Here is a 93293-nt window from a genome sequence, read left to right on the forward strand (position 1 = left end):
ACCCCATCGGCCCGATGACCTCGGGCATCCTGCGCGGCATCGAGGACGGCTGGTTCACCGGCGAGATCGCCGAGGCCGCCTTCCGGTACCAGCAGGCGCTGGAGAAGGGCGAGAAGAAGGTCGTCGGCGTCAACTGCCACACCGGCTCGGTCACCGGCGACCTGGAGATCCTGCGGGTCAGCCACGAGGTCGAGCGCGAGCAGGTGCGGGTGCTGGCCGAGCGCAAGGCGCAGCGCGACGACGCGCGCGTCCGCGCGACCCTGGACGGGCTGATCGCCGCCGCCCGGGACGGCTCCAACATGATCGAGCCCATGCTGGAGGCGGTGCGGGCCGAGGCCACGCTGGGCGAGATCTGCAACGCGCTCCGCGACGAGTGGGGCGTCTACACCGAACCCGCCGGCTTCTGAGCCCCGGCCGGACGGCGCCCGACCGGTCACCGCGGTCGGGCCCGTCCGGTCAGGCGCCGTCCGGCCCGTCCGGGCCGGGCGGCGCCGCCGTCAGACCGTGCAGGAGCAGGGTGGTGAAGGAGCGGGCCCAGGCGGGGGTGACGCGCTCGGTGCTGACCAGGCAGCGGTGGACGACCGCGCCCGCGATCACGTCGAAGACCAGGTCCACCGCGCGGTCCGCCTCGGCCGCGCCCCGGGAGCCGGGCGGGTCGGGGGGCAGCTCGCCCCGGGCCTGGGCGCGGCGGCGGCCCTCGACGACCAGGTGCTTCTGACGGTCCACGATGGCCGTGCGGATGCGGGCGCGCAGCGCCTCGTCGCGGGTGGCCTCGGCGACCACGGCCATCAGGGCCGTCTTCGCCTCCGGCCGCTCCAGCAGCGCGGCGAAGGACAGCACGACGCCCTCCACATCGGCCCGCAGGCTGCCGTGGTCGGGCAGTTCCAGTTCGTCGAAGAGGACGGCCACCGCGTCCACGACCAGCTCGTTCTTGTTCGCCCAGCGGCGGTAGAGCGTGGTCTTCGCCACCCCCGCGCGCAGGGCCACGTTCTCCATCGTCAGCCTGCCCCACCCCAGTTCGACCAGCGCGGCGCGCGTCGCGTCGAGGATCGCGCGGTCGGCCGCGGCGCTGCGCGGCCTGCCCGTGCGTCGTGGAGATCCGGCCATGGGGCTGACTCTAACCACGCCCGTGAGTTACGCTACGAACCGTAGCGAAAAAGCGGTGGCCGTACGAGGGCCGGCGCGACCGCCACGAGCGACAACCACGGGTGCCGGGTGGGGATCCGGCGCCGACTCGCGACATGCTGCACGGAACGGTTCCGGAACGGGGGAGACTGGTCTCATGCAGCCACGCAACATGTCCATGAGCGGAGTGGTCGACCTCGCCGCGCTGAAGGCGGCCGGGGAGGCCAGGCAGAAGGCGGAGGAGGCCCGGGCCCGGGCGGCCAGGCAGCAGGACGGGGCCGCGCCGGCCCCGTCCTCCCTGGTGATCGACGTCGGTGAGGCGGACTTCGAGCAGGAGGTGCTCCAGCGCTCCACGCAGGTCCCGGTCGTCATCGACTTCTGGGCCGAGTGGTGCGAGCCCTGCAAGCAGCTCAGCCCGGTGCTGGAGCGCCTGACGCAGGAGTACGCCGGGCGCATCGTGCTCGCCAAGATCGACGTCGACCGCAACCAGATGCTCTTCCAGCAGTTCGGCGTGCAGGGCATCCCCGCCGTGTTCGCGGTGGTGGCCGGCCAGGCGCTGCCGCTGTTCCAGGGAGCCGCGCCCGAGCAGCAGGTCCGCCAGGTGTTCGACCAGTTGATCCAGGTCGCCGAGCAGCGCTTCGGCATCACCGGCGTGTCCGTGGAGGGCGGTGAGGGGGCCGAGCAGACCGCGCCCCGCACACCGGAGGACCCGGCGCTGGCCGCCGCCCACGCGGCGCTGGACGCGGGGGACCTGGGCGGCGCCATCCAGGCGTACCAGAACGTGCTGGCCGACAACCCGGCCAACACCGAGGCCAAGCTGGGGCTGGCGCAGGCCCAGTTGCTCCAGCGCGTGCAGGGGCTGGACGCGGCGCAGGTGCGCAAGGAGGCCGCCGACAACCCCACCGACGTCCAGGCGCAGTTGCGCGCGGCCGATCTGGACCTGGTGGGCGGGCACGTCGAGGACGCCTTCGGGCGGCTGGTGGACACGGTCAGGCTCACGGCCGGAGAGGACCGGGACACCGCGCGCGTGCATCTCCTGGAGCTGTTCGAGGTGGTCGGCAACGAGGACCCGAGGGTGGTCGCGGCACGGGGTGCCCTCGCCCGGGTGCTGTTCTGACCTGCTGGTTCCCCCTGTCCGCGACGTATTGACACAGCGACCAACAGCGACCGCGACTTTGCCAAAACTTGGCAATCGCGGTCGCTGTTACTCGCAGTAAGGGACCGGAGGGCTTTGCTCCCGCTGGATCCCGATTCATCCGGTCGCCGCCCGCCGGAACCGGCGACCCTGCGTGCCCGTCCTGTCGCGCTGTGCGCATACGGGGTTATCTGTCCGTTACCCGCAAGTAACGAACCCCTTGTGCCTTGGCCGCTCATGCACCACGATCGGCCACGCTCGGTCCATTGTCCGCCGTCCGGCCCACCACATCCGGACACCGGCGGGCGGTGGATCCCCACCGGGCCGGCCGGCGGCACCGACGCCGGCCGCGGGCAGGGGGGTACCTGCCGTTCCGGCAGGGCCTGTCCGGCAGGTTGCGCGAGAGCGTGGCCACGTGGTTGTCGCTCGGGGGTGATCGCCGGCGCTTGGAGTCTTCGCGGATCTGAGGGACGGCGCTCTCCTTCCCGAGGACGTAGCACTTCTCCCATCCCGTCCGGGTCCCGGCCCGGGCCGGAGATGTACGTCCGAGAAGGAGGAAAGTCATGGAGTCTGTGGCTCGTGGCGGGACCAGATGGAAGCGGTTCGCCGTTGTCATGGTCCCGAGCGTTGCCGCTACGGCAGCGGTCGGCGTCGCCGTGGCACAGGGTGTGCTCGCCGCGTCGTTCAGCATCTCCGGCCAGCAGGCGAAGGTCTCTGTTGACCGGCTGGACGGCGAAGGATTCGTGCAGTACGGCTCGATCGACACCCAGCACGGCGGCAAGAAGATCCCCGTCGCCGTCTCGGCGTTCAGGAGCGCCGAGTTGAGGGGGCTGTGCCAGTCCGTCGTCGTGCCCGTGCCGCTCTTCGGCGACGTCTCGCTGAAGCTCAACGCCGGCAACGGCGGCAAGGTGGTCGAGGCCAGGAACCTCTACATCGACCTCGACCAGCTCGACGCCGATGCCACGTTCACCAACATCAACATCGGTGTCTCCGCGAACGACACCTCCAAGGGCCCCGGCCTCAAGGACGGCGACGCCGTGCTGCCGGGTTCCTTCGCCCAGGAGGCCGACAAGGCCGTGCTCACCGACGTCAAGCAGACGTCCTGGGCCACCAGCGCCGGCACCTTCAAGCTCTCCGGCCTTTCGATGAAGGTCGCCAGGGGCAAGAGCGAGTGCTTCTGACGCACTGGACGGCGGGAGGCGGGGGATCGCGCGGCTGCGGATCTCCCGCTCTTCCCCCGCAGTGTCATTGATCTGTAGGACAGTTCGGCCCTGAGGGAGCTGTTTTCGATGAGTGCCGAGTCGCCGGGAGCGCGTGAACGCATCAGCCACTGGCGGCAGTCGTTCCGCATGTGGCGTTGGCAGCGCCCCTTCTGGGCGGGACTGCTGACGCTGCTGGGTGGCGTGCCGATCATCTACATCCCGTACGCCGATCCCAGCCTGGATCAGTTGTCCTTCCGGCTGGCCACGACCACGGGTTCCGGATCGCTGATCATCGGCGTGCTGCTGTTCGTGCTGGGCCTGACCATGTGGTTCCAGCCGCACTCCCGGGTGTTCGCCGGGGTCGCCGCCATCCTGCTGGCCCTGGTCTCCCTGGTGGTCTCCAACTTCGGGGGCCTCGTGGTCGGCTTCCTGCTGGCCCTGGTCGGTGGCGCGATGGGCGTCTCGTGGGTGCCGGTCAAGGACCAGCCGTCCGCTTCCGAGGGGGCGGCGGACTCCCCGCCCGGCCCGGCCCCGGCCGTTCCCGGCCCGGCCCCCGCCGGGGGCGAGAGCGGGCAGGACCGGGGGGCACCGTGACACCTGACGAGGCGCGCCAGGAGGGCGGAGCCGAGGGCAGGACGTCCCGGCGCACGAGAACCGGGCCGCGACACGCGGCCCCGAAGAAGCCGCTGCTGACCCGGTTGCACGTTCCCGCGGGGAAGGCGATAGCCCTGGCGGCCATGCCGTCCGCCGTGCTGATGGGGATGGGCCTCACCCCGCAGCTCGCCGGTGCCAAACCGCTGCCCAAGAACCCCTTCAAGGACGGGCCGTGCGTGTCCGTGCCCGACAAGGAGGCCGGGGAGGACGGCGCGGAGAAGAAGGCGAGCGGGTCCCCGAAGCCGGAGGCCTCTCCCGCGCCGGAGACCTCCGCCGCGCCGGCACCCGGAGCCACGGCGCCGGAGGGTTCCCGGCCGGACACCGGTCCCGCCTCCGGCGCCCCGTCCGGCACCGGCTCGGAGCCCGCGCCCGGCGGGGCCGGGCAGGAGCGGACCGGCTCCGGCGCGACCGCGCCGGAGCCCGGGCCGAGCCCGTCCGGGGCCGCGGGAACCGAGGAGAAGGAGGAGAGCGAGGAGACCGAGGAGGAGAGGAACCCCCTGGACCCGCTGGGCCTGGGCGACGCCCTTGAGGACGTCCTCGCCCCGGGCGGGGAGGGGAAGCAGCCCGGGACGTCCCCGTCCGCTTCCCCGTCCGCCTCTCCCTCCCCGTCGGCCTCGCCCTCCGCGTCGCCGAGCCCGTCACCGACCGCCGGCAAGGCCGGAAAGAGGGCCGGGGACGCCGCCGAGGACACCGCCGAGCGGTCCGGGGACGCGCCGCGGGAGACCACCGGCGGGGACCGCGAGGACCCGGAGGAGGACGCGGAGGACGCCGGGGCCGAGGAGGAGAAGGACGGGGAGGCCACCGCCACCCCCGGACCCGACGCCGACGGCAAGCTGCCCTTCCCCTGCCCCACCTACGACGCCGAGGCGCTGGCGAACGCCGAGGAGGAGCAGACCGAGGCCGTGCTGCCCAACGCCCCGTGGCGGCTGGAGAGCAGCCTGCTGGCGCTGCACGGCCTCGACTACCACGGCATCGTCAAGGTCCGCACCCACGACGGCACGGTCAAGAACGTCCTGAAGTTCACCGCCTCCGAGGTCGACATCAAGGACCTCCACCAGCTCGTGGAGGGGCCGGCGGGCACGACCGCGCACGTCCGGGCCCGCGCGGGCAGCACCTCGACCATCCGCGACGGCACGGTGACCATGTACACCGAGGAACTCAAGGGCAAGCTCTTCGGGCTCCTGGAGGTCACCTTCAGCCCCACCTCGCCGCCGCCGCTGGACCTGCCCGAGGTGTTCTTCACCGAGGTGACGGTGCGTCAGGCCGGTCAGTTCGGCGGCACGCTGCACATCCCGGGCATGCACCTGTACAACGAGGGCTGACCGGGCGGAGACGAGGCGGCGGCCCGCGCACCCCCGGAGGGTGACGCGGGCCGCCGCCGTTCGTCCGTCCGTACGCCGCCGTACGCCGGGGCGTCAGCGCTGGTCGTTGCCCAGGTGGTGCACCAGCACCATGTTGGTGGTGCCGGGGACGCCGGGGGGCGAGCCGGCGGTCATGATCATGGTGTCACCGGGGCTGTACCGCTGGAGCTTGAGCAGTTCGGCGTCGACCAGGTCCACCATCTCGTCGGTGTGGTCCACGTGCGGCACCACGAAGGACTCCACGCCCCAGCTCAGCGTGAGCTGGTTGGCGGTGGCCGGTTCGGTGGTGAAGGCCAGGATGGGCTGGGCGGCGCGGTAGCGGGACAGCCGCCGGGCGGTGTCGCCGGACTTGGTGAAGGCGATCAGCGCCTTGCCGTTGAGGAAGTCGGCCATCTCGCACGCCGCGCGGGCCACCGAACCGCCCTGGGTGCGCGGCTTCTTGCCCGGCACCAGCGGCTGGAGGCCGCGCGAGAGCAGCTCCTCCTCCGCGGCCTGGACGATCTTCGACATCGTCTTGACCGTCTCGATCGGGTACTGGCCGACCGAGGACTCCGCCGAGAGCATCACCGCGTCCGCGCCGTCCAGGATCGCGTTGGCGACGTCGGACGCCTCGGCGCGGGTCGGCCGGGAGTTGGTGATCATCGACTCCATCATCTGGGTCGCGACGATCACCGGCTTGGCGTTGCGGCGGCACATCTCGATGAGCCGCTTCTGCACCATCGGCACCTTCTCCAGCGGGTACTCCACCGCCAGGTCGCCGCGGGCCACCATCACGCCGTCGAACGCGAGGACGACGTCCTCCATGTTCTCCACGGCCTGCGGCTTCTCCACCTTGGCGATCACCGGCACCCGGTGGCCGACCTCGTCCATCACCCGGTGGACGTCGCGGATGTCGGCGGCGTCCCGGACGAAGGACAGCGCCACCATGTCGCACCCCAGCCGCAGCGCGAACTTCAGGTCCTCGACGTCCTTCTCCGACAGCGCCGGGACGTTGACCGCCACGCCGGGCAGGTTGATGCCCTTGTGGTCGGAGACCACGCCGCCCTCGATGACGATGCAGCGCACCCGCGGGCCGTCCACCTCCAGCACCTGGAGGGAGACGTTGCCGTCGTTGATCAGAATCGTCTCGCCCTTGGAGACGTCGCCCGGCAGCCCCTTGTAGGTGGTGCCGCAGATGGTCTTGTCGCCGGGCACGTCCTCGGTGGTGATGGTGAACTCGTCGCCGCGGACCAGCTCCACCGGCCCGTCCGCGAAGGTCTCCAGGCGGATCTTGGGGCCCTGGAGGTCGGCGAGGACGCCGATCGCGCGTCCGGTCTCCTGCGAGGCCTTGCGGAGCCGGTGGTACCGCTCCTCGTGCTCCTCGTGGCTTCCGTGGCTCATGTTGAAGCGGGCCACGTTCATGCCGGCTTCGATCAGCGTCTTGAGCTGTTCGTAGGAGTCCACGGCGGGACCCAGGGTGCAGACGATTTTGGAACGGCGCATGGGGGCGATCCTATCTTTTGTTCAATGGCGAAACCTTCCAGGGGGTGAGCTGGCTCACGTTTCTCTCGCGGCTTCGCCGGTGACCAGCGCATACGTCTGGGTGGCGATCTCCAGCTCCTCGTCCGTCGGCACCACGGCCACCGCCACCCGCGCGGACGCCGGGGAGATGAGCCGGGGGCCGTCGCCGCGCGCGGCGTTCAGCTCCGGGTCCACGGCCAGGCCCAGTCCCTCCAGCCCCGCGACGGCGGCCTCGCGCACCGGGGCCGCGTTCTCCCCGACCCCGGCGGTGAAGGCCACCACGTCCACCCGGCCGAGCACGGCGACGTAGGCGCCGATGTACTTCTTCAGCCGGTGGACGTAGACGTCGAAGGCGAGCCGCGCCCGCTCCGCGTCCGGACCGCCGGCGCCCATCCGGCGGAGCACCTCCCGCATGTCGTTGTCCCCGCACAGTCCGAGCAGGCCGCTGCGCTTGTTCAGCAGGACGTCGATCTCGTCGACCGACATCCCGGCCACCCGCGCCAGGTGGAAGATCACCGCGGGGTCCACATCGCCCGAGCGGGTGCCCATCACCAGGCCCTCCAGCGGGGTGAGCCCCATGGAGGTGTCCACGCACCGTCCGCGCTCGACCGCCGAGGCCGAGGCGCCGTTGCCCAGGTGCAGCACGATGACGTTCACCTCGGACGGCCGGCGGCCCAGCAGCTCGGCGGCCTTGCGCGAGACGTACGCGTGCGAGGTGCCGTGGAAGCCGTAGCGGCGCACCCGGTGCTCGTCGGCGACGGCGGTGTCGATGGCGTACCGGGCGGCGTGCTCCGGCATCGTGGTGTGGAAGGCGGTGTCGAAGACCGCGACCTGCGGCAGGTGCGGGGCCAGCGCCCGGGCCGTGCGGATGCCGGCGAGGTTGGCCGGGTTGTGCAGCGGCGCGACGGGCACCAGGCGCTCGATCTCGGCCAGCACCGCGTCGTCGATCACGGTCGGCCGGGTGAACCGCCGTCCGCCGTGCACCACGCGGTGCCCGATCGCCGCCAGCTCGGGCGCGTCCAGGCCCAGGCCGTCGCGGTCCAGCTCCTCGGCGACGGCCTTGAGCGCCGTCTCGTGGTCCGCGACCGGCTCCTCCCGCTCGCGCCGCGGCCCGCCCGCCGGCGCGTGCCGCAGGTACGAGGTCCGCTCGCCGATCCGCTCGACGAGACCGGCGGCCTGCCGGGACCCGTCGGCCATGTCGAGGAGCTGGTACTTCACCGACGAGGAACCTGAGTTCAACACCAGGACACGGGTGCCCCTCACGCGCTCACCGCTTTCTCGCTCTCCCCGCCCGGACCCTCCGGGCCGGACGGCGGCGCGCTCCGCGTCCGCCGGTTCTCCTGCGCCTGGATCGCGGTGATCGCCACGGTGGTGACGATGTCCTGCACCAGGGCGCCGCGCGAGAGGTCGTTGACCGGCTTGCGCAGGCCCTGCAGGACCGGCCCGACCGCCACGGCACCGGCCGAGCGCTGGACGGCCTTGTAGGTGTTGTTGCCCGTGTTGAGGTCCGGGAAGACCAGCACGGTGGCCCGTCCCGCGACCTCGGAGCCCGGCAGCTTGGTCGCCGCGACCGACGGCTCCACCGCGGCGTCGTACTGTATCGGCCCCTCCACCAGCAGGTCCGGACGGCGCTCGCGCACCAGCTCGGTCGCCCGCCGCACCTTGTCCACGTCCGCGCCGGTGCCGGAGGTGCCGGTGGAGTACGACAGCATCGCGATCCGCGGCTCCACCCCGAACCGGGCGGCGGTCGCGGCCGACTGGACGGCGATGTCGGCGAGCTGCTCGGCGTCGGGATCGGGGTTGACCGCGCAGTCGCCGTAGACCAGCACCTTCTCGGCCAGGCACATGAAGAACACCGAGGAGACGATCGCGGCGTCCGGACTGGTCCTGATGATCTCGAAGGCGGGCCGCAGGGTCGCCGCGGTGGAGTGCGCGGCGCCCGAGACCATGCCGTCGGCCAGCCCCTCCTGCACCATCAGGGTGCCGAAGTAGGAGACGTCGGCCACGAGGTCGTAGGCCAGCTCGAAGGTGACGCCCTTGTGGGCGCGCAGCTTCGCGTACAGCTCGGCGAAGCGCTCGCGCAGCGGCGAGGTCTCCGGATCGACGACCCGGGCGCAGGCCGCCGGCCCCTCGGGGAGCTCGTCGGGCCCCAGCAGCCCCAGGTCCAGGCCCAGTTCGGCGGTGCGCTTGCGGATCGCGGTCTCCTCGCCCAGCAGCGTCAGATCGCACACGCCCCGGCGCAGCAGCACCTCCGCCGCGCGCAGCACCCGCTCCTCGGTGCCCTCGGGGAGGACGACGTGGCGGCGGTCGGAGCGCGCGCGTTCGATCAGTTCGTGCTCGAACATCATCGGGGTGACCCGGTCGCTGCGGACCACCGAGAGCCGCTCGGCGAGCCGGGCGGTGTCCACCCGGGTCTCGAACAGCCCCAGCGCGATCTCGGCCTTGCGCGGGGTGGCGGTGGTGAGCCTGCCCTCCAGGGACATCAGCCGGGCCGCCGTCGGGAACGAGTTGCCGGAGACCGCCAGCACCGGCGTGCCCGGGGAGAGCCGGGCGGCCAGCGCCATGGTCTCCTCGCCGGGCCGCCGGTCGGTGGTCAGCAGCACCCCGGCGATGGCGGGGGCGCCGGCGGAGTGGGCGGCGAGCGCGCCGACGACGAGATCGGCGCGGTCGCCGGGGGTGATGACCAGGCAGCCCTCGGTCAGGGCGGGCAGGAAGGTCGGCAGCGTCGCCCCGCCGAAGACGAAGCCGCGCACGTCGCGGGCGAGGCCGTCCGGATCGCCCTGCAGGACCTCCGCCCCCAGCGCCCCGGCGACCTGCGAGACGGTCGGCGCGGTCAGGGCGGGTTCCTCGGGCAGGACGTGGACCGGGACCGGAAGCTGTCCGCCCAGGGTGCGGGCGACGCCTTCGGCGTGGTCGCCGGGCACCCGGTTGGCGATCATCGCGATGATGTCGCAGCCCAGCGAGGCGTACGCGTGGTGGGCGTTGCGGACCTCGGCGGTCAGTGCGTCGGGCTCCTGGTCCCGCCCGGCCACCACGGGCAGCACCGCCGTGCCGAACTCGTTGGCCAGCCGGGCGTTGAGCGCCAGCTCGGCGGGCAGGCCGGTGTCGGCGAAGTCGGTGCCCAGGACGAGGACGGCCTCGTAGTCGCGGGCGACGGCGCGGAAGCGGTCCACCAGGCGGGAGACCAGCTCGTCGGTGCCCTTCTCGGCCAGGACGGCGGCGGCCTCGTCGTAGCCGAGCCCGAACACCGTCCCCGCGGGCTGGGACAGCCGGTAGCGGCTGCGCAGCAGGTCGTAGATGGGGTCGGGACCGTCGTGGGCGAGCGGCCGGAAGACGCCGACCCGGCCGATCCGGCGGGACAGGAGTTCCATGACCCCCAGCTCCACGACCTGCCGGCCGTCCCCGCGGCCGATGCCGGTCACGTATACGCCGCGCGTCACGTGTGCTCTCCCTCGCTGCTGCTCGCACCCTGGTCCGTCCGGACCGCGCCCTGCACGGGTACCCGCGCGGGCACGGCGGAAAAGTGCCGGAAAAGCGCGCTCATCTGTGGTTACCTGCGCTTATCTGTGCACTTGACCCCTTGATCTACCCTTGACCATACCGCCGTGCCCGGTGGTGTCGCGTATCGAACGAGATATGAGACGGGCGGCGGGAACGCGTTCAGGGCGTGAAACAATCGCGGCGGCGCATCCGAACCAGCAGCGAGCAGGAGAAGCGATCCCCATGCGCATCGGAGTCCTCACCGCAGGCGGCGACTGCCCCGGTCTGAACGCCGTGATCCGTTCGGTCGTGCACCGCGCCGTGGTCGACCGGCACGACGAAGTCATCGGCTTCGAAGACGGCTTCAAGGGCCTGCTCGACGGCCGCTACCGGGAGCTGGACATCAACTCCGTCTCCGGCATCCTGGCTCGCGGCGGCACCATCCTGGGCTCGGCCCGGCTGGAGCGGGGCCGGCTGCGCGAGGCGTGCGAGAACTCCGAGGAACTGCTGGAGCGGCTCGGGCTCGACGCGCTCATCCCGATCGGCGGCGAGGGCACGCTGACCGCCGCCCGGATGCTCGCCGACGCCGGACTGCCGGTGGTCGGCGTTCCCAAGACGATCGACAACGACATCTCCGCCACCGACCGCACCTTCGGCTTCGACACGGCCGTCACCGTGGCCACCGAGGCCATCGACCGGCTGAAGACCACCGCCGAGTCCCACCAGCGCGTGATGGTCGTCGAGGTCATGGGACGGCACGCGGGCTGGATCGCGCTGGAGGCCGGGATGGCGGGCGGCGCGCACGGCATCTGCATCCCCGAGCGGCCGTTCCAGGTGGACGACCTGTGCAAGATGATCGAGGAGCGCTTCGCGCGCGGCAAGAAGTTCGCGGTCATCTGCGTCGCCGAGGGCGCCCGCCCGGCCGAGGGCTCGATGCCGTACGAGAAGGGCGAGATCGACCAGTACGGGCACGAGCGCTTCGCGGGCATCGGCAACCGGCTCGCCATCGAGCTGGAGCACCGCCTGGGCAAGGAGGCCCGGCCGGTCATCCTCGGCCACGTCCAGCGCGGCGGCACCCCCACCGCGTACGACCGCGTGCTGGCCACCCGCTTCGGCTGGCACGCCGTGGAGGCCGCCCACCGCGGTGACTTCGGCATGATGACGGCCCTGCGCGGCACCGAGATCGTGATGGCGCCGCTGGCGGACGCGGTGGCGGAGCTGAAGACGGTGCCGCAGGACCGGATGGACGAGACCGAGGCGGTCTTCTGACCCGCCGCCCCTTCCCCGGCGGCTCCCCGGCGGCGTCCCGCCGGGACGCCGCCGGCACGGGCCGGCCCGCCCCCGCGGCACCCCGACGTCACCCCTTGACCGCTCCGCCGAGGGTGAAGCCGCCGCCCAGCCGGCGCGCGATCAGCAGGTAGAGCAGGACCGCGGGGGCGGAGTACAGCAGGGAGAAGGCGGCGAGCTGCCCGTAGACGACCGAGCCGGTGTTGCCGAAGAAGGTGAAGATGCTCACCGAGGCGGGCATCCGCTCCGGGCTGAGCAGCAGCATGAAGGGGACGAAGAAGTTCCCCCACATGGCGACGAACGAGAAGACCGTCACCACCACGATCCCCGGGCCCATCAGGGGCAGCACGATCCGCGCCAGGGCCTGCAGCGAGGAGGCGCCGTCGGTCCAGGCGGCCTCCTCCAGCGACACCGGCACGCCGTCCATGAAGTTCTTCATCAGCCAGATGGAGACGGGCAGTTGGGCGGCGGCCAGGAACAGCGCGGTGCCGTACACGGTGTCGATCAGCTCGACCTGGACGAACAGCCCGTAGACCGGGACCATCACGGCCGTCACCGGCAGGCTGGTGGCGAACAGGATCGTCAGCAGGTACGGGCGGGCCAGCCGCGAGCGGAAGCGGGAGAGCGGATAGGCGGCCAGCGCCGCGCAGCAGACCGTGACGGCCGTGGCACCGCCGCACAGCACCAGGCTGTTGAGCAGCGGGACGAAGGTGATCTCCTCGGTGAGCACCGCGTCGAAGTTCTCCGTGGTGGGGTCCTCGGGCAGCCGCACCCGCAGCCCGGCGCCGGCGTCCACCGAGGACAGCAGCAGCCACACCAGCGGCAGCGCGAAGGCCGCGGCGGCGGTCAGCAGCGCGAGGTCGGCCGCCAGCCGGCGGCGCACCGCGGCCGGTACGCCCCGCACGCCCCTCATCCCCGCACCTCCTCGCGCATCAGGCGCAGGTAGACGGCCGAGAACAGCGCGCCGACGACGAGCAGCAGCAGGGCCACCGCGGTGCCGTAGCCGATGAGGCTGTTCTTGAACGCCTGCTCGTACATGAACAGCGGCAGGGTCTGGCTGCGGTCGCCGGGGCCGCCGCGGGTCATGGCCCAGATCAGCCCGAAGACCGACAGGGTCTGGAGGGTGTTGAGCATCAGGTTGGTGCCGATGGCGCGGCGGAGCATCGGCAGCGTGACGTACCACAGCCGCTGCCGGGCGGTGGCGCCGTCCACCGCGGCGGCCTCGGTGACCTCCTGCGGGATCTCGGTGAGCGCGGCGGAGTAGACCATCATCGAGAAGGCGGTGCCGCGCCAGACGTTGGCGAGGGAGACCGCCAGGATCGGCAGGGTGAACAGCCAGTTCTGGGCGGGCAGGTGCAACCAGTCCAGGATCGCGTTCAAGGTGCCCTCGCGCCGGAAGAAGGCGTAGAGCAGGAAGCCGGCGACGACCTCGGGCAGCACCCAGGCGCAGATCACCACGGCCCCGGTGAGCGTCCGCACCGGGCGCGAGGCCCGCCGCATCAGCGCCGCCAGCACCAGGCCCAGGGTGTTCTGGCCGACGATCGAGGACAGCACCGTGAAGACCAGGGTGAGCCACACGGCGTTGTGGAAGTCCTCGTCGGCCAGCGCCCGGCGGAAGTTCTCCAGGCCCGTGAAGGACGCCGACTCCTGCCCGGTCAACTGGAGGTCGGTGAAGGCGATGGCCACGCAGTAGGCGATCGGCCCGGCCAGGAACAGCAGCATCAGCAGCGTCGCCGGGCCGAGCGGTAGCCACCGCGCCCAGCGCGCCGCCCGTCCCGCGCCCCGCGCGCCGCCCGGGCGCGGTGCGGCGCGCGGGGAGGGGCCGGGAGCCCGGTGCGGTGCGGCCGTGCCCGACGCCATGCGCGCCCTCACCCCGCCCGGGAGACGACGGCGCCGTCGGTGATCGACTCCAGTTGCCCGTCGTACTCCCGCGCGGCCTCCCCGGGGGAGGAGTCGCCCGTGGTCACCGCCTCCATGGCCTCCTGGATCGCCGTGGAGACCTGCGGGTAGACCGGCAGCGCCGGGCGGTAGTGGGTGTGCTCCACCAGGCCGGTGAAGAAGTCGATGCCGGGCATCGACTCCAGGTACCGGGGGTCCTCCGCCACGTCCTCGCGCACCGCGATCCCGGCGTTGGCGATGTTGAAGCGGACCGCGTTCTCCTTGGTGCCCAGCACCTCGATGAACTCCCACGCGAGGTCGGGGTTGGCGGCCTTGGCGGGGATGGCCCAGGTCCAGCCGCCCGACATGCTCACCTTCCCCGGCGCCTGCCCGTGCTGGGTGGGCATCGCGGCCTGCCCGAGGACGGTGTCCCACTCGGGCCAGGGGCTGCCGCCGGAGGGGATCCAGTTGTTGCCCAGCCAGGAGCCGTCCAGGGCGATGGCCAGCCTGCCCTCGGGCAGCCACTCGGTGGCCACCTTGGTGGGGGCGTTGGGGTCGAGGGCGTCGGAGACGTCGGGGCCGAGCTTCTCGGCGTAGACGGTGCGGACGAACTCCAGGGCGTCCCGGAAGCCCTTGCTCCCGGTGACCCACTTCCGCGCGTCCGGATCGTAGAGGGGGTCCTCGCCGGTGCCGTAGAGCAGCATCTCGAAGCCCTGCATGGTGGCGGCCTCGCCCACGCCCTTGCCGGTGTAGACGTTCAGCGGTATGACGCCGGGGACCTTCTTCCTGACCGTGCGGGCGGCGTCGAGGACGTCGTCCCAGTCCTTCGGCTGCCAGTCGGCCGGCAGCCCGGCCCTGGCGAAGACCTCCTTGTTGAACCACAGCCCGCGGGTGTCCGTGCCGTCCGGCACGCCGTAGGTCTTCCCGTCCGCCGCCCTGGCCGCGGCCTTGGCGGTGTCGCTGTAGCGGTCCCAGTCCTTCCACTTCGCCAGATAGGGGTCCAGCGGGCGCAGCAGCCCGGCGGTGATGTCGGCGTTGATCAGGAAGGTGTCCTCGTACACCAGGTCGGGGGCGGTCCTGGGGGACCGCATCATCTGCTGGACCTTGGTGTAGTAGTCGGCGTCCGGGGCGTTGACCGGGATCAGTTCGACCTTCTTGCCGGGGTGTCTCCTCTCGAACTCCCGCTTCACCCGGGCCAGGTGGTCGTCCATGATGCGCACCTTGCTGTCGGTGGCCTGCTTGAAGGAGACCTTCACGGTGTCCGGATCGCTGCCGGAGCCACCGCCGCACGCGCCGAGGGCGGTGGTGCAGACGGCGGCGGCGAGGGTGAGGATCAGCGGGGCGGTGGGGCGCACGGCGACCTCCTGTGAGTCCGAGCCGGAGCGGCGAAGACTGCCTGCCGAACGTACGGTCAGCCGTATGTCAGGTCAATAGGGTCTGCGGCGACGGGAGATGACGAACCGTCAGGTACGGGCCCGGCGGGCGGCCGGCGTCAGCCCTGCCAGCGGTAGTGCAGCTCCGGCCGTCCCACCTGCCCGTACTGCGGGGTGCGTACGGCCTGCCCGGTGGCGACCAGGTACTCCAGGTAGCGGCGGGCGGTGATCCGGTTGACGCCCACGCGCCCGGCCGCCGCGCTCGCCGTCAGGCCCTCCCCGGCGGCCGACCGCAGCACCGCCGTGACCGACTCCAGCGTCGGCGCGCTCAGCCCCTTGGGCAGCGCGGCCCGCGCCGGCGGGCGCAGCGCGGCCAGGGCCCGGTCCACCTCCGCCTGGCTGCCGGCCTCCGCGCCCGCGGAGGTGGTGGTCATCCGGAACCGGGCGTACCGCTGGAGCCGGTCGCGCAGCGTGGGGAAGGTGAAGGGCTTCAGCACGTGCTGGACGACCCCCAGCGACACCCCCTCCCGTACGACGGCCAGGTCGCGGGCCGAGGTCACCGCGAAGACGTCGGTGGTGTGGCCCGCCGCGCGCAGCGCCCGCACCAGGGCCAGGCCGTGGCCGTCGGGCAGGTAGAGGTCGAGCAGGATCAGGTCCACGGCCAGCCGCTCCAGCGCCCGTCCGGCCTCCGCCCGGGAGTGCGCCACGCCCGCGACCGCGAAGCCGGGCACCCGCGTGACGTACAGGGCGTGGGCGTCCGCCGCCACGGGGTCGTCCTCGACCACCAGCACCCGGATGGGCTCCCCGCCCGCGGCGGCACCGTGGAGCCGGCCCGTCCCGCTCACGCCGTCACCTCCGCGGCGCGCAGCGGCAGCCGTACGGTGAACTCCGCGCCGCCGGACGCGGCCCGGGCCAGTTCCACGGTGCCGCCGTGGCGGCGCACGGTCTGCCGCACCAGCGCCAGGCCCAGGCCCCTGCCCGCGGGGCCCGCGGCCTTGGTGGACCAGCCGCGCCGGAACACCTCCCCGGCCGTCTCCGGATCGACGCCCGGCCCGCTGTCGGCGACGCGCAGCAGCAGCTCCCGCTCGCAGGCCCGGACGGTCACCGTGACCCGGGCGGCCCGGCCCGCACCGCCGGCGTCCGCGGCGGGGCCGTCGGCAGCGGCGTCGGCGGTGGCATCGGCAGCGGCGTCGAGGGCGTTGTCGATCAGGTTGCCCAGCACCGTCACCAGGTCCCGGGCCGTCAGGTCGGGGGGCAGCAGGCCGTCGTCCACGCTGCTATCCCCGGTGAGCACCAGTTCCACGCCGCGTTCGTTCGCCTGCGCCGCCTTGCCCAGCAGCAGCGCCGACAGCACCGGCTCGGAGACCGCCGTGACCACCTGGTCGGTCAGCGCCTGGGCCAGCTCCAGCTCGGCCGTGGCGAACTCCACCGCCTCCCGCTCCCGCCCCAGCTCGATCAGCGACACCACGGTGTGCAGCCGGTTGGCCGCCTCGTGCGCCTGCGAGCGCAGCGCCTCGGCGAAGCCGCGCACCGAGTCCAGCTCGCCCGCGAGCGCCTGGAGCTCGGTGTGGTCGCGCAGGGTGACCACCGTGCCGCGCCGGTCGCCGACCGACACCGGCGAGGTGTTCACCACCACCACGCGGTCGTCGGTGAGGTGCACCTCGTCCACCCGGGGCTCGGAGGCCAGCAGCGCGCCCGTCAGCGGCGCGGGCAGCTCCAGCTCGGCGACGCCCAGCCCCACCACCTCCCGGCCGGTCAGGCCCAGCAGCTCGCGGGCGCCGTCGTTGATCAGCGCGACGCGCCGCTGCCCGTCGAGCATGACCAGCCCCTCGCGCACGGCGTGCAGCGTGGCCTGGTGGTAGGCGTGCATCCGGCTCAGCTCGGTGGCGTTCATGCCGTGCGTGTGGCGGCGCAGCCGGGCGTTGACCACATAGGTGCCCAGCCCGCCGAGCACCACCGCGCCCCCGGCCACCGCCAGCAGGACGGCCATCTGCCGCCGCACCTCGGCGCTGATCCGCTCGACCGCGATCCCGGCGCTGACCAGCCCCACGATCCGCCCGCCGTCGTGGACGGGCGTGACCACGCGCACGGACGGGCCGAGCGTTCCGGTGTACGTCTCGTGGAAGGTCTCCCCCCGCTGGGCGGGGCCGATGTGCCCCACGAAGGGGCGGCCGATCCGGTCCGGCTCGGGGTGCGTCCAGCGGATGCCGCGCGGGTCCATGATCGTCACGAAGGTGACGCCGGTGTCGCGGCGGACCCGCTCGGCGTACGGCTGGAGCAGCGCGCTCGGATCGGGGGAGGCGATCGCCTCGCGCACCGAGGACGAGACGGCGATCGTCCGGGCCACCGCGGTGGCCCGCTGCCGGGCCGAGGTCTCGGCCTGCTCGCGGTCGTTCAGGTAGGTGAACATCGCGTATCCGGCCACCACGACCGCCACCAGCACGACCTGCATAGCGAAGAGCTGGCCCGCCAGACTGCGGGGACGGGGGAGGCGCATGGCCCTCAGTCTGCCCGCTCACCTGCCGCTCAGGACCCTCCCGGGGGGCGGAGGGGGCCGGGCAGGCGCGGACGGGCGCACCGGGCCGGGCGCGCCCCGCCGGTTTTCCGTGCACGTAATGCACGCAACGGTGACCGGCCTCACACCGGGATGCATAGTCACCGGGACGCCACGCGAGCTGTAGCCGTCACCCCGAGGAGCACGACGTGTCGACCGAGACTGCGCAGGCCAAGAGGCGGGACCGCACGCACTACCTGTACGTCGCCGTGATCGCCGCGGTGCTGGCGGGCATCGCGCTCGGCTTCGCCGCCCCCGGCGTCGCCAGGGAGCTCAAGCCGCTCGGCACGGGGTTCGTGGACCTCATCAAGATGATGATCTCGCCGGTGATCTTCTGCACCATCGTGCTGGGCATCGGTTCCGTGCGGAAGGCCGCCAAGGTCGGCGCGGTGGGCGGGCTCGCGCTGGGCTACTTCCTGGTGATGTCCACGGTCGCCCTCGCCATCGGCCTGGTCGTCGGCAACCTGCTGGACCCCGGCTCCGGGCTGCAGCTCACCGAGGAGGCCAGGAACGCCGGCGCGGCGCAGGCCGAGGGGGCGAGCGAGAGCACGGCCGACTTCCTGCTGGGCATCATCCCGACCACCCTGGTCTCGGCCCTCACCGAGGGCGAGGTGCTCCAGACCCTGCTGGTGGCCCTGCTCGTCGGCTTCGCCCTCCAGGCGATGGGACCGGCCGGGGAACCGGTGCTGCGCGGCATCGGGCACCTCCAGCGGCTCGTCTTCCGCGTCCTGGCCATGATCATGTGGGCGGCCCCCGTCGGCGCCTTCGGCGCCATCGCGGCGGTCGTCGGCGAGACGGGCGTGGACGCGCTGACGTCCCTGGCCGTCATCATGATCGGCTTCTACACCACCTGCCTGCTGTTCGTCTTCGTGGTGCTGGGCGCACTGCTGAGGCTGGTGGCGGGCCTGAACATCCTCACGCTGCTGAGGTACCTGGGCCGCGAGTTCCTGCTGATCCTGTCCACCTCCTCCTCCGAGTCGGCGCTGCCGCGGCTGATCGCGAAGATGGAGCACCTGGGCGTCGGCAAGCCGGTCGTGGGCATCACCGTCCCCACCGGCTACTCCTTCAACCTCGACGGCACCGCGATCTACCTGACGATGGCCTCCCTGTTCGTGGCCGAGGCGATGGGCGACCCGCTCTCGGTGGGCCAGCAGGTCTCGCTCCTCGCCTTCATGATCATCGCCTCGAAGGGCGCGGCGGGCGTCACCGGCGCCGGACTGGCCACGCTCGCCGGCGGCCTGCAGTCCCACCGTCCGGAACTGGTCGACGGCGTGGGCCTGATCGTCGGCATTGACCGCTTCATGAGCGAGGCCCGCGCCCTGACGAACTTCGCGGGCAACGCGGTCGCCACCGTGCTGATCGGCACCTGGACCAAGGAGATCGACAAGGACCGGGTGGCCGCGGTGCTGGCCGGTCGCATCCCGTTCGACGAGCGAACGCTCGTCGACGACGGCCACGGCGCCCCCTCGCGGGCCGCCGGCGCCTCCGGAACCACGCCGGGATCCGACCCCACCGGCCCGGCCGCCAAGAAGCCCGCGGGCGTCTGACCCTCCCCACCTCGCCCCGGGCTCACCCCGCACGGCCCTGTCCGCCCCCCAGGACAGGGCCGTGCGGCCTGTCCTGGGGTCGGGCCCCGCCTGCCTCAGGCCGGAACGAACCAGACGGTCGCCAGCGGCGGCAGCGTCGGGGCGATGCTGGCCGGGCGGCCGTGGGCCGGGACGGAGTCGGTCTTCAGCGGCTCCGGGTTGCCCACCCCGCTGCCGCCGTACCGCGCCGCGTCGGTGTTGAGGACCTCGCGCCAGGCCGGGACCTCCCCGGGGACGCCCAGCCGGTAGTCGTGGCGGACGACGGGGGAGAAGTTGGAGACGGCGACCAGGGGGCTGCCGTCGGCGGCGCACCGCAGGAACGCGAAGACGTTGTCGTCGGCCGCGCCCCCCTCGATCCAGGCGAAGCCCGCCGGGTCGGTGTCCCGCTCCCACAGCGCCGGCGTACCGGCGTAGACGCGGTTGAGGTCGCGCACCAGGTCGCGCACGCCCTGGTGGTCGCCCGCGGCGGGGTACGCCGGGTCCAGCAGCCACCAGTCCGGGCCGTGCGCCTCCGACCACTCCGCGCCCTGGGCGAACTCCTGCCCCATGAACAGCAGTTGCTTGCCCGGGTGGGACCACATGAAGCCCAGGTACGCGCGGTGGTTGGCCCGCTGCTGCCACCAGTCGCCCGGCATCTTCGACACCAGCGACCGCTTGCCGTGGACCACCTCGTCGTGGGAGATGGGCAGGACGTAGTTCTCCGAGTAGGCGTACACCATGGAGAACGTCATCTCGTTGTGGTGGTACCTGCGGTGGATCGGCTCCTTGGCCATGTACTCCAGGGAGTCGTGCATCCAGCCCATGTTCCACTTGAAGCCGAAGCCCAGCCCGCCGAAGCCGCCCGGGCCCGTGTGGTGGGTGGCGCGGGTGACGCCGTCCCAGGCGGTGGACTCCTCGGCGACGGTGATCACACCGGGGCAGCGGCGGTAGACGGTGGCGTTCATCTCCTGGAGGAAGGCCACCGCATCCAGGTTCTCCCGGCCGCCGTGGACGTTGGGGGTCCACTGGCCGGGCTCGCGCGAGTAGTCGAGGTAGAGCATCGAGGCGACGGCGTCCACCCGCAGGCCGTCGATGTGGAACTCCTCGCACCAGTAGACCGCGTTGGCGACCAGGAAGTTGCGGACCTCGGTGCGGCCGAAGTTGAACTCCAGCGTCCCCCAGTCCGGGTGCTCGGCGCGGGCCGGGTCGGAGTGCTCGTACAGCGGCGTGCCGTCGAAGCGGGCCAGCGCCCATTCGTCCTTGGGGAAGTGCGCGGGCACCCAGTCCATCAGCACGCCGATGCCCTCCTGGTGGAGGCGGTCGACCAGGTGCCGGAAGTCGTCGGGCGTGCCCATCCGCGCGGTGGGCGCGTAGAAGCCGGTGACCTGGTAGCCCCAGGAGCCGCCGAAGGGGTGCTCGGCGACCGGCATCAGCTCCACGTGCGTGAAGCCGAGGTCCTTGACGTACGCCGGGAGCTGCTCGGCCAGTTCGCGGTAGGTCAGGCCGGGACGCCAGGACGGCAGGTGCACCTCGTAGACCGACAGGGGCTCCCGGTGCGGGACGCGTTCGGCGCGGCGCGCCATCCACGCGTCGTCGTGCCAGACGTGGAGCGACTCCTCCACGATCGAGGCGGTCGCGGGCGGCACCTCGGTGCGGCGGGCCATCGGGTCGGCGCGCAGGGTGTGGGAGCCGTCGGGGCGGGTGATGTCGAACTTGTACAGCGCGCCGGGGCCGACGCCGGGCAGGAACAGCTCCCACACGCCGCTGCCGCCCAGCGAACGCATGGGGAAGGCCGTTCCGTCCCAGTAGTTGAAGTCCCCGGCGACCCGCACGCCCAGCGCGTTCGGCGCCCAGACGGCGAAGCGGGTGCCGGACACCCCGGCGTGGACCATGGGGCGGGCGCCGAGCGCCTTCCACAGCTCCTCGTGGCGCCCCTCGCCGATCAGGTGCAGGTCCAGCTCGCCGAGGGCGGGCAGGAAGCGGTACGGGTCCTCGGTCTCGATCTCGTCCACCCCGGGCTCCTCGCCGTAGCGCACCAGCAGCCGGTACGGGGGGATCGAGGCGCCCACCGACAGGGGCAGCACGCCGGAGAACAGCCCGTCGCCGTCGTCGTGCAGCTCGGCCCGCAGCCCCTCGACGAGGACGGTGACCGCGCGGGCGTACGGGCGCAGGGTCCGGAACAGCACCCCGCCGGGCACCCGGTGCGCGCCGAGCACGGCGTGCGGGTCGTGGTGGGAGCCGTGGAGCAGGCGCTGCCGCTCGCCGGGGTCCAGCGGACCGGCGGCCCGCACGCCGTGCTCCGCCAGCCCGCCGGACGGCGCGTCCCCGCTCCCGCGCGGGGCGGGAGGGCGGGCGTCGGGCCAGTTGGCGGCGTGTTCTTTGAGGGGCTCGGTCTGCCGGAGGGCCACCGGCTCGGCCGGGGCTTCCGCCGGACCTTTCCCGGCCGCCTGCTCCGCGGTCTTCTCCGCAGCCTTCCCCGCCGCCTTCTCCGCAGTCTTCTTCACGGCCTTCTTCACGGTCCTCTTCGCGGTCTTCCCGGCCGTCTTCCGCGCGGCGGCCCCCTCGGCCGGCGCCTTCTTGGCGGCGGTCTTCTTCGCCGCCGCCTTCTTCACGGCCGCCTTCTCCGCTGTCTTCTTCACGGTCTTCTTCGCGGCCTTCTTCGCGGGCTTCTCCGCTGTCTTCTTCGCGGTCTTCTTCGCGGCACCGGCGGATTCCCCCGTCCCCGCCGCGTCCGCCGGACCGGCGGCCCCGGAGGGCGCGGCGGAGGGGGCCTCCCCGTCCCGGGCGCTGGCGCGGCCGGGCCGCGGGGAGGCGTCGGAGATCGGACGGCTGTCAGGACGGGGGGTCACGGAAGAGGCCTCCTGGTGCGCAGAGTCGTTCAGGCGTCCGCGAGCCGGTGGATGGCGGACATCGGGATGGCGAGCCAGGCGGGGCGGTGCCTGGCCTCGTACAGGACTTCGTAGACGGCCTTGTCGGTCTCGTACGCGCGCAGCAGCACGTCCTCGTCGCGCGGGTCGGAGCCGGAGGCGTCGGCGTATCCGGAGCAGTAGGCGTCGCGGTTCCTCTCGGCCCACCGGCGGGCCCAGCCGGCCTCGTCGGGGGAGACCCGGGCGTGCTGGCACGCCGCATAGTCGAACGAGCGCAGTATGCCCGCGATGTCCCGCACGACCGGCTGCGGACGGCGGCGCTCGGCGATCGGACGGGCGGGCTCGCCCTCGAAGTCGATGATCGACCAGCGGTCGGTCTCGCCCGCGCACAGCGCCTGGCCCAGGTGGAGGTCGCCGTGGATGCGCTGGGCGGGCCAGGACCGTCCGGTGCGGCCGAGTTCGGCGACGGCGTCGAAGACGGCGTGCAGCCGCCCGCTGTAGGGGCGCAGGGCCGGTACGGAGGCGGCCGCGGCCTCCAGCCGCTCGTTCATGCCGGAGGCGATGAACTCAAGCTGCCGGCGGCGCAGCGCGATCACCGGCAGCGCCTGCGCCAGCGTGGTGTGCACCTCGGCGATCGCCTGGCCGAGCGCCCGCGCGGCGCCGGAGAAGTCGCCGTGGGCCGCCAGCGAGCGCAGCGCGAGCTGCCAGCCGTCGCTGGTGCCGGGCAGGAAGGGCTGGAGCACCCCCAGCGTCATCGGGTCGTCCCCCTCGCCGCCGGGCCGCGCCTCGAACCAGGCGGCGGGTGCGGGCACCCGGTCCGAACCCGCCCGCGCCAGGGCGAGCGGCAGCTCCAGATCGGGGTTGACGCCGGGGCTGACGCGGCGGAACAGCTTGAGGATGTACCGGTCGCCGTAGACCACCGAGGAGTTCGACTGCTCCACGCTCAGCGGCCGGGGCGGCAGCCCGGTGGGGATGACGGTGCCGCGCTCGCGCTGGAAGAGCAGCGGCCCGAGCCGTCCCGGGGAACGCAGCCGCTCCAGCAGTACGGCGGCCAGCCGCGGGTCGTGCAGCGCCTCGTACACCGTACGACCGCGCAGCGGACCGTCCTCGGGGTGACCGATCAGGGAGCCGGCGAGCGGGGGCGGCAGGGCGGGGCGCACACCCAGCAGGAGCTGGTAGCAGTCGGCGGGCGCCGGGTGGGCCTGGTCCGGCCCGCCGGGCTGCTGGGCGCGGACGAGCAGGTGCAGCAGGCCCGGCGCGGCGCCGCTCGTGCACGGCAGCAGCTCGGTGGCGGCGACCAGGGCGAACCCGCTGACGGGCCGTCCCTTCCCGGCGAACCAGCGTTGCCGCGGGAGCCATTCGGTGAGCAGTGGCGTGAGCGAACGCAGCAGCGCCGCGCCCCCGGACTCGCGCGTGGCGACGGCGGCGCGGGGCGAGGAGCTGTCCGACATGGCGTCCTTTCCCCGGGCACACGAAAGGTACGGCAGAGTGTCCCGGATTGCGGCTGTGGCTGTCCGGCGGTGCGGGACGTGTCGGGGAGTACCCACCGAGCGGGCTAGTGAACTCGGCCGGTGCCCGCCGTTGGTGGTGATAGCAATGGTGCCCGCGGTGGCCCGGGACTAACCCGCCTTTCCGGGTTTCCCGGACCACCGTCCTTCTCTCAGGCCTGCTTCCGCAGCCGGAACCAGTAGAAGCCGTGCCCGGCCAGCGTCAGCAGGTACGGCAGCTCGCCGATGGGCGGGAAGCGCACCCCGCCGATCAGCTCCACCGGGTGGCGCCCGCTGAAGGCGCTCAGGTCCAGCTCGGTGGGCTGGGGGAAGCGCGAGAAGTTGTTCACGCACAGCACCAGGTCGTCCCCGTACTCGCGCAGGAAGGCGAGCACCGCGGGGTTGGACGACGGCAGCTCGGTGTACGAGCCCAGCCCGAAGGCCGGGTTCTGCTTGCGGATCTCGATCATCCGCCGGGTCCAGTGCAGCAGCGAGGACGGGCTGCTCATCGCCGCCTCGACGTTGGTGACCTGGTAGCCGTAGACCGGGTCCATGATCGTGGGCAGGAAGAGCCGGCCGGGGTCGCAGGAGGAGAACCCCGCGTTGCGGTCGGGGGTCCACTGCATGGGCGTGCGCACCGCGTCCCGGTCGCCGAGCCAGATGTTGTCGCCCATGCCGATCTCGTCGCCGTAGTACAGGATCGGCGAGCCCGGCAGGGACAGCAGCAGGGCGGTGAACAGCTCGATCTGGTTGCGGTCGTTCTCCAGCAGCGGGGCGAGCCGGCGCCGGATGCCGATGTTGGCGCGCATCCGCGGGTCCTTGGCGTACTCCGCGTACATGTAGTCGCGCTCTTCGTCGGTGACCATCTCCAGGGTCAGCTCGTCGTGGTTGCGCAGGAAGATGCCCCACTGGCAGCCGGACGGGATGGCCGGGGTCTTGGCCAGGACCTCGGAGACCGGGTAGCGGGACTCGCGGCGCACCGCCATGAAGATCCGCGGCATCACCGGGAAGTGGAACGCCATGTGGCACTCGTCGCCGCCCTTGGAGTAGTCCCCGAAGTAGTCGACGACGTCCTCCGGCCACTGGTTGGCCTCGGCCAGCAGCACGGTGTCGGGGTAGTGGGCGTCGATCTCGGCGCGCACCCGCTTGAGGAACTCGTGGGTCTGCGGCAGGTTCTCGCAGTTGGTGCCCTCCTGCGCGTACAGGTACGGGACCGCGTCCAGCCGGAAGCCGTCGATGCCCAGGTCGAGCCAGAACCGCAGGGCCGAGATCATCTCCTCCTGCACCCGCGGGTTCTCGTAGTTCAGGTCCGGCTGGTGGGAGAAGAAACGGTGCCAGTAGTACTGCTTGCGCACCGGGTCGAACGTCCAGTTGGACACCTCGGTGTCCACGAAGATGATGCGGGCGTCCGCGTACTTCTTGTCGTCGTCCGCCCACACGTAGTAGTCGCCGTACGGGCCGTCGGGGTCGCGGCGGGACTCCTGGAACCACGGGTGCTGGTCGCTGGTGTGGTTCATGACCATGTCGATGATGACCCGCATGCCGCGCTGGTGGGCGGCGTCCACGAACTCCACGAAGTCGGCGAGGTCGCCGAACTCCGGCAGGACCGAGGTGTAGTCGGCGACGTCGTAACCGCCGTCCCGCAGGGGGGACTTGAAGAACGGCGGCAGCCAGAGGCAGTCCACGCCCAGCCACTGGAGGTAGTCGAGACGGGCGGTGAGGCCCTTCAGATCGCCGATGCCGTCGCCGTTGCTGTCCTGAAAGGACCGGACCAGCACCTCATAGAAGACGGCTCGCTTGAACCACTCGGGATCGCGGTCCTTGGCGGGCGTGTCCTCGAACGTGTCGATGACGGGTTCATTGACGGTCATGGTTGGGTGACCCTCCGGTCTGTTGGGACGGTCGCAGGGTGAGGATGTGCGCCGGTGCCGCGGCACGGCCCGGCTCCAGGCGCACATAGTTGTCCCTGCCCCAGTGATAGGTCTCGCCGGTGAGCTCGTCGCGCACCGGGAAAAGATCGGCGCCACTCTCCTGCGCGGGCGTGAGGCCGAGTTCCGCCAGGTTCAACGAGACCGTGGCCTCGTGGGTGTGGTGCGGGTCCAGGTTGACCACGGTGAGGACCGTGTCGGCGTAAGGGTGTGTACTGCGCTTCGAGTAGATGATGATGTGCGGGTTGTCGGAGTGGTGGAAGCGCAGATTGCGCAGTTCCTGCAGTGCCGGATGGCGGCGGCGCAGCCGGTTCAGCTCGGTGATCAGCGGTGTGACGGTGGTGCCCGCCCGTTCGGCGGCCGCCCAGTTGCGCGGCCGCAACTGGTACTTCTCCGAGTCGAGGTACTCCTCGCTGCCCGGCCGCACCGGCGTGGCCTCGCACAGCTCGAAGCCGGCGTAGACGCCCCAGGTGGGCGACAGGGTCGCGGCGAGCACGGCCCGGATCTCGAAGGCGTGGCGACCGCCGTGCTGGAGGTACTCGTTGAGGATGTCGGGGGTGTTGACGAAGAAGTTCGGCCGCATGTAGGAGGCGGCGTCCCCGGAGAGTTCGGTCAGGTACTCGGTCAGCTCGTCCTTGCTGTTGCGCCAGGTGAAGTAGGTGTACGACTGCTGGAACCCGATCTTCGCCAGGGTGTGCATCATCGCGGGGCGGGTGAACGCCTCGGCCAGGAAGATGACGTCGGGATCGGTCCGGTTGATCTCCCCGATCACCTTCTCCCAGAAGACGACCGGCTTGGTGTGCGGATTGTCCACGCGGAAGATCCGCACCCCGTGGTCCATCCACAGCCGCAGCACGCGCAGGGTCTCCGCGACGATGCCGGAGAAGTCCGCGTCGAAGGCGATGGGGTAGATGTCCTGGTACTTCTTCGGCGGGTTCTCGGCGTAGGCGATCGAGCCGTCGGGGCGGTGGTGGAACCACTCCGGGTGGTCCTTGACCCAGGGGTGGTCCGGGGAGCACTGCAGGGCGAAGTCGAGGGCGACCTCCATCCGCAGTTCGCGGGCGCGGGCCACGAAGTGGTCGAAGTCCTCGAAGGTGCCCAGGTCGGGGTGGATCGCGTCGTGGCCGCCGGCGGAGGAGCCGATGGCCCACGGGCTGCCCACGTCGTGCGGGCCCGCGGTGAGGGAGTTGTTGGGGCCCTTGCGGAACGATTCGCCGATGGGGTGGATCGGCGGCAGGTAGACCACGTCGAAGCCCATCGCGGCCACCGCGGGCAGCCGTTCGGCCGCCGTGCGCAGGGTGCCGGAGACGGGCGGCTCGCCCTCGCGCACGACCGCGCCCTCCGAGCGCGGGAAGAACTCGTACCACGAGCCGAACAGTGCCCGCCTGCGCTCCACCAGCAGCGGCAGCGGGCGCGTGACGGTGACCGGCTCGCGCAGCGGGTGGCGGTCCAGTACGGCCGTCACCTCCGGCGCCAGGGCCGCCGCCAGCCGCGCGGCGACCGGGCGGGAGGTGTCGCGCAGGGCGTCCACCGCGTCCAGGACCGCCGCGCGCCCCTCGCTCTTGGGCACCCCGACGGCGGCCCGCTCGTGCAGGGCCGCGCCCTCGGCGAGGGTCAGCTCGGTGTCGATCCCGGCCGGGATCTTGATCCCCGCGTTGTGCCGCCAGGTGGTGACCGGGTCGCCCCACGCCTCGACGCTGTACGTCCAGCGCCCCTCGGAGTCGGGGGTCACCTCGGCGCCCCAGCGGTCGGTGCCGGGTGCCAGTTCCCGCATCGGGGTCCACGGTCCGGACCGTCCGCTGGGATCGCGCAGCACCACGTTCGCGCCGACCGCGTCGTGTCCTTCCCGGAAGACGGTGGCCGAGACCAGGAAGGTCTCCCCGGCCACGGCCTTCGCCGGGCGGCGCCCGCAGTCGACGAGCGGGTGGACGTCCAGTACGGGAATGCGACCGATCATGGGATCACCTGGTGCCGTTACGGGTGGTTTTGTTCTTTCTATCTGTTCCACAGACCACTTGCGGGCTGCGGGCATGGCCGCTCCTGTCCGCTTTCACTCGGGTGGCGTGACGGTTGTCGTGTCTGAGTGCCCCGAAAGGGCCGTAGGAAAAGAACCTGCCCACGGGAATGGGAGGGGCAATCCGGCGCAATGTGAACTACCGGTACGTAGCCGCGCACAGGAGGGACGGATGGGCCATGGGAGCGGTACCGTCGGTGGTTTGCGTCCGCGGTGCGGCACGGGGTGCCAGAAATGCGGGGGCGTCGCGGCACCGGGTACGGGCATATGCGCGTATGGGTCCGTTCGAGGCGCGATTCCGGGTTACGGGGCGAAAAAGGCGGTGATCCCGCTACCGTCGAGATGTGAAGGCCATTCGTCGATTCTCTGTGCGTCCCGTCCTTCCGGAGCCCCTACGACCGCTCAGCGACCTGGCGCACAACCTGCGCTGGTCCTGGCACCCCGAGACCAGAGAGCTGTTCCGGGCCGTCGATCCCGACGGCTGGCAGGCGACCGGCGGCGATCCGGTGCGGCTGCTGGGGGCCGTGTCCGCCCGGCGGCTGGGTGAGCTGGCCGACGACCGCGGCTTCCTGCGGCGGCTCGCCGTCGCCGCCGGCGACCTGCAGGACTACCTGACCGAGCCGCGCTGGTACCAGCGGGCGGAGGGCGAACTGCCCGCCGCCGTCGCCTACTTCTCCCCCGAGTTCGGCATCACCGCCGCCCTGCCGCAGTACTCCGGCGGCCTCGGCATCCTCGCGGGCGACCACCTCAAGGCCGCCAGCGACCTCGGCGTCCCGCTGATCGGCGTGGGACTGCTGTACCGGCACGGCTACTTCCGCCAGAGCCTGTCGCGGGACGGCTGGCAGCAGGAGCACTACCCCGTCCTGGACCCCAACGAGATGCCGCTGGAGCTGCTGCGCGAGGCGGGCGGCGCCCCGGTCCGCGTGGACCTGCGGCTGCCGGGCGGGAGGAACCTGCGCGCCCACGTCTGGCGGGCGCTGGTCGGCCGCGTGCCGCTGCTGCTGCTCGACTCCGACGTGGAGGAGAACGCCCCCCGCGAACGCGACGTCACCGACCGGCTCTACGGCGGCGGCAGCGAGCACCGGCTGCTCCAGGAGATGCTGCTGGGCATCGGCGGGGTCCGGGCGGTGCGCGCGTACTGCCGCGTCACCGGCCACCCCGAACCGGAGGTGTTCCACACCAACGAGGGGCACGCGGGCTTCCTCGGCCTGGAGCGCATCCGGGAACTGGGCGAGCACGGCGCCTCCTTCGACGCCGCCCTGGAAGCCGTGCGCGCCGGGACGGTGTTCACCACCCACACCCCCGTGCCCGCCGGGATCGACCGCTTCGACCGCGAACTGGTGGCCCGTCACTTCGGTGACGACGGCGAGCTGCCCGGCGTGGACGTCGAACAGGTGCTGCGGCTGGGCACGGAGACCTATCCGGGCGGCGAGCCGGGCCTGTTCAACATGGCCGTCATGGGCCTGCGCCTGGCCCAGCGCGCCAACGGGGTCTCCACGCTGCACGGCGCGGTCAGCCGGGAGATGTTCTCCGGGCTGTGGCCGGGCTTCGATGCCGCCGAGGTGCCCATCACCTCCGTCACCAACGGCGTCCACGCGCCCACCTGGACCGCCGACGAGGTGCGGGCGCTGCGGGCCGACGCGAGCGACGCCGAACTGTGGGAACTGCGCCGCACCCTGCGCGAGCAACTGGTGCACGAGGTGCGGCAGCGGCTGTACGCGTCCTGGCGGCAGCGCGGCGCCTCCCAGGCCGAACTGGGCTGGATCGAGGGCGTCCTGGACCCCGACGTGCTCACCATCGGCTTCGCGCGGCGCGTCCCCTCCTACAAGCGGCTGACGCTGATGCTGCGCGACCGCGACCGGCTCGTGGAACTGCTGCTGCACCCCAGCAGGCCGGTGCAGTTCGTGGTCGCGGGCAAGGCGCACCCGGCCGACGACGGCGGCAAGCGGCTGATCCAGGAACTGGTGCGGTTCGCCGACGACCCGCGGGTGCGGCACCGGATCGTCTTCCTGCCCGACTACGGCATGGGCATGGCGCAGCGGCTCTACACCGGCTGCGACGTCTGGCTCAACAACCCGCTGCGCCCGCTGGAGGCGTGCGGCACCTCCGGGATGAAGGCGGCGCTCAACGGCTGCCTCAACCTCTCGGTGCCGGACGGCTGGTGGGACGAGTGGTACGAGCCGGACTTCGGCTGGGCCATCCCGACGGCCGACGGCGGAGCGGCCGGCACCCCGGCCGGCGGGGCCCCGCTCGGCGAGGGCCCGGAGGACCGGGAGCGGCGCGACGCCATAGAGGCCGCGGCGCTGTACGAACTGCTGGAGGAGCACGTCGCGCCCTGCTTCTACGACCGCGGGGTGACCGGCTCCGGGCTGCCGGAGCGGTGGATCGAGATGGTCCGCCAGACGCTCGGCCGCCTGGGCCCCAAGGTGCTGGCCGACCGGATGGTGCGCGAGTACGTGGAGCGGCTGTACACCCCCGCCGCCCGCGCCCACCGGGCGCTGGACGCCTCCGCCGCGGGCCGGCTGGCCGAGTGGAAGGCGCGGGTGCGGGCCGGCTGGCCGCGCGTGGCGATCGACCACGTGGAGTCGGTCTGCGAGTCCGTGGAGCTGGGCGGTTCGCTGGCGCTGCGGGTGCGGGTGGCCCTGGGCGACCTGGACCCGGGGGACGTGGAGGTGCAGGTGGTCGCCGGACGGGTGGACGAGTCGGACTCCATCGCGGGCGCGGACGCCGTCCACGTACCGCTCAAGGTGTCCGGCGGGCAGGCGGAGGACGGGAGCTGGCTGTACGAGGGGCCGCTCGCGCTGGACCGCACCGGGCCGTTCGGCTACACCGTCCGCGTCCTGCCCGCGCATCCGCTGCTGGCCGGTCCGGCCGAGATGGGCCTGGTGGCCCTGCCCCCGGACGACCTCGACGCCAGGGAGGCCGCGGGGGTGTTGATGCGCTGACGCGCCGGAGGAGCGTCAAGTCCGGCGCGTTGCAAGGGGAGTTACGGACAGGGGAGCCGCGTCACCGACGCGGCTCCCCGCCGTCCCGCCGACCGCCGCCCGCCGGTGTGGGGCCCGGGGGCGGCGGTGCGCCGGGGTGTCAGAACGTCAGCTTCCAGCCGTTGAGGGAGCCGGAGTCGTAGTCGTAGACGTCGGTCACCCGCAGCGTCCAGGTGCCGGCGGCCGTCTCGGACGAGGCGTCCACGGTGTAGGTCTGCTGGATGTCGTCGCCCGGGTCCGTCGAGCTGTTCTGGAGCCGGTAGGCCGTCCCGTCCGGTGCGACGAGGTCGATGCGCAGGTCGCCGCGGTAGGGGTGGGTGATGTCCACGGTCACCCTCAGGGCGCCGGGCGCGGTGCCGGCCGCGGTGACGGTGATCGGGGACTCCACGGTGCCCGGGTCCGGGATCGGGTAGTCGTCGGCGTTCTCGAAGGCGGTGCCGCCCGGTTCGCTGCCACCGGGCCGGGAGCCGACGTTGACCGCCGCCCAGGCGTGGGCGACCGCGGCGTACTGGGCGCTGCCGGTGCCGAACAGGTCGGCCGCGGCGGAGAGCGTGGCGGTGCGGGCGCCCGCGTAGTTGGTGGTGGACGTCATCTTCTCGGTGAGCGCCTTGAACCAGATCTTCTCGGCGGCGGCGATCCCGATGCCGGTCACCGGCCTGCCGTCGTAGGTCGGCGAGTCGTAGGCGACGCCGTTGACGGTCTTGGCGCCGCTGCCCTCGCTGAGCAGGTAGAAGAAGTGGTTGGCCGGGCCCGAGGAGTAGTGGACGTCCACGCCGCCGATGCCGGAGTACCAGTAGTCCTTGGAACTGCCGTCCCGGCTGGGCCTGTCCATGTAGCGCAGCGGGGTGCCGTTGCCGCGGATGTCGATCTTCTCGCCGACGAGGTAGTCGCCGGCGTCCGCGCCGTTTTGGGCGTTGAACTCCACGGCCGCGGCGAAGATGTCGGAGGTCGCCTCGTTCAGACCGCCGGACTCGCCGCTGTACCGCAGCCCCGCGGTGACGGAGGTGAGGCCGTGCGTCATCTCGTGGGCGGCGACGTCGATCGACGTCAGCGGCTTGGAGTTGCCCGACCCGTCGCCGTAGGTCATGCAGAAGCAGGAGTCGGTCCAGAAGGCGTTGACGTAGGAGTTGCCGTAGTGGACCCGGCTGTAGGCGGCCCTGCCGTCCCCCCGGATGCCGGTGCGGCCGTGCACGTTCTTGTAGTAGTCCCAGGTCAGGGCCGCGCCGTAGTGGGCGTCCACCCCCGCGGTCTGCCGGTTGGCCGGGGAGCCCGTGCCCCAGACGTCGTCGGCGTCGGTGAACAGCGTGCCGGTGCCGGAGGTGCCGCCGTTCAGGTCGTGCGTCCGGTGGCCGCCGCGGGCGGCGTCGGTCATCGTGTACTGGCTGCCGGAGGCGCTGGTGCCGATGGTGACCCGGCCGCTGTACATGCTCTCCCCGGTGCCGGTGTGCACCCCCTCCCACTCGGCGAGCTTCTCGCCGGTCGCCGCGTCGGTGACGACGTGCAGCTCGCTGGGCGTGCCGTCCTCGCGCGTGCCGCCGACCACCCGCTCCCAGGCGAGCACCGGCCTGCCGTCGGCCGCCCAGACGACCTTGCGGGGCGCCGTGCTGCCCTCGGCGGCGGCCTTCCGGGGCCGGTGCGCGGCCGGGGCGTCGGTGGAGGGCACGGAGATCCGCGCCGCGGTGGCCTTGGTGACCTCGGTGATCCCACCGCTCGGGGACTCCTCGACGACCAGGTCGCCGCCGAGCACGGGGAGTCCGTCGTAGGTGCGCTCGTAGCGGGTGTGGAGGGTGCCGTCGGCGTTCTTGACGACGTCGCGGACCACGAGCCGCTCCCTGGCGCCGAGTCCCAGCGCCCTGGCGGTGGCGGCGCTGTCGGCGTCGGCGGCCCGGAGCAGGCCGGCCCGCTGGGCGGGGGAGAGGGCGGCGGGCAGGGCGCCGGGGTCGGGCTCGGCCTGGGCGGCGGCGGTGGAGGTCTGCGCCGGGAGGCCGACGGCCAGGAGGGCGGAGAGGGCGATGAGGGCGCCGGTGGCGGTGGCACGTCTGCGGGGGGTGGATCTGCGTATCACGCTGGACTCCTTCCGGAGAGCGGTGCAGAGAGGGGGGAAGCGCGCCTGGAGTGGGGGGTGGCTCCCGTGGGGGGAGAGGGCCGTGCTCGGCGTGGAGAGAGTGGCACCGAAAGGGGGTGCCTGTCAGGGGCAGGTCAAGAAAATGGCCGGAACATGTCCGTTGTCAGAAAATTGCTGTTCGTTCAGCGGACGGGGTGGGAAACGGCGAGGACACCGGGGCGGCACGGAACGGTGACCGGACGGCCGGCGGCGGGCCGGTGCCGCAGCCGGTCCGGCGGCCGGTCCGGCGGCCGTCAGACCAGGCTGTCCCGCCAGGCCCGGTGGAGATCGGCGAAGCGGCCGGCGCCCGCGACGAGATCGGCCGGCGTGCCGTCCTCGACGATGCGGCCGGCGTCCATCACCAGCACCCGGTCGGCGATCTCCACCGTCGACAGCCGGTGCGCGATCACCATCGCCGTACGGCCGCGCAGGACCGTGTCCATGGCCCGCTGGACGGCGCGTTCACCGGGGACGTCCAGCGAGGAGGTCGCCTCGTCGAGGATGAGCACGGCCGGGTCGGCGAGCAGGGCGCGGGCGAAGGAGACCAACTGGCGCTGCCCGGCGGAGATGCGGCCGCCGCGCTTGCGGACGTCGGTGTCGTAGCCCTCGGGCAGGGCGGCGATGAAGTCGTGGGCGCCGATGGCCTTCGCCGCCCGCTCGATCTCCTCCCGGGAGGCGTCCGGGCGGCCGATCGCGATGTTGTCGGCGACCGTGCCGGAGAACAGGAACGCCTCCTGGGTCACCATGACGACCTCGCGGCGCAGCGCGGGCGCGGCCAGGTCCCGCAGGTCGGTGCCGTCCAGGAGCACCCGGCCCGCGGTGGGGTCGTAGAAGCGGGCGAGCAGCTTGGCGAGCGTGGACTTGCCCGCGCCCGTCGCGCCGACCACCGCGACCGTCTGCCCGGCCGGGATCTCCAGGTCGAAGCGGGGCAGCACCTCGCCGCCCGTGCGGTAGGAGAAGCTCACGCCCTCGAAGACCACCGGGCGGCCGGGCAAGCGGCCGGACCGCTCCGGCAGCGGCCGGGGCCGGGCGGGCTCGGGCACGGACGGGACCTGGGCGAGGAGCCCGGCGACCTTCTCCAGGGAGGCCGCCGCGGACTGGTAGGAGTTGAGGAACATCCCCAGCCGGTCGATCGGGTCGTACAGCCGCCGCAGGTACAGCGCCGCCGCGGCGAGCACGCCCAGCTCCAGGGCGCCGGACGCCACCCGGTGGGCGCCCCAGAGCACGATGGCGGCGACCGCGGTGTTGGCCACCAGCCGGGAGGAGACCACGTAGCGGGCCATCTCCAGGATGGCGTCGCCGTTGAGCCGTAGGTGCCGGCCGTTGAGCCGGCCGAACTCCGCCTCGCCCGCCCGCTCACGGCGGAACGACTGCACCGGGCGGATGCCGTTCATCGTCTCCACGAACTTCACGATGACCGCCGCCATGGCCGTGGACTTCCTGCTGTAGACGCGCATCGAGCGGCGCCGGAAGTTCTGCACGATCGCCGCGAGCGGGACGAAGGAGAGCACGGCCGCGCCGCCCAGGCCCACGTCGAGCCAGAGCAGCATCGCGGAGATGTAGACCACCGACAGGGCCACGCCCAGCAGCTCCTGCAGGCCCTCGTCCAGCAGCTCGCGCAGCGCCTCCACGTCGGTGGTGGCGCGGGAGATCAGCCGGCCGGAGGTGTAGCGGTCGTGGAAGTCCACGCTCAGCGCCTGGGCGTGCCGGTAGATCCGGCCGCGCAGCTCCAGCAGGACGCTCTGGTTGATCCGGGCCGCGGCCCGGACGAAGGCGTACTGGAGGGCGCCCGAGGACAGCGCGCACAGCGCGTACCCCGCCGCGACGGCCACCAGCGGCCCCCGGTCGCCGTCGCGCAGGGCGGGCACGGCGCGGTCTATGGCGTACGCGACCAGCAGCGGCCCGGCCTGCACGGCGGCCTGCTGGAGGAGGAGCAGCACGGCGGCCACGCACACCCGCGTCCGGTGCGGGCGCAGCAGCGAGCCGAGCAGCCGGCGCGAGGCGCCCGGCGGCGCGGGCAGCACGTCGCGGTCGAAGGGGTCGGGCGGCGCGGCCGTGCTCTCCTTCGTCCCGCGCTCCCCGCCCCGCGCGTCCTCCTCCCCGAAGGGCGGTTCGGTCACGGTGGTGGTCATCGCTCCTCCTCCCGCTGCTCGCCGGACATCAGACGGCGGTACTCGGCGCTGGAGCGCAGCAGCTCGTGGTGGGTGCCCACGGCGGCGATCCGGCCGCCGGACAGCAGCGCGACCCGGTCGGCCAGCAGCACCGTGGAGGGCCGGTGCGCGACCACCAGGGCGGTGGTGGTGGCCAGCACCTCGCGCAGGGCGGCCTCCACCAGGGCCTCGGTGTGGACGTCGAGGGCGGAGAGCGGGTCGTCCAGCACCAGGAAGCGGGGCCGTCCGACGACGGCGCGGGCCAGCGCCAGCCGCTGGCGCTGGCCGCCGGACAGGCTCAGGCCCTGCTCGCCGACCTGGGTGTCGACGCCCTGCGGCAGCGCGTCGACGAAGTCCTCGGCCTGGGCGATCCGCAGGGCCCGCGCCAGGTCCTCCTCCCCGGCGGACTCCGCGCCCATCAGCACGTTCTCCCGCACCGAGGCGGAGAACAGGGTGGGCTCCTCGAAGGCGACGGCGACCAGCGAGCGCAGCTCGTGGCGGGACAGCGCCGCGATGTCCCGGCCGTCGAGGGTGATCCGGCCGGAGGTCACCTCGTGGAGCCGGGGGATCAGCGCGGTGAGCGTGGTCTTGCCGGAGCCGGTGGCGCCGACCAGCGCCATGGTCTCGCCGGAGCGGATGTGCAGGTCGACGCCGTCCAGTACGGGCGGGGCGTCCGGCGGCGCGTCCGGGTAGCGGAAGACCACCCGGGTGAGGCGCAGGCCGTCGTCCGTCTCCGCGGCTCCCGCGCCGGCCGGGGAGCCGTCCGCGGCCAGGGTGTCCGGCGGGACCGGCTCGTCCATCACCTCGAAGTAGCGGTCGGTCGCCGTCGCCGCCTCGTTGCTCATGGCCAGCAGGAAGCCGATCGACTCCACCGGCCAGCGCAGCGCCAGGGCCGTGGTGAGGAAGGCGACCAGGGTGCCCGCCGACAGCTCCCCGCCGGCGACCTGGACCGTGCCCCAGACCAGGGCGGCGCCGATGGCCAGCTCCGGCAGCGTCATGATCACCGCCCAGATGCCCGCCAGCAGCCGCGCCTTGTGCAGCTCGGTGTCCAGCAGCCGCCGGGAGAGCGCCCGGAAGGCGCGGGCCTGGCTGCGGTGGCGGCCGAAGCCCTTGATGATCCGGATGCCGAGCACGGACTCCTCGACGACCGTGGTCAGGTCGCCGATCTGGTCCTGCGCCCGGCGCGCGGCCAGCGCGTACCGCGCCTCGAAGACGGAGCAGAGCACCACCAGCGGCACCACGGGCACCAGCAGCACCAGCCCGAGCGTCCACTCCTGGAGGAGCAGGACGGCGAAGCCGACGACGATGGTGGTGGAGTTGACCAGCAGGAAGGTGAGCGGGAAGGCCAGGAACATGCGCAGCAGTTGCAGGTCCGCCGTGGCCCGCGACAGCAGTTGCCCGCTCGCCCAGCGGTCGTGGAAGGCGACCGGCAGCCGCTGCAGGTGCCGGAACAGGTCCGCGCGCATCGCCGCCTCGACCCCGGCCAGCGGGCGGGCCACCAGCCACCGCCGCAGGCCGAACAGCGCCGCCTCCAGCACGCCGACGGCCAGCAGCAGCGCGCCGCCCAGCCACACCCCGTCCGTGTCGCGGCGGGCGATCGGCCCGTCCACGACCCACTTCAGGATCAGCGGGATGACCAGGCCCAGGCAGGAGGCGACGACCGCGACGACCGCCGCCGCGCACAGCCGGGCCCGTACGGGCCGCACGTAGGGCCACAGCCGCAGCAGGGAGCGCACCGCGGACCGGCCGGTGTCCCCGGCGGGACCGGCGGACGCCCCGGACGCCGGGGTGCCGGGGGCGTCGGGGGGATCGGGAGCGGGGCGCGGAGGGTCGGCGGCGGTGGCAGACATCAGGAGCGAGACTACGGTTCACCACTGACGGGCCACACTCGGTTTTCCGCCGTAGGACTGATGGAGTACCCCGCCCGGACCGCGGACCGGATCCGGCACCCGGCCCGCGTGCCGCACCGGCGGCGCGAGCCGTGTCTGTCAGTGCGGCCCCCTACGCTGCGCACCATGAGTCAGGCAGAGGTACGAGAGCTGCAGACCGCGCTGCACACCGCGTCCGACATCGCCTTCGCGCTGGACGGCGACCCCTCGCCGGACCAGGCCGCCGAGCTGGTGGACGCGCTGCGCCGGGCGCTGGAGGCGGCCCGGGCGCTCGGCGAGGACCGCGGCGGCACGGGCTGCCGGGAGCATCCGCGCGGGGCGGTCGATCCGCTGTACGGGGACAAGGAGGATCCGCTGCCGCCGGGGTGGGGGCGGTGCCTGCTGTGCAACGACCGGCGGCGCCGGGCCGGTGCGCAGCGGTACGCCGTCCGCTGACGCGCAGGAGGGCGGGAGGAGGGCGCGGGAGGGGTGCGGCGGGGAGCGCCGCTCAGCGCTCCTCGGCCCGCATCTCGAACCAGGTCGTCTTGCCGTGCGGCAGCAGGTCCACCCCCCAGCGGTCGGCGAGCTGGTCCACCAGGAACAGCCCGCGGCCGCTGACGTCGAGGTCGTGGACGGGCAGCAGGCACGGCAGCCCGCGGGAGGGGTCGCGGACCTCGACGCGGATCCTGCCGCGCCGCCGCTGCATCCGCAGCCCCAGGGTCTGGGCGCCGGTGTGGCGCACGGCGTTGCCGACCAGTTCGGAGACGAGGAGCACGGTGTCCTCGGTGAGCGCGGTGGACAGCCCCCAGCGGGCCAGCAGGACGGACCGGGCGAGTTCGCGTGCGGTGCGCGCGGACTCGGGACGGTTGGGCAGCCGCACCTCCTCGACGGCCGGGTCGCCGGTCTCGCCGGGCGCCACGGGGGCCGGTCCGTCCTCCGGTGCCGACGCAGCGCGCGCCGTGTTGACTCCCGCCATGGGCCCATCATGGCCGCGGAACGCCCGCCGCGGGGCCGTACGGCGGGAATCAGCCCCGGCCGGGGGTGCGTACCGGACGGGCGTGGCGAACGCGCCCCGGCCGAGTGCGCCTGAGCCGGGGCGCGCGCCGTTCCGCGCCTTTGTGCGCCGGTCGGCCGGCCGGGCCTCAGCGGAACTTCGCCTTGCCCGGACCCTCCTCGACGAAGCTGCGCATGCCGATCTCCCGGTCCTCGGTCGCGAACAGCCCGGCGAACCAGCTGCGCTCGATCGCGAGCCCGGTGTCGATGTCCGTCTCCAGCCCGCCGTCCACGCACTCCTTGGCCGCGCGCAGCGCGATGGCCGGACCGGCGGCCAGCTTCGCCGCCCAGGCGTGCGCCTGCTCGTACACCTCGGCCGCGGGCACCACCCGGTCCACCAGGCCGATCGCCAGGGCCTCGTCCGCCTTCACCTGGCGTCCGGTGAAGATCAGGTCCTTGGCCTTCGACGGCCCGACCAGCCGGGCCAGCCGCTGGGTGCCGCCCGCGCCCGGGATCAGGCCGAGCAGGATCTCGGGCTGGCCGAGCCTGGCGTTGTCGGCGGCGATCCGGAAGTCGGCGCACAGCGCCAGTTCGCACCCGCCGCCCAGCGCGTAGCCGGTCACGGCGGCCACCACCGGCTTGGGGATGCGGGCCACGGCGGTGAAGGCCTCCTGGAGCTCCCGGGCCCGGACGACCATGGCCGCGTGGTCCATCCCGCGCATCTCCTTGATGTCCGCGCCCGCCGCGAACACCTTCTCCCCGCCGTAGAGCACCACGGCCCGTACGTCGTCGCGCCGCGCCGCCTCCCCGGCCAGCTCGCGCAGCCGGTCCTGGGTGGCGATGTCCAGCGCGTTCATGGGCGGACGGTCGAGTCGGATGGTGCCGACGCCCTCGGCGACCTCAAGAGTCACAGTCATGGGGGCAGGTTAGCCCCCGTTAACCCGGTGCGGTCCAGGGGGCTTCCGGTACGGTGTGCCGAACCGGCGTTCGAGGCGGTCTCCGGAGCGGGGGCCGGCGCCCCTCGTCCGGCCGGACGAAAGACGACGATCACGCAGGTGAGGCGGGCGGCCCGACCGGGAACACTCCTGAGACCCGGGCACGGGCCGGGCGGCCGGAGCGCCGCACCGCCCGCGTGCCCGTCCGAGCCGCGAGCCGCCGGAGGCAGAACGTGTCGGACGTGTCGAGCGCACCCGAACAGCAGGCCCGCCGGGAGGCGGCGCCCGGCGGCCCGGAGACCGGCGGGCGCCGGTCCGCCGCGGCCGGCGGTCCCGCGACCGCGACCGTCTGGCCCGGCCGCCCCCAGCCGCTGGGCGCGCGCCACCACATCGGCCCGGGCGGGGTGGAGGGCACCAACTTCGCGCTGTGGTCGGCCGGCGCCGAGGCCGTCGAGGTCTGCCTGTTCGACGACGACGGCCACGAGACCCGCTGCCCGCTGACCGAGCACACCCACGAGATCTGGCACGGCTTCGTCCCCGGCGTCCGCCCCGGACAGCGGTACGGCTACCGGGTGCACGGCCGCTGGGACCCCTGGACGGGCGCCCGCTGGAACCCGGCCAAGCTGCTGCTCGACCCGTACGCCCGTGCGGTGGACGGCGAGTACGCGCTGCCGCCCGAGGTCTACGGCCACGTCCGCGACTGGCCGCAGCCGCACCTGGCCGACACCGTGCGCGACGACCGCGACTCGGCGCCGTACGTGCCCAAGGGCGTCGTCGTCGACTCGGCCCTCGGCGCGGGCGCCGACGCCGGTGACGAGTGGGTGGACGACCGCCGCCCCAAGGTCCCCTGGTCCGACTCGGTCATCTACGAGCTGCACGTGCGCGGCTTCACCATGCGCCACCCGGACATCCCGCCGGAGCTGCGCGGCACCTACGCGGGGCTGGCGCACCCGGCCGCGATCGAGCACCTGGTCCGGCTGGGGGTGACGGCGGTCGAGCTGCTGCCGGTGCACCAGTTCGCGCACGAGGACCACCTGCTGCGCCGGGGCCTGCGCAACTACTGGGGCTACAACTCCATCGGCTACTTCGCCCCGCACGCCGCGTACTCCGCCTCCGGCACGCGCGGCCAGCAGGTGGGCGAGTTCCGGCGGATGGTCCGCGCGCTCCACGCGGCCGGGATCGAGGTCATCTTGGACGTGGTCTACAACCACACCGCCGAGGGCAGCGAGCTGGGGCCCACGCTCTCCCTGCGCGGCATCGACAACCGCGGCTACTACCGGCTGGCCGACGACCCGCGCCGCTACGCCGACTACACCGGCTGCGGCAACACCCTCCACGTGGTCCAGCCCCAGGTGCTGCGGCTGATCACCGACTCGCTGCGCTACTGGGTGCAGGAGATGGGCGTGGACGGCTTCCGCTTCGACCTGGCCGCCGCGCTGGCCCGCTCCATGCACGACGTGGACATGCTCTCGCCGTTCCTGGCCGTCATCGCCCAGGACCCGGTGCTGCGCCGGGTGAAGCTGATCGCCGAGCCCTGGGACGTCGGCGCGGGCGGCTACCAGGTCGGCGCCTTCCCGCCGCTGTGGACGGAGTGGAACGACCGCTACCGGGACACCGTCCGCGACTTCTGGCGGGGCGCCCTGCCGGACGTGCGCGACCTGGGCTACCGACTGTCGGGCTCCAGCGACCTGTACGCCTGGGGCGGGCGGCGGCCGTACGCGTCGGTCAACTTCATCACCGCGCACGACGGCTTCACCCTGCGCGACCTGGTGAGCTACGAGCGCAAGCACAACGAGGCCAACGGCGAGGACAACCGCGACGGCACGAACGACAACCGGTCCTGGAACTGCGGCGCGGAGGGCGAGACCGACGACGGGGAGATCCTCGCCCTGCGGCGGCGGCAACTGCGCAACCTGCTCACCACGCTGCTGCTGTCCACCGGGGTGCCGATGCTGGTGGCGGGCGACGAGATGGGGCGCACCCAGGGCGGCAACAACAACGCCTACTGCCAGGACAACGAGACCGGCTGGGTGGACTGGTCGCTGCTGGAGGAGCCCGGCTGGCGGGCGCTGTCCGACCTGGCCTCGCGGCTGATCGCGCTGCGCCGGGCCCATCCGGTGCTGCGGCGGCGCGCCTTCTTCTCGGGGCGGGCGTACGGCCCCGAGGGGCTGCGCGACCTGGCCTGGTTCACCGGGAGCGGCGAGGAGATGACCGAGCCCGACTGGTACGCCCTCAGCACCACCTTGGGCATGTACCTGTCCGGCCGGGACATCCCGCAGCGCGACGCCCGGGGGGAGCCGGTGCTCGACGACAGCTTCCTGGTCGTCCTCCACGCGGGCCACCAACCCGGGGAGTTCCGGCTGCCCGGGCCGCCGTGGGGGCGGGCGTACGAGCTGGTCGTGGACACCGCGCGGGAGGAACAGCGGACCGGGCCGGGCACGGTCCACCCGGCGGGCGAGGCGGTGGAACTCCCGCCCCGCTCGGTGCTGGTGTGGCGTGTGATGCCCTGAACAGCCTCCGTGACCGGGGTGACCGGGGTGACGCTGGTGCTCTGAGTGGCTGCCGTTCCCCGAGTGGTCCATGTGGCGGGCGGTTAGGGTGTGCGCGACACGACCGCACAACGGGAGGAACGGTTGTCGATGGCCGACATCGAGGCTGCGCGCAAGGTGTTCGACCGGTTCGACCTGAACGGGGACGGACTGATCACCGCGGCGGAGTTCCATCAGGTGATGAGCGAGCTGGGGGACCACCACGTCACCGTGGGCCTGGCCCAGACCCTCATAGACCAGCACGACGGCGACGGCGACGGCCTGCTGTCCTTCGAGGAGTTCTGGCAGGCGCGCCAGAAGGCGACCTCGCTCGCGTAAGGCCCGTAGGGCCCCTGCGGCGGGGCGGTCACCATTGGCGCGACCAATGGTGACCGCCCCGTCTTCTTGTCGGATACATGCCATCCGCTCTACCGTGAGCCGGCCGCTGCCGACCGGCACGGCTCTCCACGGTCTGCCGCGCGCCGGACCTCCCGGGCGGGGGCGAGGCGCCGGCCCTAGCCAGGAGGACTGCGATGCGCGCCAGGCGCATGACCCCCCACCGCACTGCCGGATCCACCGACCGTCCCTCCCCCACGACCCGTCCGTCCCCCATCGCCCGGTCGTCCCGCACCATCAGGTCGGCCGCGGTACTGCTCTGCCTCGGGCTGGCGGCCGCACCCGCCTCCCTCTCCCACGCCGCGGCGGGCGACGCACGCCCGTCCACGCGCGTAGCGTCCGCGGCCGGTCCCGGCGGCCCCGCCCAGTCCTGGACGGCGGACCTGAGCCGCGTGGACGCCGACGACGCGGGCGTCCGCCACACCGACGGGGCCCTGCGCCTCGTCGGCGGCGGCCCGGCCGCCGTCTCGGCCGGGACGGAGGGCCACCACGGCACCCAGGTCCTCGCCCCGAGGGAACTCGACCGGCCGGCCGACCGCGTCCGGGCGCGGCCCGCCGCCGACGTGCCCGACGGCGCCCGGATCGCCGTCGACGTCCGGGGCCGGACGGGGAACGGACCGTGGACCGAGTGGCGCGAGGCCGGTGCCGGCGAGGCCGCCGCCGTCCTGCCGCGCCCCGTCACCACCGTCCAGGTCCGGCTGATGCTGTGGGACACCACCGGGCGGCTGCGGGTGCGCGGCCTGGAGCTGAGCGCCGACACCGCCCCGGAGTCGGAGTCCCGGCAGCAGGACACCGGGGCGGCCGCCGCCCCGTACAGCGCCCGCGTCTTCGCCACCCGCGAGGGCCTGGTCGGCCACACCACCGCCAACGGACACGTCATCCAGCCCAACGACCACTTCGTGGCCCTGCCCTCGCGGCGGGGGCTGTCACCCCGGGGCAGCTCGGAGTACTCGGTGCGGGTCTGCGGCCCGGCCCGTTGCGAGACGGCCCCGGTGTGGGACGTCGGGCCGTGGAACATCCGCGACGACTACTGGAACCCCTCCTCGATCCGGGAGAGCTTCAAGGACCTGCCCCGGGGCAAGCCCGAGGCCCAGGCGGCGTACCAGGACGGCTACAACGGCGGACTGGACGGCTTCGGCCGCCGCGTGCTCAACCCGGCCGGCATCGACCTCGCCGACGGCACCTTCTACAACGTCGGGCTGAACAACAACGGCTGGGTGACCGTCACCTACCTGTGGACCGGTGACCAGACCGGCACGGTCTTCCCCACCTGGGGCACGGACGTCCGCGTCCGCGAGCGGCCGACCACCGACTCCCCGGTGGTGGACACCCTGCCCGGGCCGACGCAGGTACGGGTGCGGTGCCAGGTCCGCGGCCAGCGGATCACCTACGACGGCCACACCAACGACGCGTGGGCCCACCTGCCGGACCACGGCGGCTACATCTCCAACATCTTCATCGACGTCCCCGAGTCCTGGCTGCCCGGCGTGCCCACCTGCTGAGGCCGCCCCCTTCCGCCCCTCACCACCCCACCCCAGGAGGAGCCGACGCATGTCCCCGATATCTCCCGCCTTCCCGCGGCTGCCGCTCGGACGGCTGCTGGCCGTCCTGCTCGGCGCGTTCGTCGTGCTGGCCGGCCTCACCGCCGCCCCCGCACGGGCCGAGCAGGACGCCGGGCAGGACGCCGCGAGAGCGGCGCTGGCCGCGCCCAACTTCAAGGCCCCCTATCCCTGCGGCCAGAGATGGACCTACAGCCACCACTCCGCCGAGGTGCGCCGCGCGCTGGACTTCGTCCGCGCCGACGGCGGCACCACCGCGGGCACCCCGGTCCTGGCCTCGGCGGCGGGCACCGCCACCCGGCACTACCAGGCCAGCGGCGCCGGGAACTACATCGTCATCGACCACGGCGGCGGCTGGAAGACCTACTACTTCCACCTCGCCGCGTTCTCCGTGGCCAACGGCGCCTGGGTCGCCCAGGGCCAGCAGATCGGCACCACCGGCAGCACCGGGAACTCCTCCGGCGCCCACATCCACTACGAGCAGCTCTACAACGGCGCGGGCCAGAACATCGTCATCAACGGCTCGGGACTGGCCTACCCCGGCAGCTACCACCAGTACTACCTGACCAGCGACAACGGCTGCGGCGGCACCAACAGCTTCATGACCTGGGGCTCGGGCGTCCGCGTCCGCGCGGACGCCTACCTCTCCTCGCCGGTCGTCACCACCCTGGCCGGTCCCACGCGGGTCACGGTGGTCTGCCAGAAGCAGGGCGACACCGTGACCGCCGAGGGCTACACCAACAACTGGTGGAGCAAGCTCCGCGACCAGAACGGCTTCATCTCCAACATCTACATCGACCACCCCTCGGCCCAGTTGCCGGGCGTGCCGATCTGCTGAGACGGCCCGGGGCCGTCCGACCGGGCCGCCCGGGACAGCGCGCGACACCGCTGCCCCGGGCGGCCCGCCGCGTTCCGCGCCCGCCGCCGTCCGCCGTTCCGGCCCGCGGTTTCCGCCCGTGGGCGCGGGGCACCCGCCCGGCATGGCTCACACGGACGTACGAGAGATCCTCGGCACGCCGGAGGACGTCGGCTTCCCGGCCGGCAAGGACGAGCCGGACCGCTGAGGCCATGGCCGCGCACGGCCGGACCGCAGGAGCGGAAACCGAGGAGCAGAAGCCGAGGAGGAGAAGGAAGAGGACGAGAGGGAAGACCGGAAGGAGGACCTCCCATGGTGCGCAAGAAGACCGAGGGCGACGAGGACCGGAAGCGCGCGGCGGCGCGGGAGGCCGAGCGGGCCGGGCAGGAGCCCAGCGCGCGGGGCGAGACCACCGGCGCCTCCAAGCAGCGGACCCACCTCACCGGCCGGTCGTCGCTGACGCACGAGGAGAGGCTGGGCACCCGGGACCGGGGCAAGCAGGGGGCGCGGTCCACGCCGGACACCGGAGCCGGGCCGGCCGCGGAGCCGGACCGCACGTTCCGCGGGCGCGGCGCACCGCCGTACGGCGAGGAGCACGAGCGGGTCTTCCGCGCCCTCGCCACCGAGGAGGAGAAGCGCCCCGACGGCGCCGTCCACCTCCAGGACGTCTCCCGCGCCGCGGGACTGCCGCAGGAGCGGACCAGGGTGCTGCTGCACGACCTGGTCACCGTCCACAAGCTGGCCACCGAGGTCCAGGACACCGGAAGCCCCGACCTCGGTCCCCGCTACGAGACCAAACCCCGCCGCTGACCCCGTTCCCCCGGCGTCTCCCGGCGTTCCCCCGGCGCCCGGACGGCCCGGGGCGGGAACGGGTCCGGACCGCGGGCCGGTGCCGTCCGGCCCGGGGCCGGAACCCGCCCTCGAACAGGCGTTTAGCGTGCGGGTGGTTACGATCACGGCAGGAAGCGCCGTCCCGGTATGAAGGATCGTCCATGGCAGGCACCGACGTGCTCAGCGAGTCGCCCCGTCCCTTACGGGCACCCGGCCCCTTCCGCGGCGGACGGCCCGCGGACGGCCGCCGGAGCGCCGTACGGCTCCGCCCCGCCCTCCGCGCGGGGGCCGGCGCCGAGCCCGGGAAGCACCGCGCGGGGCGGCGGACCGGCGCCGAAGGGGCTTCGGCAGCTCCCGTCCCGGCACCGTACGCTGTGGCCGGCAGCCACGGGAGGACTCCATGAGCGACTCCGGTCCCCGCAGACCCGTCTCGCCCCACGAGCCCCTGCGCGACCAGGTGGCGGACGCCCTCCGCGCCGCGCTGATCGCGGGTGAGCTGCGCCCCGGGGTCGTCTACTCCGCCCCCTCCCTCGCCGCCGAGTACGGCGTCTCCGCCACCCCCGTCCGCGAGGCCATGCTGGACCTGGCGCGCGAGGGCCTGGTCGAGACGGTACGGAACAAGGGGTTCCGCGTCCTGGAGACGACCGAGCGCGACCTGGACGACTTCACCGAGCTCCGCATCCTGATAGAGGCCCCGACCGTCGGCCGGGTGACCCGGACGGTCGCCCCCGAACAGCTCCGGGCGCTGCGGCCGGCCGCCGAGGAGACCGTGGCCGCCGCCCGCGCCGGGAACCTGGCCCGCTACCTGGAGGCGGACCACCGCTTCCACCTGGACCTGCTCTCCCTGGCGGGCAACCCCCGCCTCGTCGAGACGGTGGGCGACCTGCGCAGACGCTCCCGGCTCCACGGGCTCAGCGGCCTGGGCGGCACGCGCGTGCTGGTGGAGTCCGCGCACGAGCACCTCGACCTGCTGGACCTGATGCTGGCCGGCGAGGCGGAGCGGGCCGAGGAGCACATGCGCCGCCACCTGGACCGCGTCCGGTCCCTGTGGGCGGTGCGGCAGGAGGAGCCGGCCGTCGGCAGGCCACCGGCCCCGCGCCGCGGCCCCCACTGACCCGTACCGCCGCGGCCGGATCGCCGCGGCCGGGCCGCCACCCGATCCGGTGCACCCGGCCACTTGTGCGGGTGAGATCGCGTGACGGCCCGGGGGCGGCCGGTGCGTACGGACGCGGGCGCGCGCCGGCCTCAGCACTCGATGACGTTCACCGCCAGCCCGCCGCGGGCGGTCTCCTTGTACTTGACCTTCATGTCCGCGCCCGTCTCCTTCATCGTCTTGATGGCCTTGTCCAGGGAGACGTGGTGGCGGCCGTCGCCGCGCAGGGACATCCGGGCGGCGGTGACCGCCTTGACCGCCGCCATGCCGTTGCGCTCGATGCAGGGGATCTGGACCAGGCCGCCCACCGGGTCGCAGGTCAGCCCCAGGTTGTGCTCGATGCCGATCTCGGCGGCGTTCTCGACCTGCTCGGGGGTGCCGCCCAGGATCTCGGCGAGGCCGCCGGCGGCCATGGAGCAGGCGGAGCCGACCTCGCCCTGGCAGCCGACCTCGGCGCCGGAGATGGAGGCGTTCTCCTTGAACAGCAGGCCGATGGCGCCCGCGGCCAGCAGGAAGCGCACCACCGTGTCGTCGTCGGTGCCGGGGACGAACTCCATCGCGTAGTGCAGGACGGCCGGGATGATGCCCGCCGCGCCGTTGGTGGGGGCGGTCACGACGCGGCCGCCCGCGGCGTTCTCCTCGTTGACCGCCATCGCGTAGAGCGTCACCCACTCCATGGCGTGCGCCGCCGGGTCGCCCTCGGCGCGGAGCTGGCGGGCCGAGGTGGCCGCGCGGCGGCGGACCTTCAGCCCGCCGGGCAGGATGCCCTCCCTGGACAGACCGCGGGCCACGCACTCGCGCATCACCCGCCAGATCTCCAGCAGGCCCGCGCGGATCTCCTCCTCGGTGCGCCACGCCTTCTCGTTCTCCAGCATCAGCGCCGAGACCGACAGGCCCGTCTCGCGGGTGGTCCGCAGCAGTTCGTCGCCGGTGCGGAAGGGGTACTTCAGCACGGTGTCGTCGGGCTTGATGCGGTCCGAGCCGACCGCGTCCTCGTCCACCACGAAGCCGCCGCCGACCGAGTAGTACGTCTTCTCCAGCAGCGGGGCGCCGCCGTCGTCGTACGCGGCCAGGGTCATGCCGTTGGCGTGGTACGGCAGCGAGCGGCGGCGGTGCAGCACCAGGTCCGAGGAGAGGTCGAAGGCGATCTCGTGGCCGCCGCCGGCCTCCTGCGGCTCGGCCTCCAGCAGGCACAGCCGGCCCGACCGGCGGACGCGTTCGACCTCCTCGTCCGCCCTCTCGACGTCGACCGTGCGGGGCGAGTGGCCCGCGAGGCCCAGCACCACCGCCTTGGGCGTGCCGTGGCCGTGGCCGGTGGCGCCCAGGGAGCCGTACAGCTCGGCCCGCAGCGAGACGGTCCTGGTCAGCACGCCCTCCTTCCGCAGTCGGCGCGCGAACATCCTGGCCGCCCGCATCGGGCCCACCGTGTGGGAGCTGGACGGACCGATGCCGATGGAGAAGAGGTCGAAGACGGAGATGGCCACGGCGGCGGACTCCCTTGTCTGCTCGTGGATGTGCTCGTGGGGTGGACGAGAGGGTGTCCCGCGGGTGTGCGGGTGCGGTTCGCCGGGTGTGGCGGGCCGGGTGCGCCGCCGGTCGGGCGGCGCACCCGGCGGGTGCCGCGGATGCCGGGGGTCTACAGGCCCGGGTACAGCGGGTGCTTGCCGGCCAGGGCCGTCACCCGGGCGGACAGCGCCTCGGCCTTGTCCTTGTCGAACGACGGCTTGAGCGCCTCGGCGATGACGTCCGCGACCTCGCGGAAGTCCTCGGCGCCGAAGCCGCGAGTGGCCAGCGCCGGGGTGCCGATCCGCAGGCCCGAGGTGACCATGGGCGGGCGGGGGTCGTTCGGGATGGCGTTGCGGTTGACGGTGATGCCGACCTCGTGGAGGCGGTCCTCGGCCTGCCGCCCGTCCAGCTCGCTCTCCCGCAGGTCGACCAGGACCAGGTGGACGTCGGTGCCGCCGGAGAGGACGGCCACGCCCGCCTCGGCCGCGTCCGGCTGCGTCAGCCGCTCGGCGAGGATCTTCGCGCCCTCCAGGGTGCGGCGCTGGCGGTCCTTGAACTCCTCCGTCGCCGCGATCTTGAACGCCACCGCCTTCGCCGCGATGACGTGCTCCAGCGGGCCGCCCTGCTGGCCCGGGAAGACCGCGGAGTTGATCTTCTTGGCGTACTCCTGCTTCGACAGGATCACCCCGCCGCGCGGGCCGCCGAGCGTCTTGTGGGTCGTGGTGGTGACCACGTCCGCGTACGGCACCGGGTTGGGGTGGAGCCCGGCGGCGACCAGCCCGGCGAAGTGCGCCATGTCCACCATCAGCAGCGCGCCCACCTCGTCGGCGATCCGGCGGAAGGCGGCGAAGTCGAGCTGCCGCGGGTACGCCGACCAGCCCGCGATGATCAGCCGCGGACGGTGCTCCTTCGCCAGCCGCTCGACCTCCTCCATGTCCACCAGGCCGGTGGAGGCGTCGACGTGGTAGGCGACCACGTCGTAGAGCTTGCCGGAGAAGTTGATCCTCATGCCGTGGGTGAGGTGGCCGCCGTGGGCCAGGTCCAGGCCCATGATGGTGTCGCCCGGGTCGAGCAGGGCGAACATCGCCGCGGCGTTGGCCTGGGCGCCGGAGTGCGGCTGGACGTTGGCGGCCTCGGCGCCGAAGAGGGCCTTCACCCGCTCCCGGGCGATGTCCTCGATCACGTCGACGTTCTCGCAGCCGCCGTAGTAGCGGCGGCCGGGGTAGCCCTCGGCGTACTTGTTGGTGAGGACCGAGCCCTGGGCCTGGAGGGCGGCGACCGGAGCGAAGTTCTCCGACGCGATCATCTCCAGGGTGGACTGCTGGCGGCGCAGCTCGGCGTCGACGGCGGCGGCGACGTCGGGATCGACCTCGTGCAGGGAACTGTTCAGTAGCGACATCGGATCTTTCCGATCGTGGTGTGCTGGGCTGCGGACGGCGTGCGGGCGGGAAGGGTGCCGGACGGGGTCACTCGCCGGTGAAGGCGGTGTACTCGTCGGCGGAGAGCAGGTCGTCCGGCTCCTCCGTCACCCTCACCTTGAACAGCCAGCCGTCCTCGAAGGGGGCGGAGTTCACCAGCGCCGGGTCGTCCACCACGTTCTGGTTGACCTCGGTGACCTCGCCGGAGACGGGCGCGTACAGGTCGCTGACCGACTTCGTCGACTCCAGCTCGCCGCAGGGCTCGCCCGCGGTCACCGTGGCGCCGACCTCGGGGAGCTGGACGTAGACGACGTCACCGAGCGCGCCCGCCGCGTGCTCGGTGATGCCCACCGTCGCGACGCCGTCCTCGGCGGCCGACACCCACTCGTGCTCCTTGCTGTAGCGCAGCTGCTGGGGGTTGCTCATGACGTGATTCTCCTGGTCAGGGGTGAGATGTGGGAAACGGGTCTTGCCTTGTGGGACGGCCGGGGCCGTCAGGCCACGGTACGGCCCCGGCCGTCCGGGGGCGTCAGCGCCCGCGCCGGTAGAACGGCAGCGCGACGACCTCGCAGGGCTCGTGGGTGCCGCGGATGTCCACCGACACGCCCTCGCCGCCCGGGGCCGCGTGGGCGGCGTCCACGTACGCCATCGCGATCGGCTTGCCGAGGGTGGGGGAGGGGGCGCCGGAGGTGACCTCGCCGATCACCGCGCCGTCGGCGACCACCGCGTACCCGGCGCGCGGCACCCGGCGGCCCCGGGCGACGAGGCCGACCAGCGTGCGCGGCGGGTTCTCCGCCGCCCGGCGGGCGGCGTCCTCCAGGGCCTTGCGGCCGACGAAGTCGCCGGGCTTGTCGAACTTCACCACGCGGCCCAGCCCGGCGTCGAAGGGGGTGGTGCCGCGGGTCAGCTCGTGCCCGTACAGCGGCATGCCCGCCTCCAGCCGGAGCGTGTCGCGGCAGGACAGCCCGCACGGCACCAGGCCCGCCTCCGTGCCGGCCTCGGTCAGCGCGCGCCACAGGGTCTCCGCGTCGCCGGGGGAGACGAACAGCTCGAAGCCGTCCTCGCCGGTGTAGCCGGTGCGGGCGATCAGCGCGGGCACGCCCGCGACCGTGCCGGGCAGCCCGGCGTAGTACTTCAGCCCGTCCAGGTCGGCGTCGGTGACCTCGGCCAGGACGCCGGGGGACGCGGGCCCCTGGACGGCGAGCAGGGCGTAGGCGTCGCGGTCGTCCCGCACGGCCGCGTCGAAGCCGCCGCTCCGTTCGGTGAGGGCGTCCAGGACCACCTGGGCGTTGGCGGCGTTGGCGACGACCAGGTACCGCTCCGTCTCCAGCCGGTAGACGATCAGGTCGTCGAGGATGCCGCCGTCCTCGCCGCAGATCATGGTGTAGCGGGCCCGGCCCGCGGGGACGGCGGACAGGTGGCCGACCAGGGCGTGGTCCAGCAGCTCGCCGGCCTGCGGGCCGGTGACGGTGATCTCGCCCATGTGGCTCAGGTCGAACAGTCCGGCGCGGGTGCGCACGGCGTTGTGCTCGTCGCGCTCGCTGCCGTAGCGCAGCGGCATCTCCCAGCCCGCGAAGTCCGTCATGGTCGCGCCGAGGGCGCGGTGCACGGCGTCGAGGGGGGTGCGTCGGGGGGAATCACTCATGGCTTGGCTCCCAGGCGAGGTGCGAGGTCCCGTGGACGGGCCCGGCGGACGGACAGGACAGACACAGAGGGTGTCCTCCCCATCTGTCATCGGAACCTGAGAGGTTCGCCACCGGTCCGCGCGGGCGGACCACGGCTTGCACCTTGGGTGGGGCGCCCCGCGGGCGCCCGCTTTTCAGATCTGCCTCGTCCACGCGGTATCGGGGCCTGAGAGATTCAAGGGAGGACTTGCTCCTTCGGCGCCCCGGCACCCGCCCTGACCTGCGACTGCCGGGAACTCTCCCGCGCGGACTCGAGCGGCCGGTATGCAGTTGGCGCGCTCATCATCGCACGCCCCGCACGCCTGTGGTCAGGCCGGATGTGCATCGGTGGAAAAGGTGTCGGGGAATTCACCGCGGGTAGTCGCCTTGTCCGCCGTCATCCTTCTTGACACGCTCTGGGTGATGCCGCGGGCGCGTGGCCGGAGCGGGGAGGCACAGCAGTGAGCAGCCTGGAGAGTGCCTGTGCGGCACAGAGCGGGGCGGTGCCCCGGCAGACGCCCGTGTCCGCGCGGTCCGGCGGACGCGATCTGCGCGGGACCGCGGCCGTGCGGGTCCTGCGCTTCCGGGCGGGGGACCGGGTGGTCGTCTCCGGGCTGCCCGGCAGCGGCAAGTCCACCCTGATCCGGCGCGTGGTGGCCGCCCACGAGACGGTGATCCGGATCGACTCCCAGGACATGCGGGAGCGCTGGGAGCGGCGGCTGCCCGCCTGGCTGCCGTACGGCGTCTACCGCCCCCTGGTCCGGATCGCGCACTACCTCGCGCTGTGGCGGGCCCTGGCCTCGGGCGCCGGCGTGGTGGTGCACGACTGCGGCACCCAGAGCTGGGTGCGCCGCTGGCTGGCCCGGGACGCGCGGCGGCGCGGGCGGGCCCTGCACATGGTGCTGCTGGACGTGCCGCCGCAGGTGGCGCTGAGCGGGCAGGCGCAGCGGGGGCGCGGGGTGTCGGCGTACGCGTTCGCCCGGCACCGGCGTGCGGTGGGACGCCTGGTGGCGGACGTGGAGGCGGGCCGGCTGCCCCGGGGCTGCGTCTCGGCGGTGCTGCTGGACCGTACGGCGGCCGGGGCGCTGCGCGGGATCGTCTTCGGATAGCGCCCGGGGCGGGGACGGGGGCGGAGACGGGGGCGGGGCGGTGGAGGACGGGAAGGACCGCCGTCCGCCGGGTTGCGGATAGGGTTTTCGCATGACCATCCCGCACCAGTACGGACCGGGGCACGGCGGCGGCTGGCCCGGCAACGAGCTGGAGGAGACCCTCGCCGCCTCGGTCGGCGTCCCCGGGGCGGGCCCCCGGCTGCTGGAGGTGCTCGGACGCAGCAGCCTGTGGGTGCCGCTGCCCGAGGGCGGCGGACCGGACAGCCCGAACCTCGACCTGCCGACCGTACAGCTCGACGGGGCGCCGTACGTCCCCGTCTTCAGCTCCGAGCAGCAGTTCCTGCAGTGCGCCGGCTCGCACCTGCCCTTCGCCATCGCGCCCGCCCGCGAGTTCGCCCGCGGCCTGCCGCCGCAGGTCGGCATCGTGATCAACCCCGAGGGCACCGTGGGCGCCCCGCTGCCCCCGGCCGCCGTGGCCGAGCTGTGCCGCGAGGGCGGCGCCGCTGGGGTGCCGGGCATGGCGACCGGCGCCCGGGTCCGGCTCTTCGAGCCGGACTGGCAGGAGGAGCCGGTGGACTTCCTGGCCGCGGCGGCCGGGGAGTTCGCGGTGCTGCCCCCGGTGCGCACCGCGCGCCGCGGCCTGGCCAGCATCGAGGGCGATCCGCCCGCGCTGTTCGTCGGCGTGGAGCTGGACCTGCTGGACCCGGAGTCACGGGCGGCGGCGCACGACGCCCTGGGCCGGGCGCTGGGCCGGGAGCCGGTGCGGTGGCCGGTGCAGATGGTGCTGCTGGACGCGGCGCAGGACCCGGTCGTGGACTGGATGCGGCAGTGCGTGCGCCCCTTCTACACGCGCGAGGACCGGCCGTACTGAGGCGGTGCCGGGGCGGTGCCGGATCCGCCCCGGGTCCGGCGGTGAACCCGCCGCCGGACCCGGCCTTCTGAGTACCCGCGCGGCGGGGCCCTGAGTAGCCGGTCGCTGTCGGACACGGACCGTAAGCTGGTTGGATGTCGGGGCGGGACGCGCGCGCGGCCCGGTGCAGGAGACCGAAGTCGAGAAGGGGCGGCCCACGTGAGCGCGGGTGGAAGCGTTGAGCAGCTGCTGCACCAGGTGGCGCCCGGGCGGTACGACACCTACGAAGCGCTGCTGCACGCCCTCGCCGAGGGCCGGTTGTGGATGCTGCTCTGGCACGGCCGGGCCGGTTCCCCCGACGCCCAGTACGGGAACATGGAGGTCGCCGGGCACGGCTACGCCCCGTGCGTGACCTCCGAGCGGGAGCTGGCGGCCTCCGGCTGGACCAGGGGGCACGAGGTGGTCGGCGGCCGGGAGGTCGCCGCCGCCCTCTTCCCCGACCGCTGGGGGCTGTGGCTCAACCCGCACGCGCCGGGCGGCGGCGTCGGGGTGCCCTGGCTCGACCTGCGCCGGATCGCCGGCGGGCTGGACCGGCTGCCCGCCGGGCCGCTGCGCATCAGCGAACCGACCGTGCAGGTTCCGCACTTCTACGCCCAGCTCGTGCAGAACGCCCACCGCACGCCCGCCGTGCGGACCCTGCGCCGCGCCTGGGTGCAGCCCGCGCTGGGGGCGCCGTACCTGGTGATCGGGCTCGACCTGTACGACAGCGGGCCGCCGGCCGTGGAGTCGGTGCGGTCGATGATGCAGCAGTGCGTCGCCGCCGTGCCGGACGGGCTGGCGGTCTCCACGGTCGCGATGTCGGACGAGTACGACCCGGTCGCCATGTGGCTGCGGGCCAACGCCCGTCCCTTCTTCGACCGCGACGCCCACGGCGGAGCGGCCCCGGTGACCACCCCCGGGCACGGATACGGCTACCCCCGCCCCTACTGACGCGCTTCCCGCCCCTTGCCGCCGGGCCCGGCCGGGCCCGGTGACCGGCGTTCGCCGCCGCCCGGGGATTTCATCTGAGTTGCCGTCAAATGTCCTGCGATATCGCCGTTCAGCGGTACGGTCTCAGGTCTATATCACCGACATGCGGACAGTTCCCACGGTTGGTTGGGCGCAGTACTGTTCGGGCGACCATGCAGTCTGACCGTCACCGACCCCTGAGGTGGAACATGCGAAGAACCGGTTCCAGGGTCGTCCAGACGATCGCGGCCACCCTCGCGGTTGGTGTGATCGCCACTGGATGCGCCAGTGAACGAGGCAAGGACGACGGAGGGGGAGACACCTTCGTCTTCGGCGCCGCGGGCGACCCGGGCTCCCTGGACCCGGCGCTGGCGAGCGACGGTGAGACGTTCCGGGTCACCCGCCAGGCGTTCGAGGCGCTGATCGAGCACGAGCCGGGCGGCACCAAGCTGGTCGGCGGCCTCGCCGAGTCGTGGGAGAGCAACGAGGCGGGCACCGCGTGGACCTTCAAGCTCCGCAAGGGCGTGAAGTTCCACGACGGCGAGAAGCTGACCGCCGAGGCGGTGTGCAAGAACTACGACCACTGGTTCAACTGGAAGGGCACCTACCAGAACAGCGCGGTCTCCTACTACTGGCAGACCATCTTCGGGGGCTTCGCCAAGAACGAGAGCAAGGAGACCCCCAAGGCGAACTACAAGAGCTGCACCGCCGAGGACGAGCTGACCGCCGTCATCGAGGTGCACGAGCCCTCCGCCAACCTGCCGGGCGGCTTCTCCCTCCAGGCGCTCGCCATCCACTCGCCGAAGGCGATAGCCGCCTACGAGAAGCAGGAGGCGACCGGCGAGGAAGACGCCATCACCTACCCCAAGTACAGCCAGGAGGCCGGCACGGTCGCCGGCACCGGCCCGTTCAGGATCGTCGAGTGGGACAAGGGCAACAAGGAAGTCACCCTTGAGCGCTTCGACGACTACTGGGGCGAGAAGGCCAAGGTGGACAAGCTGGTCTTCCGCACCATCGCCGACGAGTCCGCGCGCCGCCAGGCGCTGCAGGCGGGCAACATCCACGGCTACGACCTGGTCGCGCCCTCGGACGTGAAGACCCTGGAGAAGGAGGGCTTCCAGGTCCCGGTCCGCGGCGTGTTCAACATCTTCTACCTGGGCTTCACGCAGGAGGCGAACAAGGCCCTGAAGAAGAAGGAGGTCCGCCGGGCCATCGCGCACGCGATCGACCGGGAGAACATCGTCAAGACGCAGCTCCCGGAGGGCGGCAAGGCGGCCACGCAGTTCGTGCCGGACACCGTGGACGGCTATTCGGACGACGTCGCCACCTACCCGTTCGACACGGCCAGGGCCAAGAGCCTGCTGAAGAAGGCCGGTGCGGCGAACCTCAAGCTCGACTTCTGCTACCCGACCGAGGTGACGCGTCCTTACATGCCCGCTCCGGCGGACATGTTCGAGCTGATGAAGGCCGACCTGGAGAAGGCCGGCATCAAGGTCAACCCCAAGCCGATGAAGTGGGCCCCGGACTACCTGGACGCCACCGAGAACGGCTCGTGCGCCCTGCACATGCTGGGCTGGACCGGTGACTTCAACGACGCCTACAACTTCATCGGCACCTGGTTCGGCGGCTACGACAAGCAGTGGGGCTTCCGCGACGACAAGGTCTTCGACGCCATGAAGGCCGCCGAGTCCGAGCCGGACGCCACCAAGCGGGTGGAGCTGTACAAGAAGGCCAACGAGGTCATCATGGACTACCTGCCGGGTGTCCCGATCTCCTCCTCCCCGCCGTCCATCGCGTTCGCCAAGGACGTCAACCCGCCGAAGGTCTCCCCGCTGACGCAGGAGAACTTCGCCGAGGTCTCCTTCAAGTAAACGCATGATCGCGCAGGTCCGCCCGGCCACCGCATCCCCGTGGCCGGGCGGACCTGGCTATGAGCACCAGAGGAAACCAAGGAAAGGGGCATCGCGGGGTGTTGCGTCTCGTCGCACGAAGACTGCTGCAGCTCATACCCACCCTGCTGGGCCTGTCGATTCTGCTGTTCATCTGGCTGAACCGACTGCCCGGCGGACCCGCCGCGGCCATGCTCGGAGAACGGGCCACCGCGGCCGACAAGGCGCGCATCGAGGCCGCCCTCGGGCTGGACCAGCCGGTGTGGGTCCAGTACGGCCGCTTCATGAAGCGGCTCTTCCAACTGGACCTGGGCGTCTCGACCCAGACCGGTCAGCCGGTGTGGGACGAGTTCGCCCGGCGGTTCCCCGCCACGGTGGAACTGGGCATCTCGGCCATGATCATCGCCATCGCCGTCGGCGTCCCGCTGGGCTACTTCGCCGCCCGCCGGCGCGGGAGCTGGCTGGACGTGACCGCGGTGTCCGGATCCCTGGTGGGCATCTGCATCCCGGTCTTCTTCCTGGCCTTCATCCTCAAGGCGGTCTTCGCCGTCCAGCTCGGCTGGTTCCCCAGCTTCGGCCGGCAGACCACCGGCATCGACGCCACCGAGGTCACCGGCTTCTACGTCCTGGACGGCATCCTCACCGGCGAGTTCGACGCCTCCTGGGACGCGATCACGCACCTGGTGCTGCCCGCGCTGGCGCTGTCGTCGATCCCGCTGGCCATCATCACCCGCATGACCCGGGCCAGCGTGCTGGAGGTGCTCGGCGAGGACTACGTGCGCACCGCCGAGTCCAAGGGCCTGAGCCGGGCGGTGGTGCGCGGCCGCCACGTGCTGCGCAACGCGCTGCTGCCGGTGGTCACCGCCATCGGCCTGCTCACCGGCGGCCTGCTGTCGGGAGCCGTGCTCACCGAGTCGGTCTTCGCCTTCGGCGGCATCGGCTCGTTCATCAAGACCGCCATCGACGAACGCGACTACCCGGTCCTGGTGGGCTTCATCATGTTCATCGCGGCGGCCTACGTCGTCATCAACCTGCTGGTTGACCTGGCCTACAGCCTCATCGATCCGAGAGTGCGGGTGCATTGATGAGCACCAAGACCGACAAGATCGACCGGCTCGCGGAGCTCACCGCCGCCACCGAGACCTCCGCGGGCGCCAGCCTGTGGGTCGAGGCCTGGCGTCGGCTGCGGGCCAGCAAGATGGCCGTCATCGGCGCGGCCATCATCGGTGTGTTCGTGGTGGTCGCGATCGTCGGCCCGTGGGTCGCCCCGTACAGCCCCACCGCGCAGACCTGGCGCGGCGAGGTCTTCTCCAACCAGAACATCTTCGTCGGCCCCCGCGCCGAGAACTGGCTGGGCCTGGACCACCTGGGCCGCGACGAGTTCTCCCGGATGCTGGTGGGGGCGCGGCAGACGCTGCTGGTCGGCATCGTCGCCACGCTGCTGGGCTTCACCGCGGGCGCGCTGATCGGCGGGGCCTCCGGGGCCGCCCTGGTCCTGGGCGGCAGGACCGGACGCCGGATCGACACCGTCGTGATGCGCGTCATCGACATCATGCTGGCGCTGCCCTCGCTGCTGCTGGCCGTGTCCGTCGCGGCGATCCTGGGCCAGTCCCTGACCACCGTGATGATCGCGGTCGGGGTGGTGCAGATCCCCGTGTTCGCCCGGCTGCTGCGCGGCGCGATGCTCGCGCAGGGCGGCGCGGACTACGTGCTGGCCGCCCAGGCGCTGGGCGTACGCAAGCGGCGCATCGCGCTGGGGCACGTCCTGCCCAACTCGCTGAGCCCGGTGATCGTCCAGGCGACGCTGAGCCTGGCCACCGCCATCATCGAGGCCGCCGCGCTGTCCTACCTCGGCCTGGGGAACCCGGACGCCGCCGTTCCGGAGTGGGGGGTCATGCTGGCCCAGGCGCAGCGCTTCTTCGACAGCGCACCGATGCTCGCGGTCTACCCCGCGCTGGGCATCATCATCACCGCCCTCGGCTTCACCCTGCTGGGCGAGGCGATGCGGGAAGCCCTCGACCCGAAACTGCGGAGTTGATCACATGGCCCTGCTTTCCGTGGACGAACTGACCGTCACCTTCACCGGTCGCGGCCGGCGCGACGTGAAGGCCGTGTCGGGAGTGTCCTTCGACGTCGACCAGGGTCAGGTGGTGGGCCTGGTCGGGGAGTCGGGCTGTGGCAAGAGCGTCACCTCGCTGGCCCTGATGGGACTGCTGCCCAGGCGGGGGGTGACGGTCGGCGGCCGGGCCGGGTTCGACGGCACCGACCTGCTGTCCCTGAGCCCGGGGAAGATGCGCGACCTGCGCGGCTCCCAGCTCGCGATGATCTTCCAGGACCCGCTGTCCTCGTTGAACCCGGTGGTGCCCATCGGGGTCCAGGTCACCGAGATCCTGGCCCGGCACCGGGGGCTGAAGGGCGAGGCCGCCCGGAAGGAGGCCGCCGGCCTGCTGGACCGGGTGGGCATCCCGGACCCCACCCGGCGGCTGAAGGAGTACCCGCACCAGCTCTCCGGCGGCATGCGGCAGCGGGCGCTGATCGCGATGGCGGTGGCCTGTGCGCCGCGCCTGCTCATCGCCGACGAGCCGACCACCGCCCTGGACGTGACCATCCAGGCGCAGATCCTGGAACTGCTCAAGGAACTGGTGGACCAGCAGGGCACCGCCCTGCTGATGATCACTCACGACCTGGGCGTGGTCGCCGGCCTGTGCGACCAGGTCAACGTGCTGTACGCGGGCAAGGTGGTGGAGTCCGCCGAGCGCCGGGAGCTGTTCGCGGCGCCGACCCACCCGTACGCCCACGGGCTGCTGGGCTCCATCCCCCGGCTCGACGCGCCGCGCGGCGAGCCGCTGAAGCCGATCCGGGGGTCCATCAACGACACGATCGCCTGGGACGACGGCTGCGCCTTCGCGCCCCGGTGCGACCACTACACCCTCCGGTGCCTGGAGGGAGCCCCCGCGCTGGGCGAGCCGCGCACGCCCGGGCACCAGGTGCGGTGCGTGAACCCGGTGTTCTCCGGAGGGGTGGACGAGCTGCGCAGGACGGCGCTGGAGCCCGACGTGGCCGAGGTGTCCGAGGCGGTCGGCGCGGCCGGCAGGGCCGACGGGGCCGGCAAGGCCGACAGGACCGACGCCGACGGGGCCGACAAGGAGGCTGGAGCATGAGCCTGCTCGAACTGAACGGTGTGAAGGTCCACTTCCCGGTGCGGAAGGGGATTCTCTTCGACCGCACGGTCGGCCACGTCTACGCCGTCGACGGGGTCTCGCTCTCCGTCGAGGCCGGCCAGACGTACGGGCTGGTGGGCGAGTCGGGCTGCGGCAAGACCACGCTGGGCCGGGCGATCCTGCGGCTGGTGGACATCACCGACGGCGAGGTCGTCTTCGACGGCACCGACCTGGCGAAGCTGCCGGGTGAGGAGATGCGCCGCTTCCGCCGCCGGCTGCAGATGGTCTTCCAGGACCCGCTCGGCAGCCTCAACCCCCGGCAGAACATCGAGTCGATCCTCTCCGAGGGGATGGCGGCGCACGGCATCGGGGCGGACCAGGAGGAGCGCCGGGAGCGGATCCGGGAGATCCTGGCGAAGGTCGGCCTGCCGGCCAACGCGCTCTCCCGCTACCCCCACGAGTTCTCCGGCGGCCAGCGGCAGCGCATCGGGATCGCCCGGGCGCTGGTGCTCGAACCGGACGTGATCATCTGCGACGAGCCGGTCTCCGCGCTGGACGTCTCCATCCAGGCGCAGGTGATCAACCTGCTGGAGGAGCTCCAGGAGGCCATGGGCCTGACCTACGTGGTCATCGCCCACGACCTGGCCGTGGTGCGGCACATCTCCGACGTCGTCGGGGTGATGTACCTGGGCTCGCTGGTGGAGGAGGCGCCCAGCGACACGCTGTACGCCGAGCCCCGCCACCCGTACACCAGGGCGCTGATGTCGGCCGTGCCGGTGCCCGACCCGGAGGTGGAGGACCACCGGGAGCGCATCCTGCTCACCGGCGACCTGCCCTCCCCGGCCGACCCGCCGGCCGGCTGCCGCTTCCACACCCGCTGCCCGTGGAAGCAGGAGAAGCTCTGCGCGACCGACCGCCCCGAGCTGCGGGACCTGGGCGGCGGGCACCGGGTCGCCTGCCACTACGCGGAGCAGATCGCCGACGGCACGCTCCTGCCCTCGCAGAACTCGGCCACGGTGGTCCCGCCCCCGGCCTCCGGGCGGGAGGAGCCGGAGGCCGCCGCGGCGACATGAGCCCCGCGGCGGCCGGGTGACCCCGCCGCCCTCCCCGCTCCCGTCCGCGCCCGGCACCGGGCGCGGACGGGGAGCGGTCCGGGGAGCGGTGCGAGGGGGTGCCCCGCACCGCTCCCGCCACATCCGCGCCTGCTACAACCGGGGCGTGGATCTGTTCAGCTCTACCGTCCAGCACTGGCTCGACCTGGCCGGGATCTTCGTCTTCGCGATCTCCGGCGCCCTGCTCGCCGTCCGCAAGAACTTCGACGTCGTCGGCATGACGGTGCTCGCCGGGGTCACCGCGCTGGGCGGCGGACTGCTGCGGGACCTGCTGATCGGGGCCGTGCCCCCGGCGGCCCTCACCGACCTGGGCTACCTGCTGACCCCGCTGGCCGCCACGGCGCTGGTGTTCTTCCTCCACCCGCAGGTGGAGCGGATCAACCGGGCGGTGATGGTCTTCGACGCGGCGGGCCTGGGCCTGTTCTGCGTCACCGGCACCGTCAAGGCGTACGAGTACGGGCTCGGCCTGACCGCCTCGGTCGCCATGGGGCTGGCCACGGCCGCGGGCGGTGGCGTACTGCGCGACGTGCTGGCCAACGAGGTGCCCTCCCTGCTGCGCTGGGACCGCGAGATCTACGCCGTCCCGGCCGTCGTCGGGGCGACGGCGGTGGTGCTGCTGATCCGGGCCGAGCAGCTCACCGCGGTGACCAGCGGGCTGGCCGCCGCCCTCGCCTTCGTCCTGAGGCTGCTGGCCCTGCGCTACGGCTGGCGCGCGCCGCGGGCCTGGCGCCGCCGCAGCCAGAGCGCCGAGGAGGCGTGAGCGAACGGGGGGCCGAGCCCTGGCTACCCGCCAGTAACAAAAGCCTGTACGGTGTACTCCCATGACCGAGGCAACCATCGGTGCCAGCGCGTTCGACCGCGACACGGCCGTCATCCCGCGGGGGGAGGGCGTCTTCGACGCCGAGCTCTCCGCCGAGTGGACCATCGGGCACGCCGTCAACGGCGGCTACCTCCTCGCCCTGCTCGGCCGCGCCCTCGGCGACACCCTGCCGCACCCCGATCCCTTCACCATCACCGCGCACTACCTCACCGCCTCCCGGCCCGGCCCGGCGACCGTGCGCACCTCCACCGTCCGCACCGGCCGCACCCTGTCCACCGGCACCGCCTCCCTCCTCCAACGGGACGAGGAGGGGCGGGAGGTCGAGCGCATCCGCGTCCTGGCCTCCTACGGCGACCTGGCCGCGCTGCCCGACGACGTCCGCACCAGCGCCAAGCCGCCGCAACTGCCGCCGTACGAGCACTGCCTCGGGGCCGAGGACGGCATGGACCCGGCGGCCGTCCCGCCGATCACCCGCCAACTCGACCTGCGCCTGGACCCGGCCACCGCCGGCTGGGCGGTGGGCGCGCCCGGCGGACGGGGTGAGATGCGCGCCTGGTTCGGCCTCGCCGACGGCCGCGACCCCGATCCGCTCGCCCTGCTGCTGGCCGTGGACGCCCTGCCGCCCACCGCGTTCGAACTGGGCCTGTCCGGCTGGGTCCCCACCGTGGAGCTGACCGTCCACGTCCGCTGCCGCCCGGCCCCGGGCCCGCTGCGGGTGTCGGTCACCACCCGCAACCTGGCCGGCGGCTTCCTGGAGGAGGACGCGGAGGTCTGGGACGGCCAGGACCGCCTGGTCGCCCAGTCCCGCCAGCTCGCCCGCGCCCCGCTGGGCTGATCCGCGCCCGCCGCCCGCGTCCCGCGCCCGCCGCATGCGCCGGGCGCGGCCGGGCACACGTACGACGTCGCCGACGCCCCTCCCCGGACCTCCCGGGGAGGATGCGGGCGCACGGGAGTGGGGGGACACCTCACGGGTAGCCTGGAAAGGGACAAACAGGGCAAATAGCACAACCGCAGCAAGAGAAGCGAAGGTGGTCAACGGATGTACGCCGTGAAGAGCACACTGCCCGATCAGGACCTCAAGATCGTCGGCGAGGCGCTCCAGGGCGCGCTGGTCGACCTGATCGACCTGTCGCTGGTGGCCAAGCAGGTCCACTGGACCGTGGTCGGGCCGCGTTTCCGCTCCATCCACCTCCAGCTCGACGAGGTCGTGGAGACCGCGCGCACCTACACCGACACCGTCGCCGAGCGCGCCTCGGCCCTGGGCCTGGCCCCCGACGGCCGCGCCGCCACCGTCGCCGCGGGCACCGGCATCACCAGCGTGAACAGCGGCTGGCACAAGGACGACGACGCCGTCCAGGTCCTGGTGGGGGCCCTGGCCGCCGTGGTGAACCGGATGCGCGAGCGCATGTCGGCGACCGGCCCGGTCGACCCGGTGACCGAGGACATCTTCATCCAGCTCACCGGCGACCTGGAGAAGCACCACTGGATGTTCCAGGCCGAGAACGGCACCGCGTGAGCGGACGCCGCGGGCTCGTCCCTCCCGGATGAGGGGCGCACAAGGGCGAGGACCGGCCGACCTGGCCGGTCCTCGCTCTCGTGCCCCCCGCAGCGGCTCGTAGAATCGGGGAACCATGGCCTACCTCGACCACGCCGCCACCACCCCCATGTTCCCGGAGGCGGTGCAGGCGATGACCGCCCACCTCGGCCTCACCGGCAACGCCTCCTCCCTCCACGCGGCGGGGCGGCGGGCCCGGCGCACCGTGGAGGAGGCCCGCGAGGCGCTCGCCGCGGCGCTGGGGGCGCGGCCGAGCGAGGTGGTCTTCACCTCCGGCGGCACCGAGGCCGACAACCTCGCCGTCAAGGGCCTGTACTGGGCCCGGCGCGCGGCCGACCCCGCCCGCGTGCGCGTCCTGGCCAGCCCCGTCGAGCACCACGCGGTGCTCGACGCCGTCCACTGGCTCGCCGACCACGAGGGCGCCCGCGTCGAGTGGCTGCCCGTCGACGGCCACGGACGGGTGCACCCCGAGGCGCTGCGCGAGGCGATCGAACGCGACCCCGGCGACGTGGCGCTGGCCACCGTGATGTGGGCGAACAACGAGATCGGCACCGTCCAGCCCGTCGCCGCCCTCGCCGCCGTGGCGAACGGGTTCGGCGTCCCCCTGCACGCGGACGCGGTCCAGGCCGTCGGCCAGGTCCCGGTGGACTTCGCGGCCTCGGGAGTGGCCGCGATGACGGTGAGCGGCCACAAGATCGGCGGCCCGTACGGCATCGGGGCGCTGCTGCTGGGCCGGCAGTGGACCCCCACCCCGCTGCTGCACGGCGGCGGCCAGGAGCGCGACGTGCGCTCCGGCACCCTCGACGTCCCCGCCGTCGCCGCCTTCGCGGTCGCCGCGAGGCTGGCCACCGAGCGGCGCGAGGAGTTCGCCCGGGAGATCGGCGCGCTGCGGGACGCCCTGGTCGCGGCCGTGCGCGAGGCGGTGCCGGACGCCGTCCTGGGCGGCGACCCCGACCCGGCCGGACGCCTGCCCGCCAACGCGCACTTCTCCTTCCCCGGCTGCGAGGGCGACTCGCTGCTGCTGCTCCTGGACGCCCAGGGCATCGAGTGCTCCACGGGCTCGGCCTGCACGGCCGGGGTCGCCCAGCCCAGCCACGTGCTGCTGGCCACGGGCACCGACCCGGACCTGGCCCGGGGCACCCTGCGCTTCTCGCTCGGCCACACCTCCACCAAGGACGACGTGGACGCGGTGGCGGCGGCCATCGGACCTGCCGTGGAGCGGGCCCGCGGCGCCGGACTGAGCTGAGCCGGGCCGAGCCGAGCCGGGCCGAGTCGCCCGGGCCCGCCCGGCGGACGGCCCCCGCGGACGTCACACGGCGCGCACCATGCGCAGGTAGCGGTCCCAGTCCCAGTACGGGCCGGGATCGGTGTGGTCGGTGCCGGGGACCTCGTGGTGGCCCACGATGTGCTCGCGGTCCTTCGGGATGCCGTACCGGTCGCATATCCCGGCGGTCAGCGCGGCCGACGCCCGGTAGGTGGCGTCGGTGATGGTCCCGGCGCGCTCCACGTAGCCCTCGTGCTCGATGCCGATGCTGCGCTCGTTGTACGCGCGGTTGCCCGCGTGGTACGCCACGTCCAGCTCCCGGACCATCTGCGCCACGTGCCCGTCGGAGGTGCGCACCACGTAGTGGGCGGCGGCGCGGTGGGAGGGGTCCTGGAAGACCTTCACGGCCACCGGGTAGCTGCCCTGGATGACGTGGATCACCACCCGGTCGATGGTGTAGTCGTACGGCCGGTCGGCCCGCCGCCAGTTCGCCCCGGAGGCCGGTATCCACTCCGCGCCCGGATGGTCCACCTCGCCCTCGGTGCGCGGCCGGTCCACACCCGGCGCCCGCCACCACAGCCGGGACGCCTCGTCGCGGGCCGTGTAGCCGATCGCGCCCAGTCCCACCGCCGTACCGCCGATCAGCAGGGCGCGGCGGCTGACCACCGGCCGGCCCGTACGGCTTCCCGCCCGGCCCCCCGGGGCCCTTCTGTGGGCTTCTCTTTCGCTCACGCGTCGCACAACGCGCGGGGGAGCCCCCGCGGTTCCGCCGGCCCCGGCGGCCGGGCCGCGGAGACCGCCCGTGCCCCACCGCACGCGGCGCCGTACCCTGGGAGCGCTATGACTGACACGCCGCACGCGCCGAACCCCGCGCCCCGCCTCCGCGTCCTCGCCGCCATGTCCGGCGGCGTCGACTCCGCCGTCGCCGCCGCCCGCGCGGTGGAAGCGGGGCACGACGTCACCGGCGTCCACCTCGCCCTGTCGGCGAACCCGCAGTCCTTCCGCACCGGCGCCCGCGGCTGCTGCACCATCGAGGACTCCCGCGACGCCCGCCGCGCCGCCGACGTCATCGGCATCCCCTTCTACGTGTGGGACCTCGCCGACCGCTTCCGCCGCGACGTGGTGGAGGACTTCATCGCCGAGTACGAGGCGGGCCGCACCCCCAACCCGTGCCTGCGCTGCAACGAGAAGATCAAGTTCGCGGCGCTGCTGGACAAGGCCCTGGCCCTGGGCTTCGACGCGGTGTGCACCGGCCACTACGCCACCATCGTGGTCCGCGAGGACGGCACCCGCGAGCTGCACCGCGCCGCCGACGCCGCCAAGGACCAGAGCTACGTCCTCGGCGTGCTCGACGAGCGGCAGCTCGCCCACGCCATGTTCCCCCTCGGCGACACCCCCACCACCAAGGAGGAGATCCGCGCCGAGGCCGAGCGCCGCGGCCTGGCCGTGGCCCGCAAGCCCGACAGCCACGACATCTGCTTCATCGCCGACGGCGACACCCAGGGCTTCCTCGCCCGGCACCTGGGCACCGCCGAGGGCGACATCGTGGACGAGGACGGCAACCGGCTCGGCACCCACTCCGGCGCGTACGGCTTCACCGTCGGCCAGCGCAAGGGGCTGCGCATCGGCCACCCCGCCCCCGACGGCAAGCCGCGCTACGTCCTGGACATCTCCCCGGTGGACAACACCGTCACCGTCGGCCCCGCCTCCTCCCTGGACGTGGTCGCCCTCACCGGCATCCGCCCCCGCTGGTGCGGCACCCCGCCCACCGGACCGGGCACCTACACCGCCCAGCTCCGCGCCCACGGCGGCGAGACCGAGGTGACGGCGGAGCTGGTGGGCGACGAACTGCGCGTCACGTTCACCGAGCCGGTCCGCGGCGTCGCCCCGGGCCAGGCGATCGTCCTCTACGACGGCACCCGCGTCGTCGGCTCGGCCACCATCGCCACCACCGTGCGCCGGGGCAAGACCGCCGCCACCGCCTGACGGCGGCCCGGCGGCGGGCCCGGTCCCCCGGGGCCGCGGCGGAGGGTCAGACCCGCTCCAGGGGCCGGTGCGGTCCGTCCGGCAGTTCGACCTCGATCGGGTCGCCGGGGCGCACCACGCCGCCGGTCCTCACGACGCTCATCACCCCGGCCTTGCGGACGACGTTGCCGTCCCCGTCGCGGCCGACGACCTGCTTCAGCAGGCCCGGCCGGAAGTTCTCGATCTGCAGGCAGGGGTTGCGCAGCCCGGTGAGTTCCACGACCGCCTCGTCGCCGATGCGCAGCAGCGTGCCCGTGGGCAGGCCGAGCAGGTCGATGCCGCGGGTGGTGATGTTCTCGCCGAGCTGCCCCGGCCGCACGTCGAACCCCGCCTCGCCGACCTCGTCGAACAACTCCTGGTGCATCAGGTGCACCTGACGCAGGTTCGGCTGGGTGGGGTCCTTGGCGACGCGCGAGCGGTGCCTGACCGTCACCCCGGCGTGGACGTCCCCTTCCACCCCGAGCCCGGCGAGCAGCGTGATGCCGTCCCGGTTCGGCTTGGTGAACGAGTACGTGCCGTTGCTGCTGACTGCCGTGACCGTTGCGCCCATCGGGCGGCCCCCTCGTCCGTGGCGCCGATGCCGTCGAATGCCGCCGGCGCCGTCCTGCCAGGAGCCTAGCCCCGCCTCCCGCCGCCGCGAAGGGGCCGGACGGCGGGGGCACGGGGCTCAGTACAGGGGGAACGCCCAGCCCCCGGGGTAGAAGGGCTCCCGGTCGCCGCGGAAGGCGCGCGTGGCGCGGGCCAGCGCGCCCGGCCGCAGCTCCCGGACCAGGCCCGCGGCCGCCAGGGACGCCAGCGTCGTACCGCCCAGGAAGGCCGCGCCCAGCTCGGCCGGGGTCAGCCGCAGGTCGGCGGGCGCCGTGGTGCGCTCGCAGGTCACCGCGTCGCCGTCGGCCCGGAGGCGGTGGCGCCCGGTGTTCCACGGGCAGAAGTCGTCCTCGACCTCCAGGACCAGGTCCAGTGGGGCCGGGTAGCGGCGCCCCGCCAGGGCCCGGCCGACGTCGACCGGCCGCACCCACAGCCGGTCGACCACGGTCGAGCGCACCGCCCGCGCCTCCACCAGCAGGTGCGGCAGCGGCTCGTCCACCGCGCCCTCGTACTCGATCCACGGCACCAGGTCGATCCCCGCCAGGAAGCGCCACAGCGCGGCGTACGCCGGGAGCGAGAGCGCCGCCAGCTCCTCGACCCGAACGGCGCTGGCGCTGCCGCCCGCCGCGTCCCATGCCGCCTTGTGCCGGTAGAGGACGTAGCCGGTGGCCCGGCCGTCCGGCTCCCGGTGCACGGCGAAACGCAGCGAGGTCGCGCCCTCGCGCGCGTGCGGCTCGTCGAACAGGCGGACGGTCCAGTGGCTGTCGTCCCGGTCGGGCCAGCCGACCGAGCCGCTCCGGACCCGGTCGTAGACCTCCTCTATCAGGGGGCGGGCCCGGGCGCGGTCCACCAGGCGGACGGTCCCGTCGCCGAAGTCCGTTCCGGGGCGGAAGCGCAGGGCACTCCGCTCGCAGCGGAGCAGGCTCCCCCGCGTGGCGGGGCCGAAGCCGAAGCGGCCGTAGATCGCGGCCTCGGTGGGACGCAGCGCGGCGACCGGCTCGTCGCCGCGCTCGTACACCTCGGTCAGCAGCCGGCGCATCATCGAGGTGAGGATGCCGCGGCGCCGGTGGGTGGGGGCCACCCCGACGGAGGCGACGCCCGCGACCGGCATGACGGCCCCCGGGACCGTCAGCAGGCGGGCGTAGACGGACGCGCCGCCCACGGGCGTGTCCCCGTCGAAGGCGGCGACGGTGCGGTCCAGTGCGGTGGCGGCGCGCTGGTTGGCGATCTCCTCGGCGGTCCGGTCGGCGCCGTAGGTGTCGGCGATCATGCGGGCCCAGGCACCGAACTCGCCGTCGGTGACGGGACGGAGCGGATAGGGATCGGTCATCTTGCCCGTTCTAGCCGGTGCGCGGTGGCCGTGCGACCGGTTTTCGGGGTCCGCGGGGCGGTTACGCGCCGCCGTCGAGCGGCAGGACCGCGCCGGTCAGGTAGGCCGCGTGCGGACTGGCCAGGAACGCCACGAGGTCGGCGCACTCGCGGGGGCGGCCGAGGCGGCCGACGTCGTTGGAGCCGAAGGCGGCGACGGCCTTCGGTTCGATCTCCTCCAGGGTGTCCCCCCAGCCGTACCGCCTGCCCGCGTCGAGCAGCATGTTCTCCACGGGCGGGGTGATGAAGCCGCCCGCCGCCACCGCGTTCGAGGTCACGCCGGAGTGCCGCAGCTCGCGTGCGAGGGATCTGGTGAGGTTGTTCCGGGCCGCGTTGGTCGCGGCGTAGTGGGGATAGTCCGCTGCGGGCAGCTCGCCGACGACGCTGCTGATCTGGATCACCCGTCCCCAGCCGCGCTCGCGCATGCCGGGGACGAAGCGCCGGATCATGCGCACGGCGGAGATGACGTTGACGTTGTAGACCTCGGCCCACGCCTCGGGCGGGGCGGTGTCCCACCCCACCGTCACGTCGTAGGTGCCGGCGTTGTTGACGAGGATGTCGACGGGGGCCCCGCTCCCGGCGACCGCGGCCCGGACCGCGTCGGCGCCGGCGTCCGTGGCCAGGTCGCCGATCGCGGTGGTGGCGTCGCCGCCGCTGTCGCGGATGGACCCGGCCACCGCCTCGGTCCTGGCCTCGTCGCGCCCGTGGACGACGACGGAGGCGCCCTCGGCGGCCAGCACCCTGGCGATCTCCGCACCGAGCCCGCTGCTGGCTCCGGTCACCAGGGCCCGTCTGCCGCCGAGTCGCAGATCCATGCGCCGCTTCCTTCCGGGGGTCGGAGGTGGAGTACCGCATCCGATGGTGGGGCGGCGGCAGGGGGCCGCCAAGTGCGGAAACCGGCCACGGACGGCCCCGGCCCGCCACCGGGCACCCCGGTGGCGGGCCGGGACGGGCCACGTCCGTCTCGCCCGCCCCGTCGGCGGCCCCTCCCGTTCCGCCGCCCTCAGCCGCTCCAGGAGGGCGGGCGGGCCCCGGGGGCCGGGCCGCGGACGGGCCGCGACGGCCCCCGTGCGGGGGGCGGGACTCGGGACGTGCGGGGCGGGCCGCCCCCGGACGGCCCAACGCCCGTCACCCGTTCGGAGCGGTGGACGTGCGCCGCGCGGCGGGCCCGCCCATACTTGGCGCCACCGGCCGTCACCCGGAAGACCACGTGAACGGCCATGCGAACGACCATTCGAGCACTGCGGAGATGCCCATGGGGGCCGAGACCTCTTCCGACACCAGGCGCTCCGAGTCCAGGCTCTCCCGGAACCGGGCCAGCCTCGCCCACAAGGTGCGCTACGCGATCGGACACCCCGAGAAGGTGCCCGCCCACCTGCGCCGGGCCGCCCGGGACGCCTGGCTGCGGGCGAGGCACCGCGACCACATCGCGTACTACCGGGCCGTGATGGCCTCCGACGCCGCCCGCAGCCCGGAGGCGGCCGTCGGCGGCAGGCCGTCGACCGAGCGCTGGCTGGCGATCGGGCAGCTCCAGTTCGACTACCTGGTCGGGCACGGGCTGCGGCCGGAGGACCGGATGCTGGAGATCGGCTGCGGCAACCTGCGGGCGGGCCGGCTGTTCATCGACCACCTGGAGCCCGGCCACTACTACGGCATCGACATCTCGCCCGACATCCTCATCGAGGCCAAGCGGACCGTCGTGCGCTACGGCCTCCAGCACAAGCTGCCGTACCTGACCATCGCCGACAACCTGACCTTCGACTTCCTGCCCGAGGGGTACTTCACGGTCGTCCACGCGCACAGCGTCTTCTCCCACTCGCCGCTGCACGTCATCGACCAGTGCCTGGAGAACGTGGGGCGCATCCTCGCGCCGGGCGGCTTCTTCGACTTCACCTTCGACCGCACCGAGGGCCGCGAGCACCACGTGCTGCGCGAGGACTTCTACTACCGCACCGAGACGCTGACCGGTCTCGCGGCCCGCCACGGTCTCGAAGCGCGCTTCATGGACGACTGGGAGCGTCTCCCGCACGGCCAGTCCAAGATCCGCGTCACCCACCCGGCGCGGGACCGGGCGGAGGAGCGCGACCCCGCCTGACGGTCCCTCAGGACGCGGGGGAGGGGACGCCCGCGGCCGCGCCGCGCGGGTCGCCGCCCGCCAGCAGGACGCCCAGGCCCTCGCGGGTGGCGGCGACCACCACGCGGTCGCCCGCCGTCATCAGGTAGCCGTCGTGCAGCCGCCAGGCGAGGTCGCCGGTGACGGTGTACGTGGAGAAGGAGCGCAGGTCGGCCCGGCGGCGGTCGGGCGGAGCGGTGTCCAGGGCGAGGATCCGCCAGGCGCCGGGGCGGAACGCCTCCCCGACGGTGCGGCCCTCCAGCAGCCGGTTGCCCGCCACCGACACCGCGGCGAAGACCAGCACCCGGCGGCCGACCGGTATGGCGCCCAGTACCTGACGGCCCATCATGGCGCCGGCGAAGGCCGGGGCCGCCAGCGCCGAGACGCTGCGGCTGCGGGTCTGCGCCCCGGGGTGGGTGTCGCGCAGCGTGCGGTAGACCGTGGCGGCGAACTCGTCGTCGAACAGCCGCATCACCACCCGCAGGCCGGGGTGGACCTGGCGGGCGTAGAGCACGGCCTCCAGATTGGTGCCGCTGTCGCTGGTGAGGGCCAGCAGCGCGCGGCTGCGCGCGATCCCGGCCTCCTCCAGCACGCCGTCCTCGGTGACGTCCGCGACCAGGGTCGGCACCCGTCGCGCCCGGGCCGCGGCGATGCCCCGGGCCTCGGGGTCGCGCTCGATGCACACCACCGGGATGCCCAGCTCCAGCAGCCGGTCCAGCACCCTGGTGCCGACCTTGCCCAGGCCGAGCAGGACGACGTGCCGCTCGATCCCGCGCGGCGGGGGCGGCAGGGCGGCCGCCTGGCGGAAGGTGCCGTAGCTCTCCAGGACGACGGCGAACAGCAGGGGCAGCAGCGCCGTCCCGGCCAGCGCGCCCAGCAGTTGCAGGACCTGCTCCCCGGTGGAGCCCTCCAACGCCGGCTCGTTGATCGACAGGACGTTGAGCAGCGTGACGTACGCGGCGTGCAGGGGCAGTTCGCGGGTGACGTACCAGTTGGCCGCGGCCAGCAGCACCACCACGGCGGTGAGCCCGGCCAGCGAGGCCCGCAGCCGCCGGGAGAAGAAGGTGCCCACGGGCAGCCGCGGCACGCGGGCGGCGGGGGCGCCCGGCCGGTCGGGACGGCGGGTTATCGCCTCCAGCACGACCGTGCCGCGCTCGGGCGGCAGGCCCTCCAGGTCGCGCGGGTCGGGCAGCAGGACGGGGCCGTCGCGGTCGCCGGGGGCGCCGTAGACGTCGCCCTCGCCGGCGTCGGGCGCGTCGGGCAGCAGCGCCAGGGTGCACAGCGGGTCGCTGCGGTCGGCGGTGCCGATGGTGCGGTCCTTGGCGCGCAGCAGCAGCCCGTCCGCCTGGATGATCTTGTCGCTGCCGACCACCGCCGCCGCCACCAGGGAGGGGGCCGCGGTGTCGGCGTCGGAGAGCACGGTGGTGGAGGCGTCCACGGCCACCTGGTCCAGGCCGGGGACGCGGGCGGCGATCGTACGGTCGAGCAGGTCCTCCAGGTAGCGGCCGAGGGTGCGGTTGAACATCCGGATGACCAGGCGCAGTTCGGGGTTGATGCGCCGGGCGCGCAGCGCGGCGTGGATGTTGAGCTGGTCGTCGCCGGAGGTCAGCGCCAGCGCGGCGGCCGTCTCGACGCCCGCCGCGCGCAGGGCGGCGTCGTCCGGCACCTGCGCCTCCACCGCCCGCACCTCCAGCCGCGGATCGCCGACCAGCGCGGCGATCTGCGGGCCCTGGTCGCCGCCGCGCAGCGAGGGCAGCACGACGGTGACCCGCTGGCCGTAGACGGAGGCCAGTTCCCGCACCAGCCGCAGGGCCAGGGAGTTGTCGCCGCAGACGACCATGTGGCCGGACCGGTCCGCGCCCGGCCCGTCGCCCGGCGGTGCGGGCGCCGGGACGCGGCCGAGGGAGCGGGCGGGCTCGGGGATCGCGGGGGTGGAGGCGGCCATGGACGGCATTGGACCACGTCGGGCGGCGCCGCGCCCGCCGCCGCGGAGAGCGGATGGGACGATGGAGTCCATGGGAACGCATGTGATCACCGGGGCGGGCTCCGGCATCGGAGCCGCGGTCGCCGAGCGGCTGAGCGAGCGCGGCGAGGAGTTGTGGCTGCTGGCGCGGAACGCGGGGCGCGCGAAGGAACTGGCCGAGCGCTTCCCCGGCGCCCGCACCCTCGTCGGCGACCTGGCCGAGCCCGAACGCCTGTCGTGGGCGCTGTCCCACCAGGAGCTGCCGCAGCGGGTGGACTCCCTGCTGCACGTCGCCGGGGTCGTGGAACTCGGCGGGATCGGGGAGCTGACCCCGAAGATCTGGAACGCCACCCTGGCGGTCAACCTGGTCGGCCCGGCCGAGCTGACCCGGCTGCTGCTGCCCCAGCTCCGCCTGGCGCGCGGCCACGTGGTCTTCGTCAACTCCGGCGCGGGCCTGGACGCCCACGCCGACTGGGGCGCGTACGCGGCCAGTAAGCACGGCCTGAAGGCGCTCGCCGACTCGCTGCGCGCGGAGGAGAAGGCCAACGGGGTGCGCGTCACCTCCGTCTACCCCGGCCGCACCGCCACGCCGATGCAGGCCAAGGTGCACCGGCAGGAGGGCAGGGCGTACGACCCGGAGCGCTGGATCGCCCCCGGGTCGGTGGCCACCACCATCCTGACGGCCCTCGACCTGCCCGCGGACGCGGAGATCACCGACCTGAGGGTGAGGCCGTCGGCGTGACCGGGCACGTGTGGGGAACGGGCGCCGCCACCGGGATCGGATCGATGCCCGGCACGGACGCCCGGGAGGCGGCCAGGATCGTCACCGGCACCCTGGAACAGCTCCCGTACCTGCCGGAGCTGCCCGCGCGCGGCCCCGGCGCGGACATGATCGGGCGGACGGCCGGGCTGCTGGTGGAGCTGTACGCGCGCCTGGAGCCCAGCGGCTGGCGGGTCGGCGACGCGCCCGGACGCGACACGCGGCGCGCCCGGTCCTGGCTGGGCGAGGACCTGGACGCGCTGGAGGAGTTCGCCCAGGGCTACTCCGGGGCGCTGAAGGTCTCCGCCGTCGGGCCGTGGACGCTGGCGGCGTCGCTGGAGCGCCGCAACGGCGAGGCCATGCTCGGCGACGCCGGCGCCTGCCGCTACCTGGCCGGATCCCTGGCCGAGGGGCTGCGCGGCCACCTCGCCGAGGTGCGGCGGCGGGTGCCGGGCGCGACGGTGGTCCTCCAGCTCGACGAGCCGTCGCTGACCGCGGTGCTGACCGGGCGGGTGCCCACCGCCAGCGGGTACCGCACCCACCCGGCGGTGGACCGGGCCGTCGTGGAGCAGGCGCTGCGCGAGGTGATCGGGGCGGCCGGGGAGGCGACCGGGGGCGGCCCCGTGGTGGTGCACTCCTGCGCGCCCGGGGTGCCCATCGCGCTGCTGCGGCGGGCGGGCGCCGCCGGGATCTCCCTCGACCTCTCCCTGCTCACCGAGCGTGACGACGAGGCGGTCGGCGAGGCGGTCGAGGGCGGCACGGCGCTCTTCGCGGGGGTCGTGCCCGGCGCGGGGACCGACCCGGCGGCACTGTCAGACCCCGGCGGTAGCGTCATGGGGGTCAGGACGCTGTGGCGCAGGCTGGGGCTGTCCCCGGAGCTGCTGGCGCGGTCGGTGACGGTCACCCCCGCCTGCGGGCTGGCGGGCGCCTCACCGGCGTACGCGCGGGCCGCGCTCGCGCACTGCGTCCGGGCCGCACGGTCCCTCGAGAACGACCCTGAGTAACGGAGGCAGGTTTCGTGGAGATGAAGAGCCCGGACAGCGCGGCGCGCGAGAGGCACGCCCGGCTGGCTCAGGAGATCGAGGAGCACCGCTTCCGGTACTACGTGACCTCCCCCGTCATCAGCGACGCCGAGTTCGACGCCCTGATGCGCGAGCTGCAGGAGCTGGAGGCCGAGTACCCGGAGCTGGCCACGCCCGACTCGCCCACCCAGAAGGTCTCCGGCTCCTACGAGACGGAGTTCACCGCCGTGGAGCACCGCGAGCGGATGCTCTCCCTGGACAACGCCTTCGACGACGCCGAGCTGGACGCCTGGGCCGACCGGATCGCGCGCGAGCTGGGCGACGTGCCGCACCACTTCCTGTGCGAGCTGAAGGTGGACGGCCTCGCGGTGAACCTGACGTACGAGCACGGCAGGCTGACGCGCGCCGCGACCCGGGGCGACGGGCGCACCGGCGAGGACGTCACGCCCAACATCCGCACCATCGCCGACGTCCCCGAGCGGCTGAGCGGCGAGCGGGTCCCGGAGCTGGTGGAGATCCGCGGCGAGGTGTTCATCCCCATGGAGCGCTTCGAGGAGCTGAACGCGCGGCTGGTCGAGGCGGGCAAGCCGGCGTTCGCCAACCCGCGCAACGCGGCGGCCGGTTCGCTGCGCCAGAAGGACCCCAGGGTCACCGCGGAGCGCCCGCTGCACATGGTGGTGCACGGCATCGGCGCCCGGAAGGGCTTCGACATCGACCGGCTCTCGCACGCGTACGAGCTGCTGCGCGAGTGGGGGCTGCCGACCTCAACGCACGCCAGGGTGGTCGACTCGATCGAGGGCGTGCGGGAGTTCATCGCGCACTACGGCGAGCACCGCCACTCGGTGGAGCACGAGATCGACGGGGTCGTCGTCAAGCTGGACGAGATCCCCCTCCAGGGACGCCTGGGCTCCACCTCGCGGGCGCCGCGCTGGGCCATCGCCTGGAAGTACCCGCCGGAGGAGGTCAACACCAGGCTGCTGGACATCAAGGTGAGCATCGGCCGCACCGGGCGGGCCACGCCGTTCGCCGTGGTGGAGCCGGTGACGGTGGCGGGCTCGGAGGTGGAGTTCGCCACCCTCCACAACCAGGACGTGGTGAAGGCCAAGGGCGTGCTGATCGGGGACACGGTCGCGCTGCGCAAGGCGGGCGACGTCATCCCCGAGATCCTGGGTCCGGTGGCCGACCTGCGGGACGGCACCGAGCGGGAGTTCGTGATGCCCGCCGACTGCCCCGAGTGCGGCACCCCGCTCAAGCCCGCCAAGGAGGGCGACGTCGACCTGCGTTGCCCCAACGCCCGTTCCTGTCCGGGGCAGTTGCGGGAGCGGCTGTTCTACCTCGCGGGCCGCAAGTGCCTGGACATCGAGCACTTCGGGTACGTGGTGGCCACCGCGCTCACCCAGCCGCTGGAGCCGGCCGAGCCGCCGCTGAAGGACGAGGGCGACCTGTTCGACCTCACCCTGGAGCGGTTGCTGCCCATCAAGACCCACGTCCTGGACCCGGACAGCGGCCTGCCCAAGCGGGATCCCAAGACCGGCGAGGAGAAGGTCGTCACCCTCTTCGCCAACCGCGAGGGCAAGCCGAAGAAGAACACCCTGGCCATGCTGGAGAACATCGAGGCGGCCAAGGAGCGCCCGCTGGCCAGGATCATCACCGGGCTGTCGATCCGCCATGTCGGCCCGGTGGCGGCCGAGGCCCTGGCCCGGGAGTTCCGCTCGCTGGACCGGATCGCCGCGGCGTCCGAGGAGGAGCTGGCGGCCACCGAGGGGGTGGGCCCGACCATCGCCGCGTCGCTCAAGGCGTGGTTCGCCGAGGACTGGCACCGCGAGATCGTGGAGAAGTGGCGGGCCGCCGGGGTCCGGATGGAGGAGGAGGCCGGCGAGGAGCAGGGGCCCCGCCCGCTGGAGGGCGTCACCGTCGTCGTCACCGGCACCCTCCGGTCGTACACGCGAGATGGCGCAAAAGAGGCGCTGCAGAGCCGAGGAGCGAAAGTGACCGGTTCTGTTTCAAAAAAGACCGGATTTGTTGTGGCGGGAGAGAGTCCTGGATCGAAATATGACAAGGCCGTGCAGTTGAAGGTGCCCATCCTGGACGACGACGGTTTCGCCGTCCTGCTCGAACAGGGCCCCGACGCGGCACGGCGGGTCGCCGTCGCCCCGGCCGAGGCCCCCGCGGAGTAGCGGCTGCGGTTACCGGCGGTCAACTGCCCCTTCACGGAGTGCCGTTGGTGAGTGATGACGCGGATCCGCGCGGCGCTTATCAGACGGACGCGATCGACCGGTCGGCATTCGGGCAACCCCGATCGATCACTGCCCCCGGCGGCTGTCCGCACCCTACTGTTGAGGGGGTGCGCCTGCCGTGGCGTGGGCACCGACGGCTGTGAGAGGGACGCGCATGCAGCAGACACCCCGGGACCGGGGACGGCAGTGGCTCCGCCACGGGCACCCGCAGACCCCACCGGGCGACTCCTCCGACCCCGCGCCGTGGCTGCAGCGCCTCCTCTCCCTGAAGGTGCCCGGCCTGACCCGCGCCGTCGTGGCGGTCGCCGCCGTGGCGCTGGGCATCGGCGCCCACCGGGTGGTCTCGGAGGGGCGCGCGCTCTTCCCCAGCGGCGTGGCGGGCTGGTCCTTCGCCGTCCTCACCGGCATCGTCGTCGCACACCTGGTGGCGCTCGGCCGCGACCGCTGGTGGGGCGGCACCGGCTCCGGTGCCGCCCTCACCCTGGCCATCCTGCTGCTGTACGGCTGGATACCCGCCACCCTGGTCAGCCTCGCCGTGGTGGTGCTGGTCGGCGCGGCCCGGCGGCACCGCTGGCGCCAGGCGCTGCGGAACGGGGCGGTGGACATGCTCGGCACCGGCACCGCCGCCCTCTGCCTCGCCGCCTTCGGCACCCACCCCTCGGTGGAGCGGCCCTGGGGCCCCGCCGCCTGGGGCCCCGGCACCCTCGCGGAGATCCTCCTCGCCGCCTGCGCCTACCTGCTGGTCACCCGGGGCCTGCTGTGGTACGGCACGCTCCCGCGCCAGGGCGGGCTGCCCACCGTCGCCCGCACCGCCCTGCTGCGGCAGGGCCTGGTCGCCGTCGCCCTGCTCGGCATCTCCCCGCTGATCGTCGTGGTGGCCACCCACATGCCGCTGCTGCTGCCGCTGTTCGCCGTGCCGCTGATCTCGCTCGACTTCGCCCTGTGGATCGCCCGCGCCCGCGCCGAGGAGCAGCTCCGCGACCCGCTCACCGGGCTCGCCAACCGCCAGTGGCTGCTGGAGCGCACCTGGTCCGCCCTGGACGAGGCCGACCGGCAGGGCGCGCGCTCCGCCCTCGTCCTCATCGACCTCGACCGGTTCCGCTCGGTCAACGACACGCTCGGCCACCTGGCGGGCGACCGGCTGCTGCTCCAGATAGCGGAGCGGCTGAGGACGGCCCTGCCGCGCGGCGCCGAGGTGGCCCGGCTCGGCGGCGACGAGTTCGCCGTCCTGCTCCCGCTCGCCGACTCGCCCACCAGCGCCCAGCGCGTCGCCCGCATGCTCGTCTCCGCGCTCGGCTCGCCGCTCGACCTGGACGGCCTGACCCTGGAGTTGGAGGCCAGCGCGGGGGTCGCGGTCTTCCCGGACCACGCCGGCGAGGCCGAGGGCCTGCTGCGCCGCGCCGACGTCGCGATGTACCAGGCCAAACGCGACCGCAGCGGCGTCGAGGTGTACGAGGCGACCCGCGACGGCAACACCCCCGACCGGCTGGGCCTGCTGGGCGACCTGCGCCGCGCCCTGGACGCGGGCGAGGTCGAGCTGCACTACCAGCCCAAGGTGAGCTTCGACGGTTCCGTCTCCGGTCTGGAGGCCCTGGTCCGCTGGGTGCACCCGGACCGGGGCAAGGTGCCCCCGGACGAGTTCATCGCCATCGCCGAGACCTCCGGCCTGATGCCGCGCCTGACCGACTACGTGCTGGAGACCGCCCTCGCCCAGGTCGCCCGCTGGCGCTCCCAGGGTCTGACCGTGCCGGTCGCCGTCAACGTCTCGCCCCGCGACGTCCACAGCCCCGGCTTCGCCGGCTCCGTCGCCGCCCGGCTGGCCCGGCACGGCGTCCCCGCCGGGGCGCTGCAACTGGAGATCACCGAGCACGTCCTCCTGGAGGACCCGCAGCAGGCCGCCGACACCCTGGCCGCGCTCACCGGCCACGGCGTGCGGATGTCCCTGGACGACTTCGGCACCGGCTACTCCTCGCTGGTGCACCTGCGGCGGCTGCCGGTCAGCGAGCTGAAGATCGACCGGTCCTTCGTGGCCCGGCTGGCGGTGGACGCCGAGGACGCCGAGATCGTGCGCTGCACGGTCGACCTCGCCCACTCCCTGGGCCTGCTCGTCGTCGCCGAGGGAGTGGAGGACGACGAGACCTGGGAGCGCCTGCGCGACCTGGGCTGCGACGCCGTACAGGGCTGGCTGGTGTCCGCCGCGATGCCCCCGGCCGAGGCCACCTCCTGGCTGCGGGCGCGCGACGGGGCGCCGCCGGCGGTGGAGAGGACGGCGCCCGCGCTGCCGGGCCCCCGGGGGCGGGGAGCACGCCGCTCCCACGGGCAGCCCGCGCGGTAGGACGTCCCGGTTCCGGCCGGGCCTGCGGACCCGGGCGGTCCGGGGCCCGGCCGCGGCGGGCCCGGGCGGCGGCGGCAGCGCTGTGCGCCCACGGCTCGGGGCGCCATAGGATTGGGGCGGACCGAAGGAAGAGTCCGAGAAGCCCCGAAAGATCCACCACTCACCCCGAGGAATCGCTGCATGCCTGGCATCACGCGCGAGGAGGTCGCCCACCTCGCCCGGCTGGCGCGTCTGGAGCTGAAGGACGAAGAGCTCGACCACTTCGCCGGACAGCTCGACGACATCATCGGCGCGGTCGCCCGCGTCTCCGATGTCGCCGACGAGGACGTACCGCCGACCTCCCACCCGCTGCCGCTGACCAACGTCATGCGCTCGGACGAGGTCCGTCCGTCACTGACCCCCGAGCAAGCGCTCTCCGGTGCCCCGGCCCAGGAGCAGCAGCGTTTCAAGGTGCCGCAGATCCTGGGGGAGGAGTGACCGACGTGACCCACACGAGCGATCTGACCAGGCTCACCGCGGCCGAGCTCGCCGCGAAGATCGCCTCCGGCGAGACCAGCGCCGTGGAGGTGACCGAGGCCCACCTCGCCCGGATCGAGGCCGTGGACGAGAAGGTGCACGCCTTCCTCCACGTGGACCGGGAGGGGGCCCTGGCGCGCGCCCGCGCCGTGGACGCCAAGCGCTCGCGCGGCGAGGAGCTGGGCCCGCTGGCCGGCGTCCCGCTCGCGCTCAAGGACATCTTCACCACCGAGGGCGTCCCCACCACGGTCGGCTCCAGGATCCTGGAGGGCTGGATCCCGCCGTACGACGCCACGGTCACCAGGCGGCTCAAGGACGCGGACGTGGTGGTCCTGGGCAAGACCAACATGGACGAGTTCGCCATGGGCTCCTCCACCGAGAACAGCGCCTACGGCCCGACCGGCAACCCCTGGGACCTCACCCGCGTCCCGGGCGGCTCCGGCGGCGGCTCCTCCGCGGCGCTGGCCTCGTACCAGGCCCCGCTGGCCATCGGCACCGACACCGGCGGCTCCATCCGCCAGCCCGCCGCCGTGACCGGCACCGTCGGCGTCAAGCCGACCTACGGCGGCGTCTCCCGGTACGGCATGGTCGCCTTCTCCTCCTCCCTCGACCAGGGCGGACCCTGCGCCCGCACGGTCCTGGACGCGGCCCTGCTGCACGAGGTGATCGCCGGCCACGACCCGCTGGACTCCACCTCCATCGACGCCCCGGTCCCGCCGGTGGTCGAGGCCGCCCGCAACGGCGACGTCAGGGGCCTGCGCGTCGGCGTGGTCAAGGAGTTCTCCGGCGAGGGCTACCAGGCCGGCGTCATGCAGCGCTTCACCGAGTCGGTGGAGCTGCTGCGCGAGCTGGGCGCCGAGGTCGTCGAGCTGTCCTGCCCGTCCTTCGACAAGGCGCTCGCGGCGTACTACCTGATCGCGCCGAGCGAGGCGTCCTCCAACCTGGCCCGCTTCGACGCCATGCGCTACGGGCTGCGGGCCGGCGACGACGGCACCCGCTCCGCCGAGGAGGTCACCTCCCTCACCCGCGAGGCGGGCTTCGGCCCGGAGGTCAAGCGCCGCATCATGCTCGGCACCTACGCGCTGTCCTCCGGCTACTACGACGCCTACTACGGCTCCGCCCAGAAGGTGCGCACGCTCATCAAGCGCGACTTCGACGCGGCCTTCGAGACGGTGGACGTGCTGGTCTCGCCGACCACCCCCACCACCGCGTTCCCCATCGGGGAGCGGACGGACGACCCGATGGCCATGTACCTGGCCGACCTGTGCACCATCCCGGTCAACCTGGCGGGCAACGCGGCCATGTCGCTGCCGTGCGGCCTGGCCCCCGAGGACGGCCTCCCGGTGGGCCTGCAGATCATCGCCCCCGCCATGGCCGACGACCGGCTCTACCGTGTCGGAGCCGCGGTCGAGGCCGCGTTCCACGCACGATGGGGCCACCCGCTGCTGGAGGAGGCACCCGCGCTGTGAGCACGCTGAAGAAGGCCAAGGGGTTCAAGAAGAGCAAGCCCGGTCTCTACCTGTCCATCGGCACCTCGCTCTTCGGCGCCGTGGGCATCGTCAAGCAGGTCCAGCTCGCCCGCCGGGAGAGCGACAGGCTGCAGCTCCTGGACGCGATCGTCTCCGGCGCCGCGATCGTCACCAGCGTCGCGATCCTCGTCCGCGAGCTGCGCCGCCTGGACATCGACGACGTCCTCGCCGACGACTGACCGCAGCGCCTGAAAGGTTTGACTTTCCGTGACTGTCACTGAACTGGTGTCGTACGAGGACGCGCTGGCCTCCTATGACCCCGTCATGGGCCTGGAGGTCCATGTCGAACTGGGCACCAAGACCAAGATGTTCTGCGGCTGCTCCACCGCGCTGGGCGCCGAGCCCAACACGCAGACCTGCCCCGTCTGCCTCGGCCTCCCCGGCTCGCTGCCGGTCGTCAACGCGACCGCGGTGGAGTCCACCATCAGGATCGGCCTCGCGCTGAACTGCGAGATCGCCGAGTGGTGCCGGTTCGCCCGGAAGAACTACTTCTATCCGGACATGCCGAAGAACTTCCAGATCTCCCAGTACGACGAGCCGATCGCCTTCAACGGCCACCTGGACGTCCAACTGGAGGACGGCGAGGTCTTCCGGGTGGAGATCGAGCGCGCCCACATGGAGGAGGACACCGGCAAGTCCACCCACATCGGCGGTGCCACCGGCCGCATCCACGGCGCCTCGCACTCGCTGCTGGACTACAACCGGGCCGGCATCCCCCTGGTCGAGATCGTCACCAAGCCCATCGTCGGCGCCGGGGAGCGTGCTCCGGAGGTGGCCCGGGCGTACGTCGCCGAGCTGCGCGAGCTGATCCGGGCCCTCGGGGTGTCCGAGGCACGGATGGAGATGGGCCAGATGCGCTGCGACGTCAACCTGTCGCTGCGCCCGAAGGGGACCGAGGCGTTCGGCACCCGCTCGGAGACCAAGAACGTCAACTCGTTGCGCAGCGTCGAGCGGGCCACCCGCTTCGAGATCCAGCGCCACGCCGCCGTGCTGGAGGCGGGCGAGAAGGTCGTCCAGGAGACCCGCCACTTCCACGAGGACACCGGCACCACCACCTCCGGCCGCGTCAAGGAGGAGGCGGAGGACTACCGCTACTTCCCCGAGCCGGACCTGGTGCCCGTCGCGCCCTCGCGGGAGTGGGTGGAGAAGCTGCGGGCCGAGCTGCCCGAGCTGCCGCGCGTGCGCCGCAACCGGCTGCGCGAGGAGTGGGGCATCTCCCAGCACGAGATGCAGTCCGTCCTCAACGCGGGCGCCATCGACCTGATCGTCGCCACCATCGACGCGGGCGCCCCGGCCGACCAGGCCCGCAAGTGGTGGATGGGCGAGCTGGCCCGCCGGGCGAACGAGCAGGGCACCGAGCTGTCCGCCCTGCCCATCACCCCGGCCCAGGTCGCCCGGGTGTGCGCGCTGGTCGCGGAGGGCTCCCTCAACGACAAGCTGGCCCGCCAGACCATCGAGGGCGTCCTCGCCGGCGAGGGCGAGCCGGACGAGGTGGTGGAGAAGCGCGGCCTGAAGGTCGTCTCGGACACCGGCGCGCTGAGCAAGGCCGTGGACGAGGCGATCGCCGCCAACGAGGCGATCGCCGAGAAGATCCGCGGCGGCAAGGTGCAGGCGGCGGGCGCGCTCGTGGGCGCCGTGATGAAGGCCACCCGCGGCCAGGCGGACGCCGCCCGGGTGCGCGAACTCATCCTGGAGAAGCTGGGCGTCCAGGGCTGACGCCCGTCCGGCCCGCCGCCGCGGCCCCCGCACCCTCCGCCGGTGCGGGGGCCGCGGCGCGTCCGGACCCGCCTGACCGTACGGACGTCCCGGGCGCCTCAGGAACCCCCGGAAACCCTGAGGGGTCTTACGCGGCCGGGCCGGGACTCCGCCCCGGCCTCAGGCGGTACGGCGGCCCCGCGGCCCCGTGGCCTGAGGCGTCCCGCGGCCCGGAGATCGGGCAGGCTCCCGATGTGGCGGCCCCGCCTGGGAGACGAGGATCGAGGCATCCGCCGGCAGGCGGACCCGACCACCGAGGACCAGGAGGGACCAGGATGTTCGACCACCGGACGCCCGAGCTGCGCGCCGCCGAACTGCGCCGCGAGGCCGAACGGGAACGCCTGGCGCGCGAGGCCGCCACCGCCCGCCGCCGGCAGCGCGCCGAGGAACGGGAGAGGGGAGACCGGGGGAAGCAGGAGGGAAAGGAGGAGAAGGAGGGGGAGGAGGAGAAGAGGACGGGCAGGGGACCGGGCCGGTGGCTCCGGCTCGCCTGAGCGCCGCTCCGGCGGCCCCGGCCCCGGTCCTGGTTCCGGCTCCGGTGCAACCCCCTCCGGAGGGCGCCTCCCCGGCCACCGCCGCCGCGGTGAAACACGGTGCCGCGCGGCCCGCCCCCTGTGCGATGCTCGGCGCCGTGGACACAACCAGGGTCAGCCCGGTGTTCGTCGGCCGCAGGGACGAACTGACCGCCCTCGGCGACGCGCTCGCCCGTGCCGCCACGGGCGAGCCGCAGGCGGTCGTGGTGGCGGGAGAGGCCGGGGTCGGCAAGACGCGGCTGCTGGAGGAGTTCCTGTCCGCCGCCCGCGCGGCCGGCGCGGTCGCGGCCGTCGGCGGATGCGTCGAGATCGGCGCCGAGGGCCTGCCGTTCGCACCGGTCTCCACCGTGCTGCGCTCCCTCCACCGCCAATTGGGGGAGGAGCTGACGGCCGCCGCCGCGGGCCAGGAGGGCGAACTGGCCCGCCTGCTGCCCGAACTGGGCGAGACCACCCGCGAGTGGCACGAGGAGGACGGCCGGGCCCGGCTGTTCGAGCTGACCGCCCGGCTGCTGGAGTCGCTCTCCCGGGAGCGCACGCTCGTCCTGGCCGTCGAGGACCTGCACTGGGCCGACCGCTCCACCCGCGAGCTGCTGGCCTACCTCTTCCGCTCGCTCGACCGCGCCCGGCTGGTCATCGTCGCCACCTACCGTTCCGACGACATCCACCGCCGCCACCCGCTGCGCCCCTTCCTCGCCGAGCTGGACCGGCTGCGGACCGTCCGCCGGATCGAGCTGCCCCGGCTCAGCCGGGACGAGGTGCGGGCGCAGATGGCCGGCATCCAGGGCGTCGAGACCCCCGAACGGGACCTGGTGGAGCAGGTCTTCGAGCGCTCCGAGGGCAACCCCTTCTTCGTGGAGGAGCTGACGGTCAGCGGCTCCGCCTGCGGCATCAGCGACTCGCTGCGCGACCTGCTGCTGGTGCGGGTCGAGGCGCTGCCGGAGACCGCCCAGCAGGTGGTGCGGATCGCCGCCGAGGGCGGCTCCGCGGTGGAGCACCCCCTGCTCGCCGCGGTGGCGCGGCTGCCCGAGGAGGAGCTGATCGAGGCGCTGCGGGCCGCGGTGGGCGCCAACATCCTCGCCCCCACCCAGGACGGCGACGGCTACCGCTTCCGGCACGCGCTGGTGCGCGAGGCCGTCTCGGACGACCTGCTGCCCGGCGAGCGCGTCGGCCTCAACCGCCGCTACGCCCAGGCCCTGGAGGAGGACCCGTCCCTGGTCCGCACCGACGAGCGGGCCGCGCGCCTGGCCAGCCACTGGTACGCCGCGCACGACGTGACCAAGGCGCTGCCCGCCGTGCTGGACGCCGCGGTCGCCGCCCGGCGGCGCTACGCCTACGCCGAGCAACTGCGGCTGCTGGACCGGGCGCTGGAGCTGTGGGAGGACGCCGCCCCGGACACCCGCCGCGCCCTGCGGCCCCTCGGCCACGCCGAGACGTACCCGGCCCACGGCTGCGGGGACGAGGCGCCGCGCCACCTCGACCTGCTGGCCGAGACGGTGACCGCCGCCCAGCTCTCGGGCGAGCGCAAGCGGGCGCTGGCCGTCGTCAGGCGCGCCCTGCGGATGCTGGACGAGAACAAGGAGCCGCTGCGGGCGGCCTGGTTCTGGACCCAGCGCTCCAGGCTCGCGCAGAGCACCGGCCAGGGCGACGGCTGGGCGGAACTGGGCCGGGCGCAGGAGCTGGTGCGCGGACTGCCGCCCTCTCCGGTGCACGCCGAGGTGCTGGCCAACGCCGCGGCCTGGGGCGCCGTCCACGACCCCGGGCCGGAGTCCTTCGCCACCGCGCAGCGCGCGGTGGAGCTGGCCTCCCTGGTGGGTGCCGGGAGCATCGAGCTGCACGCCAGGCTCACCCTGGGCAGCCTGCGGGTCTTCTCGGGCGGCGTGGACGCCGGGCTCGCCGAGATGGCGGAGGTCGCCCGGCGCGTCGTCGAGCGGGGCGAGGTCGGCGTCATGGGGCGCTGCCACGTCAACCTGTCCTCCGCGCTGGAGGGGGTGGGCCGCTCCGGGCAGGCCGTGGAGGTGGCCGAGGAGGGGCTGCGGGTCGCCCACCGCTTCGGGCTCCAGGACACCCGGGCATGGCTCCGGGGCAACATGGCCGAGTCGCTGGTCGCCCTGGGGCGCTGGGAGGAGGCCGACGCCGCACTGGCCGCCACGCGCAAACTGGCGAGCAGCCCCCGGCCGCGCGGTTCGGCCGCGCTCAAGAGCGCCCACCTCGCCCTCCGCCGGGGCGATGTCGACCTGGCCGCCCGGGAACTGGCCGAGGCGCGCAAGCACCACGGCGCGCACGATCCGCAGCCGCAGTACACCATTCCGCTCGCCCGCCTGGAGCTGGAGATCGAGGCGGCGCGCGGCCGCCCGCTTGAGGCCCGACGCGTGGCGGAGGAGGCCCTCGACCGCGGCTTCCCGCTGTCCACCGAGCGGTACGCCTGGCCGCTGCTGTACTCCGCGCTGGCGGCCGAGGCGGACGCGCGCGGGCTGCCCGCCGCGGAGCCGGGCCGGGCCGCCTTCCTGGAACGGGTCCGCCGGGCGGCCGGGCGGCTGCCGCGGCTGGTGCCGGTGTGGGCGGCGTACGGGCTGATGGTGGACGCCGAACTGCGGCGGGCCCAGGGGTGCGACGACCCGGACCGCTGGGCCGAGGCGGTGGCCGCGCTGGAGAGACCGGAGCAGCGGCCCTTCCGGCTGGCGCAGGCGCGGTACCGCTGGGCGGAGGCCCTGCTCGGGGCGGGCGGGGACCGCGAGCGCGCCGCCGGCCTGCTGGTCCGGGCGCACGCCACGGCCGTGCGGCTGGGCGCCGTACCGCTGCGCGAGGGCGTCGAGCGGCTCGCCGGGCGGGCCCGCATCGCCCTCGGGGACCCGCGCGGCGGCCGTGGCGGTGCGGGGAGCCGCGCTCCGGCGCCGCCGACCGACCCGGTGGAGGCCTTCGGCCTCACCCCCCGCGAACGCGACGTCCTGCGCCTGGTCGCGGCGGGCCGCAGCAACCGCCAGATAGCCGAGGAGCTGTTCATCTCCCCCAAGACGGCCAGCGTCCACGTCTCCAACATCCTGGCGAAGCTGGGGGTTTCGGGGCGCGGCGAGGCGGCGGCGATGGCGCACCGGCTGCGGCTGGTGGAGCCGGCGGACGGGGGCAGCCGCGCGGCGGTGGGGTGAGCGGGGCGCGGGCGCCCCGTGGGGGGAGGCCGGTCGCGCACCGGCCTCCCGTCAGGCCGACTTCGGGGCCCGCGCCGGTACGGCGGCCCGGATCAGGACGTGGCCCGAGGCGAGGTCGATCGGGCCGCGCCCCGGATCGTGGCTGCCCTCCTCCACCCGGGTGTGCTCCAGCCGCCTGCGCTCGTCGTCGGCGTGGCGGCGCCCGGGGCTGAACAACTCCTCGATCAGGTTGAACATCAGCGGACCTCCAGCTTCAGGATGCGGTCGTCGTCCTTGCCGGGCGTACCGCGCGAGTCGGTCTCGCTGGTCACCAGCCACAGCCCGTCGCCGCCGTCGGAGACGACCGTCCGCAACCGCCCGTACTCACCCTCCAGGAACGCCTGCGGCTCGGCCACCGTTTTCGCGCCATCCAGTGGGATCCGCCACAGCCGCTCCCCGCGCAGGCCCGCCATCCACACCGAGCCCCGCGCGACGGCGATGCCGCTGGGCGACGCCTCGGCGGGCCGCCACTGCGCGACCGGGTCGACGAAGCCCTCCTCGCCGGCCCTGCCCTCCACCTCGGGCCAGCCGTAGTTGCCGCCGGGGCGGATCAGGTTCAGTTCGTCCCAGGTGTCCTGGCCGAACTCCGCGGCCCACAGCCGCTTCTCCGCGTCCCAGGCCAGTCCCTGGACGTTGCGGTGGCCCGAGGAGTAGACGACCGAGTCCGCCTCGGGATTGCCGTGGCCGGGGGGTTCGCCGTCCGGCGTCATGCGCAGGATCTTGCCGCCGAGGGAGTCCTCGTCCTGGGACAGGCCGCGGTCGCCGGCCTCGCCCGTGCCCGCGTAGAGCATCCGGTCCGGGCCGAAGGCGATCCGGCCGCCGTTGTGGATCATCCCCTTGGGGATGCCCTTGAAGACCGTGCTGGGCGCGCCGAGCTGGTTGCCCTCCTCCCGGTCGGCGTCGTAGAGCATCCGCACGATGCGGTTGTCGGAGGCGCTGGTGAAGTACGCGTAGACGTAGCGGTCCTCGGCGAAGTCGGGCGAGACGGCGATGTCCAGCAGGCCGCCCTCCCCGCCCGCGTCCACCCCGGGCACCGAGCCCAGCTCGGTCACCCTCCCGCTGTCGCCGTCGATCCGCGAGACCGTGCCCTCGTCCCGGGAGGAGACCAGCAGGTCGCCGTCGGGCAGGGGCGCGAGTCCCCAGGGGGAGTCCAGCCCCGTCGCGACGGTGTCCACGACCTTCACCGAACCCCTGGCGGGGGCGGGGGAGGAGCCGGGGGAGCGGGGGGACTCCCCGGAGGGGCCGGCGGACCGGCCGGACGCGGTGCTCGTACGGTCCTGCGGTTCCTCCCCGCCGGAGGAGCAGCCCGCCGCGAGCAGGGCGAGGGAGGCGAGGGAGGCGACGGCCGCTCGCAGGGGCAGGGCAGGGCTTCGCACCATCAGCGCGCCTTTCGACAGCTCTCGGTCACGGTGTCCGGTCGGCGGTGTCCTCGGAGGGGTCCGGCACCCGGCGTGCGCGGTGCCCGGCGGCACCCCCACACCCGACCGTACGCCGGGAAGGCGCCGGGGGTTCCCGGTTCACTCCCACGATCCCCGGGCGGGAGGCAGCGCGGCGATCTCCGCCAGGTCCTCCCCGGTGAGCTCCAGCCGCGCCGCCGCGGCGTTCTCCACCACCCAGCGCTCCTTCTTCGTGCCCGGCACCGGCACCACGTGCCGCCCCTGCGCCAGCACCCACGCCAGCGCCACCTGCGCCGGGGTGGCGTCGCCGTGCCGCCGGGCGACGCGCCGCAGCCCGGCGACGATCGGCTGGTTGGCGGCCATCATCTCGGCCGTGAACCGCGGGTGCCTGGCCCGTATGTCGTCGGGTTCGAAGCCGCCGCCGGGGGTCAGCGTGCCGGTCAGGAAGCCGTTGCCCAGCGGCATCGCGGCCAGGAAGCCGATCCCGCGCGCCTCGCACCACGGCAGCAGCGACACCAGCGCCTCCGGGGACCACACTGACAGCTCCGCCTGCACGCAGCTCACCGGGAAGACCTGCTGCACCCGCTCCAACTGCCGGATCGTCTCCGCGTACAGCGGCGCGTCCGGCGTCCGCCGCTGCGCCCGCGCGCCCACCGCGCACAGCCCCAGCGAACGCACCTTGCCCGCCGCGACCAGCTCGGCCATCGCGCCCCAGGTCTCCTCGACGGGCACCTCGGGGTCGGCCCGGTGGAGCTGGTAGAGGTCGATCACGTCGGTCTGCAGCCGCCGCAGCGAGGCGTCGCAGGCCCGCTTCACATAGGAGGGGCGCCCGTCGGCCACGATGTGCTGCTCGCCGACCAGGAGTCCGCACTTGGTCGAGACGAACGCCTCCGCACGGCGCCGTCCGAGCACACGGCCGAGCAGCAGCTCGTTGGTGAACGGCCCGTACATGTCGGCGGTGTCCAGCAGCGTCATCCCGTGGTCGAGCGCCGCGTGCACCGCGCGCAGCGAGGACTCGCCGTGCTGCTCGGAGGCGGTGTAGGCCCAGCTCATCGGCATGCAGCCGAGCCCGATCGCACCCACCTCCAGCGCCGCCGCGCCGATAGTCCTGCGCTCCACCTGGACGTGCTCCCTCCTCGCCCCCGCAGGGCCCGTCCCAACCTAACGGGTGCCTCCCGGGGCCCTCGCACAGCCTCCGGATAGCCTTTCGGCCATGGCTTCCGCAGACGTCTGGCTGCCCATCCCACCCGCCGAGATAGGCGGCCTGCCGGAATCGTTCCGCTATGTCCACTGGGACGGCGAGGAGGAGTTCCCCGCGGACCCCGCACGCTGCGTCTTCTACGCCGTTCCCTACATGAAGGGTCAGGCCGTCTCCGTACGCCCGCTGGCGCACATGCCGAACCTGCGGGTGGTGCAGACGCTCACCGCGGGCGTGGACCACGTGGAGCCCGCCGTACCGAAACTGCCCCGGGGCACCCTGCTGTGCAACGCGCGCGGCGTCCACGACGCCAGCACCGCCGAACTCGCCCTCACCCTCGCCCTCGCCTCGCTGCGCCGCGTCCCCGAGGCCGTCCGCGCCCAGGACGCCGGGCGGTGGGAGCCGGGCGTCCACCCGGCCCTCGCCGACAAGACCGCGCTGATCATCGGCTACGGGTCGATCGGCAGCGCCATCGAGGACCGGCTCGTCCCCTTCGAGGTGGAGGCCGTCCACCGCGTCGCCCGCACCGCGCGCACCGCCCCGCACGGTCCGGTGCACGCCCTGTCCGACCTGCCCCGGCTGCTGCCCGAGGCCGACGTGGTGTTCCTGGTCACCCCCCTCACCGACGCCACCCGCGGCCTGGTCGACGCCGGCTTCCTGGCCCGGATGAAGGACGGCGCGCTGCTGGTGAACGTCGCCAGGGGCGCCGTCGTGGACACCGCCGCGCTCCTGGCCGAGCTGGAGTCGGGGCGGCTGCGGGCCGCGCTCGACGTCACCGACCCCGAACCGCTGTCGCCCGGGCATCCGCTGTGGCGGGCGCCGGGGGTGCTGATCACGCCCCACGTCGGGGGAGCCAGCTCCGCGTTCCTGCCGCGGGCCCGGCGCCTGCTCCGCGCCCAACTGCGGCGTTTCGCGGCCGGGGAGGAACCGGAGCACGTCGTCGCCGTGGCGGGCTAGCGGGACGGGAGGCGCCACGGGGGAGGCCGGGACGGTTCCCCCGCCCCCGTTGCACGCTCCGGATACGAGCAACTGCGCATTGTATCGGCAATCTTTTCATCCGTCACGCTGAGTAGAGGGCCTATGTCCCTGAGTGACTGACCTGGTGTATCGTCCGGTCGGGGGTGTACCAGACCACGAGGGGGGACGGGCGACATGCACGGCCACCGGACGAACTACCCGACACACGACCGGTCCCGGCCGGGGCGCCGGCCCGCGGGCCCCGGCGCACGGGCGGGCCGCCCGCCGCGCCCGGAGGTGGCGCGGTGAACGCCCGGGAGGCCGAGTTCCCCCGACTGCCCCGCGCGGCGCACCGACCCGGCGGGGCAGGAGCGGAAGGTCGCGCGGGAGCGCTCCCGCGGCTCGCCCTGGCCGCCGTGTGCGGCGCGTACGCGGTGGGCGCGGCGGTCGGCTGGGGATCGGCGAAGGTGGCTTTGTTCATGGGCGACTTCGGGCTGAGCATCGCGGCCTTCGTCGCCACGCTCTCCTGCCTCCACTACGCCCGCACCCACCCCGGCAGCCCGTTCCGGCCGGCCTGGGTGCTGTTCGCGGTCTCCTCGGCGATGGCCGGGCTCGGCAACGCGGTCTGGGGCTGGTACGAGGTCGTGCTGGGCCGGCCCGTGCCCAGCCCCTCCGTCGCGGACTTCTGCTTCCTGCTCTTCGCGCCCCCGTCCATCATCGGGCTGCTGGTGCTCGCCAAACGCCCGGTCAACCGGGCGGGCTGGATCTGCCTCGCCCTCGACGCCTGGCTGATCGGCGGCTCGCTGCTCACCCTCTCGTGGAGCCTGGCGCTCGACCACCCCTCGTACTGGCAGGGCGAGTCCGTCTCCCTGGTCGCGCTCTCCCTCGCCTACCCCCTGCTGGACATCGTGCTGATCAGCATGGTCCTCGCCCTGCACTTCCGCCGCGCCTCCGCCCACCGGTCCGCCGTCAACACCGTCATCGGCGCCCTCGCCCTCACCGTGCTCTGCGACGCCCTGTTCACCTCCCCCCTGCTGCGGGAGAACTACTCCTCCGGGCAACTGCTCGACGCGGGCTGGTTCGCCGGCTCCCTGCTGCTCGCGTACGCCCCCTGGGTCGGCAGCCGGGAGGGGGCCGAGCGGCAGCGCACCCCCGCCCGTCCCCCCGTCCCGGCGAACGGCGCCATGGCCGGGTCGCTGGCCGCCCTCACGCCGTACCTGGCCGCCGCCGTCTGCACCCTGGGCATCCTCTACAACGTCCGCGAGGGCGGGACCATCGACCGGGTGGTGCTGCTGACCGGCTGCACCGTCGTGCTGGCCCTGGTGGTGCGGCAGGGCATCATGCTGCTGGACAACATCCACCTCACCCACGAACTGGCCCAGAAGGAGAACCACTTCAGGTCCCTGGTGCAGGGGTCCAGCGACGTCATCATGATCGCCTCCCCGGCCGGGATGCTGCGCTACGTCTCCCCGGCCGCCGCCGGCGTCTACGGCCGCGAGCCGGACAAGCTGGTCGGCTCCGAACTGGCCTCCCTCATCCACCCCGAGGACCTCGGCCGGGTCCTGCACGAGATCCGCCGCTTCCTGGCCACCCCGTCCGACGAGGAGCCCTCCACCCGCATCGAGTGCCGCATCCGGCACGCCTCGGGCCGCTGGCTCAACGTCGAGTCCACCGTCAACCGCTACCAGGGCGGCCTGATCTTCAACAGCCGCGACGTGACCGAGCGGGTGCGGCTCCAGGCCCAGCTCCAGCACAACGCCTCCCACGACCCGCTGACCGACCTGCCCAACCGCGCGCTGTTCACCGAGCGCGTGCGGCAGGCGCTCGGCGGCCGGCGCCGGAGCGACGCCGAGGCGGGGCACACGGCGGTGCTCTACATCGACCTCGACGGCTTCAAGGCGGTGAACGACACCATCGGCCACCAGGCGGGCGACGAACTGCTGGTCCTCGCGGCCCGCCGGCTGCGGGAGGCCGTCCGGGCCGGTGACACCGCCGCCCGGCTCGGCGGCGACGAGTTCGCCGCGCTGATCCTCGGGGACGGCCGGTGCGACCGTGCCGAGCGCGAGTACCGCGTCCTGGAGATCGCCGAACGGCTGCGCACGACCCTCTCCCGGCCCTACCGCGTCGAGGGCGGGGAGGTGCGGGTCGCCGCCTCCATCGGCGTGGCCTTCGCCGAGCCGGGCATGACCCCGGCCGTACTGCTGCGCCACGCGGACCTGGCGATGTACCGGGCCAAGCAGGCCGGGAAGAACCGGGTCGAGCTGTACGCGCCGCAGCCGCAGGCCGAGGCCGTCCGCCGTGCGGAGCTGACCACCGACCGGCTGCGCGGCGCGCTGGCCGAGAGCGAGTTCGCGCTGCTCCACCAGCCCGTGGTCGAACTCTCCAGCGGCCGGATCACCTCGGTGGCCGCCCGGGCCCGCAGGCGCTCCGCCCGGGGCGTCCTGTTCCCGTCGGCCGAGTCCCCGCACGGCCCGGCCGCCGCGGGGGAGGAGGCCGCCGAGATGGGGCAGTGGCTGCTGCGGAGAGCCGTCGAGCAGGCCGCCGAGCGCCACCGCGCGGGCTTCCGCGTACCGGTGTCCGTACGGCTCGACGCGCGCCGCCTCACCGACCGCTCCACCACCCCGGCCACCGTCGAGGCGCTGCTGTCCCGGCACGGGCTGCCCCCCGAGGCCCTCGTCATCGAACTCTCGGACAGCGATCCGCGCGTCTCCCTGGACGAGCTGGAGCTGTGGGTCACGGGGCTGCGGCGGCTCGGCGTCGGCATCGCCCTGGACGGCTTCGGAGGCGGCCACGGCGCCCTGGCCGCGCTGCGCAGGCTCCCCGCCGACGTGCTGAGACTGGACCGCGCCCTGGTCGACGGCGTCGTGGAGTCCTCCCGGGTACGCAAGATCACCTCCGGGCTGCTGCGGATCGCCGGCGACCTCGGCATGACCTCCGTCGCGGACGGCGTGGACCTCCCCGAGCAGGCCGCCGCGCTGCGCTCGATGGGCTGTACCCACGCCCAGGGGGCGGCCTTCTCCAAGCCCCTGGACGAGCACCGGCTGCGCCGTGCCCTGTCCCGGGGCGGCTACCAGCTCTCCGGAGGGGAGCAGCACGGAGCGGGCACCGGCCGCTCGGTGGTGGTCGCGGGTTCGCTGCCCGTACGCAGGGGCGGAGCGGCCGGATCCGACCCGGTGACGCACTCCCCGTTGCGCTCAAATAGTGAGACGTCCGTCCCGCCCGCTTGACACCCCACACGTCACCGGAGGATTGTCAGTGTCATGCGCACCCGAATTCTCGTACTTGGACAGCGCGTCGACTGACCCGAGGCCCGCCCGCCCCGTGGACGACAGCGACGCGCTCCCCTCGCTTGCCTGACGGCACGAGGGGTTTTTTGTTGCACCGACACCCGTACAGACACCTGCACCGACACCCGCACAGCACCCCAGCACAGCCCGGTCGGCCCGGGCCGCGAGGAGCGGCGCACGGCCGATCCCAGCCGACCGACAGCCACCCCACACAGAGCGTCAAACCCTCACTCTCCGAGAAGAGATTGCGATGACCGAGCAGGCCACCGGGGCCCCCCGCCCGCAGCCGCGGGCCCGTACCGGCGGAGCGCAGCCCCAGCCCGTCACCGTCGAACACGTCACGGGTGCCCAGTCCCTCATCCGTTCTCTCGAGGAAGTCGGCGCCGACACGGTATTCGGCATTCCGGGGGGCGCCATCCTGCCCGCGTACGACCCGATGATGGACTCCTCCAGGGTGCGCCACGTCCTCGTCCGCCACGAGCAGGGAGCGGGCCACGCGGCCACCGGCTACGCCCAGGCCACCGGCAAGGTCGGCGTCTGCATGGCCACTTCCGGCCCCGGCGCCACCAACCTCGTCACCCCCATCGCCGACGCCCACATGGACTCCGTCCCGCTGGTCGCGATCACCGGTCAGGTGGCCTCCAAGGCGATCGGCACCGACGCCTTCCAGGAAGCCGACATCTGCGGCATCACCATGCCGATCACCAAGCACAACTACCTGGTGACCGACCCGGCCGAGATCCCGCGCGTGATCGCCGAGGCGTTCCACATCGCCTCCACCGGCCGTCCCGGCCCGGTCCTGGTGGACATCGCCAAGGACGCGCTCCAGGCCCGGACGACCTTCTCCTGGCCCCCCACCACCGACCTGCCCGGCTACCGCCCGGTGACCAAGCCGCACGCCAAGCAGATCCGCGAGGCGGCCAGACTGATCACCGAGGCCGCCCGCCCGGTGCTGTACGTCGGCGGCGGTGTCCTCAAGGCGGGGGCCACCACCGAGCTGAAGGTGCTCGCCGAGCTGACCGGCGCCCCCGTCACCACCACCCTGATGGCGCTCGGCGCCTTCCCCGACAGCCACCCGCAGCACCTGGGCATGCCCGGCATGCACGGCACGGTCGCGGCCGTGACCGCCCTGCAGAAGTCGGACCTGCTGATCTGCCTGGGCGCCCGCTTCGACGACCGGGTCACCGGCAAGCTGGACACCTTCGCCCCGCACGCGCTGATCGTGCACGCCGACATCGACCCGGCCGAGATCGGCAAGAACCGCACGGCCGACGTCCCGATCGTCGGCGACTGCCGCGAGACCATCGCCGACCTCGTCGTCGCGGTGCAGGAGGTGTACGCGACCGGGACGCGCGCCGACCTCACCGGCTGGTGGCGCTCGCTGGACAGCTGGCGCACGACCTAC

At 73.6% G+C, this 93293-nt stretch carries 72 protein-coding genes and 1 riboswitch (1 of these 73 only partly in view); of the genes, 42 read left to right on the plus strand and 30 right to left on the minus strand.

Annotated elements, in window-relative coordinates:
- Positions 1–407, plus strand: partial view of a methylmalonyl-CoA mutase family protein gene (locus VE546_RS08105; RefSeq protein ID WP_324920113.1) — the end only. The gene continues 1294 nt to the left of window position 1, outside the view; only the last 407 of its 1701 coding nucleotides appear in the window; its start codon lies off the left edge, out of view; its stop codon occupies positions 405–407.
- Positions 408–456: 49 nt separating this feature from the next.
- Here the strand turns inward: VE546_RS08105 and VE546_RS08110 are convergent, their stop codons facing one another.
- Positions 457–1107, minus strand: coding sequence for a TetR/AcrR family transcriptional regulator (locus VE546_RS08110; RefSeq protein ID WP_324920115.1), 651 nt, complete (start codon positions 1105–1107; stop codon positions 457–459).
- 175 nt (positions 1108–1282) lie between these two features.
- Here VE546_RS08110 and VE546_RS08115 point away from each other — a divergent pair, with 175 nt between their 5' ends.
- From VE546_RS08115 to VE546_RS08130, 4 genes are all read left to right on the plus strand, one after another.
- Complete coding sequence (locus VE546_RS08115; protein WP_324920117.1) at positions 1283–2242, plus strand: tetratricopeptide repeat protein; 960 nt, start codon at positions 1283–1285, stop codon at positions 2240–2242.
- Positions 2243–2823: 581 nt separating this feature from the next.
- On the plus strand, positions 2824–3441 hold the full coding sequence (locus tag VE546_RS08120) for a DUF6230 family protein (protein WP_324920119.1): 618 nt from the start codon (positions 2824–2826) through the stop codon (positions 3439–3441).
- Between the two features lie 108 nt (positions 3442–3549).
- Positions 3550–4056, plus strand: coding sequence for a DUF6114 domain-containing protein (locus tag VE546_RS08125; RefSeq protein ID WP_324920121.1), 507 nt, complete (start codon positions 3550–3552; stop codon positions 4054–4056).
- On the plus strand, positions 4053–5438 hold the full coding sequence (locus tag VE546_RS08130) for a hydrogenase expression protein HypF (RefSeq protein ID WP_324920123.1): 1386 nt from the start codon (positions 4053–4055) through the stop codon (positions 5436–5438). The genes VE546_RS08125 and VE546_RS08130 overlap by 4 nt, the downstream gene beginning before the upstream one ends.
- 93 nt (positions 5439–5531) lie before the next feature.
- Here VE546_RS08130 and pyk read toward each other — a convergent pair whose 3' ends face one another.
- From pyk to pta, 3 genes are read right to left on the minus strand one after another with little or no spacing between them, the layout of a single operon-like run.
- The gene (gene pyk, locus VE546_RS08135) at positions 5532–6959 is read right to left on the minus strand and encodes a pyruvate kinase (protein WP_324920125.1); all 1428 of its coding nucleotides are present in this window, start codon (positions 6957–6959) and stop codon (positions 5532–5534) included.
- A gap of 54 nt (positions 6960–7013) precedes the next feature.
- Complete coding sequence (locus VE546_RS08140) at positions 7014–8240, minus strand: acetate kinase (protein WP_324920127.1); 1227 nt, start codon at positions 8238–8240, stop codon at positions 7014–7016.
- Positions 8237–10417 carry a phosphate acetyltransferase gene (pta, locus tag VE546_RS08145; protein WP_324920129.1) on the minus strand — a complete coding sequence of 727 codons (2181 nt, stop codon included), beginning with the start codon at positions 10415–10417 and terminating at the stop codon, positions 8237–8239. Before pta ends, VE546_RS08140 begins: the two co-directional genes overlap by 4 nt.
- 283 nt (positions 10418–10700) lie before the next feature.
- On the opposite strand from pta, the gene VE546_RS08150 reads away from it, so the two are divergent.
- Positions 10701–11726: an ATP-dependent 6-phosphofructokinase gene (locus VE546_RS08150; RefSeq protein ID WP_324920131.1), complete on the plus strand. Its 1026-nt coding sequence runs from the start codon at positions 10701–10703 to the stop codon at positions 11724–11726.
- Between the two features lie 88 nt (positions 11727–11814).
- Here VE546_RS08150 and VE546_RS08155 read toward each other — a convergent pair whose 3' ends face one another.
- The 5 genes from VE546_RS08155 to VE546_RS08175 all read right to left on the minus strand — a co-directional run bounded on the left by VE546_RS08155 (position 11815) and on the right by VE546_RS08175 (position 17492).
- Positions 11815–12657, minus strand: a complete 843-nt coding sequence (locus tag VE546_RS08155; RefSeq protein WP_324920133.1) for a carbohydrate ABC transporter permease — start codon at positions 12655–12657, stop codon at positions 11815–11817.
- Positions 12654–13604, minus strand: a complete 951-nt coding sequence (locus VE546_RS08160; protein ID WP_324920134.1) for a sugar ABC transporter permease — start codon at positions 13602–13604, stop codon at positions 12654–12656. Before VE546_RS08160 ends, VE546_RS08155 begins: the two co-directional genes overlap by 4 nt.
- An 8-nt stretch (positions 13605–13612) precedes the next feature.
- A complete protein-coding gene (locus VE546_RS08165; RefSeq protein WP_324920136.1) occupies positions 13613–14977 on the minus strand; it encodes an ABC transporter substrate-binding protein in 1365 nt (454 codons plus the stop codon).
- Positions 14978–15114: 137 nt separating this feature from the next.
- Entirely contained in the window at positions 15115–15840 is a 726-nt protein-coding gene (locus tag VE546_RS08170; protein ID WP_324920138.1) for a response regulator, read from the minus strand.
- Positions 15837–17492 carry a sensor histidine kinase gene (locus tag VE546_RS08175; protein WP_324920140.1) on the minus strand — a complete coding sequence of 552 codons (1656 nt, stop codon included), beginning with the start codon at positions 17490–17492 and terminating at the stop codon, positions 15837–15839. Before VE546_RS08175 ends, VE546_RS08170 begins: the two co-directional genes overlap by 4 nt.
- A gap of 206 nt (positions 17493–17698) precedes the next feature.
- Here VE546_RS08175 and VE546_RS08180 point away from each other — a divergent pair, with 206 nt between their 5' ends.
- Positions 17699–19096, plus strand: a complete 1398-nt coding sequence (locus tag VE546_RS08180) for a cation:dicarboxylate symporter family transporter (protein ID WP_324920142.1) — start codon at positions 17699–17701, stop codon at positions 19094–19096.
- Positions 19097–19191: 95 nt separating this feature from the next.
- On the opposite strand, the gene glgB is transcribed toward VE546_RS08180, so the two are convergent.
- The 4 genes from glgB to VE546_RS08200 form a co-directional block, all read right to left on the minus strand.
- A complete protein-coding gene (gene glgB, locus VE546_RS08185; protein WP_324920144.1) occupies positions 19192–21963 on the minus strand; it encodes a 1,4-alpha-glucan branching enzyme in 2772 nt (923 codons plus the stop codon).
- Positions 21964–21992: 29 nt separating this feature from the next.
- Entirely contained in the window at positions 21993–23432 is a 1440-nt protein-coding gene (locus VE546_RS08190; RefSeq protein ID WP_324920146.1) for a maltokinase N-terminal cap-like domain-containing protein, read from the minus strand.
- Positions 23433–23641: 209 nt separating this feature from the next.
- Positions 23642–25339: a maltose alpha-D-glucosyltransferase gene (gene treS / locus VE546_RS08195; RefSeq protein ID WP_324920148.1), complete on the minus strand. Its 1698-nt coding sequence runs from the start codon at positions 25337–25339 to the stop codon at positions 23642–23644.
- Positions 25326–27353 carry an alpha-1,4-glucan--maltose-1-phosphate maltosyltransferase gene (locus VE546_RS08200; protein WP_324920150.1) on the minus strand — a complete coding sequence of 676 codons (2028 nt, stop codon included), beginning with the start codon at positions 27351–27353 and terminating at the stop codon, positions 25326–25328. The genes treS and VE546_RS08200 overlap by 14 nt, the downstream gene beginning before the upstream one ends.
- Positions 27354–27754: 401 nt before the next feature.
- Here VE546_RS08200 and glgP point away from each other — a divergent pair, with 401 nt between their 5' ends.
- Positions 27755–30355 carry an alpha-glucan family phosphorylase gene (glgP, locus tag VE546_RS08205; protein WP_324920152.1) on the plus strand — a complete coding sequence of 867 codons (2601 nt, stop codon included), beginning with the start codon at positions 27755–27757 and terminating at the stop codon, positions 30353–30355.
- A 139-nt stretch (positions 30356–30494) separates the two neighbouring features.
- Here glgP and VE546_RS08210 read toward each other — a convergent pair whose 3' ends face one another.
- The 3 genes from VE546_RS08210 to VE546_RS08220 all read right to left on the minus strand — a co-directional run bounded on the left by VE546_RS08210 (position 30495) and on the right by VE546_RS08220 (position 36498).
- On the minus strand, positions 30495–32459 hold the full coding sequence (locus VE546_RS08210) for a M4 family metallopeptidase (protein WP_324920153.1): 1965 nt from the start codon (positions 32457–32459) through the stop codon (positions 30495–30497).
- A gap of 293 nt (positions 32460–32752) precedes the next feature.
- Positions 32753–34630 carry an ABC transporter ATP-binding protein gene (locus VE546_RS08215; protein ID WP_324920155.1) on the minus strand — a complete coding sequence of 626 codons (1878 nt, stop codon included), beginning with the start codon at positions 34628–34630 and terminating at the stop codon, positions 32753–32755.
- The gene (locus VE546_RS08220) at positions 34627–36498 is read right to left on the minus strand and encodes an ABC transporter ATP-binding protein (RefSeq protein ID WP_324920157.1); all 1872 of its coding nucleotides are present in this window, start codon (positions 36496–36498) and stop codon (positions 34627–34629) included. Before VE546_RS08220 ends, VE546_RS08215 begins: the two co-directional genes overlap by 4 nt.
- Before the next feature lie 165 nt (positions 36499–36663).
- Here VE546_RS08220 and VE546_RS08225 point away from each other — a divergent pair, with 165 nt between their 5' ends.
- A complete protein-coding gene (locus tag VE546_RS08225; RefSeq protein ID WP_324920159.1) occupies positions 36664–36972 on the plus strand; it encodes a hypothetical protein in 309 nt (102 codons plus the stop codon).
- A 52-nt stretch (positions 36973–37024) separates the two neighbouring features.
- On the opposite strand, the gene VE546_RS08230 is transcribed toward VE546_RS08225, so the two are convergent.
- Positions 37025–37492, minus strand: a complete 468-nt coding sequence (locus VE546_RS08230) for an ATP-binding protein (RefSeq protein ID WP_324920161.1) — start codon at positions 37490–37492, stop codon at positions 37025–37027.
- Positions 37493–37658: 166 nt separating this feature from the next.
- Positions 37659–38426 carry an enoyl-CoA hydratase/isomerase family protein gene (locus tag VE546_RS08235; protein WP_324920163.1) on the minus strand — a complete coding sequence of 256 codons (768 nt, stop codon included), beginning with the start codon at positions 38424–38426 and terminating at the stop codon, positions 37659–37661.
- Positions 38427–38686: 260 nt separating this feature from the next.
- On the opposite strand from VE546_RS08235, the gene glgX reads away from it, so the two are divergent.
- The 6 genes from glgX to VE546_RS08265 all read left to right on the plus strand — a co-directional run bounded on the left by glgX (position 38687) and on the right by VE546_RS08265 (position 45728).
- Complete coding sequence (gene glgX / locus VE546_RS08240) at positions 38687–40954, plus strand: glycogen debranching protein GlgX (protein WP_324920165.1); 2268 nt, start codon at positions 38687–38689, stop codon at positions 40952–40954.
- A gap of 129 nt (positions 40955–41083) precedes the next feature.
- Positions 41084–41311, plus strand: a complete 228-nt coding sequence (locus tag VE546_RS08245) for an EF-hand domain-containing protein (protein ID WP_324920167.1) — start codon at positions 41084–41086, stop codon at positions 41309–41311.
- A 194-nt stretch (positions 41312–41505) separates the two neighbouring features.
- Entirely contained in the window at positions 41506–42870 is a 1365-nt protein-coding gene (locus tag VE546_RS08250; RefSeq protein ID WP_324920169.1) for a hypothetical protein, read from the plus strand.
- 49 nt (positions 42871–42919) lie between these two features.
- On the plus strand, positions 42920–43765 hold the full coding sequence (locus tag VE546_RS08255) for a peptidoglycan DD-metalloendopeptidase family protein (RefSeq protein WP_324920171.1): 846 nt from the start codon (positions 42920–42922) through the stop codon (positions 43763–43765).
- Positions 43766–44095: 330 nt separating this feature from the next.
- Positions 44096–44593, plus strand: a complete 498-nt coding sequence (locus tag VE546_RS08260; RefSeq protein WP_324920173.1) for a hypothetical protein — start codon at positions 44096–44098, stop codon at positions 44591–44593.
- Positions 44594–45014: 421 nt separating this feature from the next.
- Positions 45015–45728: a GntR family transcriptional regulator gene (locus VE546_RS08265; RefSeq protein ID WP_324920175.1), complete on the plus strand. Its 714-nt coding sequence runs from the start codon at positions 45015–45017 to the stop codon at positions 45726–45728.
- A gap of 131 nt (positions 45729–45859) precedes the next feature.
- Here the strand turns inward: VE546_RS08265 and VE546_RS08270 are convergent, their stop codons facing one another.
- The 4 genes from VE546_RS08270 to gcvT form a co-directional block, all read right to left on the minus strand.
- Positions 45860–47251 carry an L-serine ammonia-lyase gene (locus tag VE546_RS08270; protein ID WP_324920177.1) on the minus strand — a complete coding sequence of 464 codons (1392 nt, stop codon included), beginning with the start codon at positions 47249–47251 and terminating at the stop codon, positions 45860–45862.
- A 152-nt stretch (positions 47252–47403) separates the two neighbouring features.
- Complete coding sequence (gene glyA / locus VE546_RS08275) at positions 47404–48672, minus strand: serine hydroxymethyltransferase (protein WP_324920179.1); 1269 nt, start codon at positions 48670–48672, stop codon at positions 47404–47406.
- Positions 48673–48739: 67 nt separating this feature from the next.
- The gene (gcvH, locus tag VE546_RS08280) at positions 48740–49117 is read right to left on the minus strand and encodes a glycine cleavage system protein GcvH (protein ID WP_324920181.1); all 378 of its coding nucleotides are present in this window, start codon (positions 49115–49117) and stop codon (positions 48740–48742) included.
- A gap of 103 nt (positions 49118–49220) precedes the next feature.
- Positions 49221–50336: a glycine cleavage system aminomethyltransferase GcvT gene (gene gcvT / locus VE546_RS08285; RefSeq protein ID WP_324920183.1), complete on the minus strand. Its 1116-nt coding sequence runs from the start codon at positions 50334–50336 to the stop codon at positions 49221–49223.
- Between the two features lie 184 nt (positions 50337–50520).
- Positions 50521–50630, minus strand: a riboswitch (glycine riboswitch).
- A gap of 186 nt (positions 50631–50816) precedes the next feature.
- On the opposite strand from gcvT, the gene VE546_RS08290 reads away from it, so the two are divergent.
- The 12 genes from VE546_RS08290 to VE546_RS08345 all read left to right on the plus strand — a co-directional run bounded on the left by VE546_RS08290 (position 50817) and on the right by VE546_RS08345 (position 63105).
- On the plus strand, positions 50817–51464 hold the full coding sequence (locus tag VE546_RS08290; protein ID WP_414720426.1) for an AAA family ATPase: 648 nt from the start codon (positions 50817–50819) through the stop codon (positions 51462–51464).
- Between the two features lie 91 nt (positions 51465–51555).
- A complete protein-coding gene (locus VE546_RS08295; protein WP_324920185.1) occupies positions 51556–52335 on the plus strand; it encodes an enhanced serine sensitivity protein SseB in 780 nt (259 codons plus the stop codon).
- A 198-nt stretch (positions 52336–52533) separates the two neighbouring features.
- A complete protein-coding gene (locus tag VE546_RS08300; RefSeq protein WP_324920187.1) occupies positions 52534–53304 on the plus strand; it encodes an enhanced serine sensitivity protein SseB C-terminal domain-containing protein in 771 nt (256 codons plus the stop codon).
- Between the two features lie 227 nt (positions 53305–53531).
- The gene (locus tag VE546_RS08305; protein ID WP_324920189.1) at positions 53532–55193 is read left to right on the plus strand and encodes an ABC transporter substrate-binding protein; all 1662 of its coding nucleotides are present in this window, start codon (positions 53532–53534) and stop codon (positions 55191–55193) included.
- 98 nt (positions 55194–55291) lie between these two features.
- Entirely contained in the window at positions 55292–56296 is a 1005-nt protein-coding gene (locus tag VE546_RS08310; RefSeq protein WP_324920191.1) for an ABC transporter permease, read from the plus strand.
- The gene (locus VE546_RS08315; protein WP_324920193.1) at positions 56296–57249 is read left to right on the plus strand and encodes an ABC transporter permease; all 954 of its coding nucleotides are present in this window, start codon (positions 56296–56298) and stop codon (positions 57247–57249) included. Before VE546_RS08310 ends, VE546_RS08315 begins: the two co-directional genes overlap by 1 nt.
- 4 nt (positions 57250–57253) lie before the next feature.
- Entirely contained in the window at positions 57254–58372 is a 1119-nt protein-coding gene (locus VE546_RS08320) for an ABC transporter ATP-binding protein (protein WP_324920195.1), read from the plus strand.
- Complete coding sequence (locus tag VE546_RS08325) at positions 58369–59445, plus strand: oligopeptide/dipeptide ABC transporter ATP-binding protein (protein ID WP_324920197.1); 1077 nt, start codon at positions 58369–58371, stop codon at positions 59443–59445. The genes VE546_RS08320 and VE546_RS08325 overlap by 4 nt, the downstream gene beginning before the upstream one ends.
- A gap of 145 nt (positions 59446–59590) precedes the next feature.
- Positions 59591–60244, plus strand: coding sequence for a trimeric intracellular cation channel family protein (locus VE546_RS08330; RefSeq protein WP_324920199.1), 654 nt, complete (start codon positions 59591–59593; stop codon positions 60242–60244).
- 61 nt (positions 60245–60305) lie between these two features.
- On the plus strand, positions 60306–61139 hold the full coding sequence (locus VE546_RS08335; RefSeq protein WP_324920201.1) for a thioesterase family protein: 834 nt from the start codon (positions 60306–60308) through the stop codon (positions 61137–61139).
- 204 nt (positions 61140–61343) lie between these two features.
- Complete coding sequence (locus tag VE546_RS08340) at positions 61344–61820, plus strand: DNA starvation/stationary phase protection protein (RefSeq protein ID WP_324920203.1); 477 nt, start codon at positions 61344–61346, stop codon at positions 61818–61820.
- A gap of 115 nt (positions 61821–61935) precedes the next feature.
- Positions 61936–63105 carry a cysteine desulfurase family protein gene (locus VE546_RS08345; RefSeq protein ID WP_324920205.1) on the plus strand — a complete coding sequence of 390 codons (1170 nt, stop codon included), beginning with the start codon at positions 61936–61938 and terminating at the stop codon, positions 63103–63105.
- Between the two features lie 63 nt (positions 63106–63168).
- Here the strand turns inward: VE546_RS08345 and VE546_RS08350 are convergent, their stop codons facing one another.
- Positions 63169–63789, minus strand: a complete 621-nt coding sequence (locus VE546_RS08350) for an N-acetylmuramoyl-L-alanine amidase (protein ID WP_324920207.1) — start codon at positions 63787–63789, stop codon at positions 63169–63171.
- Positions 63790–63963: 174 nt separating this feature from the next.
- Between VE546_RS08350 and mnmA the strand changes: the two genes are divergently transcribed.
- Complete coding sequence (mnmA, locus tag VE546_RS08355; RefSeq protein WP_324920209.1) at positions 63964–65109, plus strand: tRNA 2-thiouridine(34) synthase MnmA; 1146 nt, start codon at positions 63964–63966, stop codon at positions 65107–65109.
- Between the two features lie 46 nt (positions 65110–65155).
- Here mnmA and VE546_RS08360 read toward each other — a convergent pair whose 3' ends face one another.
- From VE546_RS08360 to VE546_RS08370, 3 genes are all read right to left on the minus strand, one after another.
- Positions 65156–65698, minus strand: a complete 543-nt coding sequence (locus VE546_RS08360; protein WP_324920211.1) for an MOSC domain-containing protein — start codon at positions 65696–65698, stop codon at positions 65156–65158.
- Positions 65699–65815: 117 nt separating this feature from the next.
- Positions 65816–67066, minus strand: coding sequence for a GNAT family N-acetyltransferase (locus tag VE546_RS08365; protein WP_324920214.1), 1251 nt, complete (start codon positions 67064–67066; stop codon positions 65816–65818).
- Between the two features lie 61 nt (positions 67067–67127).
- Positions 67128–67919 (minus strand): SDR family oxidoreductase, encoded by a 792-nt coding sequence (locus tag VE546_RS08370; RefSeq protein WP_324920216.1) that lies wholly within the window; start codon positions 67917–67919, stop codon positions 67128–67130.
- 440 nt (positions 67920–68359) lie between these two features.
- Here VE546_RS08370 and VE546_RS08375 point away from each other — a divergent pair, with 440 nt between their 5' ends.
- Positions 68360–69199, plus strand: coding sequence for a class I SAM-dependent methyltransferase (locus VE546_RS08375; RefSeq protein WP_324920218.1), 840 nt, complete (start codon positions 68360–68362; stop codon positions 69197–69199).
- Positions 69200–69206: 7 nt separating this feature from the next.
- Here the strand turns inward: VE546_RS08375 and VE546_RS08380 are convergent, their stop codons facing one another.
- Positions 69207–71057: an NAD-binding protein gene (locus tag VE546_RS08380; protein ID WP_324920248.1), complete on the minus strand. Its 1851-nt coding sequence runs from the start codon at positions 71055–71057 to the stop codon at positions 69207–69209.
- Between the two features lie 175 nt (positions 71058–71232).
- Between VE546_RS08380 and VE546_RS08385 the strand changes: the two genes are divergently transcribed.
- From VE546_RS08385 to VE546_RS08430, 10 genes are all read left to right on the plus strand, one after another.
- On the plus strand, positions 71233–71922 hold the full coding sequence (locus VE546_RS08385) for an SDR family oxidoreductase (RefSeq protein ID WP_324920219.1): 690 nt from the start codon (positions 71233–71235) through the stop codon (positions 71920–71922).
- Positions 71919–72944: a methionine synthase gene (locus tag VE546_RS08390; protein WP_324920221.1), complete on the plus strand. Its 1026-nt coding sequence runs from the start codon at positions 71919–71921 to the stop codon at positions 72942–72944. The genes VE546_RS08385 and VE546_RS08390 overlap by 4 nt, the downstream gene beginning before the upstream one ends.
- Before the next feature lie 20 nt (positions 72945–72964).
- Positions 72965–75139, plus strand: coding sequence for an NAD-dependent DNA ligase LigA (gene ligA, locus VE546_RS08395; RefSeq protein ID WP_324920249.1), 2175 nt, complete (start codon positions 72965–72967; stop codon positions 75137–75139).
- Between the two features lie 214 nt (positions 75140–75353).
- Positions 75354–77534, plus strand: coding sequence for a bifunctional diguanylate cyclase/phosphodiesterase (locus tag VE546_RS08400; protein ID WP_324920223.1), 2181 nt, complete (start codon positions 75354–75356; stop codon positions 77532–77534).
- Positions 77535–77714: 180 nt separating this feature from the next.
- Positions 77715–78011, plus strand: a complete 297-nt coding sequence (gene gatC / locus VE546_RS08405; protein WP_324920225.1) for an Asp-tRNA(Asn)/Glu-tRNA(Gln) amidotransferase subunit GatC — start codon at positions 77715–77717, stop codon at positions 78009–78011.
- A gap of 5 nt (positions 78012–78016) precedes the next feature.
- The gene (gene gatA / locus VE546_RS08410) at positions 78017–79519 is read left to right on the plus strand and encodes an Asp-tRNA(Asn)/Glu-tRNA(Gln) amidotransferase subunit GatA (protein ID WP_324920226.1); all 1503 of its coding nucleotides are present in this window, start codon (positions 78017–78019) and stop codon (positions 79517–79519) included.
- Positions 79480–79758: a hypothetical protein gene (locus VE546_RS08415; protein ID WP_324920228.1), complete on the plus strand. Its 279-nt coding sequence runs from the start codon at positions 79480–79482 to the stop codon at positions 79756–79758. The genes gatA and VE546_RS08415 overlap by 40 nt, the downstream gene beginning before the upstream one ends.
- Positions 79759–79786: 28 nt before the next feature.
- Entirely contained in the window at positions 79787–81295 is a 1509-nt protein-coding gene (gatB, locus tag VE546_RS08420; protein WP_324920230.1) for an Asp-tRNA(Asn)/Glu-tRNA(Gln) amidotransferase subunit GatB, read from the plus strand.
- A 314-nt stretch (positions 81296–81609) separates the two neighbouring features.
- Positions 81610–81828 (plus strand): hypothetical protein, encoded by a 219-nt coding sequence (locus VE546_RS08425; protein WP_324920232.1) that lies wholly within the window; start codon positions 81610–81612, stop codon positions 81826–81828.
- A 125-nt stretch (positions 81829–81953) separates the two neighbouring features.
- Entirely contained in the window at positions 81954–85010 is a 3057-nt protein-coding gene (locus VE546_RS08430) for an ATP-binding protein (RefSeq protein ID WP_324920251.1), read from the plus strand.
- 51 nt (positions 85011–85061) lie between these two features.
- Here the strand turns inward: VE546_RS08430 and VE546_RS08435 are convergent, their stop codons facing one another.
- The 3 genes from VE546_RS08435 to VE546_RS08445 all read right to left on the minus strand — a co-directional run bounded on the left by VE546_RS08435 (position 85062) and on the right by VE546_RS08445 (position 87565).
- The gene (locus VE546_RS08435) at positions 85062–85247 is read right to left on the minus strand and encodes a DUF6191 domain-containing protein (protein WP_324920234.1); all 186 of its coding nucleotides are present in this window, start codon (positions 85245–85247) and stop codon (positions 85062–85064) included.
- Positions 85247–86428 (minus strand): PQQ-dependent sugar dehydrogenase, encoded by a 1182-nt coding sequence (locus VE546_RS08440; RefSeq protein ID WP_324920236.1) that lies wholly within the window; start codon positions 86426–86428, stop codon positions 85247–85249. The genes VE546_RS08435 and VE546_RS08440 overlap by 1 nt, the downstream gene beginning before the upstream one ends.
- Positions 86429–86566: 138 nt before the next feature.
- Positions 86567–87565, minus strand: a complete 999-nt coding sequence (locus VE546_RS08445) for an aldo/keto reductase (RefSeq protein ID WP_324920238.1) — start codon at positions 87563–87565, stop codon at positions 86567–86569.
- 94 nt (positions 87566–87659) lie between these two features.
- Here VE546_RS08445 and VE546_RS08450 point away from each other — a divergent pair, with 94 nt between their 5' ends.
- The 3 genes from VE546_RS08450 to VE546_RS08460 form a co-directional block, all read left to right on the plus strand.
- Positions 87660–88601, plus strand: coding sequence for a 2-hydroxyacid dehydrogenase (locus VE546_RS08450; RefSeq protein WP_324920239.1), 942 nt, complete (start codon positions 87660–87662; stop codon positions 88599–88601).
- Positions 88602–88906: 305 nt separating this feature from the next.
- Positions 88907–91828 carry a putative bifunctional diguanylate cyclase/phosphodiesterase gene (locus tag VE546_RS08455; RefSeq protein ID WP_414720427.1) on the plus strand — a complete coding sequence of 974 codons (2922 nt, stop codon included), beginning with the start codon at positions 88907–88909 and terminating at the stop codon, positions 91826–91828.
- A 310-nt stretch (positions 91829–92138) separates the two neighbouring features.
- The coding region (locus VE546_RS08460) for a thiamine pyrophosphate-binding protein (protein ID WP_324920240.1) at positions 92139–93293 on the plus strand (1155 nt) is incomplete at its 3' end.

Origin of the sequence: Streptomyces sp. (genome assembly GCF_035644915.1) — a bacterium.
Classification (GTDB): domain Bacteria; phylum Actinomycetota; class Actinomycetes; order Streptomycetales; family Streptomycetaceae; genus Streptomyces.

Bases quoted from the DNA above. Each gene is read 5' to 3' on its own strand.
- VE546_RS08345 (WP_324920205.1), top strand. From the start codon at position 61,936: ATGGCCTACCTCGACCACGCCGCCACCACCCCCATGTTCCCGGAGGCG.
- VE546_RS08255 (WP_324920171.1), top strand. From the start codon at position 42,920: ATGTCCCCGATATCTCCCGCCTTCCCGCGGCTGCCGCTCGGACGGCTG.
- VE546_RS08380 (WP_324920248.1), bottom strand. From the start codon at position 71,057: ATGGTCGTCTGCGGCGACAACTCCCTGGCCCTGCGGCTGGTGCGGGAA.
- VE546_RS08155 (WP_324920133.1), bottom strand. From the start codon at position 12,657: ATGAGGGGCGTGCGGGGCGTACCGGCCGCGGTGCGCCGCCGGCTGGCG.
- VE546_RS08150 (WP_324920131.1), top strand. From the start codon at position 10,701: ATGCGCATCGGAGTCCTCACCGCAGGCGGCGACTGCCCCGGTCTGAAC.
- VE546_RS08400 (WP_324920223.1), top strand. From the start codon at position 75,354: ATGCAGCAGACACCCCGGGACCGGGGACGGCAGTGGCTCCGCCACGGG.
- VE546_RS08250 (WP_324920169.1), top strand. From the start codon at position 41,506: ATGCGCGCCAGGCGCATGACCCCCCACCGCACTGCCGGATCCACCGAC.
- VE546_RS08360 (WP_324920211.1), bottom strand. From the start codon at position 65,698: ATGGGCGCAACGGTCACGGCAGTCAGCAGCAACGGCACGTACTCGTTC.
- VE546_RS08440 (WP_324920236.1), bottom strand. From the start codon at position 86,428: ATGGTGCGAAGCCCTGCCCTGCCCCTGCGAGCGGCCGTCGCCTCCCTC.
- mnmA (WP_324920209.1), top strand. From the start codon at position 63,964: ATGACTGACACGCCGCACGCGCCGAACCCCGCGCCCCGCCTCCGCGTC.
- VE546_RS08430 (WP_324920251.1), top strand. From the start codon at position 81,954: ATGCTCGGCGCCGTGGACACAACCAGGGTCAGCCCGGTGTTCGTCGGC.
- glyA (WP_324920179.1), bottom strand. From the start codon at position 48,672: ATGTCGCTACTGAACAGTTCCCTGCACGAGGTCGATCCCGACGTCGCC.
- VE546_RS08325 (WP_324920197.1), top strand. From the start codon at position 58,369: ATGAGCCTGCTCGAACTGAACGGTGTGAAGGTCCACTTCCCGGTGCGG.
- VE546_RS08370 (WP_324920216.1), bottom strand. From the start codon at position 67,919: ATGGATCTGCGACTCGGCGGCAGACGGGCCCTGGTGACCGGAGCCAGC.
- VE546_RS08295 (WP_324920185.1), top strand. From the start codon at position 51,556: ATGACCATCCCGCACCAGTACGGACCGGGGCACGGCGGCGGCTGGCCC.
- VE546_RS08435 (WP_324920234.1), bottom strand. From the start codon at position 85,247: ATGTTCAACCTGATCGAGGAGTTGTTCAGCCCCGGGCGCCGCCACGCC.
- VE546_RS08220 (WP_324920157.1), bottom strand. From the start codon at position 36,498: ATGTCTGCCACCGCCGCCGACCCTCCGCGCCCCGCTCCCGATCCCCCC.
- VE546_RS08375 (WP_324920218.1), top strand. From the start codon at position 68,360: ATGGGGGCCGAGACCTCTTCCGACACCAGGCGCTCCGAGTCCAGGCTC.
- pyk (WP_324920125.1), bottom strand. From the start codon at position 6,959: ATGCGCCGTTCCAAAATCGTCTGCACCCTGGGTCCCGCCGTGGACTCC.
- VE546_RS08110 (WP_324920115.1), bottom strand. From the start codon at position 1,107: ATGGCCGGATCTCCACGACGCACGGGCAGGCCGCGCAGCGCCGCGGCC.
- VE546_RS08265 (WP_324920175.1), top strand. From the start codon at position 45,015: ATGAGCGACTCCGGTCCCCGCAGACCCGTCTCGCCCCACGAGCCCCTG.
- VE546_RS08175 (WP_324920140.1), bottom strand. From the start codon at position 17,492: ATGCGCCTCCCCCGTCCCCGCAGTCTGGCGGGCCAGCTCTTCGCTATG.
- VE546_RS08230 (WP_324920161.1), bottom strand. From the start codon at position 37,492: ATGGCGGGAGTCAACACGGCGCGCGCTGCGTCGGCACCGGAGGACGGA.
- VE546_RS08235 (WP_324920163.1), bottom strand. From the start codon at position 38,426: ATGACTGTGACTCTTGAGGTCGCCGAGGGCGTCGGCACCATCCGACTC.
- gatC (WP_324920225.1), top strand. From the start codon at position 77,715: ATGCCTGGCATCACGCGCGAGGAGGTCGCCCACCTCGCCCGGCTGGCG.
- VE546_RS08260 (WP_324920173.1), top strand. From the start codon at position 44,096: ATGGTGCGCAAGAAGACCGAGGGCGACGAGGACCGGAAGCGCGCGGCG.
- VE546_RS08120 (WP_324920119.1), top strand. From the start codon at position 2,824: ATGGAGTCTGTGGCTCGTGGCGGGACCAGATGGAAGCGGTTCGCCGTT.
- treS (WP_324920148.1), bottom strand. From the start codon at position 25,339: ATGACCGTCAATGAACCCGTCATCGACACGTTCGAGGACACGCCCGCC.
- VE546_RS08415 (WP_324920228.1), top strand. From the start codon at position 79,480: ATGGGGCCACCCGCTGCTGGAGGAGGCACCCGCGCTGTGAGCACGCTG.
- VE546_RS08125 (WP_324920121.1), top strand. From the start codon at position 3,550: ATGAGTGCCGAGTCGCCGGGAGCGCGTGAACGCATCAGCCACTGGCGG.
- VE546_RS08385 (WP_324920219.1), top strand. From the start codon at position 71,233: ATGGGAACGCATGTGATCACCGGGGCGGGCTCCGGCATCGGAGCCGCG.
- gcvT (WP_324920183.1), bottom strand. From the start codon at position 50,336: ATGAGTGATTCCCCCCGACGCACCCCCCTCGACGCCGTGCACCGCGCC.
- ligA (WP_324920249.1), top strand. From the start codon at position 72,965: ATGAAGAGCCCGGACAGCGCGGCGCGCGAGAGGCACGCCCGGCTGGCT.
- VE546_RS08160 (WP_324920134.1), bottom strand. From the start codon at position 13,604: ATGGCGTCGGGCACGGCCGCACCGCACCGGGCTCCCGGCCCCTCCCCG.
- VE546_RS08365 (WP_324920214.1), bottom strand. From the start codon at position 67,066: ATGACCGATCCCTATCCGCTCCGTCCCGTCACCGACGGCGAGTTCGGT.
- VE546_RS08200 (WP_324920150.1), bottom strand. From the start codon at position 27,353: ATGATCGGTCGCATTCCCGTACTGGACGTCCACCCGCTCGTCGACTGC.
- VE546_RS08320 (WP_324920195.1), top strand. From the start codon at position 57,254: ATGGCCCTGCTTTCCGTGGACGAACTGACCGTCACCTTCACCGGTCGC.
- VE546_RS08245 (WP_324920167.1), top strand. From the start codon at position 41,084: ATGGCCGACATCGAGGCTGCGCGCAAGGTGTTCGACCGGTTCGACCTG.
- VE546_RS08215 (WP_324920155.1), bottom strand. From the start codon at position 34,630: ATGACCACCACCGTGACCGAACCGCCCTTCGGGGAGGAGGACGCGCGG.
- gcvH (WP_324920181.1), bottom strand. From the start codon at position 49,117: ATGAGCAACCCCCAGCAGCTGCGCTACAGCAAGGAGCACGAGTGGGTG.
- VE546_RS08425 (WP_324920232.1), top strand. From the start codon at position 81,610: ATGTTCGACCACCGGACGCCCGAGCTGCGCGCCGCCGAACTGCGCCGC.
- VE546_RS08340 (WP_324920203.1), top strand. From the start codon at position 61,344: ATGTACGCCGTGAAGAGCACACTGCCCGATCAGGACCTCAAGATCGTC.
- VE546_RS08315 (WP_324920193.1), top strand. From the start codon at position 56,296: ATGAGCACCAAGACCGACAAGATCGACCGGCTCGCGGAGCTCACCGCC.
- VE546_RS08225 (WP_324920159.1), top strand. From the start codon at position 36,664: ATGAGTCAGGCAGAGGTACGAGAGCTGCAGACCGCGCTGCACACCGCG.
- VE546_RS08305 (WP_324920189.1), top strand. From the start codon at position 53,532: ATGCGAAGAACCGGTTCCAGGGTCGTCCAGACGATCGCGGCCACCCTC.
- VE546_RS08190 (WP_324920146.1), bottom strand. From the start codon at position 23,432: ATGTCGGACAGCTCCTCGCCCCGCGCCGCCGTCGCCACGCGCGAGTCC.
- VE546_RS08450 (WP_324920239.1), top strand. From the start codon at position 87,660: ATGGCTTCCGCAGACGTCTGGCTGCCCATCCCACCCGCCGAGATAGGC.
- VE546_RS08335 (WP_324920201.1), top strand. From the start codon at position 60,306: ATGACCGAGGCAACCATCGGTGCCAGCGCGTTCGACCGCGACACGGCC.
- VE546_RS08115 (WP_324920117.1), top strand. From the start codon at position 1,283: ATGCAGCCACGCAACATGTCCATGAGCGGAGTGGTCGACCTCGCCGCG.